Genomic DNA, 114,426 nt, shown 5'->3' with positions numbered 1-114,426 from the left:
CGGCGATGCGCTGACCGCGCGCATCCATCCGATCGTGGCCAAGGCCACCGACAGCGTCGGCGTCACCCAGAAGTACAAGGCGTTCACCTCCGGCAGCGGCGGTGGTGCGCTGGGCGGTGCCTTGGGCTCGCTGAGTGCGCTGGGTGGAAAATCCGCCAGCAAGACGGCGGGCAACCCGTTGAACCTGGACGACTACGTGACGGCGAAGACCCTGGACGGCCTGTTCACCACCATCGGCGAGCAGGAACAGTCGATCCGCCACAACCCGGGCGCGCGCACCACCGACCTGCTGAAGAAGGTGTTCGGCAGCCGCTGAGCGGGCGGCCGGCGTTCACGCAGGAGCGGGCACCATCGCAGGCCGTGACCTTCCCGACGACGAGGCAGCGCATGATCCGTGAAATCCTCAAGATGGGCGATCCGCGCCTGCTGCGCATCGCGCCGCTGGTGCCCAACGCGATGCTGGGCAGCGCCGAACTCGACGCGCTGATCGCCGACATGTTCGAGACCATGCAGGCCGCCGGCGGCGTCGGCCTGGCCGCGCCGCAGATCGGCGTCGACCTGCAGCTGGTGATCTTCGGCTTCGAGCATTCCGAACGCTACCCCGACGCCCCCGAAGTGCCGCGCACGATCCTGCTCAACCCGGTGATTACGCCGCTGTCGCAGGACATGGAGGAGGGCTGGGAAGGCTGCCTGTCCGTGCCCGGCCTGCGCGGCGCGGTGAACCGCTACACGCTGATCCGCTACGAAGGCGTTGACCCGAAGGGAGCGCGCATCGAACGCACCGCCGAAGGCTTCCACGCCCGCGTGGTGCAGCACGAATGCGACCACCTGATCGGCCGGCTGTACCCGTCGCGCATCACCGACTTCAGCAAGTTCGGCTATACCGAGGTGCTGTTTCCGGGCCAGAACATGGAGACGGCTGATGCGCGCAACGTGGAATGACACCGTGCTCGCAGAGAGCAACGATACGGTGGTGGTCGAGGGCAATCACTATTTTCCCGCCGACTCGCTCCGACGCGAGTATTTCCGCGACAGCGATCATCACAGTGTCTGTCCATGGAAGGGCACGGCGAGTTACTACGACCTGGTTGTCGGTGATGCGGTCAATCCGCAAGCGGCCTGGTACTACCCGCAACCGAAGGATGCCGCCGCGCAGATCAAGGGTCGCGTGGCCTTCTGGCATGGTGTTGAGGTGGTGGGCTGACCGCCCCGGTTGCCGCGGACGCAGCGCTCGCCGATGATGCGGCACGCCCGAGAGAACATCCCCCGACATGCCGCCAGCGGAATCGACCCGGACCGTGATTCATCCCGATGCCAGCGCCCGCAACCCCGGCATCGACCTGTTGCGCGGGCTGGCGATCGTGCTGGTGGTGTTCAATCACCTCGGTTTGCGAATACCGTTGAAAACCACCGCGCTGGCCGATGTGCTGCCAGCCTGGTTGCTGAGCCGGCTGAACTACAACGGTTACGAGGCAGTCTTCGTATTCTTCGTGATCTCGGGATTCCTGATCGCGGGCAATGCGCTGCGCCGCTGGGGCAGTCTCGACCGCATCGACGTGCGCGCGTTCTATGCGCGGCGCTTCGCCCGCATCGTGCCGTGCCTGCTGGTGCTGGTGGCCGTGCTGAGCGTGCTACACATGGCGGGCGTGCACGATTACACGATCATCCACGCGAACCAGTCGCTGCCGCGAGCGATCTTCGCCGCGCTCGGCCTGCACCTGAACTGGTACGAGGGGCAGACCGGCTACCTGCCGGGCAACTGGGACGTGCTGTGGTCGCTGTCGATCGAGGAGGTGTTCTATCTCGGCTTTCCGCTGGTGTGCCTGCTCACGCAGCGACGCTGGGTCCTGCTGCCGCTGCTGATGATTCTCGCGTTGTCGATGCCATGGACGCACGCCGCCTTGCGCGGCAACGAGATCTGGCAGGAGAAGGCGTACCTGCCCGGCATGTCGGCGATCGCCATCGGTGTGCTCGGTGCGGTGCTGGCATCGCACTGGCCGGCACCGCCACGGCGCACCGGCATCCTGCTGGGATGGCTCGGTGCGATCGGGCTCGCAGCGGTCATGCTGGACGGTTCGGCGTTGTGGCACCTGCTGCATGACGGTTATCTGCTGGTACTGGCGCTGTCGACGCTGTGCCTGCTGCTGGCCAGCCAGCAACGGCAGTTGCGGGGCAACTGGCGGCCGGTGCGCGGGTGGGGCTGGCTGCGCTCGTGGGGGCGCCTGAGCTACGAGATCTACCTCAGCCACATGTTCGTGGTGTTCGCGGTGGTGCGCTTGTACCGGTGGACCGGGAGCGAGCCGCGCTGGGGTTTCCTGTGGTACCTGATGGCGCTGCCGCTGTGCTGGCTGCTTGGCATGGCAGTGGAGCGCTGGCTGTCGCTGCCGTGCGAGCGTTGGTTGCGCGCCAGGCTGTTGCGTGCACCGGCTGTCGTCGGGCCACGCTTGCCGGTGCGCATCGCGGCCGACTGATGCCCTTGTGCAGCCGCTGGCTGTGCAAGGGCATTGTTGCCGTCAGTGCTTTTGATCCTGCGCGGCCTTGGCTGCCGATTCCGCGTCGTCGAACCGCCACGCCGGCTTGTTCGTCCCGTCGAGGTCCAGCTGCGCGCGCGGGAGGCCGTCCTTGCCGTTGAGCTTGATGTGGGCGCTGTTGGTATCGGTGCCCAATTCGATGCCGGTGTCCTTCGCCTTGGGATCGCCGTAGTTGATGATCATCCCGGCAAAGCCTTCCTTGTCGTCGACCATCATGCCGATCGCATCGTAGGGTGGAGTGGCCCGGTCCAGTCCGAACACGGCACGGCCCATGCCCATGTAGCCCATGCCGCCGCGCTCATTGCCCTTCGTGTCGTACAGCGTCAAGCCGTAGTTGTCGCCATCACCGATGCGCTTGTAGCTCTTGCCACCAATGAAGGGTGCGGGCATTTGCCCGAGGGCGAAGCGGTCCGCACCGGTCGCGCCGAGGAAGATGATGCCGTCGGAGGCATCGTCCTTGCGCAGGCGATCCTTGCTGGCCGGTACCGGTGCGCCGATCAGGATGCGGTCGTGCCCCTGCGCATCGGTGATCACCAGGCCCTGTGCCCGGAGAATCGGGTCCGGTCTGGTCGGTGTGTCTGGTTTGCGCAGCCATGACACGGCAGCCAGTGCGATCACCGCCAGCAGGGCGATGATCACCAGGATGCGCAAACGCGCTACTTCCCGTTGCAAGCGGTTCCAGTCTTCCACGCGGACGTCGGTCTGTTCGGACATGCGTTGTCTTCCTTTTCCGGGTTGGGGAGGCTGCGCCGGGCAGTCGCGACGCGACCTGCCGTGGATACGCGCAGCTCGCACAGCTTACCGCGGCTGTGCGGGCTGCTGATGCACGCGGAAACACCGCCTGAACTTGCGGTGGCGTAAGCTGCTTGAGGGCGGATGTCTGCCCGGGAGAAATTCGGTGAAGAAAGAAGATGAAACGCACATGCAGATCGTCTCGGCGGACATCAGCTCGGAAGCGCTGACCGGCATGGTGATCTTCCGGCCGCATTGCGTGTCCCGTGCGGGGCGCAAACTGGACGAGGCCGGCAAGAGCGGCAATTGGTATGCCTTGCGTCCCGCCGAGGTGCGCAGCTTCGCGCGGGCGCTGCTGGATGCGGCCGACACGCTGGATCTGAAAACGAAGACGCTGCAGGCGGCGAAGACGGCGGCGGGCTGACCGCGGTGCCGGTGCGCGACTCGAAGGGAGCGCGCATCGAACGCACCGCCGAAGGCTTCCACGCCAGCGTGGTGCAGCACGAGTGTGACCACCTGATCGGTTGGCTGTACCCCTCTCGCATCACCGACTTCGGCAAGTTCGGCTATACCGAGGTGCCGTTTCCGGGCCAGAACATGGGAGACGGCTGATGCGCGCAACGTGGAATGGCACTGTACTCGCAGAAAGTAACGATACGGTGGGGGTCGAAGGCAATCACTATTTCCCTGCCAACTCGCTCCGACGCGAGTATTTCCGCGACAGCGATCATCACAGTGTCTATCCATGGAAGGGCACGGCGAGTTACTACGACCTTGTTGTCGGCGATGCGGTCAATCCGCAAGCGGCCTGGTACTGCCCGCAACCGAAGGATGCTGCCGTGCAGATCAAGGATCGTGTGGCGTTCTGGCGTGGTGTTGAGGTGGCGGGCTGACCACCCCGGTTGCCGCGGGCGCAGTGCTCGCAGATGATGCGGCACGCCCGAGAGAACACCCCCGACATGCCGCCAGCGGAATCGACCCGAACCACGATCGCGCACCTGCACCCTGCCGGGATGACTCAGTGTGACCGGGCTGGTGGCGGCCCTGCTGGACAGCGTGTTGCTATGGCACCTGCTGCATGACGGTTATGTGCTGGCGCTGCCCTTGTGCTGGCTGTGCGGTCGGCTGTTGCCTGGCGCGCTGGCGGCTGAATACCCATCAGTCGCTTGTGCAGCAGGAAGGAATCAGCGAAGCCAGTTGAGTGTCTCGGACAACGTGGCATCGGCGGTATGCGCCGCAGCCGCAAAATCATCTTTGTTGCCGGCTTGGCTAGCACGGTACTCATCCACTACGAAGCGAAGTAGTGCAGGACTCCGGGGTGTTGAGTGCGGCCGTCGTGGAGTGAAAAGTTGACAACCGCAAAACCATTTTATAAATTGGTTTTGCGGCGTTATGCCGTACACCGGAGAAAGTCATGCCAACCATCACACTCTCAAAGGCCCTTCACGAGGAGCTGCAGGCACTCGCGGGTGGAGCATTCGTAACAACAGTGCCCGAGGTAATTGAGCAGCTTTTGGAAGCATGGAAGAAAAAGGACGATCACAGCGCCGCAGAAAAGGGCAGAGGGGGCGAAGACCCATCGGAGTCTCACAGGCTCAGGAGCCCTCGTGAACGCGGCATCGAAGTCGTGTTTGACGGCAACAGAATTTCTGCTGTTTCGGTACCCGATTTGTACAGACAAGTCGGCAATGCCTTGCTTGCCGGTGGGTACGCGAAAAAAATGAATGAGCTTGATCCGTTCAGTACGAGCAGTAGACGATACTTGTACTCGTCGAAGGGTTTGCATCCGACTGGGGCACACTTCGTTCAACCTGTGAAGGTCGGCCCGTTTGTGATGGAAGCGCATAAAGATTACAAGAATGCGCTGGCCCATCTTGCCAAGCTATGCGGAAAACTTGGCGGCAGTCTCGACTACTGACGTTTGACTCAAGATTAACGATGGGCGTTGATCTGAGCGCGCAGCTTCAGCGTGGCGGTGCGCGCAGTTTCGGCGAAATCCTCGTCGTGGCCGGCGTAGAGGATCGCGCGCGAAGAGCTGATCATCAGGCCGGTACCGTCTGCGTTGGCGCCGTGTTCCAGCACGGCCGCCACGTCGCCACCTTGGGCGCCGATGCCGGGTACCAACAGCGGCATGTCGCCGACCAGCGCGCGCACCTTGCCCAGTTCCTCCGGCCAGGTGGCGCCGGTGACCAGCGCGCAGTTGCCATGGCCGTTCCACTCGCGTGCAACCGTCTCGGCCACACGCAGATAGAGCGGCATGCCACCGCAATCCAGCGCCTGGAAATCCGCGCCGCCAGGGTTGGAGGTACGGCAGAGCAGGATCACGCCCTTGTCGGCGCGGTCGAGAAAGGGCTGGATCGAGTCGCGGCCGAGGTAGGGGTTCAGCGTCACCGCATCGGCGCGGTAGCGCTCGAATGCCTCGCTGGCGTAGTGCTGCGCGGTGGAGCCGATGTCGCCGCGCTTGGCGTCGAGGATCACCGGCACGCCGGGATGCTTCGCGTGGATGTGCGCGATCAGCCGCTCCAGCGCGTTCTCGGCACGCAGCGCGGCAAAGTGCGCGATCTGCGGCTTGAACGCGCAGACCAGATCGGCGGTGGCGTCGACAATGGCAGCGCAGAACGCGAACACCGCGTCGGGTGTGTCGCGCAGGTGCGCGGGGAATTTCGCCGGTTCCGGATCGAGGCCGACGCAGACCAGTGAGTCGTTGCGGGCCCAGGCCTGCTGGAGTGATTGCATGAAGTGCATCGCGAGGTCTCCGTGATCTTCTCCTCCCCCTGCATCGCAGGGGGATGTCGGGAGGGGGTGAGGCTCTTGATCTTGCGTGACGGAGAGCGACCCCACCCTCCACAAGGGATTCCCTTCGGTCACAACCCTCCCCTGCGAGCAGGGGAGGGAGCAGGGGCGTCAGGCCAGCTTCTTGTACTTCACGCGGTGCGGCCGCGCACCTTCATCGCCCAGACGTCGCTTCTTGTCGGCCTCGTATTCGTTGTAGTTGCCGGGGAAGAACTCCACGTGCGAGTCGCCTTCGAAGGCGATGATGTGGGTGGCGATGCGGTCGAGGAACCAGCGGTCATGCGAGATCACGATCGCCGCGCCGGGGAATTCCAGCAGCGCGTCTTCCAGTGCACGCAGGGTTTCCACGTCGAGGTCGTTGGACGGTTCGTCGAGCAGCAGCACGTTGCCGCCCTGCAGCAGGGTCTTGGCCATGTGCAGGCGGCCGCGCTCGCCGCCGGACAGGCTGCCGACGATCTTCTGCTGGTCGGTGCCCTTGAAGTTGAAGCGGCCGATGTAGGCGCGCGACTGGATCTCGAAGTTGCCGATGGTGAGGATGTCCGAACCGCCGGACACTTCCTGCCACACGTTGTTCTTCGGGTCGAGCGCATCGCGCGACTGGTCGACGTAGGCCAACTTGGTGGTGTGGCCCAGCTTCACCTCGCCCGAGTCCGGCGTTTCCTTGCCCATGATCATCTTCATCAGGGTGGATTTGCCGGCGCCGTTCGGGCCGATCACGCCGATGATGGCGCCCGGCGGCACCTTGAACGACAGATCTTCGATCAGCACGCGGTCGCCGAACGACTTGGTCACGTTCTTGAATTCGATCACCTCCTGGCCCAGGCGCTCGCCCGGCGGGATGAAGATTTCATTCGTCTCGTTGCGGCGCTGGTAGTCGACCGAGTTCAGTTCCTCGAAGCGGGCCAGGCGGGCCTTGCCCTTGGACTGGCGGCCCTTGGCGGCCGAGCGCACCCACTCCAGCTCCTTCGCGATCGCCTTCTGGCGCGACTTTTCCTGATTCGCTTCCTGCTTCAGGCGGGCATCCTTCTGCTCCAGCCATTCGGTGTAGTTGCCCTTCCACGGAATGCCGCGGCCGCGGTCGAGTTCGAGGATCCACTCGGCGGCGTTGTCGAGGAAGTAGCGGTCATGGGTAACTGCCACCACGGTGCCGGGGTAGTCGTGCAGGAACTGCTCCAGCCAGTCCACCGACTCGGCGTCCAGATGGTTGGTCGGTTCGTCCAGCAGCAGCATGTCCGGCTTGGACAGCAGCAGGCGGCACAGCGCCACGCGGCGCTTCTCGCCGCCGGACAGCGGGCCGATGACCGCGTCCCACGCCGGCAGGCGCAGCGCGTCGGCGGCCACTTCCAACTGGCGCTCCAGCGCGTGCGCGTCGTTCGCAGCCAGCAGGTTTTCCAGCTGTTCCTGTTCCTTGGCCAGCTTGTCGAAATCCGCGCCGTCCTCGGCGTAGGCGGCGTAGACCTCTTCCAGCCGCTTCTGCGCGTCGAGGATTTCGGAGACGCCTTCCTCGACCACTTCGCGCACGGTCTTCGCCGGGTTCAGGTCCGGCTCCTGTGCCAGGTAGCCGATCTTGGTACCCGGCTGCGCGCGTGCCTCGCCCTGGAAATCCGTATCCACGCCGGCCATGATCTTCAGCACGGTGGACTTGCCCGCGCCGTTGACGCCGAGCAGGCCGATCTTCGCGCCGGGGAAGAAGCTGAGCGAGATGTCCTTGATGATCTGCCGCTTCGGCGGGACGATCTTGCTGACCCCGTTCATGGTGTAGATGTACTGCGAGCTCATGCAACCTCCGAAGGCGTGCGCCGCACCGCCTGCTTGGGTCGGCACGGAAAGGGAATTCGTCAAACCGCACATTATAGCGGCTTGCGGCCCTGCGCCGATGCCGCCGCCCGGGTCCGCCCGGCGGTGGCCGCAAACGCCCGGCAGCGCTACACTTTCCGGCTAATCCCCCACCACCTGCCGAGGCCAGAATGTTCCCCAAGGACTGCACGATTGCCGGTTACGACGACGAACTGGCCCAGGCCATCGCCGACGAGGGCCAGCGCCAGGAAGATCACGTCGAGCTGATCGCCTCGGAGAACTACGCCAGCCCGCGGGTGATGGAAGCACAGGGCTCCAAGCTCACCAACAAGTACGCCGAGGGTTACCCGGGCAAGCGCTACTACGGCGGCTGCGAGTATGTGGACGTCGCCGAGAAGCTGGCGATCGAGCGGCTGAAGCAGCTGTTCGACTGCGACTACGCCAACGTGCAGCCGCACTCCGGCTCGCAGGCGAACCAGGCGGTGTACTTCGCGCTGCTGCAGCCGGGCGACAAGATCCTCGGCATGAGCCTGGCCCACGGCGGCCATCTCACTCACGGCGCCAAGGTGAACCTCTCTGGCAAGATCCTCGACGCGGTGCAGTACGGCGTCGACGAGAACGGCCTGGTCGACTACGACGAGGTCGAGCGCCTCGCCGTGGAGCACCAGCCGAAGATGATCGTGGCCGGGTTCTCCGCCTATTCGCAGGTGATGGACTGGGCGCGTTTCCGCGCCATCGCCGACAAGGTCGGCGCGTATCTGTTCGTGGACATGGCGCACGTCGCCGGCCTGGTCGCCGCGGGTGTTTACCCCAGCCCGCTGCCGCATGCGCACGTGGTCACCTCGACCACCCACAAGACCCTGCGCGGCCCGCGCGGCGGCATCATCGTGGCCAAGGGTGCCGGCGAGGAGATCGAGAAGAAGCTGCAGTCGATCGTGTTCCCCGGCATCCAGGGCGGCCCGCTGATGCACGTGATCGCGGCCAAGGCGGTGGCGTTCAAGGAGGCGCTGGAGCCTGCGTTCAAGACCTATCAGGCCCAGGTGGTGAAGAACGCCAAGGTGATGGCGAAGACCTTCATCGCACGCGGCTACAAGATCGTCTCCGGCGGCACCGAGAACCACCTGATGCTGGTCGACCTGATCGGTCGCGAGGTCACCGGCAAGGCCGCTGAGGAAGCGCTGGGCAAGGCGCACATCACGGTCAACAAGAATGCGGTGCCGAACGACCCGCGCAAGCCCTTCGTCACTTCCGGCCTGCGCGTCGGCACCCCGGCCGTCACCACCCGCGGCTACATGGAAGCGGACGTGACCGAACTGGCGAACTGGATCTGCGATGTGCTGGACGCGCCGAACGACGAGGCGGTGATCGCCCGCGTGCGCGAGGCGGTGACGGCGCAGTGCCGGAAGTTTCCGGTGTATGGCTGAGGTGCAGGGATTGGGGAGTCGGGATTCGGAAGAGTCCCGGGTTCCGTGAGCTTGTGCTTTTTCCGAAACCCCAAATTCCCATCCCGAATTCCGTAAAAAATGCATTGCCCCTTCTGCCAGCATGAAGACACCCGCGTCATCGACTCCCGGCTGACCGAGGACGGCAGCAGTGTGCGTCGTCGTCGTGAGTGCGAGCAATGTGGTGAACGCTTCAACACGTTCGAGACGGCCGAGCTGAAGCTGCCGACGGTCGTGAAGAGCGGCGAGCGGCGCGAGACGTTCGACGAGCGCAAGCTGCGGGTGAGTTTCGAGCGCGCGCTGCAGAAGCGGCCGGTGACCAGCGACGCGGTGGACGCGGCGGTACGCGCCATCGTCAACGACCTGCGCCGCAGCGGCGAGCGCGAGGTGCCGTCGCGCCAAGTGGGCGAACTGGTGATGCGCGAGCTGAAGAACCTCGACCAGGTCGCCTACGTGCGTTTCGCCTCGGTCTACCGCAAGTTCGAGGACGTGCACGCGTTCCGCGAGGAGATCGAGCGCCTGGAGCGCGACCTTCCCGGGCTGGCCGAACTGCAGTTGCCGTTGCTGGGCGGCGGCAAACGCGAAGGCAAGTGACAGCCAGGGGCGCGGCATCGTGACCGACTCTTTTTCGGCGGTAGACCACGCCCACATGGCGCACGCCTTGCGCCTGGCCAGACGCGGCCTGTTCACCACCCAGCCCAACCCGCGCGTGGGCTGCGTGATCGCACGCGGCGACGAGGTGGTCGGCACCGGCTTTCACCAGCGCGCCGGCGAGCCGCATGCCGAGGTATACGCGCTGCGCGAAGCGGGCGGGCGCGCGCGCGGCGCTACTGCCTACGTGACGCTGGAGCCATGTGCGCACCATGGACGCACGCCGCCGTGCGCCGATGCTCTGGTGGCCGCCGGCGTGTCACGGGTAGTGATCGCGGCGGAGGATCCGTTCCCGCAGGTCGACGGCCGCGGCATCGGCAAGCTGCGCGCCGCCGGCATCGCCGTCGAATCCGGCCTGATGCGCGAAGCGGCGCGCGAGCTGAACTGCGGCTTCTTCAGCCGGATCGAGCGCGGACGTCCGTTCGTGCGGGTGAAGCTGGCGATGAGCCTGGACGGGCGCACTGCGCTGGCCAGCGGCGAATCGAAATGGATCACCGGTGCGGCTGCGCGCGCCGACGTGCAGCGCTGGCGCGCGCGCAGCTCGGCGATCCTCACCGGCAGCGGCACCGTGCTGGCTGACGATCCGCGGCTCACCGTGCGCTGGCCCGACGCCGCGCCGTTCGTGCCGCCGCTGCGCGTCGTGCTGGACCGCCAGCTGCGCACGCCGGCCGGCAGCCACGTGCTGGACGGTTCGGCGCCAACCCTGCTGCTGCACGGGGCGGCGGCCTCCTGCAACGATGGGCGCTTCACGCAGGTCGAGCGGATGGTGCTAGCCACGCAGCACGATGTGCTCGACCTGCGCGCGGTGTTGGCCCTGCTGGCCGGGCGCGGCTGCAACGAGGTCCACGTGGAGGCCGGGCCGATCCTGTGCGGCGCGCTGTTCGCCGCCGGCCTGGTCGACGAGCTGCTGCTCTACATCGCCCCGCTGCTGCTGGGTGACAGCGCCCGCCCGCTACTGCAGCTGCCCACGCTCGACGAGATGGCGCGGCGCTGGCAGTTGCAGGTGGTCGACCAGCGGATGCTCGGCGCCGACTGGCGGCTGCAGCTGCGCCCGGCGTGAGCCATTCGGGCGTGCGCCCCGGCGAACGCTGCATCCGCCACGGTGGCACGCGAGCCGGCGTGACGGCGGTGCTAGACTGCGCCAGCCGGCCTTGCCGGCAAACACTACATAGCGTCTTCAGGGCGGGGTGAAATTCCCCACCGGCGGTAGGCCCCGGTTTTTACGGTTTGGGGCGAGCCCGCGAGCGCTTCCGGTCATGCCGGAAGGTCAGCAGATCCGGTCGGATTCCGGAGCCGACGGTTGGAAGCGGACGACCGCTTCCTCACAGTCCGGATAAAGAGAAGACGGCACGGCGGGCGCTTAACGGCGCTTGCCAGGCCTCATGCCTTGAGGCGTACTCGCTCACAACATGCGGGATACGTTTCATGAAAGCCATCGCCATCATGCAGTCCATCACCCTCCGGTCGGAGGTGCGCTGATGTTCACCGGCATCATCCAGTCCGTGGGCCGCGTGGTGTGGCTCGAACCGCGCGGCGGCGACGTGCGGCTGGCCGTCGATACCGCCGACCTCGATCTTGCCGACGTGCAGCTGGGCGATTCGATCGCCGTGTCCGGCGTGTGCCTCACCGCGATCACGCTGGAGCCGCGCGGTTTCAGCGCGGATGTCTCCAACGAGACCTTGTCGCTGACCTCGCTGGGCCAGCTGAAGGCCGGTGACCCGGTGAACCTGGAGAAGGCGCTGCGCCTGGCCGACCGGCTGGGCGGGCACCTGGTCTCCGGTCACGTCGACGGCCTTGGCAAGGTGGTTTCGATCACGCCCGATGGCCGCTCGCAGCGCTGGACCTTCGAAGTGCCGGCGGCGCTGTCGCGCTACATCGCGGCGAAAGGCTCGGTCTGCATCGACGGCACCAGCCTCACCGTCAACGAGGTCGCCGGGTCGCGCTTCGGCGTCAACCTGATCCCGCACACGGTCGAGCACACCGCATTCCATGCGCGCCGCGTGGGCGATGCGGTGAACATCGAAGTCGACGTGGTGGCGCGTTACATCGAGCGGCTGCTGTCCAGCGGCGAGACGCCGAGGCTGGACGAGGCGTTCCTCAAGCAGCACGGCTTTGCCTGACCTTTTGCCCCTCCCCCTGCAAGGCAGGGGGGAGGTTGGGAGGGGGTAAGGCTCTTGATTTTGACGGACCCGATCAAGAGCGAACCCTTCCCCAACCCTCCCCTGCAAGCAGGGGAGGGGGAACATCTTCCTCAAAGGAATACCCATGGCTTTCAACTCCATCCCCGACATCCTCGACGACCTCCGCGCCGGCCGCATGGTCGTCATCCTCGACGACGAGGACCGCGAGAACGAGGGCGACCTGATCATGGCCGCGCAGATGGTGCGGCCGGAGGACGTCAACTTCATGGTGCGCGAGGCGCGCGGCCTGCTCTGCCTCACCCTCACCGAGCAGCGCACGCGCCAGCTCGGCCTGCGCCCGATGGTCAGCGACAACACCTCGGCCTACCACACCAACTTCACCGTTTCGATCGAGGCGGCCGAGGGCGTCACCACCGGCATCTCGGCGCACGACCGCGCACGCACGATCCAGGTAGCGGTGAAGTCGGACGCGAAGCCGCAGGATCTGTCGCAGCCGGGCCACATCTTCCCGCTCACCGCGCAACCCGGTGGCGTGCTGACCCGCGCCGGACACACCGAGGCCGGCTGCGACCTGGCCGCGCTGGCCGGACTGGAGCCTTCGGCGGTGCTGATCGAGATCCTGCACGAGGACGGCTCGATGGCGCGCCGGCCGGAGCTGGAGATCTTCGCGCAGAAGCACGGCCTGAAGATCGGCACCATCGCCGACCTGATCCGCTACCGCCTGGAGACCGAGAAAACCGTGCAGCGCGTGCACGAGGAAGACGTGGACACCGAGTTCGGCCCGTTCCGCCTGGTCGCCTACCGCGACGCGATCCGCCGTGGCCTGCACTACGCGCTGGTACGCGGCAAGGTCAACGACGGTGCGCCGGTGCTGACCCGCGTGCACGTGCGCAATACGCTGTCCGACGTGCTGCACCTGAAGCGCGACGACCTCGGCCTCACCGTCACCGCGGCCTTGCGCCGCATCGCCGACGAGGATCGCGGCGTGCTGCTGGTGCTGTCCGGCGAGGACACCCCCGAGGCGCTGCTGGCCCGGCTCAACCGCCAGCCCGGCACGCAGGCGCCGGAAGAAGCGCAGCAGCAGGAATGGCGCCAGCTCGGTCTCGGCGCGCAGATTTTGGTCGACCTCGGCGTGCGCCGCCTGCGCGTGCTGGGCACGCCGCGCAAGATGGTCGGGCTGGGCGGTTTCGGGCTGGAAGTGGTGGAGTACGTGTGAAACCACTCCCGCTGCGCAGGGCGGGCACTGCCCGCCGGCCTTTGCATTTGTCTTGTGCTTGATGCAGGGCGGGGGCGGTGACTGCCCTGTGAAGCGGCTCCGATTCGCCATGACGCCGCCCTGCAACCATTGCTTCGGCACCGTATGATCGACTCATGCCTGAAACCCGCATCCGCCTGATCGCTCCCTCCGGTTACCCGCACGATCGCGCCGCGATGACGCGCGGCGTGACGCGTTTGCGCGAGGCCGGTTGCGTATTGAGCAGCCTGGAGGTGCTCGATCGCAGCGAGCAGCGCTACGCCGGCAGCGACGCGCAGCGGGCCGGCGACCTCAATGCGCTGGCCACGCTGGACGAACTGCCGGATATCGCGCTGGCGATCCGCGGCGGCTACGGCGCCACCCGCCTGCTGGCGCAGCTGCATTACGACGCCTTGCGCGAACGGCTCGGCGGCGGCAACACCTTGCTGGTCGGCCACAGCGATTTCACCGCCCTGCAGCTGGCACTGCATGCAAAGAGCGGCCTGTGCACCTTCAGCGGCCCGATGCTCGGCGCCGATTTCGGCGCCGAGACGCTCAGCGAATTCACCTGGCGGCATTTCTGGGACACCGTGCGCGCACCGGCAACGCAGGTCGAGTGGACTACTGCATCCGATGCCGATCTCGACGTGGAAGGCCCGCTGTGGGGCGGCAACCTGGCCGTGCTGTGCAGCCTGCTCGGCACGCCGTATTTCCCCGGCATAAATGGCCGCGGGATCGACGGCGGCATCCTGTTCGTCGAAGACGTCGGCGAGCCGCCGTTCCGAATCGAGCGGATGCTGTACCAGTTGCATCTGTCCGGCGTGCTGGGACGCCAGCGTGCGCTGCTGCTGGGCGATTTCAGCCAGTGCCGGCCCAGCGGCTACGACAACGGCTACGACCTGGCCGACAGCTTCGCGCAGATCCGCCGCGCCAGCGCGATGCCGGTGATCGGCGGCCTGCCGATCGGCCACGAGCCGGACAAGTTCACCCTGCCGTTCGGCGCGCCGGCGCGGCTGCAGGTCGCTGGCGGCAAGGCGCAGTTGTCTTTCAGCGGTTATCCGCACTTGCCACCTCAGTCCTGATGCTTTGGCTCCTCCCCTCTGCAAGGCAGGGGGAGGTTGGGAGGGGGTAAGGCTCTTGCTTGAAGATCAAGAGCGAACCCCACCCCAACCCTCCCCTGCGAGCTGGCGAGGCAGCCTGCGCGAGCAGGCGGGCGGACAAACCCGTAAAATGGCCGATCTGCATGGGCCGCGCGCCCCATCAAGGAAATCCGCAATGAAGACCATCGAAGGCGATTTCGCCACCCCGAAAGGCCGTTTTGCCATCGTCGCCGGCCGTTTCAACGGCTTCGTCGTGGAACCGCTGGTGGCTGGCGCACGCGACGCGCTGGTGCGCCACGGCGTGAAGGACGACGCGATCGAGCTGGTCCGCGTGCCGGGTGCGTGGGAGATCGCGCTGGTCGCGCACAAACTGGCGAACTCCGGCAAGTACGCCGCGGTGATCGCGCTGGGCGCGGTGATCCGCGGTTCCACGCCGCATTTCGACTACGTCGCCGGCGAATGCGCCAAAGGCCTGGCCCAGGCCGCCTACAGCTCCGGCGTGCCGGTGGCGTTCGGCGTGCTGACCACCGACAGCATCGAGCAGGCGATCGAGCGTGCGGGCACCAAGGCCGGCAACAAGGGTGCCGACGCCGCAGTCGCCGCGCTCGAGATGGTCAACCTGTACGGCAAGCTGTGATGCACACGCGTCCCGAAGGCATCGACCTGGCCGCGCGCTCGCGCGCCCGCCGCCGTGCACTGCAGGCGCTGTATGCGTGGCAGTTGAGCGGCAGCCACATGAATGCGGTGATCGACCAGTTCCGCCATGAGCAGGACATGGAAGTGGCCGACCTCGAGTACTTCGAGGACCTGCTGCACGGCGTGGAGAAGAACGTCGACGCACTGGACGCCAGCCTGCGCCCACACCTCGATCGCGAGGTGGCGCAGGTCGATCCGATCGAGCGCGCCGCGCTGCGGCTGGCCGCTTACGAGCTGAAGTTCCGCCCGGACGTGCCGTACCGGGTGATCATCAACGAGGCGATCGAGGTCACCAAGCGCTTCGGCGCCGACCACGGCCACAGCTACGTCAACGGCGTGCTGGACAAGCTGGCCGGCGAGTTGCGCGCGGTCGAGAAGCGCGGCTGATGAGCGGCGCGGAGCCGCTGTTCCTTGTTCCCGTTCTCGACACCGAGCGCCTGCGGTTGCGAGCGCATCGTGTCGATGATCACGCCGAACGCGTCGCGATCTGGTCCGATCCAGAGGTGACCCGCTTCATCGGTGGCCGGCCGTTGACCGCGGAAGAAGTCTGGCGTCGATTCCTGCAGTTCATGGGTCTGTGGAGCGTGCTGGGCTACGGCTACTGGGCCGTGGAAGAGAAGTCCACCGGACGCTATATCGGCGACATCGGGTTCGCCGACTTCAGGCGCGACCTGCAACCGTCGCTGGACGGCATGCTGGAGTTCGGCTGGGTCTTGGCGTCGCACGCGCACGGCAAGGGCTATGCGAGCGAAGCCGTGGCCGCCGCGATCGGCTGGGCGGAGCAGCACCGGCCGACCTTGCGCGCGGTCTGCATCATCGCGCCGGACAACCGCGCCTCGATCCGCGTGGCGGAGAAGGCCGGCTTCCGGCTGTGGCAGTCGTCGAGCTATCACGACAGCCCCACCCTGGTATTTACCCGCTAGCCGCGCCGCCATGGAATTCCGCCTGATCGAGCGCCTCCGCGAACTTACCGCGCAGCCCCGTGACGACGTGCGCATCGGCATCGGCGACGACGCTGCGGTGCTGGCGCCACCATCGGGGAAGGAGCTCGCGGTGGCGATCGACACCCTGGTCGAGGGCGTGCATTTCCCTCGCGGCACGGCGCCGGCCGACATCGGCTGGAAGGCGTTGGCAGTAAATTTGTCCGACCTGGCCGCGATGGGGGCGAGCCCGGCCTGGGCGCTGCTGGCGCTGACCTTGCCCAGCGCGGACGCGGCCTTCGTCGAGGGTTTCGCCGAAGGCTTCGCGCAGCTGGCGCAGCCGCACCGCCTGGCCCTGGTCGGTGGCGACACCACTCGCGGGCCGTTGACGATCAGTGTGGCCGTGCACGGCTTCGTGCCGCCGGGCCAGGCGCTCACCCGCGCCGGCGCACGGGTGGGCGATACCGTGCTGGTGACCGGCACGCTGGGCGACGCGGCCGCCGGCCTGCATGCCCTGCAGTACCCGCCGCGCGACGACGACGGTCGTGCCGGGCTGCGCGGCTTCCTGATCGAGCGGCTGAACCGGCCGACGCCGCGATTGGCGGTCGGCACGGCGTTGCGTGGGCAGGCTACGGCTTGCGTCGACGTCTCCGACGGCCTGCTCGCCGACCTGGGCCACATCTGCACTGCCAGCGGCGTCGCGGCGGAGATCGAGGCCGCCTTGCTGCCGCGTTCGTCGGCGCTGCTGGAGTTGTACGACGACGCCACCGCGCTGCACTTCGCGCTGAGTGGCGGCGACGACTACGAATTGTGCTTCACCGTGCCGGCCGCCCGCGTGGCCGAGCTGCAGGCCGGCCTGGCCCGGCTCGGCTGCGGCGCCACGAAGATCGGCCGCATCGTGGAAGGCGAAGGTGTGCGTGTGCGTGCCACCGATGGCTCGTGGCTGGCGATGGACCGAGCGGGCTGGGAGCATTTCGCGTGAGCGCAAAGAAGCACCTCAGCGCGGACCAGCGGCGCGCCCTGCTGGCCACGCCGGCGGGCTGGCTGGCCTGCGGCTTTGGTTCGGGCCTGGCGCCGGTAGCGCAGGGTACGTTCGGTTCGCTGGTCGCGCTGCTGCCGTGGCTGCTGCTGCGTGAACTGCCGTTGCCGATCTACCTGGTTGTGCTGCTGGCCGGTTTTGCCGTTGGCGTGTGGGCCTGCAACGTGGCCGGCCGTGCGCTCGGCGTCGATGACCACCGCAGCTTGGTATGGGACGAATTCATCGGCCAGTGGATCGCGCTGTTGCCGCTGCTGGTGCTGCCCGCACCGTGGTGGGCGATCGCATGCGGCTTCGTGCTGTTCCGCCTGTTCGACGTGTGGAAACCGTGGCCGATTCGCTGGCTGGACCGGCGCGTGAAGGGCGGCATGGGCGTGATGGCGGATGACGTCGTGGCCGGGGTTTTTGCTGCGGCGGTACTGTACCTGTCGTTCAAACTCGAATACGGCGCATGAAGCTGCAAGCCGGAAACGTCGAGTAGCGAATCGATTTTCAACGCGGCGTCGCAAATAAATACGAAACATCGATCGGATTTTCAGTCGATCGTAGCTTTCGGTATGCGATTTATTTGCAATGATCTTGCACGGTTCGCAGAGCGTCGTGCATGATGATCGGACCGGTTTTTGTGTCCCATTCCGGTGCAAGGGGAGTGGAGGTCCGCAACCAGGCCTCTGCAGCTGGCTTCGTTCCGGATGGCCAGGAATGCAAGTTGAAAATCAGGGGAAAAGGATGGATTTCGTCGCAAGGAATATTTTTACGGCTTTGGTCGTGGTACTGCCCATGTCGACGGCTTTTGCGCAAGGCATGGGAGTTCCTGCTCAAGACCCGACCAACTCGGTCGCCGTTGCACTGCATGACAAGGATGCTTACCTCCATCATCAGTATTCGCCCGATACGCTGCCGAAGAACGTTTTCGACGCCATAACGCAGCACGGCGCGAAGTCGGTCGGCTTCAAGCGCATGAGCATCGAATCCAAGGTCGTGGTCGACAAGATGGGTGTGGCAGTGCCGGTTTCATCCGAGTCGGAGAGCATTTACGAGAATGCCGGCAATGGTTTTGTCAGGCAGGTGGGCGTGACGAAATTGAATGGTTTTGAGCAGAGTTATTTCTTCGCGCTGAACTATAGAGGTGTCATGGCGCTGCGCGCCCAAGGCATTTCGGTGAATGCCACGACCATGCCGCCCATTGCTGACATGATCAGCGTCAGCCACATTGATGGCTCGGTCGAGGGTTCGCATTTTTCCTATGCGGCGACCGAGACCACCAACATGCCTGGTTCGGCAACGATCGAGGTCCGCTACGACTGTTCGGCTGGCAAATCCTATCCGGCCTCGCAGATAAATCCGATGATTCAAGGCTCGGCGCACGACGTGGAATGTCATTCATTGAACGTCAATGGCGTCGTGATAGGCATCGCGCGCTATGGCTATCTTGAGAAGTATGGCGTTGCCATCCTCATTCATTCCAAAAACCCCAGCCTCGAAACAAGCAAGACGGTAACCAGTTTCAAGGAAGAGTAAGCCCGGGCCCGGAATGCCGGCATCAGCGCGCCGGTTTTGTGTCGTGTCCTGATTCGACACGAAGCCCGTCGCGCTGCGTCGGGTGCCCGCATCCGGAGCGCCCCCAGGGTAAGAAGCGGCGCTACGCGTTGGATTGCGATACTCGGGCGGTAATGCATGGGAAGCGCCGGAAGGGGCCGCGCCAGCGCCTGCGGTACGAACACCCGGCGCAGGCATCGAGCGCCTGCGCCGGGTGGTGCAGCAGGCGCTCAACTGGCCGCTTCCAGCACGATGCGGTAACGAGCCTTGCCTGCTTCCAGATGGGCAAGGGCGTCATTGACCTTCGCCATCGGGAACATTTCCACCTGTGGGCGGATGTCGTGGCGGGCGGCGAAGTCCAGCATGCGGGCGATGTCGACCGGCGAGCCGGTGGGCGAGCCGGACACCTCGCGCTGCTTGCCGATCAGGCTGAACGCCGGCACCGGAATCGGCTCCAGCACCGCGCCGACCACGTGCATGCGGCCCTTCGGGGCGAGTGTGCCGAGCAGCGCGTTCCAGTCCATCGCCACGTTGACAGTGATCAGCAGCAGGTCGAGCGAGCCGGCGATCGCTTTGATCGCGGCGCTGTCGCGGCTGGCGACCACGTGGTGCGCGCCGAAGCCGCGCGCCTCGTCGGCCTTGGCCAGGGTGGAGGTGAACGCGGTGACCTCACAGCCCCACGCTGCGGCGAACTTCACCGCCATGTGGCCCAGCCCGCCGATGCCGACCACGCCGACCCGCGCGGTAGGCTTGATGTCGTAGGCGAGGAACGGCTTCAGCACCGTGATGCCGCCACACAGCAGCGGGCCGGCGCTGGCCAGGTCGAGGCCTTCGGGCAGCGGGATCGTCCACGCCCAGTGCGCGCGCAGCTTGTCGGCGAAGCCGCCGTGGTGGCCGCCGATGGTCGCCACCGATTGCGCGCACAGGTTCTGGTCGCCGGACAGGCACTGGCGGCAATGCATGCAGCTCTCGGCGGTCCAGCCGATGCCGACGCGCTGGCCGATCGACAAACCCTTCGCCTGCGCGCCCAGCGCGACGACCCGGCCGACCACTTCATGCCCCGGAATGAATGGATAGCGCGAACCACCCCATTCGTTGTGGATCATCGACAGGTCGGAATGGCAGATGCCGCAGTAGTCGACGGCAACCTCCACTTCCTCGGCGCCCAGTTCGCCCACGTCGAACGTGGCCAGTTTCAGCGCTTGGCCAGCCGCGCTGGCGGCCCAGCCGGTGATCGAGGACATGGCGAACTCCTGTAGCGGGGGAAACACAAGATTACGCCGTTGTGTCGCGCCCGTGGATTGGACATGCTGTCGGTCTTTCCCGTCACAGGAACATCCCCATGCTTTACCGCCGCCTCGGTACCTCCGGCCTGCAACTTTCCGCGCTGTCGTTCGGCGCCTGGGTCACCTTCGGCAAGCAGGTGGGGCGCGCGCAGGCACGCGAGCTGCTGGCGCTGGCGCACGAGCGCGGAGTGAACTACTTTGACAACGCCGAGACCTACAACAACGGCGTGGCCGAGCAGGTGATGGGCGACGTGCTGGCCGACCTGCGCTTCCCGCGCGACAGCTGGTGCATCTCCAGCAAGGTTTTCTTCGGCACGGTCGACAAGCCGCTGCCGACCCAGCGCGGGCTGTCGCGCAAGCACGTGATGGAAGCCTGCCACCAGGCATTGCAGCGCCTGCGCGTGGACTACCTCGACCTCTACTTCTGCCATCGCCCCGATCCGGACGCGCCAATCGCCGAGACCGTGGCAGCGATGGACACACTGATCCGCCAGGGCAAGGTGCTGTACTGGGGCACCAGCGAATGGCCGGCCGAGGCGATCCACGCGGCGCACCGGGTCGCCCGCGAAAACCATCTCTACGCGCCGGTGATGGAGCAGCCGCAGTACAACCTGCTGCACCGCGAGCGGGTCGAAGTGGAATACGCGCCGCTGTACGAGGCCTACGGCATGGGCACCACGATCTGGTCGCCGCTGGCGTCCGGCCTGTTGAGCGGCAAGTACAACGACGGCGTGCCGGCCGACTCGCGGCTGGCCCAGCCCGGCTACGAGTGGCTGCGCGAGAGCGTGCTGGGCCACGGCGACGAGCGCCTGGGCAAGGTGCGTGCCTTGCAGCCGATCGCCGCCGAACTGGGCACCAGCCTGGCGCAGCTGGCGATCGCCTGGTGCCTGCTCAACCCGCACGTCTCCACGGTGATGCTGGGCGCCAGCAAGCGCGAGCAGCTGGAGCAGAACCTGGACGCGCTGGAACTGCTGCCGCGGCTGGATGCGACGGTGGCGCAGCGGATCCGGCGGATCGTCGAAGTGGGCTGAACAGGGCGGCCTATGGGCGGGGCATGCGAAACCGGCTCCCGCCGGGGATCCCGATGCCCGTCCCGGTGCTCATCGTCGGCGTTGCGATCGACGCCGGGGCTGTGCCGCGGCCGTCCGGCGGCGGATCGCCGGGCGTCCGGGCAGTGTCCGCGGACACCGCGCGGATGGCGTGGTCACCATCCAAGCGCATGAGAAACAAGTAATTATCTAGTCATTTCCGAATGGCACACGGATTGCAGAAGACCGTATGCAACCGCGCTGCACGCGGTCAGGAACGGCATAGATGATCCGCGACACTTCCGCACAAGACCGACTGGTCGAGGTCAAACCCAACCGCAAGCGCCGGCTGATCCTGCTGGGTGCCGGCGTACTCGTGCTGGCGCTGCTGGCCTGGCTGGCGCCGGGCATCGGCCGGCTGTTCTCGGCGTCCGCCTCGGTCAGCAGTTCGCGGCTTGCCTTCGCCACCGTCGAGCGCGGCCCGTTCGTGCGCGACATCGCCGCCGAGGGCAAGGTGGTGGCGGCGGTCAGCCCGACCCTGTACGCCAACTCCGGCGGCGCGGTGACGCTGCAGGTGCATGCCGGCGACACGGTGAAGATCGGTCAGGTGCTGGCCACCATCGTCAGCCCGGAACTGACCAACAAGCTGGCGCAGGAACAGAGCAACGCCGACGCGATGGAAGTGGAGTACCGGCGCGCGCAGATCGACGCGCGCAAGCAGCGTTCCTCGCTGCAGGAAACCTACGACAACGCGGTCATCGACCAGACCACCGCCGAGCGCAACCTCGATCGCTACCAGAAGGCGTATGCCAAGGGCGCGGTGTCCAACATGGACGTGGACAAGGCCAAGGACGCGGTGGACAAGGCGAAGATCGCCACCGCGCATGCCAAGGCCAACCTCGGCCTCGACAACGACAGCCTCAACTTCGACATCCAGTCCAAGAAGCTCGCGCACGAGCGCCAGCTGCTGCTGGTGAAGGACCTGCAGCGCCAGGTCGACGACCTCAACGTGAAGTCGCCGGTGGACGGCCAGGTCGGCCAGCTGTTCATCGCCGAGCGCGCCACCGTGGCCAAGGACGCGCAGCTGCTCAGCGTGATCGACCTGTCCGCGCTGCAGGTGGAAATGCAGGTGCCGGAAAGCTTCGCACGTGACCTGGGCATCGGCATGGCCGGCGAGATCAGCGGCAACGGCCACACCTGGAAGGGCCTGGTCAGCGCGATCTCGCCGGAAGTGGTCAACGGCCAGGTTGCCGCGCGGCTGCGCTTCGAGGGCGAGACGCCGAAGCAACTGCGGCAGAACCAACGCCTGTCGGTGCGCGTGCTGCTGGACAAGCGCGACAACGTGCTGACCGTGCAGCGCGGCTCGTTTGTCGACGAATCCGGCGGCAGCTATGCCTACCTGGTGCGCGACGGCATCGCCAAGAAAACCCCGATCCGTGTCGGCGCCTCCAGCATCGACAAGGTGGAGATCCTCGACGGCCTGAAGGAAGGCGACCGCATCGTGATCTCCGGCACCGACAGCTTCAAGGGCGCGGCCACGGTCGCGATCAGCAACTGACGCAGATTCACTCCCTCCCCTACATGCAGGGGAGGGCTGGGGTGGGGTAGCCATTCGTCACACAAGATCAAAAGCGTCACCCCCTCCCGACCTCCCCCTGCGCAGCAGGGGGAGGGGCAGAACACCATCACCACCACCAAAGGACACAACCATGCTGAAGATGACCCACCTGTCCAAGGTCTACCGCACCGAAGTGGTGGAGACCTATGCGCTGCGCGATTTCAACATCGACGTGAAGGAGGGCGAGTTCGTCGCCGTCACCGGCCCGTCCGGCTCCGGCAAGACCACCTTCCTGACCATCGCCGGACTGCTGGAAACCTTCTCGGGCGGCGAGTACCACCTGGACGGCATCGAGGTGAGCAACCTCAACGACAACGCACGCTCTAAGATCCGCAACGAGAAGATCGGCTTCATCTTCCAGGCGTTCAACCTGATCCCCGACCTCAACGTGTTCGACAACATCGAGGTGCCGCTGCGCTACCGCGGTATGAAGGCGGCGGAACGCAAGCAGCGCATCATGGATTCGCTCGAACGCGTCGGCCTGGCCTCGCGTGCCAAGCACTACCCGGCCGAACTCTCCGGCGGCCAGCAGCAGCGCGTGGCGATCGCCCGCGCGCTGGCCGGCTCGCCGCGCCTGCTGCTGGCGGACGAACCGACCGGCAACCTGGACACCCAGATGGCGCGCGGCGTGCTGGAGCTGCTGGAGGACATCCATCGCGAAGGCGCCACCATCGTGATGGTCACGCACGACCCGGAACTGGCCGCGCGCGCGCAGCGCAACGTGCACATCATCGACGGCCAGGTGGTCGACCTGTCGGAAGACCCGCGCTTCCACAGCGTGCACGCGGTCGAAGCCGACGAGGCGCATGGCTGAGTAGCAGGGATGCGGGATTCCGGATGGGGGATTCGTTGAGAGCACAAGCTCGCGAGACCGCCGCTTTTCCGAATCCCGAATCCCCCATACCGAATCCCGGAACTCGAGCATGTTCGCTTATTACCTCCAACTCGGCCTGCGCAGCCTGCGCCGCAACCCCGCCCTCACCGCGCTGATGGTGATGGCGATCGGCTTCGGCGTGGCCGCGTCGATGATCACGTACTCCGTGTTCCGGGCGGTGTCGGGCAACCCGATTCCCGGCAAGTCGGCACAGCTGTTCATTCCGCAGATCGATACCTGGGGGCCGCAGCAAAACATCAACGGTGAGCCGGCGGAGGCGCTGGGCTACAGCGACGCGATGGCGTTGCTGCGGGCGCATGGGGCAAAGCGCCAGACGATGCTGTATCAGGTCCAGATGTCGGTGATGCCCGGCGGTGATCGCGAGCTGCCCCTGAATGCGAGCGGTTATGCCGTGGGCAGCGACTTCTTCGCCATGTTCGAAGTGCCGTTCCGCTACGGCGGCGGCTGGAGCGAACAGGAAGATGATGCGCGTGCCGCCGACGTGGTCATCAGCGCCGAACTGAACCAGAAGGTGTTCGGCGGTGCGAACAGCGTGGGGCACACGATCAATCTTGCTGGTCACGACTACCGTGTAGCAGGCGTCGTCAACCACTGGAATCCACGTCCGCGCTTCTATGACCTGTTCGATGGCGACTATTTCGCCGATGAACCGGATATCTACATTCCGTTCACTCGTGCGATGGACCTGAAGATGTATCCCGGTGGCCGCAACAGTTGCCGAGGCCAGCTTGGCTTCACCAACTGGACGGATTACACGCAGAGCAACTGCGTGTGGATCACGCCCTGGGTGGAGCTGGACAGCCCGGCCGAAGTCGCGCGCTACCAGCACTTCCTCACCAACTATGCCGCCGAACAGCAACGTGCCGGCCGTTTCAGCTGGGCGCCCAACGTGCGCCTGCGCGACGTGGCCCAGTGGCTGGATCATCAGCATGTGGTGCCGCCGGAAAGCCGCATCGCGCTGGTGGTGGCACTGGGCTTCTTCCTGATCTGCCTGGTCAACACCATCGGCCTGCTGCTGGCCAAGTTCATGCGCCGCGCCGGCGACATCGGCGTGCGCCGCGCGCTGGGCGCAACGCGCGGCGAGATCTACACGCAATACCTGGTCGAGGCCGGCACGGTGGGCCTCGCCGGCGGCGTGCTCGGCCTGCTGTTCACCGCGGTGGGCGTGTCCGGCGTGGGCATCCTGTTCCAGCCGGAGATCGCCAAGCTGGCGCGGCTCGACCTCTCGTTGGTGGGCCTGACCTTCGTGGTGGCGATCCTCGCCACCGTGGCGGCGGCGTTCTACCCGGCGTGGCGCGCAGCACACGTGCAGCCCGCCTGGCAACTGAAGTCGAGCTGAGGAGAGCGCCATGCATATCCAGATCAGGCCCATCCTCACCGCGCTGCGCCGGCACAAGGCGGGCACCTTGCTGATCGCGCTGCAGATCGCGCTGACGCTGGCCATCGTGTGCAACGCGCTGTTCATCATCCACCAGCGGCTGGCCAACCTTTCCACCAGCAGCGGCGTGGACGAAGCCAACGTGTTCGTCATCGCCAACATGTGGGCCGACCTCGACCGCTCGACGGAGCAGGTCGATGCGCAGGTGCGCGCCGACCTGCTCGCGCTGCGGCAGCTGCCGGCCGTGCGCAACGCCACGCCTGCCAGCGGCTATCCGCTCAGGGGCGGTGGCTGGGACAACTTCGTCACCATGACGCCCGAGCAGGTCAAGCCGACCACGGATGCGGCGGTGTATACCGGCGACGAGCATTTCATCGACACGCTGGGCTTGAAGCTCGTCGCTGGGCGCAATTTCCGCCCTGATGAGGTGATGGTGATGGGCACCCAGCAGGCCATCACTCCTCCGACCGCGATCGTGAGCAAGGCGCTGGCCGACCGTTTGTTCCCCGACGGCAAGGCGCTGGGCAAAAGCTTCTACGCGATGGGCACCGAGCCGAGCACCATCGTCGGCATCGTCGACCCGCTGCACCGGCAGGGCGTGGACCAGTGGAGCAACGGCTATGCCGGGCAGGCGCTGATCTGGCCGATGCGGGCGGATGACGCGCGCGGCATCTACTACATCGTGCGCGCCAAACCCGGCCAGCTCGCCGACGCCATGCGCGAGGCGCCCAAGGCGTTGTACGCGCAAAGCCGCCTGCGCATCATCGAGCCGAAGGACGGCATCCAGGACTACGCCACCATCCGTCACAAGGTCTACGATCGCGACCGCGGCATGGCGATCCTGATGGGCATCATCAGCGTGGTGCTGCTGGCGATCACCGCCGCGGGCATCGTCGGCCTCACCAGCTTCTGGGTCGGCCAGCGCCGCAAGCAGATCGGCGTGCGCCGCGCGCTGGGCGCCAGGCAGCGCGACATCCTCGCCTACTTCCTCACCGAGAACTTCCTGATCAGCGCGACGGGCGTGGTGCTGGGCGCCGTGCTGGCGGTCGCCTTCAACCTATGGACGGTGACCCGTTTCGAGATGAGCCACATGTCGATGGCCTACGTGGGCATCGGCATGGTGGCACTGCTCCTGCTCGGCCAGGGCGCGGTGCTCGCGCCGGCGCTGCGCGCCTCGCGCGTATCGCCGGTGGAGGCAACGCGCTCGGTGTGATTTCTCCCTCCCCTGTGACCGAAGGGAATCCCTCTTCGGGACAAACAGGGGAGGGCTGGGGTGGGGCGCTCTTGCTCTTTGCCTCAAAAGCTTCACCCCCTCCCGACCTCCCCCTGCCAAGGCAGGGGGAGGAGACCAACAACGGAGTGACAGCAATGTTTTCCTACTACCTCGAACTGGCGTTGCGCAGCCTGAAACGCAGCCCCGGCCTCACCGCGCTGATGGTGCTGGCGATCGGCTTCGGCGTGGCCGCGTCGATGACCACCTGGTCGGTGTTCCGTGCCGTGTCGGGCGATCCGATCCCGTGGAAGTCCGCGCAGTTGTTCGTGCCGCAGATCGACAACTGGGGGCCGAACGGACGCGGCAGCGACGGCGAGCCGCCGGACGCGATGTCCTACAACGAGGCGATCACCTTGATGCGCGATCACCGCGCCAAGCTGCAGTCGGCGATGTATCAGATATCCCCGTCGATCGTGCCGGCGGATGCCAGCAAGCATCCGATCAACGTCAGCGGCCATGCGGTCTACAGCGAATTTTTCCCGATGCTGGACGTGCCGTTCCTGTTCGGCAGCGGCTGGAGCGCCACCGACGACGCGCAACGCGCCGCCGTGGTGGTGATCAGCAGCAAGCTCAACCAGAAGCTGTTCGGTGGCAGCAACAGCGTGGGCAGGACGGTCAACGTCGAGGGCAAGGACTATCGCGTGGTTGGCGTGCTGAACGACTGGAATCCGCAGCCGCGTTTCTTCGACGTGGTCAACAGCGGCGGCTTCTCCACCGGTGTCGAGGATGTGTTTGTGCCGTTCCAGCGCGCCATCGCGGTTGGCATGCCGAACGACGGCAATACCAATTGCAACGCGGTGCCGGCCGAATCGGGATTCGTCGGCCTGCAGCACTCCGCTTGCGTGTGGATTGCCTACATGGCCGAACTGGACGACGCGGCTGCGGTGACGGCTTACAAGCAGTATCTCGACGGTTATGCGCGCGACATGCAGCAGTCCGGCCGCTTTGGCTGGGCGCCGAACAACCGCCTGCGCGACCTGCCGTCATGGCTGGACAACCAGCACGTCGTGCCCAGCGATACCAAGGTATCGCTGCTGGTGGCGCTGGGCCTGCTGCTGGCATGCCTGGTCAACACGACCGGCCTGCTGCTGGCGAAGTTCCTGCGTCGCAGCGGCGAAATCGGCGTACGCCGCGCACTGGGTGCGCCGCGTCTGGCGATCTATGCGCAGTTCCTGGTCGAGGCCGGCATCGTCGGGTTGAGCGGGGGCTTGCTTGGCCTGCTGCTGACCGGTGTCGGGGTGGCCAGCGTGGGCTGGGTGTTGCCGAAGGACATCGCCGCACTGGCGCGGGTCGACTTCTCGCTGCTCGTGCTCACCCTGCTGGTGGCCGTCATCGCGACCATGCTGGCCGGGCTCTATCCCACTTTCCGCGCCTCGCGCGTGCAGCCGGCGTGGCAGCTCAAGTCCAATTAGCGTGCTGTCCCCATGCACGAAAGCAGCCATCCATGGCCGCACTCCTCAATAAAGCCGGCTTCATAGGGTAGTAAAAGGAAAATCATCATGACCCTGCATCCCATTCTTGCGGCATTGCGCAAACACAAGGCCGGCGTCGTGCTCATTTCGCTGCAGATCGCGCTGACTCTGGCGATCGTCTGCAATGCGGTGTTTATCATCGGCCAGCGTGTCGAACGGGTGAACCGGCCCACCGGCCTCGACGAGAACGATCTGTTCCTGGTCTCCCAGCAATGGGTGGGTGCGCCGAGCGGGGATGATCCGGCCGGCGTGGAAAAACTCGACGTGATGCAGCGGGAGGACCTGGCGGCGCTGCGCAACCTGCCCGACGTGGCCTCGGTGGCGCCGAGCAATTCGATACCGCTGCTCAATTCCTCGTGGACGGGTGCGTTGTCGCTCAAGCCCGATCAGAAATTTGAAAAAGGCATTACGCGTACGGCGTACTACTTCACCGACGAGCATGCCCTGGCCACGCTGGGGCTGCGCCTGGTTTCCGGCCGCGCCTTCACTGCCGCTGACGTGCAGCATCAGGGTGCCCGCGACCAGCGCAATCGTCCGATCGTGATCGTGACCCAGGCGCTGGCCGACAAGCTGTTCCCGCAAGGCGGTGCGGTAGGCAAGGTGGTCTATACCGACGGCAGCAGTGCACCGAGCACCGTCATCGGTGTGGTTGCGCGCCTGCAGACACCCAGCACCGGCAGCTTCGGCAACGATTTCGCCTGGAACTCGACACTGGTGCCGGCCCGGCTGGATGCGAACTTTGCGCGCTATGTGGTGCGAGCCAAACCGGGCCGGCGCGATGCGGCGATGCACGCCGTGCCCGCGACGCTGTATGCGGTGAACCCGATGCGCGTGCTCGACGACGACAGCGTCAAGTCATTCGCCGATATCCGTGCCAGTGCCTACCGTGCCGACGTCGGTATGGCGATCCTGATGGGCGTGGTCTGCCTGATCCTGCTCTGCGTCACCGCCGCCGGCATCGTCGGCCTCACCAGTTTCTGGGTCGGCCAGCGGCATCGGCAGATCGGCGTGCGCCGCGCGCTGGGCGCGCGCAAGGTCGACATCCTGCGCTACTTCCAGATCGAGAACCTGCTGATCGCCGGCACCGGCGTGGTGATCGGCGTGCTGCTGGCGGTGGGTCTGAACATGTGGCTGATGAGCCATTACGAGATGACCCGCATCCCGCTGTCGTACGTGCTGGCCGGCGTGCTGGCGATGCTGGCGATCGGCCAGGCCGCGGTGTTCGTGCCGGCCAGGCGTGCGTCCAACGTGCCGCCGGTGGAGGCGACGCGGGCGGCGTGATGACTTTCGCTCCCTCCCCTGCGCTCGCAGGGGAGGGCTGGGGAGGGGTAAGGCTTTTGACCTTGAAGCCAAAAGCACCCCCTCCCGACCTCCCCCTGCGACCGAAGGAAGTCCCTTGGGGCTTGCAGGGGGAGGGGTCAAGAACAATGGAGCACATGGAATGTTCGGCTACTACTTCGACCTCGCCCTGCGCAGCCTCAGGCGCAACAAGGCGCTCACCGCGCTGATGATGCTGGCGATCGCGCTGGGCATCGGCGCCAGCATGACCACGCTCACCGTGCTGCACGTGCTGTCGGGTGATCCGCTGCCGGGGCGCAGCGGCACGCTGTACTACCCGCAGGTCGATCCGCGCGACAACAGCGGCATCATGCCGGGCCAGGAGCCGCCGCAGCAGCTCACGGAGATCGACGGCTTCAACCTGCTGCATGCGGGGCGGGCGGATCGGCAGGCGCTGATGACAGGCGGCGCGGTGCCGATCCAGCCGGACTCCGCCGCGATCGATCCGTTCTACGTGGAGGCGCGCTACACCACAGCGGATTTTTTCGCGATGTTCGGGGCGCCGTTCCGCTACGGCCGCGGCTGGAGCGCGGCCGACGACGAGGCCAAGGCGCGCGACGTGGTGATCAGCAGCGAGTTGAACGAGCGCCTGTTCGGCGGCAGCAACAGCGTGGGCCGCACCTTGCTCGTGGCTGGCAGCCTGTTGCGCATCGTGGGCGTGCTCGACGACTGGACGCCCAGCCCGCACTTCTACGACCTCAATACCGGCTCCTACGGTTATGCCGAGCAGGTGTTCATGCCGCTGCAGACCGCGCTGGACCTGCACGTGGACCACAACGGTTCCACCGACTGCTGGGGCAACGGCACCGGCGGCGTGGGAACCATCTATCCCGCGTCGAGCTGCGTCTGGATGCAGTTCTGGGTGCAGCTGGACACGCCGGCCAAGGCCGCCGACTACAAGGAGTTCCTGGTCCATTACTCCGATCAGCAGAAGGCACTCGGGCGTTTCGTGAAGGCGCCGAACGTGCGCCTGCGCAACCTGATGCAGTGGCTGGCATATCAACAAGTGGTACCCGACGACGTGCGCCTGCAGGCCGGGCTGGCCTTCGGCTTCCTGCTGGTCTGCCTGGTGAACACGGTGGGCCTGATGCTGGCGAAGTTCCTGCGTCGCACCGGCGAGTTGAGCGTGCGGCGCGCGCTGGGCGCCTCGCGGCGTGCGCTGTTCGCGCAGCTGTTGATCGAGTCGGGCGTGGTGGGGCTGGTGGGCGGCGTGGGCGGCCTGCTGCTGGCGCTGCTCGGCCTGTGGGTGGTGCGGCACCGGCCTTCCGACTATGCCGCGCTGGCGCACCTCGATCCCGCCATGCTGCTGACCACCTTCCTGCTGGCGCTGGGCGCAAGCCTGCTGGCCGGCCTGCTGCCGGCCTGGCGCGCCTGCCAGGTGGCACCCGCGCTCCAGCTGAAAAGTAATTAGTGCGCTTTCCCTGCGCGTGGAAGCGGCCATCCATGGCCGCACTACTCAAGAAAAGCCGCTCCGATCAGGGGCATGGGACAAGACTCATGGAACTGCGACCGATACTTTCCACGCTGCGGCGACACAAGATCACCGCGTGGCTGCTGATCCTGGAGATTGCGCTGACCTGCGCGATCGTGTGCAACGCGGTGTTCATGATCGGCCACCGGCTGCAGCACATGCACATGTCCAGCGGCATCGACGAGCATGCGCTGGTGCAGATCCAGCTGGCCCAGATCGCACCCACGCCCGACATCTTCGCCCGGGCGAGGGAAGATCTTGCCGTGTTGCGACAGGTACCGGGCGTGCAGGCGGCGGCGCTGACCAACCAGTTGCCGATGGAGGGCTCCTCGTCGAACGCCAGTCTCAAGCTGGATCCGGCGCAGCGCGAGCCCACGCTCAGCGCCGGCACCTACTTCGGCGAGGACATTCCGCAGACCATGGGCGCGCGGCTGGTGGCCGGGCGCAACCTGCAGCCGGACGAGATCGTCAATGCGGATGTGGTGGTCAAGGCACTGGCCAGCGGCAACACCAAGGCCCTGCCTGCTGCGGTCACGGTGATCACCCAGGCGCTGGCCGACCGCCTTTGGCCGGGGCAGAACCCGCTGGGCAAGACGATCTACCTCACCGACCAGGTGAGCGTGCGGGTGGTCGGCGTGCTGGCTGACCTGGCGCGTGCCAACGCCTACAACGACGCCACCGCGCATTACTCGGTCGTCCTGCCGCTGTTCATGGGCGCGGGCAAGAACCAGAGCTATGTCATCCGCACCCGGCCGCAGGATCGCGAGACGGTGCTCAAGGCCGCCGTGGCCGCGCTGAAGAAAGCCGACCCGCAACGGGTGGTGACCCAGCAGCGCACCTACGACGAACTGCGCGGGAAGTTCTTCGCCAACGACCGCGCGATGGCCGGCATCCTGGTGGGCGTGATCGTGGCGCTGCTGGTGGTCACCGCGCTGGGCATCGTGGGTCTGGCCAGCTTCTGGGTGGCACAGCGGCGCCGCACCATCGGTGTGCGCCGCGCGCTGGGCGCCACCCGCGGCGACATCCTGCGCTACTTCCTGACCGAGAACTTCCTGCTCGCCGGCTTCGGCATCGTGTTGGGCATGCTGCTGGCCTACGGCATCAACCTGTTCCTGATGCTGCATTACGAATTGCCCAGGCTCCCGGCCATCTATTTCCCGGTGGGCGCCATCGTGTTGTGGCTGATCGGGCAATTGGCGGTGCTGGGGCCGGCGCTGCGCGCCGCGGCGGTGCCACCGGTGGTGGCGACGCGGTCGGTGTGACGCTTTTTATTCCCTCCACTGTGACTGAAGGGAATCCCTCTTCGGGGCAAACAGGGGAGGGGACGTGACCAGAGATGGAGTGATGCAATGTTCGGCTACTACCTCGACCTCGCGCTGCGCAGCCTGAAGCGCAACAAGGTACTGACCGCGCTGATGGTGATCGCGATTGCCGTCGGCATCGGCGCCAGCATGACCACGCTGACGGTGATGCACCTGCTGTCCGGCGACCCGGTACCGACCCGCAGCGGCACGCTGTTCTATCCGCAGGTCGACCCGGATCCAAGTCCGGCCGCCAACCATCAGCCCTACGACATGATGGATTACCGCTCCGCGCTGGATCTGTGGAGCGCGCACCGTGCAGACCGCCAGGCAATGGTGACCAGCAGCCAGCTGCGGCTGACGGCGCCGCAGGTGAACCTGCCGCCGCTGATGGCGCAGATGCTGTCGACCACCAGCGATTTCTTCCCGATGTTCGATGTGCCGTTCCGCTATGGCGGCGGGTGGACGGCGCAAGACGACCAGAGCCGGGCTCGGGTTGCGGTGATCTCGTCGGATCTCAACGACAAGCTGTTCAACGGTGCCGACAGTGTGGGCCGTACGCTGCGGCTGAAGGATTCGGATGTGCGCATCATCGGTGTGTTGGCACCGTGGCGGCCATCGCCGCAGTTCTACGACGTGGCAGGCGGACGCTTCTCCAACGGCAATACGGCGGTTTTCTACAGTCGGCCTGAAGATGTCTTTATGCCGTTCCAGAGTTCGCTGGAAATCAATGCCGGCGGCTTCCAGCCGTTCACCTGCTGGAGCATGCCGGGCGATCCGGCGCACCTGCAGAACTCGCCCTGCGTGTGGGTGGCGTTGTGGATGCAGCTGGACAGCGCGGCCAAGGTCGCCGACTACCGCCGGTTCGTGGCCGACTACGCGACCCAGCAAAAGGCGTTGGGGCGCTTCGTGCATGCGGACAACACGCAGTTGCGCAGCCTGATGGAGTGGCTCGACTTCAACCAGGTGGTGCCCAGCGATGTACGCCTGCAGACGTGGCTGGCATTTGCCTTCCTGCTGATCTGCCTGTTCAACACGGTGGGTCTGTTGCTGGCGAAGTTCCTGCGCCGCGCGGGCGAGATCGGCGTGCGCCGCGCACTGGGAGCGAGCCGCGCGGCGGTGTTTGCGCAGTGCCTGGTCGAAGCCGGCCTGATCGGTCTGCTCGGCGGGGCGGGTGGCCTGCTGCTGACCTTGTTCGGCCTGTGGCTGGTCCGCAGCCAGCCGGTCGAGTATGCCGATCTTGTGCATCTGGATACGGCGATGTTCCTGGCCACGTTCGCTCTCGCCCTCGCCGCCAGCCTGCTGGCCGGCGTGTTGCCGGCGCTACGTGCCAGCCGCATGGCGCCCAGCCTGCAACTGAAGACGCTTTAGTGCGCTATCTCTGCGCGTGAAAGCGGCCACCCATGGCCGCACTCCTCAAGAAGAGCCAAGAGCCATGCAGATCCAGCCCATCCTCACCGCACTACGCAAGCATCGCCTCGCCACCATCCTGATCGCACTGGAGATCGCGCTGGCCTGCGCGGTGCTGTGCAATGCCTGCTTCCTGATCGTCAAGCGCGTGCAGCAGACCCGGGTGATCAGCGGCGTCGACGAGAGCTCCCTGGCTGCCATCAAGCTGACCGGCTATGACCCGGCGAGGGGTGTCGACCTCAACGCACGCGTGCTCAGCGGCCTTGCCAAGCTTCCCGGCGTGCAGTCGGTCAGCGCGATCAACCAGGTGCCGTTCGGCGAGCACGCCGGTACCGCGGGCATCACCACCGATCCGGAGGGCAAACGCTTCGGTGGCGTGGTGGATTTCTATGTCGGTGGCCCGGGCAGCTTCAAGGCGCTCGGCGTGCAGCTGGTCGCTGGTCGCGTGCCGCAGCCCGGCGATTACCAGCCGGTCGATTTCTTCGTGCCGGATGACTCCGCCGTGTGGGTGACCCGCGCGCTGGCCGAGCACCTGTGGCCGGGCGTCGACCCGCTGGGCAAGGAATTCTGGACCGGGAAATTCCACTTCCGGGTGGCCGGCGTGCTGGCACACCTGGCGCGTCCCTACGGTGGCGAGGGCGGCCCGAACACAATCGAATGGTCGGTATACGTGCCGGCGCAGCCGGGTATACAGCTTGCAGCCGTCTACCTGCTGCGCGCCGATCCCGTCCAATTGCCGCGGGTGCTGCGCGACGCGCGGGCCGCGATGGCCACCATCGCCCCCGACGCGGTGCTCGACAGCAAGGCAAGCCAGACCATCGGCAGCCTGCGCGAGAACTATTTCCGGCAGGACCGCGTCATGGCCGGCATCCTTGTCGGCGTGATCGCCGCCCTGCTGCTGGTCACCGCGCTCGGCATCGTCGGCCTGGCCAGCTTCTGGGTGCAGCAGCGCCGCCGCCAGATCGGCGTGCGCCGCGCGCTGGGCGCCACCCGCGGCGACATCCTGCGCTACTTCCAGGCCGAGAATTTCCTGATCGTCACGGGCGGCATCGCGCTGGGCATGCTGCTCGCGTTCGGCCTGAACCTGATGCTGATGCAGCACTACGAGTTGCCGCGGTTGCCGCTGTATTACCTGCCGATCGGTGCGCTGGCGCTGTGGGGGCTGGGGCAACTGGCGGTGCTCGGCCCGGCGTTGCGCGCGGCGGCGGTGCCGCCGGTGGTGGCGACGCGGTCGGTGTGACGCTTTTTACTCCCTATCCTGCTTTGCAGGGGAGGGTTGGGGAGGGGTGCTTTTGCCTGTGGGAAAGAGCACCCCTCCCTCCCCTTGTGAGCAGGGGGAGGAGATGGTCCATGGAGTGATGACATGTTTGCCTACTACCTCGACCTGGCGCTGCGCAGCCTGAAGCGCAACAAGGTGCTCACCGCGCTGATGGTGCTGGCGATCGGGCTGGGCATCGGCGCCAGCATGACCACGCTGACCGTGATGCACCTGCTGTCGGGCGACCCGTTGCCGGAGCGCAGCGGCAGGCTGTTCCATCCTCAGGTGGACCCGAAGCCTGCGGAGCCGCACGAGCTGCCCGGGCAGATGACGTACATCGACGCGATGAACCTGTGGCAGTCCGGTCGTGCCGATCGCCAGGCCATCCTGGTGGGCTCGAACGTGAAGGTGAAAGCGGCGCAGGCCGGCGCGAAGCCGATGGGGCTGCATACTCTGGCGACGACGGCGGATTTCTTCCTGATGTTTGGCGTGTCGTTCATCCACGGCGGATCGTGGACGGCGGCCGATGACACCGGCAAGGCCCGGGTCGCCGTGCTTTCGCGCAGTGCCTACGAGCGGCTTTTCCACGGCCGCGACGGCATCGGCCAGCCGATCCGCATAGGGCAGTGGGATTTCCGCGTCGTCGGGGTGATCGAGGACTGGCGGCCCGCGCCGCATTTCTACGACCTGGATCGCGAGGCCTATGGCCAGGGCGACGACGTGTTCATCCCGTTCCTGACCTCGCGCGATCTGGCCGAGCTCGGCATCACCGGCTACAGCCTGGATTGCTATGGCACGACCACCGACGACCTCCATCTAGAAAACCAGCCCTGCCTGTGGCTGAAGTTCTGGGTCGAGCTGGACAGCCCGGCCAGGGTCCATGCGTATCGCCGGTTCCTGGACAACTATTCGCGCGAGCAGCAGGCGCAGGGTCGCTTCACTTATGCCGGGGCGCCACGCACGGCCTTGCCCGACGTGATGCAGTGGCTGGACCAGAACGGGGTGGTGCCGGCGGACGTCCGCCTCAAGGCGTGGATCGCGTTCGGCTTCCTGCTGGTTTGCCTGATGAACACGACGGGATTGCTGCTGGCCAAGTTCCTGCAGCGCGGCGCCGAGATCAGCGTGCGCCGCGCACTCGGCGCGTCGCGCCGGCAGGTGTTTTTCCAGTGCCTGGTGGAGGCGGCCATCGTAGGCGCTGCCGGCGGCGTGCTCGGCCTGCTGCTGGCCTGGGCGGGCCTGTGGGGCATTCGCCAGACGCCGGCGGACTACGCCGACCTGGCGCGTCTCGACGTGTCGATGTTCGCGATGACCTTCGCGCTGTCGATCGCGGCCAGCCTGCTCGCCGGTTTGTTGCCGGCCTGGCGTGCCTGCCATATCGCTCCCGCCCTCCAGCTCAAGACCCTCTGAGGCATACACATGCAGCTACGCCATGTCCTTGCCGCATTGCCCCGACACAAGCTGGTCTGCCTGCTGGTGGCGGTCGAGATCGCGGTGGCCTTCGCGATCCTGTGCAACGCGATCTTCATCATCCGCGGACGCGTGCAGCAGATGCAGATCACCACCGGCATTGCCGAGGACGGCTTGATCTACATCCACAACGACGGCGTCGGCGATGACGCCAATGCGCCGCTGGTCGCCCGCAACCTGGCGGCGCTGCGCGGCCTGGGCGGCGTGCAGTCCGCCGTGGCGATGTTCCCGTTGCCGCTGGAGAACATGTCGATCAATTTCCGGCCGTGGCTGACCCCGGACATGAAGCTGCGCGGCCCGGCCGTCGGCATGTTCGTCGGCACACCGGGTTACCTGGACACGCTGGGGCTGAAGATCGTGCAGGGCCGCGATTTCAACGATGCGGAATACGACGGCATGGATCAGACCATGAAGACGCTGTCGCCGGCGGCGATCGTCACCCGCGACCTTGCCGACAAGCTGTGGCCCGGACAGAATCCGATCGGCAAGACATTCTGGCGCAGCCCGAGCCGCGGCTACACCGTGGTCGGCGTGGTCGAGCGGCTGGTGCGCGGCTACCTGCGCAAGGACTTCGTGCCGGAATACTCGGCGATGTTCCCGGTCAGGCCGGTGTCTTTCGTGTCGTCGCTCTACGTGATGCGGGTGGCGCCGTCCGATCGCGACCGGCTGCTGCGCGAGTCCTCGGACCTGCTGCTGAAACTCAACCCGGACATGCTGATCGACGCCAGCGGCAGCTATGCCGACATGCGTGCGGATTATTTCCGCCAGGACGCGTCGCTGGTGTGGCTGCTGGCCCTGGTCTGCGTGGCCATGCTGCTGGTGACCGCACTGGGCATCGCCGGGCTGGCCAATTTCTGGGTGCAGCAGCGTGGCCGCAGCATCGGCATACGGCGGGCCATCGGTGCCACCCGTGGCGACATCCTGCGCTACTTCCAGGCCGAGAATTTCCTGATCGTCGGTTTCGGCATCGCGCTGGGCGTGCTGCTGGCCTTCGTGCTCAACCTGCTGCTGATGACGCACTACGAACTGCCGCGCCTGCCGCTGTCCTACTTGCCGGTCGGCGCGCTGGTGCTGTGGGGGCTGGGGCAACTGGCGGTGCTCGGCCCGGCGTTGCGCGCGGCGGCGGTGCCGCCGCTGGTGGCGACGCGGTCGACATGAGCAGCAAGCCGGGTATACGCGTGACCATAGTCATGGCAACCTTTCGGACCGGAGCGGCATCCATAGCCGCATGTGCAGAAAAAAGATGCGAACCGTACTGATCATCGACGACAACCCGGCCGTGGGCGAGGCGCTTTCGCTGGCCTTGTCGCTGCACGAGATCCGCCCGCTCGCCGCGCTGACGCCCGATGAAGGCCTGCTCGCGCTGGAGCGCGAGGCGGTCGACGTGGTGATCCAGGACATGAACTTCACCGCCGACACCACCTCGGGCGAGGAGGGCGTGGCGCTGTTCCGCGCGATCCGCGAGCGCCATCCGGACCTGCCGGTGATCCTGCTCACCGCGTGGACGCACCTGGAGACCGCGGTGGAGCTGGTCAAGGCCGGCGCCGCCGATTACCTGGCCAAGCCGTGGGACGACAACAAGCTGCTGGCCACGGTGGAGAACCTGCTGGAGCTGTCCGAGTCGACTCGCGAGGTGGCGCGCAGCCGGCTTGAGCGCCGCCAGCGGCGTGAGCTCCTGCGCAGCAAGTTCGACCTCGATGGCCTGGTGTTCGCCTCCGAGGCGATGGGGCGCACGCTCAACTTGGCCTGCCAGGTGGCCCGTTCCGACGTGCCGGTGCTGATCACCGGTCCCAACGGCACCGGCAAGGAGCGCATCGCGGCGATCGTGCATGCGAACTCGGCGGTGAGGCGCGGCCCGTTCGTGGCGGTGAACTGCGGCGCGCTGCCAGGCGAGCTGATCGAGGCGGAACTGTTCGGCGCCGAGGCCGGCGCGTACACCGGCGCCAACAAGGCGCGCGAAGGGCGTTTTGAGCTGGCCGACGGCGGCACGCTGTTCCTGGACGAGATCGGCAACCTGCCGCTGCCCGGCCAGATGAAGCTGCTGCGCGTGCTGGAAACCGGCCAGTTCGAGCGGCTCGGTTCCGGCAAGACGCGGCAGGCCAAGGTGCGCGTGTTGAGCGCGACCAATGCCGACCTCAAGGCGATGATCCAGGCCGGCACGTTCCGCGAGGACCTGTACTACCGGCTCAACGTGATCGAGGTGAACCTGCCGCCGCTGAGCGAGCGCAACGACGACATCCTGCCGCTGGCCGAATTTTTCCTGGACGGTCGCGCCGAGCTTGGCGACGCCGCGCGCGAGGCCATGCTGGCCTACCCGTGGCCGGGCAATGTGCGCGAGCTGAAGAACGCGATCGAGCGCGCATCGCTGCTGGCCGGGGGCCAGCCGATCACCCCCGAGCTGCTGAACCTGCCGCAGTACGTGGCGATGGCCCCGGCGGCACGCAACCTGGACGAGCCCAGCCGCGAGGCGGTGGAAAGCGCACTGCACAAGGCCGATGGCGTGGTCAGCCGCGCGGCACAGAGCCTGGGCCTGTCGCGCCAGGCGCTGTATCGGCGGATGGAGCGCTACGGCCTGGCAACCACGGCTTGAGCGATCTGTGACGACGATGCTTGCCCCGACCCCGAAGGCGTAGAAAGATGAGTGCATGCATCCAGCAGGGGAGGCGTCATGCGATATCGCCGGATCATGCTTGTTGCCGCTTGGCTGACCGCCGGCGCGGCCATGGCGCAGGTGCCGTCAGTCTCCCGCGAGGCGTGGGCATGGCAGCCGGTCGCCGCCGCTGCGGTCGAGTACCGGCTCGGCTCGCCGATGGTGCTGGCGGACGCCGGGAGCAGCCCGTTCCGCTTCAGCGATGGCCGCGAGCGCGACCTGGTGAACAAGCCGCCGCCACGTCCGATGGACCGGGCTGCCGTGCTCGGCACCGAGCGTGGCTGGGTGGGCGGGCGACCACCGCTCGATTGCGCGATGACCCCGATCGACGCCAGGTGCCACTGAGCCGGCTTTTTCCCGCCGGGGAGAACAGCCAATGTGGCGTCGCCTGAATTCGCTGCAGGGGCGCCTGACCTTTTTGCTGGCGGTGGCCGGCCTGGCCGGCGCGCTGGTCTATGCCGGCGTCACCCAGTGGCCGCTGCCGCAGTTGCTGCTGTGGCTGCACAAGGACCTGTCGCTGTCGATCCGCGCGCCGATGCAGCTGGGCATCTACGGCGGCCTGCTGGCCAGCGTGGTGGTGCTGCTGCCACTGTCGTTCTGGCTGGCCGGTCGGGTGATGGCGCCGGTGAGCCGGCTGCTGCGCGCGCTGGAAGGCGCGGTGGCCAGCTACCGCGACGGTGATTTCAGCTTCTCGATCGCGGTGAATCGGCGCGACGAGCTGGGCGAGCTGATCCGCATGCACAACGCGCTGGGCCAGACCCTGCGCGAGCAGCGCCAGCACCTGGTGCAGCGTGAGCTGCTGCTCGACACGGTGGTGCAGAACACCCCGGTGGCGCTGGTGCTGACCGATGCGATCGGCAAGGTGGCCTACGCCAACATCGCCTCGCGGCACCTGTTCAACGAAGGCCGCAGCCTGGTCGGGCTGGACTTCGCCGAACTGTTGGCCGAGGCGCCCGAGGCGCTGCGCAAGGCGGTGGAGAGCGGCGAGGATGCCCTGCTCAGCGTGGAGATGGACGGCAGCGAGGAAACCTTCCATCTGTCGCAGCGCGCGTTCCGGTTGCAGGGCCGGCCGCACCGGCTGCACCTGTTCCGGCGCATGACGCGCGAGCTGTCGCGGCAGGAAGTGGCGACCTGGAAGCGGGTGATCCGGGTGATCAGCCACGAGCTCAACAACTCGCTGGCGCCGATCACCTCGCTGGCGCACTCCGGCGCGGAGCTGGCCCGCCGCGGCCAGCTCGAACGGCTGCCCGGCGTGTTCGCCACCATCGGCGAGCGCGCGCTGCACCTGCACCGCTTCATCGCCGGCTACGCCAGCTTCGCCAAGCTGCCCACGCCACAGCCGGTGGACATCGCGTGGAAGCCGTTCCTGGACGGACTGGCGTTGCATTGCCAGTACCGCCTGGCAACACCGGCGCCGCAACGACCGGGGCATTTCGATGCAGTGCAGGTCGAGCAGGTGCTGATCAACCTGATCAAGAACGCGCACGAGTCGGGTGGGCCGGCGGACGAGGTCACGCTGTCGATCCAGGATGTCGGCAACGAGTTGCGCATCGAGGTGGCCGACCGCGGCCCCGGCATGAGCGAGACGGTGCTGGCGCAGGCATTGCTGCCGTTCTATTCGACCAAGCGTTCCGGCACCGGCCTGGGCCTGGCGCTGGCACGCGAGATCACCGAGGCGCACGGCGGCCGCGTGCTGCTGGCCAACCGCGAGGGCGGCGGCCTGCGGGTGAGCCTGCGCCTGCCGCAGCCGCGCTAGCCGTCGGCTCGCCTATACTCAAGCCTTCTTCAAGGAATGGGGGTAGGCAATGGGACAGCTTCTCGCGTTGGTCATCGTGGCCGTCGTCGTCATCGGCGTGGCCAAGCTGGTGCGCATCGTGCCGCAGGGTTTCGAGTGGACGGTGGAGACATTCGGCAAGTACACCCGCACGCTCAGCCCCGGGCTGCATTTCCTGATCCCGATCTACCAGGCGGTCGGGCGCAAGATCAACATGATGGAACAGGTGCTGGATGTGCCCAGCCAGGACGTCATCACCAAGGACAACGCGGTGGTGCGCGTCGACGGCGTGGTGTTCTACCAGGTGCTCGACGCCTCCAAGGCCGCCTATGAGGTGTCCAACCTGGAGCAGGCGTCGCTGGCGCTGATCATGACCAATATCCGCACCGTGCTCGGCTCGATGGACCTGGACGAGTCGCTGAGCCAGCGTGATGCAATCAACGCGAAGCTGCTCAAGGTGGTGGACGAGGCGACCCACCCGTGGGGCGTCAAGGTCAACCGCATCGAGATCAAGGACATCGCGCCGCCGCGCGACCTGGTCGATGCGATGGCACGGCAGATGAAGGCCGAGCGCGAGAAGCGCGCGAACATCCTCGATGCCGAGGGCTTCCGCCAGGCGGCGATCCTCAAGGCGGAGGGCGAGAAGCAGTCGGTGATTCTGGCCGCCGAGGGCGAGAAGGAAGCCGCGTTCCGTGCCGCCGAGGCGCGCGAGCGTTCGGCCGAGGCCGAGGCGAAGGCGACCACGATGGTGTCCGACGCGATTGCCAACGGCAACGTCAATGCATTGAACTACTTCGTCGCCAACAACTACGTCGAGGCGCTGAAGGCGATGGCCGCCTCGCCGAACCAGAAGATGCTGCTGCTGCCGATCGAGGCCACCGGCGTGATCGGCGCACTGGCCGGCATCGGCGAGCTGGCGAAGGAATCGCTCGGCCAGCAGCAGAAGACCGCGGCGATCCAGCCGCCGCTGCGCTGAGGGCGCGCCGATGTGGGAGCTATCGACGCATTACCTGTGGTGGATCCTGGCGCTGCTGCTGATCGCCGGCGAGTTGCTGCTGCCTGGTTACTTCCTGCTGTGGATCGGACTGGCCGCCGCCGCGATGGGCGTGGTGCTGTGGATCGATCCGACGCTGGGCCTGCTGGTGCAGGCGGTGCTGTTCGGCCTGCTCGCGTTTGCCGCGTACGTGGGTTATGCCCGCTGGCTGCGGCCGCGGCTTGAACGCCGCGCGCCCGGCGGCGAGCGCCTGAACCGCCGCGCCGAGCAGTTGATCGGTCAGCGCTACCAGCTGATCGAGCCGATCGTCAACGGCCGTGGCAAGGCCCGCGTGGGCGACGGCCAGTGGCTGGTCAGCGGGCCGGACCTGCCGCTGGGCGCCACGGTGGAGGTGGTTGCGGTGGAAGGCACCACGCTGCAGGTGCGCGCTGCGGCATGAGCGCGGGCGACGCCATCAGTCCACAGCAGTTCGCCACCACCGCGCCGGCCACGCGCATTGCATTCGTGCTGGAACTGGCGCGGCGGCTGCACCAGTACGGCACCTCGGCGCCGCGGCTGGAAATGGCGATCGCCGGCGCGGCGCAGCGGCTGGGACTGTCCGCCGACGTCTGGTCCAGCCCCACCGCGATCATCATCTCGTTCGCCGACCTGGCCCAGGGTGAGGAAGGCGTGGCGCAGACCACTCAGGTGATGCGGCTGGCACCCGGCGAGGTGAACCTGGAGCGGCTGTGCCAGGCCGACGACATCGCCGACCGCGCGATCGCCGGCGAGCTGGGCTTGCGCGAGGGCTTCCGCCTGCTGCGCGAGCTGGGCCGGCCCGACACGCGGCGCGAGAAGATCGGCTCGATCGCCAGCTACGGGCTGTCCGCGGCCAGCATCGCGGCACTGTTCCTGCACAGTTCGTGGGTGGACCTGGTGGTCGCCGGCGTGATCGGTGCGGGCATCGGCGGGATCACCCTGCTGGCCGGTAGCCGGCCGCGGCTGGCGGTGGCCAGTGATGCGATCTGCGCGCTGGTGGCGACCACGGTGGCGATCGTGGTGAGTGCGCTGGTGGTACCGCTGGCGATCAGGTCGGTGGTGCTGGCCAGCCTGATCATCCTGGTGCCGGGCATGTCGCTGACCAACGCGGTGCGCGAGATCTCCAGCGGGCACCTGGTTTCCGGCATGGCGCGCATGGGCGGCGCCATGTCGACCCTGCTCAAGCTCACCTTCGGCACCATCGCGGCGACCCAGCTGTGCGCCGCGGTGGGCATCACGGCACGTGACTTCGCGCTGCCGGCACTGCCGGCCTGGACTGATTACCCGGCGCTGCTGGTCGCGGCGATCGCGTTCGCCATCCTGTTCCGCGCCGCCCGGCGCGACTGGCCGGTGGTGATCGTGGCGGTGGTAGTGGGCTATCTGGCCACGCGCTGGGGCGGAGCGATCTCCGGCTCGCTGCCGGGCGCACCGGTGGGGGTGTTCCTGGGTGGCCTGTTGCTGGGCGCGCTGGCGAACGTCTACGCGCGCTTCGCGCACCGCCCGGGTGCGGTCATCCGCGAGCCGGGCATCCTGTTGCTGGTGCCGGGCAGCGTGGGTTTTCGTAGCGTGTCGTTCCTGCTCGAACGCGATACCACGCTGAGCGTGGATACCGGCCTGCTGCTGGTGACCCTGCTGGTGTCGCTGGTGGCGGGGCTGATGTTCGGCGACCTGCTGGTTTCGCCCCGGAGATCTCTTTAAATCAAAAGTGGCCGAAGACGCGGGCGATGTCGTTTGCCCTGCACGTCAAGACAACGAGACTGCACGGCACGCTGGCCTCCTCCCCTGCAACGCAGGGGAGGATTGAGGAGGGGTTGCTCTTGGTTTAGGCAAGATCAAAAGCTACCTACCCCTGCCTTGCAGGAGGAGGAGCCGGTATGTGCCGGCATCGCACCAAACGGATGCGGCATTGCCTCAAACCAACAAAAAACGCCGGCATAAAGCCGGCGTTTTCATTGCAGCAGTGGAGCGGCAATCAGATCGCCAGATCCTTTTCCTTCTTGCCGGCCTTCAATGCGTCGTTGAACCAGTGCGGACGCTTGCCGCGGCCTGACCAGGTCTGCGCGGGATTGGCCGGGTTGCGGTATTTCGGCGCCACCGTGCCGGTGCTGCGCTTGGCCTTGCCGCGCGCGCTGCCGAAGATGTCTTCGAAGGTATAACCCTCGGCCTTGATCAGCGCATGCACTTTCTCTCGCAGCTTGACGACTTTTTCCTTGCGCAGTTCATTCTGGCGAACCTGCGCCTTGCTGATCAGGTCGTTGAGCTGGTTGTGATTGAGGTTCTTGATGTCGACGGCCATGATGGACTCCTGGGTAAGTATCGGCAATTAAATGGTCTGGCCATTATGAGGAACGAAGCCTGACGCATTGGAAGCTGGTGCAGTCGGGATTCTCGCTGATCTGCGGAATCCTTGTAAAGCGCGATGCAATGCGTGAAGGGGATTTCACATTAAGAATGATTAATAGTGTGACCGGTTTTGAATTAGTCGCGTCCGCTGATTTCCTCACGGCAAATGCAGAAATGGCCGCACTGGGCGGCCATTTCGGTTAATGCTGATATGGCGGGCTCAGCCGAGCAAGGCAATCAATTCATCCTCGTTCAAAGAGCGGCTTTCGCTGTCCCCGCGGCCGCGATATTCCAGGGTGCCCGCGGCCAGCCCGCGCTCGCTGACCACCACGCGGTGCGGGATGCCGATCAGCTCCATGTCGGCGAACATGCTGCCGGCGCGCACGCCGCGATCGTCCAGCACCGCCTCGATGCCGCGTTGGCCCAGGGCCTGGTACAGCGCCTCGGCCGCCGCGCTGACGGCGGCTGAGCTCTTTGGGTTGATCACGCACACCGCTACCCGCCACGGCGCCATCGCCTCCGGCCAGAGGATGCCGGCTTCGTCGTGGCGCTGCTCGATCGCGGCGGCGACGATGCGGCTGACGCCGATGCCGTAGCAGCCCATGGTCATCACCTGCGGCTTGCCGGTTTCGTCCACCACGGTGGCGCCAAGCGCCTCGGCGTACTTCGTGCCCAGCTGGAACACGTGGCCGACCTCGATGCCACGGGCGATATGCAGCACGCCCTTGCCATCGGGCGACAGGTCGCCCTCGATCACGTTGCGCAGGTCGGCGATGCGGGTCACGCGCGCGTCGCGCTCCCAGTTCGCCCCGGTGCAGTGCGTGCGGTCGGCATTGCCGCCGCAGACGAAGTCGGCAAGTACCGCGGCATCACGGTCGACGATCACCGGGATCGACGCCGGCAGCCCGACCGGACCGATGAAGCCGGGGCGGGTGCCGGTGGCGGCGAGGATTTCCTCCTCGCTGGCAAGCACCGACTCGTCCGGCAGTTCGGCGAGCTTGCCGGCCTTCACTTCATTGATCTGATGGTCGCCGCGCAGGCACAGCGCCACCAGGCCGTCGCGGCCGCGCACCAGCAGCGTCTTCACGCATTGCTGCGGGCTGACCTTGAGGAAGGCGGCAACGTCCTCGATGGTCTTCTGGGTGGGCGTATCGACCCGCGCCAACGCGGCCGCGGGAGCAGGGCGCGCCGCACTCGGCGCCAGCGCCTCGGCCTTTTCGAGGTTCGCGGCGTAATCGGAGCCATCGGAAAACGCGATGGCATCCTCGCCGGAATCGGCCAGTACCTGGAATTCGTGGCTGGCATTGCCGCCGATGGCGCCGGTATCAGCCTGCACCGCGCGGAAGGTCAACCCCAGGCGGGTGAAAATGCGCACATAAGCCTGGTACATCGCGGCGTAGGTCTCGGCCAGCGATTCCTGGGTCAGGTGAAACGAATAGGCATCCTTCATCAGGAATTCGCGTGCACGCATCACGCCGAAACGCGGGCGGATCTCGTCGCGGAACTTGGTCTGGATCTGGTAGAAGTTGACCGGCAGCTGCTTGTAGCTTTTCAGCTCGTTGCGGGCAAAGTCGGTAACTACTTCCTCGTGGGTCGGGCCGTAGCAGAATTCCTGGCCCTTGCGATCCTTGATTTTCAGCAACTGGCCGCCGAATTTCTCCCAGCGGCCGGTTTCTTCCCACAGTTCCCGCGGCTGCACCGACGGCATCAGCATTTCGATCGCGCCGGCGCGGTCCATTTCCTCGCGCACGATGTTTTCCACCTTGCGCAGCACGCGCAGGCCCAGCGGGCTCCAGGTGTACAGGCCGGAGGCGAGCTTGCGGATCATGCCGGCGCGCAGCATCAGCCGGTGGCTGGCGATTTCGGCGTCGGCGGGGACTTCCTTGACGGTGGCCAGGTGGAATTGGCTGAGGCGCATGCGGGTGGTTCCGGCGGATTGAAGACGCCTATTGTAGCGGCCTGCCGTCGCCGGCACCGGCCCGACCGCCGCCGGGCCATGGCGTGAGGGCGATCAGTTCCTGCAGTACTGGTCGTATTGCGCCTGGGTCGAAACGGTCTTCTGCTTGCGCTCGTCGCCGCCCAGGGCCACGGATTTGCCATCCTGCTGCATCACCACCGGGCCGCCGCCCTGCAGCGCGGCGAGGTTGGCTTTCAGCGAGGCGCACAGCTTGCTGCGGTTTTCCGGCGTGTCGGCCGCTGGCTTGGCGGGTTCGGCCGCGGATTCACTGCGGCTGGCCGTGGTGCTGGGGGCCGGGGCAGCCAGCGGCTCGGCCGTGCCGGTGGTGGTCACCTTCACGAACTTGGTGCCCTGTGCCGGTGGCGCTTCCGAGTAGTGCACGGTGCCGCTGGCATCCGTCCACTTGTAGACCTGGGCGGCGGCCAGTGGGGCCAGCAACAGCAGCGCCACGGCAATCAGCGAACGATGCATGGTGTTCTCCATTTCGCAGGGGAATGACGGTTCACCTTGTTATCACTCCGGCGGGCCGGACTCAAGCAGTCGATGGTTTACACTGCGCGCATCCTGTCACGGTCTTGATTCATGAGTGAGCCATTGCCCGCCCGCCCACCCCGTCACCGGGGTATTTACCTGCTGCCGAACCTGTTCACCACGGGGGCGATGTTCGCGGGTTTCTACGCGATCATCGCCAGCATCGGCGGCCGTTACACCGAGGCGGCGGTGGCGGTGTTCATTGCTGCGCTGTTGGACGGCATGGACGGGCGCGTGGCGCGGATGACCGGCACCCAGACCGAGTTCGGCGTGCAATACGACTCGTTGTCCGATCTGGTCAGCTTCGGCCTGGCGCCGGCGCTGGTGATGTATACGTGGTCGCTGTCGGCACTGCGCGATTTCGGCCCGCTGTGGGGCAAGCTGGGCTGGGCCGCCGCGTTCATCTACGCCGCCTGCGCCGCGTTGCGGCTGGCACGCTTCAATACCCAGGTCGGCGTGGCCGACAAGCGCTATTTCCAGGGGCTGGCCAGCCCGGCGGCGGCGGCGGTGTGCATGTCGTTCGTGTGGAGCGTGGACAAGTTCGGCCTGGCCGGCAGCGATTTCTGTTTCGTCACGCCGGTGGTCGCGATCGTGGTCGGCCTGCTGATGGTCAGCCGTTTCCGCTATTTCAGTTTCAAATCGTTGCCGACGGGTGATCGCCAGCGCGTGCCGTTCGTGTGGATGGTGGTTGCGGTGCTGCTGCTGGCCTTGCTGATCCTGGATACGCCGCGCGTGCTGTTCGTCGGCTTCACGCTCTATCTGTTGTCCGGCCCGGTGTGGACGATCTGGAGCCTGGCCACGCACCGGCGCCGGTCGCGGCGCAGCGCGGCATGAGCACCCCGGCACGCCAGCATGCCGACGCCGGTCATCGCGCCCGCGTGTTGCGCGCGCTGGGCGTGACGCCGTGGCAACTACGGGTGGCGCCGACGGTGGCGGCGCCGGAATACGCGGCTTCCGCCGCCCCTGACATGGCGGCGGGCGTGGCCTGCGTGGTGGTGTTGCCGCCGGGCTGCAGCGCGCGCGAGCTTGACCTGATCGGACGCGCCCTGAATGCGTGCGGCGCTGCACTGGCGCGTGCCGCGCGGGTCACGGCGAGCGACGGCCAGCTGGCCGCGGGCGTGCCCGAGGCGCAGGCCTACCTGGTGTTCGGCGAAGCGCAGGCGCATGCGCTGGGTCGCGCGCTGCCGGCGGCAGTGATGCACCAGGCGCAGATCGTGCTGGCCGACGAACCGGCGCTGGTGCTGGGTAGTGCCGGCGCCAAGCGTCGGCTGTGGAACGCGCTGCGCAGCGTGCGTCGCGCACTGGCCGCTGCGGCCGGCTGAGCGCCATGGTCGCGGTGATCAAGCCGGTGATCCAGGTGCGCGGCATGCGGGCCGAAGACCTGGATGCGGTCAGCGCGCTGGAAAATGCCTCCTACGAATTCCCGTGGTCGGCGGGCATCTTCAGCGATTGCGTGAAGGCCGGGCACCCGTGCTGGGTGCTGTGCGTGGACGCGGTGGTCGCCGGTTACGGCATCCTGTCGACGGGGGCCGGCGAGGCGCACGTGCTGAATCTGTGCATCGGGCCGGACTGGCGCGGCCGCGGCCTGGGCCGCCACCTGCTGGGTCGCCTGCTGGATATCGCACGCTGGAACGGCGCCGAGCGGGTATTCCTCGAAGTGCGGCCGTCGAATCCGCTGGCGAAGGCGTTGTACGAGTCGGTGGGCTTTCGCGAGATCGGCCGCCGGCCGCGCTATTACCCGGCGCGCCATGGTCGCGAGGACGCGATCGTCATGGTGCTGGAGCCGCCAACTGCCTGACGCGTGCGCGGGGCCGGAACGCCGTCACGCAATTCAAGCGGGCGGGATTCTCGGCGGGTGTTAGCATGCCGCCCTCGTTCAAGCGAAGGGTTCCGGCTGGTGCAAGGGCAGTTTTCGACTGATTGGTTTCACCACAACATTCCCTATTGGGAACAGTGGCTCGCTTCGCTGCGCGGCAAATCCGGCCTGCGCGCCCTGGAGGTCGGCAGCTTCGAGGGGCGTTCGACCCTCTGGCTGTGCGAGAACATCCTGGCCGCCGCGGACAGCTCGATCGACTGCCTGGACTTCTTCCAGGTCGATCCGGTCTATGGCGACTACCACGCCCGCTTCCGCGCCAACACGGCGGCCTGGCGCGAGCGGATCCGGGAGTTCCCGGGACCAAGCTTCGACTCATTGCGGCGCGTCGAAGGCCCCTACGACATCGTCTACATCGACGGCTGGCATTCCGCCTTCGGCGCACTGGCTGACGGCGTCATGGCGTGGCCGCTGCTGAAGGTCGGTGGCGTGATGATCTTCGATGACTACCTGTGGGTGCCGCCGAAGCTGGGGCCGCCGCCACGTCCAGGCTGGTTGGCGCGCAAGTGGCTGCGCGGGTCGGGCCGCCAGTGGCGGATCGAGGGGCTGAAGAAGCAGATCGAAAGCGTGAAAACCGAAACACCCAAGCTCGGCGTGGACGGGCTGCTGGCCACGCTCGACGGCTATTACGAATTGCTGGGCATCAGCAACCAGCTGGCCGTGCGCAAGACGCGCGACTTCTCCCCGGGACAGGTCGGCCACGACACCTGAGCTTCGGGCCATGGCTGGAAACAATTCGTTGCAGCCGCCTGCGCGTCACAAGCGGCAGCAACCCGGCCGCTGCCTGCTCAACCCAGCTTCTGCGCCTGCTCGCGCAGCGCGCCCAGCGTGCTGTTCCAGTCGGCGATGCGCTGACGTTCCTGCGCCACCACCTCGGCCGGCGCGTTGGCAACGAAACTGGCGTTGCCGAGCTTGCCTTCGCACTTTTTGATCTCGACTTCGATGCGGCCGATCTCCTTGGCCAGGCGCGCCTTCTCGGCGCCGAGGTCGATCAACCCGGCCAGCGGGATCAGCACGCGCAGCGTGCCGATCACGGCGGCTGCGGCGGCTGGTTCGTCGGCACCGGCTTCGATCCACTGCGGCGCTTCCGTGCGGGCGAGGAAGGCGATCTGCGTGGCGAACTTCGCCACGCGGACACGGTCACCGGCATCGCCGTCGGCAAGCAGCAACGGGATCGCCTTGGCGGGCGAGATGTTCATCTCCGAGCGGATCTTGCGGATGCCGGAGAGAACATTCTTGAACCACTCGATCTCGGCCGTGGCCGCGTCGTCGGCCACGATGTCGTCGGCACGCGGCCAGGGCCGCTGCATCAGGCTGTCTTCGCCGAGATCGAGCATCGGCGCCACCGATGCCCACACTTCCTCGGTGATGAACGGGATCAGCGGATGCAGTGCACGCAGCACGCTTTCCAGCACCACCAGCAAGGTGTGCCGGGTCGAGGCGGCCGCCGCGGCGGCGTCGCCGTTCAAAGCCGGCTTCGACAGCTCCAGGAACCAGTCGCAATACTCGTTCCAGACGAATTCGTACAGCGCCTGCGCCAGCAGGTCGAAGCGGTAGCTGACGAAGTGCTGTTCGACTTCGCCCAGCGTCTGCTTGAGGCGGGTGAGGATCCACCGCTCGGCTTCGGTCACTGGCGCACCGGTCGGCGCAGCAATCTCGCCTTCCGGCAGGTTCATCAGCACGAACCGCGCCGCGTTCCACAGCTTGTTGCAGAACGCCTTGTAGCCCTCGGCGCGCTTGATGTCGAAGTTGATGGTGCGGCTGTAGCTGGCCAGCGCGGCGAAGGTGAAGCGCAGCGCGTCGGTGCCGATCGCCGGAATGCCGTCGGGGTAGTCCTTGCGGATGCGCTTCTCGACCTTGGCGCGTACCTGCGGGATCAGCAGCGACCTGGTGGACTTTTCCACCAGCGGTTCCAGCGCGATGCCGTCGATCAGGTCCAGCGGGTCCAGCGTGTTGCCCTTGGACTTGGACATCTTCTGGCCTTCCGCATCGCGCACGATGGCGTTGATGTAGACCTCGCGGAACGGGATCCGGCCGGTGAAGTATTTGGTCGCCATCACCATGCGGGCGACCCAGAAAAAGATGATGTCGAAGCCGGTGACCAGCACGGCGCTGGGCAGGAAGATCTTGTCCTGCTCCCAGTTGGCGACCACGTCGCCGCGCTCGTTCTTCACCGGGCCATCGGCCGGCCAGCCCAGCGTGGAGAACGGCCACAGCGCCGAGGAGAACCAGGTGTCTAGCACGTCTTGGTCTTGTTGCAAGATGAACTTGGCCCACCCATTGACGCGCAGGTTCTCCTTAAAATTGTCTTCGTTTGGGTTAGTGATTACTAACGTGAGCAGCCCGTAGGCAGCTTCTGCATCGCTGTCTGTGGCGAACTTATCCCTCAGGTGCTCGCTGTAAGCTTCCTGCCAAGTGTCAGCCACGAAATATTTGCCGGCCTTGTCATACCAGGCCGGGATGCGGTGGCCCCACCACAGCTGGCGGCTGATGCACCAGTCCTGGATGTTGTCCAGCCACTGCGTGTAGGTGGTGTTCCAGTTTTCCGGCACGAACTTGATGTCGCCGCTGCGCACCGCGTCCAGCGCCGGCTCAGTGATCGCCTTGCGGCCGCCTGGACGTCCATCCGTCTGGACATCCGAAGTGAGGTCGACGAACCACTGGTCGGTCAGCATCGGCTCGATCACCGCGTCCGAGCGCTGGCTCACCGGCACCTGCAACTTGTGCGGCTTCGTCTCGACCAGCAGGCCGGAAGCCTCGAGGTCAGCAATGATCAGTTTGCGCGCTTCATAGCGATCAAGGCCGCGATACCGTGCCGGAATCTTATTCAACGAATTGGCGGCTTCGATACCTTTATCCAAGGCCTCCATTGGAGAAGCTGTGACGGCACCATCCTTGGCGTCATCTGCGCCGCCAAGAACTCTGGCGTGAAGATTGAAAATGTTGATTGGCTTTAAGCCATGCCGCTGGCCGATCGCGTAGTCGTTGAAGTCGTGCGCGGGGGTGATCTTCACGCAGCCGGTGCCGAAATCCTTGTCCACATAGTCGTCGGCGATCACCGGAATCTCGCGATCGGTCAGCGGCAGCTTCAGCGTCTTGCCGACCAGGTGCGCGTAGCGCTCGTCTTCCGGATGCACGGCCACGGCTACGTCGCCGAGCATGGTTTCCGGTCGCGTGGTCGCAACGACCAGCGAAGCGGCGCCGTCGGTCGTCATGTAACGGATCGACCACATGTGGCCGTCGCGCTCGACATTGTTCACCTCCAGGTCGGACACCGCGGTGCCAAGCACCGGGTCCCAGTTCACCAGCCGGTTGCCGCGATAGATCAGGCCGGCGCGATACCAGTCGATGAACACCTTGCGCACCGCGGCAGACAAGCCTTCATCCATTGTGAAGCGCTCGCGCGACCAGTCCGCGGCGGCGCCGATGCGGCGCATCTGGTTGGTGATGGTGGAGCCGGATTCCTCCTTCCACTGCCACACCCGCTCGACGAAGGCATCGCGACCCAGGTCGTGCCGGGTCTTTTCCTCGACCGCCAGCTGGTTCTCGACGATCTTCTGGGTGGCGATGCCGGCATGGTCGGTGCCGACCTGCCACAGCGTGTTGAAACCGCGCATGCGGTGGTAGCGCACCAGCATGTCCATCACCGTCTGCTGGAACGCATGGCCCATGTGCAGCGTGCCGGTGACGTTCGGCGGCGGCAGCAGGATGCAATACGGCTCGCCCTGGCCCGACGGCCTGAACGCACCGCTGGCTTCCCAGCGCGCGTACCACGTCGACTCGATCTGGGCGGGTTCGAAACTCTTGTCCATCAGGGGACTCGCAATGGCGCGCCGTGGCCGGCGCGTGGGGGTAGAAGCAAAGAAAGCAATTGTACGGGGCGGGCGGCTGGCTGCCAAAAGCCCAGTTCGCTCAGGGCAGTAACTCGATGCCGAAGCGGCGCACCAGCAGGGCGAAGAGGCCGAAGCAGATCACGGTGATCAGCACGCAGGCGAGCAGGGTGGGCCAGAAGCCGAGACGCGGCAGCAGTGCCGGGAAGGCCAGGAACATCGGCAGGGTAGGCACCACGTACCAGAACGTGTACCAGGCGTGGTTGGCGATCTTCGCCGGCGACTGGTGCTCGAGCTGCAGCCAGATCAGGGCCAGCACGGTGACCAGCGGCAACGCGGCGATCAGGCCGCCGAGGCGATCGCTGCGCTTGGCCACCTCCGAGACGATCACCACCACGGCGGCGGTGATCAGGTACTTGCTGACGAGCCAGGCCATGCCGCCGCTCCTCCGCTCAGCCGCCGCGCAACGCGCGACCGTAAGCGTGCACCTCGTCGACCAGCACCTTCACATGTTCCGGATCGACTTCCGGCGTGATGCCGTGGCCGAGGTTGAACACGTGGCCGGGGTGGTTGCCGTAGCTGTCCAGCACGGCGCGAGCCTCGCGGCGGATCACTTCCGGGCTGGCGCGCATCACGGCGGGGTCGAGGTTGCCCTGCAGGGCAACCTTGCCGGCCACGGCGTGGCGGGCGTCGGCGAGGTCGATGGTCCAGTCGACGCCGAGCGCGGCGCAGCCCGAGTTGGCCATCTCGGCGAGGTGCGCGCCGGCGCCTTTGGAAAACAGGATCACCGGCAATTCGCGCGCATGGGCATCGGCCTTCAGCGCGGCCACGATTTGCGTCATGTAGCGCAGCGAGAACTCGCGGAACGGCGCCGGGCCGAGCAGGCCGCCCCAAGTGTCGAAGATCATCAGTACCTGCGCGCCGGCGGCAGCCTGGGCGATCAGGTAGGCGGCGACGGCGCGGGCCAGCGTGTCGAGCAGCTGGTGGGCGAGTTTCGGCTCGTTCCAGCACATCGCCTTCAGCGTGGCGAAGTCCTTCGAGCCGTGGCCCTCAACCATGTAGCAGGCCAGCGTCCACGGGCTGCCGGAGAAGCCGATCAGCGGCACGCGGCCATGCAGTTCCTGGCGGATCAGGCGCACCGCGTCCATCACGTAGCGGAGCTCGCCGTCCATGTCGGGCACGGCGAGCTTCGCGATGTCGGCCGCCGTACGCAGTGGGCGCGCGAACTGCGGGCCCTCGCCGTGGGCAAACGACAGGCCCAGGCCCATCGCGTCGGGGATGGTGAGGATGTCGGAGAACAGGATCGCGGCATCCAGCTCGAAGCGTTCCAGCGGCTGCAGGGTCACTTCGCAGGCGTATTCGGGATGCTGCGCCAGGCCCATGAAGCTGCCGGCACGCTCGCGGGTGGCGCGGTATTCGGGCAGGTAGCGGCCGGCCTGGCGCATCACCCAGATCGGCGTGGTGTCGGTGGGTTCGCGGCGCAGTGCGCGCAGGAAGCGGTCGTTCTTCAGCACGTCAGTCATTTCAATCAGCGTCCGTACGGGCCTTCCAGCCCCTGGGCAAACATCAGGCGAAAGCCGCGCTTGAGTTGGGCGTCGCGGGCTTTCTCGAAGGCGGTGACTGCCTCGTCGCGCTCCAGGAACTGTTCGCGCTTCATGGTGGCGCGGCCGCCCTGGATGCCGGATTCGCGGTACAGCGTCCAGCCGCCGAGCAGGTCCTGCTCCAGCGTGATCTGGACGTAGCGGGGTGCGTCGGTACTGCCGGGCACGGTTTGCAGATAGAGGCGCATGGGTTCCAGGGATGCCGCACGAACAGGCGCGTAGCCAGACGGCACAGTTTATAGGATTTGCGCGGGCAGGCTCGTGGCCGGGTCGGGCCATGTCGTCACACCCGACGGTTCATCCCGCGGCTTGCAGCACGGCCAGCACGTCGGCCTCGTTCACGCCGCCGACGATCTCGGCCCGGCCGATGCCGCGCCACAGGATCAGCCGCAGCGTGCCGGCGGTGTTCTTCTTGTCCAGCCGCATCAGCGCCAGCAGTTGCTGTGCGTCCATCCCGGGAGGGATCGCCACCGGCAGGCCAAGGGTTTCCAGCAGGCGCTGCAGGCGTCCGGTGGCGGCCGCATCGCTCATGCCCAGCCGCTCGGACAGCCGGGCGGCCAGCAGCATGCCCACCGCCACGCCCTCACCGTGCAGCAGGGTGGTGTAGCGGCCGGCAGTTTCCAGCGCATGGCCGAAAGTGTGGCCGAAGTTGAGCAGGGCGCGTTCGCCCTGCTCGGTCTCGTCGCGGGCGACCACGCCGGCCTTGTACCGAACCTTCCGCGCGATCGCTTCCATCACGATGGCGGGATCGCGCGCGGCGAGCGCGGCGGCATGCTGTTCCAGCCAGGCGAAGAACGGCTCGTCGCCGATCGCCGCACCCTTGATCACCTCGGCCAGGCCGGCGCGGTATTCGCGATCGGGCAGCGTCGCCAGGGTGTCGATGTCGGCGATCACGGCGCGCGGCTGGTGGAACGCGCCGGCGAGGTTTTTGCCGACCGGCAGGTTGACGCCGGTCTTGCCGCCGACCGAGGAATCGACCATCGCCAGCAGGGTGGTCGGCATCTGGATGAAGTCGATGCCGCGCATCCAGCACGCCGCGCTGAAGCCGGCCAGGTCGCCGACCACGCCGCCGCCCAGCGCGATCACACAGGCGTCGCGGGTGGCGCCGAGTTCGCCCAGCGCCTCCAGCGCGCGGCCGACGTTGGCGAAGCTCTTGTGCATCTCGCCGTCGTCGAGCAGGAACGTCGACCGGTGCAACCCGTCCAGTCCCGCTTCGATGCGCGGCAGGTACAGCGGCGCCACCGTGGTGTTGCTGACCACCAGCGCATGCCGGCCGCGCAGCACGGCGCGCCAGCGCGCGTGATTGGCGAGCAGGCCGGCGCCGATCCACACCGGATAGCTGCGCTGGCCGAGGGCGACGGTGATGGTATGGAATGCGTGGTCGTTCATGCCGTCTGCCTGGGTGCTGCGCCAGGGCGCTGCCAATGGTGGTCAATCAGCGCGATGCAGCGCTCGCTGGCGGCGGCGACGCTGCCGTGTTCGCCGGGCACCGCGAGGTCGGCCAGTTCGCGGTAGAGCGGCTCGCGCTCCTGCGCCATCGCCTGCAGCCGTGCGTGGCGGTCGGGCACCGCCAGCAGCGGGCGGCGGTGGTCGCGCTCCAGCCGTTCCAGTTGCTGTTCGATCGTGGTCTGCAGCCACACCACGTAGCCGCGCTCGCGCAGATGTCGGCGGTTGTGTGGCGCGAGCACCACGCCGGCACCGGTGGCCAGCAGCACGCCGGGACGGCGGCTGCACTCGTCCAGCAGCGTGCTTTCGCGCTGGCGGAAACCAGCCTCGCCCTCGATCGCGAACACCGTGTTCACGTCCACCCCGCAATGATGTTCGATCTCCTGGTCGAGATCGACGAAGCTCAGGCCATAATGCGCGGCAAGTCGTCGCCCGATCGAGGTCTTGCCGGCGCCGGTCGGGCCGATGATGAAAAGGTTGGGCGACGGATTCATGGGCAAATGCTAACAGGGCGGATCGGCCCGGATGGCGTGACGGGAGGGTGATGGTGAGTGAACGTATCCTGCTGGCCGGATGCGGCGACCTGGGCGAACGCGTGGCGCAGCGTCTGCGCGCGCACGGCGACGAGGTCTGGGCGCTGCGGCGCCAGCCTCCCGCGCGCGGCGGGCACGGCATCCATTGGCTGCGCGGCGACCTGACCGATCCGGCCAGCCTGCGCGAACTGCCGGCCGGGATCACCCGGCTGGTCTACCTGCCGGCGCCGGCGACGCGCGACAAGGCGGCATACCGCGCAATCTTCGTGGACGGCCTGCGTCACCTGCTGGACGCACTCGATCGCCGCAAGCTGGCACGCGTGCTGTTCGTCTCGTCCAGCGCCGTCTACGGCGAACACGACGGCGACTGGGTCGACGAGGCCACCCCGACTGACCCACCCGGGTTCAACGGTGCGGTGCTGCTGGAGGCCGAGCAATGGCTGGCGGAGCAATCGCTGCCGTCGACCGTGCTGCGGCTGGCCGGGCTGTACGGGCCGGGACGGCTGCAGCTGATCGAGCGCCTGCGCGCGGGGCAGCTGCGGGTGCCGCGTGAGGCGCCGCACTGGGCCAACCGGATCCATGTCGACGATGCCGCTGCCGCGATCGTGCACCTGCTGGATTTGAAGTCGCCGCAGCCGCTGTATCTCGGCGTGGACGACACGCCGATGCCGCTCGACGAGCTGTACGACTTCCTCGCGGCCCTGATCGATGCGCCGTTGCCCGCCGAGGGCGCGGCGCCGGCCGGCGTGGGCAGCAAGCGGCTGCGCAATGCGCGGCTGCGCGCCAGCGGCTGGGCGCCGCAATGGCCGGACGCGCGCGAAGGCTATGCCGCGCTGCTCGACGGCTGAACCATCCACCACAGGAGAACTGCCATGGCCAACGCGGTACCGCATCACCAGGTCAGCACCGCCAACGACATTCCCGGCTGCCGCATCGTGCGTTCGCTGGGCATCGTGCGCGGCATCACCGTGCGTTCGCGCAGCGTGGTCGGCAATCTCGGCGCGGCGCTGCAGACCATCGTCGGCGGCAACATCTCGATCTACACCGAACTGTGCGAGAAGGCGCGCGAGGAAGCGTACGAGCTGATGCTGCAGCACGCCGCCGCGATGGGTGCGAATGGCGTGGTGGCAATGCGCTACGACGCGAACGAGGTGGCGCAGGGCGTCACCGAGGCGCTGGCCTACGGCACCGCGGTGCAGGTCGAGGCGTCAACGTGAGGTGATTTTGCAGTGCGGCTTGCCCCCGCCGATGGCGGCGGCACAGACTCGGGCTTCAGAGCGGGGGAGCGCTGCGTGCCGCTTGCACGATTCCACGGGAGATTGACGCCATGTCGGTAGCCAAGGTCATCGAAATCAACGCTTCGTCCAGCAAGGACTTCGAGCACGCCGTGCAGCATGGCCTGAGCAAGGCCGCCGAGTCGGTGAAGAACATCAAGGGCGCCTGGGTCAACGAGATCAAGGTGGTGACCAAGGACGACGGCACGGTGACCGAGTGGCGCGTCAACATGAAGGTGAACTTCGTGGTCGATTGATCGCCGCGGGAATCGGGATTGGCGCCGTGCGATGCTTTCCCGATTCCCGGCTTCAGCCGTGGCTGAGCCCGGTCACGTGGCGGTCGTCGTCGTACTCCACGCAGGTGTCCGCCAGTGCCGGCAGGGTGGCCAGCGCGTGCCGGCTGAGCCGCTCGAAGTGCGCCAGGAACCGTTCCATCGCGGCGGCGTCCATCGCCAGCGGCGCGTGCCGGGCCAGCAGCTCCTGTTCCTGCTCGCCGCGCCAGCGGCGCACGATCTCCCAGCTTGGCGCCTGCAGCACGATCAGCGCGTCGAACTTGCGCCACAGCGGCTGGTAGCCGCGCAGCTGCTTGTTGACCCAGTGCCGCCAGCTGCCGTCGGGGTCCTCGGTACGCTCCAGTTCGTTGACCGGCCTGGCCAGCGCGGCTTGCAGCTGCGGGCGGATGCCCAGCGCCCAGCCTTCCACGATCACCAGCCGCGGCGGCCGCGTGGTGCGCGGCCAGCGCGACGGCGGGAAGCGGGTGTCGCGGCCCTTGTCGAAGCGCGGGTGCGACACCGGCAGCTTGTCCGAGGCATGCGGCAGGGCAGCCAGCACCGACATCAGCAGCTCGATCTCGTGCGTGCCCGGCACGCCGCGGCTGCGCAGCAGCGGGTGCACGTCGCGCGCCAGCCCCTCGCGGTCACTGCGGGCGTAATAGAAGTCATCCAGCGCGAGCACCTCGGTGGCCCAGCCGCGGGCTTCGGCCTGGGCCTTCATCACCCGCGCCAGGGTGCTCTTGCCGCTGCCCTGCAGGCCGGACAGGCCGAGGATGTACGGGCGGCGCGAACGGGCGATGCGCCCGGCGTACTGGTCGAGCAGGTGGCCGGCGAGGGCCTCGTTCTGCATGTCGGCGTGGGACGTCATCCGCGGGGTACCGTGGTTCCGGGGGGAATTTCCGCCACCGGCAGGCCGCGGCGGCGAAGCATCGTGCCAGCGGGCATATCGCTGCCGCCTTCACATGTCGTGGCGGAAGATGGCGCTGTCATCCGGGCCAGGCTGGTACGGGATGGATGGGGCATTGCACTATTATCAGTCAGATTCATCCGCACCATGATGGCGCGTGTTGGCCACGATGCAAAAGGAAAGTTTCAGACACCATGCTCAAATCCGAGATTCTAGACACCTTCCAGCACCTGCTGGACGAAGCCAAGGCCAGTGGCGACCGCGAGCCGACGGCGATGAACCTGGCCACCGTGGACGGTTCCGGCCGGGTCGCCTCGCGCATCGTGCTGCTCAAGGGAGTCGACGAGCGCGGCTTCCGCTTCTACACCAACTACGACAGCGACAAGGGCAGCCAGCTCGAGGCGCATCCGCAGGTGGCGCTGTGCTTCCACTGGAAGCAGCTGCGCGAAGGCGTGCAGGTGCGTGTGGAAGGCGTGGTACGCAAGCTGCAGGCGGAAGAGTCGGATGCCTACTTCGCCAGCCGGCCGCGCGGCAGCCAGATCGGCGCATGGGCCTCGCTGCAATCGCAGACGCTGCCTGATCGCGACAGTTTCGAGCAGCGGGTGGCGCGCTACGAACAGCAGTTCGAGGGCCATGAGGTGACCCGCCCGCCGCACTGGGGCGGCTTCGTGGTGGAGCCGGACATGCTGGAGTTCTGGTACGGCGCCGAGTTCCGCCTGCACGAGCGGGTGCGCTGGGATCGCCACGGCCGGACCTGGACCAGCCGGATGCTGTACCCGTGACCCGCGCGCTGCCCGCGGAGCATGTGGCGCAGGGCAGCTTCACCGTGCACACGCGCGGGCGCGGTTTCAGCGAAATCACCACGCAGGTCGGCGACGCGGTGGCGGCCAGCCACGTACAGACCGGCATCGCGCAGGTGTTCACCGCGCATACCAGTTGTTCGCTTTTGATCAGCGAGAATGCGGACCCCGCCGTGTGCAACGACCTGGAGCGCTGGTTCACCCGCGCCGTGCCGGACGGTGATGCGCTCTTCCAGCATGATGCGGAGGGCCCGGACGACATGCCGGCGCACGTCCGCTCGACCCTCACCGGGGTCAGCCTCAGCGTGCCGGTGCACGGCGGCAAGCTGATGCTGGGTACCTGGCAGGGCATCTACCTGTGGGAACACCGCCTCGACCCGCACCAGCGCAAGGTCGTGGTGACCGTGTTGGGGAATTGAACGCATGCATCACGCCGCACCGGATGCCGGCCTGCCGGACCACTACCCGCAGCGCATCGTCTGCCTCACCGAGGAGCCCACCGAGGTGCTGTACGCGCTCGGCGAGGAGCGCCGCATCGTCGGCATCTCCGGCTTCACCGTGCGGCCGCCGCGCGCGCGCAGGGAGAAGCCGAAGGTCTCCGCCTTCACCAGCGCGAAGATCGGCGAGATCCTGAAACTGGAACCGGACCTGGCGATCGGTTTCTCCGACATCCAGGCCGACATCGCGCGCGAGCTGGTCAAGGCCGGCGTCGAGGTGTGGATCAGCAACCACCGCAGCGTCGACGGCATCCTGGCCTATATCCGCCGGCTCGGCGCGATGGTCGGCTCACACGAGAAAGCCGAGGCCTACGCGCAGCGCGCCGAGCGGCACATCGCCGAGATCCGCGCTGCTGTCGCAAAGCTGCCGCGGCGGCCCAGGGTGTACTTCGAGGAATGGGACGAACCGATCATCACCGGCATCCGCTGGGTTGCCGAGATCATCGGCATCGCCGGCGGCGACGACTGCTTTCCCGAACTCGCGCGCGAACCGCTGGCGAAGCAGCGCATCCTGCCAAACGGCGACGAGGTGGTACGGCGCGCGCCGGACATCATCCTGGGCTCCTGGTGCGGCAAGCGCTTCCGCCCCGAAAAGGTTGCGGCGCGGCCGGGCTGGGATACGATTCCCGCAGTGCGCCACGGCGAGCTGCACGAGATCAAGTCACCGATCATCCTGCAGCCGGGCCCGGCGGCGCTGTTCGACGGGCTGGACGAGATCCATCGGATCATCGCCGCATGGGCGCTGCGCTGAGAGCTTGATTCCCTGGCTGTCGCGCAAGCGGTTTCGGCCGCGGCTTCAAGATCGTGTCCAGCATCGAATCAGCCATGTCGGCCGCAAGGTCCTGGCTGAAAGCAGACATGAAAAAAGCACCGGTCGATTACGCCAGTGGGGTTACCCGCAACACCAGCTTTCCCCGATGGCTCCCATCAAACAGCCGGTTCAATACCTCCGGTGCGTTCTCCAGGCCATCGGCAATCGTCTCCTCCGCTTTCAACCGCCCGTCGCGAATCCACCCGGCAAGCGCCTGCACCGCCTCGCGCGTCCTGGTGTAGTCGAGCACCAGAAACCCGCGCATGCTCAGCCGCTTCATCACGAACACACCGTAATCGTCGTGCGGCCGCTCGTCGCTGTTGTAGCCGGAGATCAGGCCGCACAACGCCACGCGTCCGCCGATCACCATGCGTGAGAGCACCGCCCGCATCACCTCGCCGCCGACGTTCTCGAAGTTGACGTGCACGCCGTCGGGAGTGGCGGCCTTGAGTTGCTGCTTGAAGTCGGCGGCCTTGTAGTCGACGGCGGCATCGAAGCCGAGCTCGTCGGTGAGGTAGCGGCACTTGTCGCTGCCGCCGGCGATGCCGACCACGCGGGCGCCCATGATCTTGCCGATCTGGCCGGCGACCGAGCCGACCGAGCCGGCGGCGGCGGAGACCACCAGGGTTTCGCCGGCTTGCACGGGAGCGATATCGGTGAGGCCGTAGTAGGCGGTGACGCCGCTCATGCCGGCTGCGCCAAGCAGGGTGGGCAGCGGGATGCCGGGGTCGGCGGGCAGGACCACGTAGCCCCTGGCGCTTTCGTGCAGCACCAGGTAGTCCTGCCAGCCGGTGACGCCCTGCACCAGGTCGCCTTCGCGGTACTGCACCGAACGCGACTGCACCACGCGGCCCAGGCCGAGCGCACGCATCACCTCACCGATCGCCACCGGCGGCAGGTACTGCGGGATGTCGCGCATCCACACGCGGTTGGTCGGGTCCATCGAGATATACAGCACGCGCACGAGTACCTCGCCGTCTTTCAGCGCGGGCACGGGCTGTTCGACCAGGTCGAAATCCTCGCGCCGGACCAGGCCTTCGGGGCGGGTCCGGAGGCGCAGCTGGCGATTGAGTCGGGTCATGCGGTTTACCGTGACGGGAAAGCCCGTTCCACTATACGGCGGCGGCGTTGCCGGCACGTAACCCCGTTGCGTCGCCGGCAGCGTTGAATCAGTGGCGAGGTCGTTTCGTGCCGGAACGGCAACCGGGGCGACATCGCTTGTGCCTGTCGTGTTCCACTTACACTGTGCCGGCCGCGCGGCACACAGGGAGAAACGCATGCTTGCTCGAACGCTCGGACTGCTGGGCCTGTGGCTGTTGCTGGCGGCGCCATTGCCGGCGCAGGACGTACCGCCACCGCTGCGCGACTGGCAGGGCTGGGTGCTGCATGACGTGCCGCAGCACGACTGTCCATTCCTCGCCACCCAGACGCCGAATGCCGGCAGTCATGAGTGCGCCTGGCCCGGTCGACTGGTGCTTGCGGCGGACAAGGACGGTGGCCGCTTCAGCCTGGATGTGCACGTGGATGCGTCGAGCTGGGTGGTGCTGCCCGGCGACGCGCGGAGCTGGCCGCAGCAGGTCAGCGCGAACAACCAGCCGGCCACCGTGCTGCAGCGGGGCGACCAGCCGATGTTGTGGCTGGTGCCCGGTGACTATCAGCTGCGTGGCGTACTGCCGTGGATGGCGCGCCCGGCGCGCCTGCGCGTGCCTTCGACGATCGGGCTGGTGGTGCTGAGCGTCGACGGCGCGGCGGTTACGCGCATCGAACGCAACGGCGAACAGCTCACCCTGGGCGAGGCCGCCGCCGCACAGCGCGCCGCCGACGCGCTGGCGCTGCGCGTGTATCGGCGCCTGGTCGACGGCCTGCCGGCCACGCTGGAGACGCAGCTGCAGTTCAACGTCGCCGGCAGCGCGCGCGAGCAGTCGCTCGGCCCGGTGCTGCCGGAGGGTTTCGTGGCCACCGCCTTGTCTGGCGACCTGCCCGCACGGCTGGACAACGACGGCCAGCTGCGCGTGCAACTGCGCCCGGGCCAGTGGGCGGTCACGCTTGCCGCACGCAGCGTCGCCCCGCTGGGCAAGGTGGCGCTGAAGCTGCCGGCGGCACCGTGGCCGCGGCAGGAGATCTGGAGTTACGACGATGCGCCCGCCCTGCGCAACACCCGGGTGGACGGCAACGCCACCGATGCCGCGCAAGCCGGGGTGCCGGGCGAGTGGCGCGAGCTGCCGGCCTTCGTGCTGAACGACGGCGCGGGCCTGGCGATCGAGCAGGGCACGCGCGGCGACGAGGGCGGCAAGGGCGACCAACTGCACCTGCAGCGCCAGCTGTGGCTGGACTTCGACGGCGGCGGCCTCAGCGTGGCCGACCGGCTCAGCGGCGAGCTGCGTCATCGCCAGCGTCTCGACGTGGCGGCGCCGTGGCAGTTGCAGCGGGCCAGCCAGGACGGTGAGCCGCTGCTGGTCAGCAAGGGTGGGGACGGCCGCAGTGGCGTCGAACTGCGCGAGCAGCAGCTCGATCTGGATGCCGGCCTGCGCCTGCCGACACATCACGGCGCGATTCCCAGCGCCGGCTGGCAGCTGCCGCTGGAAAGCATCGACGCCACCTTGCACCTGCCGCACGGCTACCGCCTGCTCGGCGCGACCGGCGTGGACCGCTCGCCCGATTCGTGGGTTGCCCAGTGGAGCCTGCTCGACCTGTTCGTGGTGGCCTTGATCGCACTGCTGGCCGGCCGCCTGCTCGGCTGGCCGTGGGCGCTGCTGGCCGCGGGCTACCTGACGCTGGCGCAGCACGAGAGCGCCGCGCCGCTGTGGACGCTGGCGGCGACGCTAGCGCTGGCGCTGCTGCTGCGTGCGCTGCCGGAAGGAAGGCTGCGTTCGGTGGCTCGCATCGGTGCCGTCGCCGTGTTCGCGCTGGCGGTGCTGTGGACGCTGCCGTTCGCTGCGGCGCAATTGCAGTACGCGCTGCATCCGCAACTGGAAGGTGGAAGCCAGAGCCGGATCGTTTCGGCGGGCTACGCCGAGCAGGCAGCACAGGAAGAGGTCTATGCGAAGGCGCGGATGAAGCAGTCGGCACCGGCGCCTGCACCCATGGCGCCGCCATCGGTCGCCGAAGTTTACGCCGACGCGACGATGCCGCCGCCACCGCCGCTGCCACCACCGGCACCTGCGATGGCGATGCAAAACGGTTCGAACTTGTCGCTGCAAGCCGTCTCCGTCACCGGGTCAGCCGTGCGGAACCTGAGCGGCGTACCGACCCTTGCCGGCAACGCCGTCGACAGCCGCAGCGTGACCCAGGCCGGCGCCGGCACTCCGCACTGGGACCAGGGCAACGACTACCGGCTCGGCTGGTCCGGCCCGGTGACCGTGGAGCAGAGTACGCAGCTGGTGATCGCGCCGGCCTGGCTGGTGCGGTTGCTGCGGGTGCTCATGGTGGGCTTGCTGGCGCTGTTGCTGGCGAAGCTGGTGCCGCTGCTGCTGACGCCGCTGCGCGGCCGCTGGCGTGATTGGCGCGGCGGTGGCGTGGCGAGCGCGGCCTTGCTGGCCATCGCCTTGTTGCCGGCCGGCGTGCATGCGCAAAGTCTTCCCGACCAGCAGTTGCTGAACCAGTTGCGCAGCCGGCTGACCGAAGCGCCGAAGTGTGCGCCGGCCTGCGCCGTCGTGGCGCAGGTGCAAGTGCAGGCGAGCGGCGATACGCTGGGCGTGGAACTGGAAGCGCACATCGGCGCGGTCGTCGCACTGCCGCTACCGCAGGCCGATGACGCGCTGCAGTTGCTCGATGTCGGTGTGGACGGCCATGCGAATGCACCGCTGAGCCGCCGCGGCGACCAGCTGCTGCTGCGGCTGGAGCGTGGCGTACACCGGGTCAGCCTGCGCTACCGCATCGGCGTGACGGACAACGCCAGCCTGCGTTTTGTGCTGCGCCCGCAGCGCATGGCGTTCAACGGCCAGGGCTGGTCGCTGGCTGGCGTCGACGACGGTCGCCTGCTGGGCGACAGCATTGCCTTGCAGCGCGTGCACACGGCCACCGATGGCAAGGATCTGCCGCCCGCACAGAGTTTTCCGCCGTACGTGCGGCTTACCCGCCGCCTGCAGCTGGGCGTGGACTGGACGGTCGAGAACACGGTCGAGCGGATCGCCCCGCAGAACGGCGGCTTCAGCGTCACGCTGCCGCTGCTGCCTGGCGAGCATCCGCTGGGCGACGGTGTGCTGGTGAAGGATGGCCGCATCGGCATCACCTTCAACGCGAACAGCGGCGAGGTGAGCTGGACCAGCCGGCTCGATCACGCGGCGACGCTGGCGCTCGAGGCGCCGGCGCTGGGCGAGCGCGCCGAGGTGTGGCAAGTCCACGCCACGCCGATGTGGCATGTGGACGCGAAGGGCGTGCCAACCAGCGCCAGCGACGACGGGCTGCTGTACCAGCCGCTGCCCGGCGAGAGCCTGCAGCTGGCCTTCAGCAAGCCGGTGGCGATTGCCGGCGACAGCCTAGCGTTCGATGGCATGCAGGTGACCAGCCGCGCCGGCGAGCGTGCCACCGAAACCACGTTGAGCCTGCGCGCGCGCAGTACGCGCGGCGGCGAGCACGCGATCGGCCTGCCTGCCGGCGCCGAATTGCTGGATGCAAATCGCGACGGCGAACCGATCAACCTGGCCGTGCGCGACGGCAAGCTGAGCCTGCCGCTGCTGCCGGGCGAACACGACTACACGCTGCGCCTGCGCGAGCCGCACGGTGTCGCCGCGCGCACGCGCACGCCGGTACTCGCGCTGCACGCGCCGGTGGCGAACGTCGACCTGGCGCTGCAGCTGCCGCAGGATCGCTGGGTACTGTGGACGTGGGGGCCGACTACCGGCCCGGCGGTGCTGTACTGGTCGCAGCTGGTTGTGCTGTTGTTCGCCGCCTGGCTGCTCGCGCGTTACGCGCCAACGCCGCTGCGCTTCCGGCACTGGTTGCTGCTCGGGCTGGGCTTCTCCGCGTTTGCCTGGAGTGCCTACGCGCTGGTGGTGGTCTGGCTGATCCTGTTGGGTTTGCGTGCGCGCAGCACGCCGTCGGAACGGCTGGACAGCACGACGTTCAACCTGATGCAGCTGGGCCTCGCGCTGCTCACCGTGCTGGCGCTGGTGGTGCTGATCAGCGCGGTGCCCAAGGGCCTGCTCGGCCTGCCGGACATGCACGTGGCCGGCAACGCCTCCAATGCGTGGAACCTGCGCTGGTTCGCCGACCAGAGCGCCAATGCGCTGCCCGGTGCCGGTGTGTTCAGCGTCCCGCTGTGGGTGTACAAGCTGGCCATGCTGGCGTGGGCGCTGTGGCTGGCGTGGTCGCTGATCGACTGGCTACGCTGGGCGTTCGGCGCGTGGACGCGCGGCGGCTACTGGCGCAAGCGCGCGCCGAAGCCGGGCGTGACGCCGCCGCAGTTGCCGCCCTCGGCGACGGAGCCGCCGCATGCCTGATGTCCGCAACATGCTGGCTGCCGCGACCGTTCGGCTCGGCGAGCGCGTCGACGCCGAGCTGCTGTTGCTGCATGTACTGCAGCAACCGCGCAGCTGGCTGTTCACCCACGCCGACGACGTGCCGGATATGGACGTCCAGACGGCTTATGCCGCCCTGGTCGAGCGCCGCGCCGCGGGCGAACCGGTGGCCTATCTCACCGGCCGGCGCGGCTTCTGGTCGCTGGATCTGGAAGTGACCCCGGCCACGCTGATCCCGCGCCCGGAAACTGAACTGCTGGTGGAGCTGGCGCTGCAGCGCCTGCCGTCAATCGCTGCCTGCAGCGTGGCCGATCTCGGCACCGGCAGCGGTGCGATCGCGCTGGCCATTGCGCGCGAGCGGCCACGCGCCCGGGTGGTCGCCACCGACGCCAGCGCCGCCGCACTCGCCGTGGCCCAGCGCAATGCGCAACGTCATGCCCTCGGCAACGTCGCCTTCGTGCATGGCGACTGGCTGGCGCCGCTGGCTGGCCAGCACTTCGACCTGATCGTCTCCAACCCCCCGTACATCGAAGCGGCTGACCCGCACCTGGCGCGGGGCGACTTGCGCCATGAACCCGCCAGCGCACTGGCCTCCGGCGCCGACGGCCTCGACGACATCCGCCGCATCGTGCGCGACGCCCGTGCCCACCTGCATGCCGATGCCTGGCTGCTGTTCGAACACGGCTGGAACCAGGGCACCGCCGCCCGCGCCCTGCTCATCGAGGCCGGCTATGCCGAGGTATTCACGGCGCAGGATCTGGAGTTGCGCGATCGGGTCAGCGGCGGGCGTCTCGGGTAGGTCGTCGCGCACCGACCCGCCTGCCGGTGGGATGGCGGATCTCAGCCCGCGCTGGCGATGCTGGCGGCGGCAAGCTGCGGGAAGCGCGCGCGGATCGCGTGGCGGATGCCGGGCAGGTCGAGGCCGGCCATGCTCAGCACTTCCTCGCGGCTGCCATGCTCCAGATAGACGTCTGGAAGGCCGAGATGCAGGATCGGCAGGGTGATGCCGTGTGCGGCCAGGCATTCGGCCACGGCGGAGCCGGCACCGCCGGCGACCGCGTTGTCTTCCAGGGTGACGAAGGCGTCGTGGGTCTGCGCCAGTTCCACGAGCAGCGCCTCGTCCAGCGGTTTCACGAAGCGCATGTTGACCAGGGTGGCATCGAGTTCGGCGGCGATCGTGGCGGCCGGTGCCAGCATCGTGCCGAAGCTGAGCAGGGCCAGGCGGTGGCCGCGCCGGCGCAGCTCGGCCTTGCCGAGCGGCAGCGTGTCGAGTTGCTGGTGGATCGCGGCGCCGGGGCCGGTGCCGCGCGGGTAGCGGATGGCGGCGGGGCCGTGGTGGTGGAAGCCGGTGCTCAGCATCATGCGGCACTCGTTCTCGTCGGCCGGCGCCATGATGACCATGTTCGGCAGGCAGCGCAGGTAGGTCAGGTCGAAGCTGCCCGAATGGGTGGCGCCGTCCGGCCCGACCACGCCGGCGCGGTCGATGGCGAAGGTGACGTCGAGGTTCTGCAGCGCCACGTCATGGATCGCCTGGTCATAGGCGCGCTGCAGGAAGGTGGAGTAGATCGCCACCACCGGTTTGGCGCCTTCGCAGGCCATGCCGGCGGCCAGTGTCACCGCGTGCTGTTCGGCGATCGCCACGTCGAAGTAGCGCTCGGGGTATTCCTTCGAGAAACGCACCAGGCCGGAACCCTCGCGCATTGCCGGGGTAATGCCGAGCAGTCGCTCGTCGGCGGCGGCCTGGTCGCACAGCCAGTCGCCGAAGACGTCGGTGTAGGCAGGCCGGGCCGGCGCCGCCTTCTTCACCAGGCCCGCCTGCGGATCGAACGGACCCACCGCGTGGTACTTGATCTGTTCCTGCTCGGCCGGGGCGTAGCCCTTGCCCTTGGTGGTGATCACGTGCAGCAGCTGCGGGCCGGGCAGGTTCTTCACCGTGCGCAGCGCCTGCAGCAGCTTCGGGATGTTGTGACCGTCGATCGGGCCGGTGTAGTGGAAGCCCAGCTCCTCGAACAGCGTCGAGGGCACGAACATGCCCTTGGCGTGCTCTTCCCAGCGCTTGAAGAAGCGGCCCATGAAGGACTGCTTCGGGATTGCTCGCTTGGCCCGTTCGCGCAGCTGGTTGAGGCGGCGGCTGGCCATGGCGCGGGCCATCATCTTGGTCATCGCGCCCACGTTCTCGCTGATCGACATGCCGTTGTCGTTGAACACCACCAGCAGGTTCGGCTCGACGTCGCCGCCGTGGTTGAGCGCCTCGAACGCCATGCCGGCGGTCATCGCGCCGTCGCCGATCACCGCGACGACCTTGCGCTGGTCGCCCTTGTGCTGCGCGGCGATCGCCATGCCCAGCGCGGCCGAGATCGAGGTGGACGAATGGCCGACGCCGAAGGTGTCGTATTCGCTTTCCTCGCGGCGCGGGAATGGCGCCAGGCCGTCCTTCTTCTTGATCGTGGTGATGCGGTCGCGGCGGCCGGTGAGGATCTTGTGCGGGTAGCACTGGTGGCCGACGTCCCACACCAGGCGGTCGTGCGGCGTGTCGAATTCGTGGTGCAACGCCACGGTCAGTTCCACCACGCCCAGGCCCGCGCCGAAATGGCCGCCGGAGCTGGCCACCGCCTCGATCAGGTACTGGCGCAGCTCGTCGGCGACGGCGGGAAGCTCGTCGTCGGGCACGCGGCGCAGATCGGCCGGCGTCTCGATCGGCGCCAGGTGGGGGTAGTGGGAAAGGTCGTTCATCCGCGTATTGTTGGTCCAGCGGCGGGGCGGGGCAAGGGCAGACATGTGAACAGGCGCTGGCGGGGCGCCGCAGGAGGTGCCCGCGTGGCGCGCGGGTTCACGTGGCGCCGTCGTCGGGACCGTGGCGCGCACAACGACAAGTCGGGACGACCCGATCGATCGGGCTCAGGCGGCCGCGGGCGCGGGCATGGACATCGAGCGCCGGTCGCGCGGCAGCCGGCTGACCAGGAATTCCATCTGGTCGGCCAGGATGTTGCGGTTGGACAGGATCAGGTGCTCCACCCAGCTCGGCCGGTACGGCACCGCCAGCAGCGGCATGTTGGCTTCCTGCGGGGTGCGGTTGCTCTTCTTCAGGTTGCACGCGAGGCAGGCGCTGACCACGTTCTCCCACTCGTCCTTGCCGCGCTTGGAGATCGGCAACACGTGGTCGCGGGTGAGTTCGGCGCGGACGAAATGCTCGCCGCAATACAGGCAGATGTGGCGGTCGCGGGCGAACAGGGCGGTGTTGGTCAATGCCGGCGCCGGGTCGATCGCATGCTCGCGGCAGTGGCCGGTGCTGGCGATGATCGGGTGCAGCTGCAGCAGGCTCTGCGCGCCGAGCAGGCGGTTGTGGCCGCCGTGCACGGTGAGGCAGGGGTCGCCCAGGGTCCAGGCGACCGCGTCACGGACGTACAGGCAAACCGCCTCCTGCCAGCTGATCCAGTCGAGGATGCGGCCGGCGGCGTCCAGTGACAACACGCGGGTCGCGTTGAAGTCGGCCCGACTTGGCACTTCCATCAGCATGTAAATCGTCCTTCAGCCAGGGGCGTCGAAAGAGCGTTCGGGCAATGCGGGGTGCTTGTCTGCGGCCAGCATAGAACAATTTCGTTGCAATCCGCATGCAAATGAGGCAGCGCCACCCCTGGCGGGCAGTCGCCGTTGCGGATAAGCACTGATATGATTGCCAGTCAACACAGACCCGACGCCGGGTTTGGTAGGGGCGCTTGGTGGTGACCCGGCACGGCGGTGGGCAGAGGTGGACAACGTGGCTGAAGTTCTTTTCTACGAGCATCCGGTACCGCTCAACCGTGTCGAGCACAAAGACCTGCGCATGAAGGCCGTGCCGAACGTGAAGTTCGCCATGAACGCGCATTCCGTGCCGCTGACCGGCGTCGAATTCGGCGTCGCCGCGCGCGACCTGCTGATCGTGTTCGCCGGCACCAGCACCGCCGATGCCGGCCCGATGGCCCTGCTGGGCCTGCGCCAGAACGAAAACCTGTACGTCGACGCCAACGGCCAGTGGGCGCCGGATACGTACGTTCCCGCCTTCGTGCGCCGCTACCCGTTCGTGCTGGCCGAGAAGCCGGTCGGGCAGGAGGGCGACGACTTCACCGTGTTCCTCGACGAGCGTTACGAGGGCTTCAACGCGGACGAAGGCCAGCGCCTGTTCCAGGAAGACGGTACCGACAGCGAGCTGCTGGCCAATGCCGTGGGCTTCCTCGGCGATTTCCAGCAGAACGTGGCGCGCACCAAGTGGTTCGTGGAGCAGCTGAACAAGCACGACCTGCTGGAGCCGCGCAGCGTGCAGCTGCAGAAGGAAGGCAAGGACGGCCAGCAGGGCAAATCGATCAACCTCAATGGCCTGTTCGTGGTCAACGAGGCCAAGCTACGCGAGCTGGACGAGAAGACCGCCCAGGAATTCCTGCGCGAGGGCATCTTCGGCTGGATCTATGCGCACCTGCTGTCGCTGACCAACATCGACCGCCTGGCCCGTCGGCTGGACGTGCGTGAGCAGGCCGAGGCGGCTGCCGGCACGGTCGCGAACTGAGCGTTCCATTCCGCTGGTCGCAACAAGGAAGCCGCCCTCGGGCGGCTTCTTTCGTTGGCGCATTCAGCGGACCGGCTTGGCCAGCCGCAGCAGGTCGGGCGAATAGCCCGAAGTTTCGTACAGCGCCCGGGCGCGCTCGTTGCCGGGGAACACCGCCAGCGTAACCAGTTGGCACTGATGGTCGCGTGCCCAGGCCTCGGCGTGCGCCAGCAGCGCCTTGCCGACGCCGCGGTTCTCGTATTGTGGCGCCACCGCGATGTCGGAGATGTGGCAGTTGCTGCGCCCGGTGAAGAAATCCGCGGTGCGCTGCAGGTGGATGAAGCCGGCCCGTTCGCCGTCCGCATCCTCGGCCACGAACAGGTAGCTGTTCGCCGGCTGGTCTTCCAGGTGGCGCAACAGATCGCTGCGGATGCCCTCGATGCATTCGTGGCGCCGTCGCCACGGCGGCAGCGTGAAATCCACGAAACGCGGCACCTGCGCCAGGATGAATTCGTCGTCTTCTTCTTCGGCCAGGCGGATCAGCAGGGACATGTCGGTCATGAGGAGCGATCGGTGGCGGGGTGACGGTGCCGTTTCTACACCTTGCCTCGTGGCTGCGGTAGTCCCTGCCGGCACGTGTATATTCCACGAAGTGCGGCAAACGCGAGAGCGCTGCATCGACCCCGCGGCGCCGAACGGCATCCACGCAAGGAGATCGCCCATGTCGACCACCCGCCGCCTCCACATCCAGCCTGCCGGGGATCCGGTGCTCGCGCAGGGCATGCGCGACATCCACGCCGAGCTGAAGCTGCCGTTGGCGTTCCCGCCCGAGGTCGAGGCCGCCGCGGCGCAGGCGGCGGCGAACCCGCGGCTGCCGGAACTGGATCGCAGCGACATCGCCCTGGTGACCATCGACCCGCCCGGCTCGATGGACCTGGACCAGGCGATGTACGTCGAGCACACCGCTGGTGGCTACCGGGTGTATTACGCGATCGCCGACGTCGCCGCCTTCGTCAGCGCCGGCGACCCGGTCGACCTGGAAGCGAACCGGCGCGGCGAGACGCTGTATGGCGCGGACGCGAAAATCCCGCTGCACCCGACGGTGTTGTCCGAAGGTGCCACCTCGCTGCTGCCCGATCAATTGCGTCCGGCGCTGCTGTGGACGATCGAGCTGGACGGGGCCGGCGAAAGCATCGCCGTCGACGTGCGGCGGGCGAAGGTGCGGAGTCGCGCCCGGCTCGACTACGCCGGCGTGCAGCAACGCATCGACGCGGGGACGGCCGAGCCGATGTGGGCGGTGCTGCGCGAGGTCGGCGAGTTGCGCCGGCAGCGCGAGTTCGCCCGTGGCGGCATCAGCCTGCCGCTGCCGGAGCAGGAGATCAGCGTGGTCGATGGCCGCTGGAAGCTGGCATTTCGCGCGCGCCTGCCGATCGAGGACTGGAACGAGCAGATCTCGCTGCTGATCGGGATGGCCGCGGCGGACCTGATGGTGCAGGCGAAGGTGGGCGTGCTGCGCACCTTGCCGCCGCCCGATCCGCGCGCGATCGAGCGCCTGCACGTCACCGCGCGGGTGCTCGGCATCAGCTGGCCGCCCGCGCTGGACTACCCCGGCTTCATCCGTTCGCTGGACCCGTCGAACGACATCCACGTGGCGATGCTGACCGCCTGCACCACGGTGCTGCGCGGAGCCGGCTACGCGGCGTTCGACGGCACCCTGCCGGCGCAGCCGATGCACTCGGCGCTGGCCGCGCAGTACACCCATGCCACCGCGCCGCTGCGCCGGCTGGTCGATCGTTATACCGGCGAGGTCTGCGTGGCGCTGTGCGCGAAGCAGCCGGTGCCGGGGTGGGCGCTGGCCGCGTTGCCGGGCCTGCCGGCCACGATGCAGGCCTCCGGCCATCGTGCGGGCCAGTACGAAAGTGCCGTGCTGAGCCTGGCCGAAGCCGCCGTGCTGGCGCCGCGGCTGGGCGAGGTCTTCAACGGCGCGATCGTCGAGGTTGCGCATGACGATCCGGCCAGGGGCATGGTGATCGTCCGCGATCCGGCGGTCGAGGCGAGCGTGTCGGGCAGCACGAACCTTCCGCTCGGCGCCGACGTCAGGGTAAGCCTGGTCGAAGCCGATCCGGTGCGGCGGGTGACCCGGTTCGAGCTGGCAGGGTGACACTGCGGTGGCGTCGACGTGGCGGCTGCCATCGCCGTGCCGCCTGGGCGGATCAGCCGCGGCGTGCGCGAGAACCTGCAGAAGCAGGGCATCACCGTGCGGACCGCCACGGCAGTCAAGCGCGCCGACGCCAGCGGCCTGTACGACGCCGAAGGCAAGCTGCTGCCGGCCGACGTGATGGTTGTGGGCCGCCGGCGTGCGCGCGCCCGTGTTCCTGCGCGAGATCGACGGGCTGGAAACCAGCCGCAACGATCACTGGCCGTGCTGCCCACGCTGCAGGCCACGCGCAACCCGGCCATCTTCGCGTTCGGCGATTGCGCGGCATGCCCGCGTGGCGGTGGTGCCAGCGGCAACGTGCCCGCGCTGGCCCAGGTCGCGCATCAGCAGGCGGCCCTGCTGGTCGGCAACCTGCGCCGCCGGCTCGGCGGCAAACCGCTGCAGGATTACCGCTACCGGGACCGCGGCACGCTGATTTCGCTGGCCTCGTACAACGCCTTCGGCAAACTGTTCGGCAACCGCATCATCGAGGGGCGCCTCGCGCACTTCTTCTACGCTTCGCTCTACCGCATGCACCAGTCCGCCCTGTACGGCCCCTGGCGCACTTCGCGCAGGCTGCTGGGCGACGCGATCGCCCGCAATACCCGGCCATTGCTGAAGTTGCATTGAGGCATCGGCGCGCCGGTGGTTGCGGCGCCCGCAGCGGGCATGCCAGATTCGCGCTTCATCAGGACGCCTGGGGAATCCACAATCATGCGCAAATCTTTCGCCGTGGCGGCGAGCCTCGCCACGGGCATCGTGTTGTCGGCCTCGTGCCTGGGCCAGGACAGCAAACCCAGACCGCCCATCGTCACCGATCCGGTCTACACGAAGCCGCAACAACTGGTGGACATGGACCACGGACGCCGCATGAACCTGTACTGCCGCGGCTCGGGTTCGCCCACGGTGATCCTCGACGCCGGCATGGGTGATTCCTCGATTTCATGGGCGCTGGTGCAACCGGCGCTGGCGAAACGTACCCGGACCTGCGCGTACGATCGCGCCGGCATGGGCTTCAGCGATGCGGCGACGCGCCCCAGCACGGCGGGCAACATCGCCGAAGACCTGCATGCCCTGTTGCGTGCGGCGCAGATCAGTCCCCCGTACGTACTGGTCGGGCATTCGATGTCCGGCCTGACGGTGCGCGTGTTCGCCGACCGCTATCCGGACGATGTGGTGGGCATGGTGCTGGTCGAAGGCTCGCATGAGGACCAGTCCGTGCGCGGCTGGGCGATCGGCGAGCCCGGCCAGCAGGCGAAATGGGATGCCTATCTCAAGGACGCGCGTTCCTGCGTGGACGAAGCCCGCAAGGGCATGGCCAAGGGCACGCCGGCGTTTGCGAAATGCGTCGGCGACGACGACCCCAGGTTCAGCCAGGCCATCAACGAGGCGCAGCAGAAGTACGCGGTCACGCCGAAATGGCAGGCGGCCGCGGCCTCGGAACGCGAAAGCGTGTTCTACGCGAGCGCGCAGCAGGCCCGCGCCACCCGCAAGGACTTCGGCGCAATGCCGATCATCGTGCTCACCCATGCGCCGTATCCGAAAGGCAAGGACGAGACGCAGGAGCAGCGCAACCAGCGCACCCTGCTATGGGAGGACCTGCACACCCAGGTGGCCGCCATGTCCACCCACGGCATCAACATCATCGTGCCGCGCAGCGGCCACTTCGTGCAGTACGACCGCCCGGAGATCGTGATCGACGCAGTGGACCAGGCGGTGGCGATCGCGAAGGAGCAACACCTGAACTGATTTTGGTCGTGCTCCCTCCTTGCCTGCAGGGAGGGAGCACGGCAGTCGCCTCAGCTGCCCACCACCGGCAATGCGATGAAACTTGCCTGATCCGCCGCGTGGTACACGCGCTGGGTGGCCTTCCGGTAGTCCGCCGGTTTCGCCATGAGGATGTTCGGCACGAAGGTCTGCGGGTTGCGGTCGTACAGCGGGAACCAGCTCGACTGCACCTGCACCATGATGCGGTGGCCGGGCAGGAAGACGTGGTTCGCCGGGGGCAGCGCGAAGCGGTAGGACAGTGGCTGGTTGGCGGCGACCGGTTTCGCCTCGGTAAAGCCTTCGCGGTAGCGGCCGCGGAAGATATCCATCGCCACGGCGAGCTGGTAGCCGCCCATCTCGGGCTCGTAGGCGACCTGGTCGGGGTAGACGTCGATCAGCTTGACCACCCAGTCGCTGTCGGTGCCGCTGGTGGAGGCGACCAGGTGCACCTCCGGCACGCCGCTGATGGTCAGCGGCGCAGTGAGCACGTCGCTGACGTAGCTGAGCACGTCGGTGCGGCCTGACGCCTCGCGCTGGTCGTCGACCAGCCACTGCGGCCAGGTGAAGGTGTCGTAGCCGATCGGCTGGATCGGGCGCGCGCGGAACGGCACCGGGTGCGCGGGATCGGACACGTATTCGTCGTAGGCGTCGCCGGCGGCGGGCGCGCTGAAGCCGAGCTTGCTGCCGGGCTCCAGGTACAGCGGGCGGCTTTTCGTGCGGCAGCCGTCGGTGCAGGCCAGTGGCCAGCGATCCAGCCGCTGCCACTGGTTGCTGCCGGTCTGGTACGCGGTGACGGCGGCGGTATCGGCTCTGGGCGCGCCGTCCTTGAGGTATTGCGCCAGGTACGGGCGCAGGATCTTCTCGCGGAAATACTTCGCGGTGTCGCTGCCGAAGCGGATCGCGCCCAGCGAACTGCCTTCCTTGATTTCCTGGCCGTGGTTCCACGGCCCCATCACCAGCTTGACCATGGTGCCGCTGGTGTCCTTCGGCTTGATCGCGCGGTACACGGCCAGTGCGCCGTAAATGTCTTCCTGGTCCCACAGGCTGTGCACCAGCATCACCGGCACTTTCAGCGGCTGCGCGGCGAGCAGTTTGTCGACCGCCTGGTCGCTCCAGAAACTGTCGTAGGCCGGGTGCGCCAGCAGCTTGTTCCAGAAACCGAGCTGGCGCATGCCGTAGGCATCGGCCAGCGCGCCGGCGGAGCCGTAGTGCATGAACAGGTCGTAGTCGTCGTGGTAGTTCGTCCACCACTTGATCGAGTTGTCGCGGCTGGCGACCTGCTCATAGATGTAGGCCAGGTTCTGCTGGCGGAACGCGCCATTGTGGAACCAGTCGTCGCCCATCCAGCCGTCGACCATCGGGTTCATCGGCACCGACACCTTCAGCGCCGGGTGTGGGTTGAACAACGCCATCAACGGCTCGAAGCCGTCATAGGAAATGCCCAGCGTGCCGACCTTGCCGTTCGACTCGGGGATGTTCTTCACCAGCCAGTCGATGCTGTCGTAGGTGTCGGTGGCGTCGTCCACCGGGGTGGGATTCTGCGGGCCGTGCAGCGGCCGGTTCATCACGTAGTCGCCTTCGGAACCGTACTTGCCGCGCACGTCCTGCACCACGCGGATGTAGCCGTCCTCGACGATGATGTCGGCGACGTTGTCGTAGCCCTGCAGGGTTGGGCCGAGGTGGCCGCTCATGCTGAGCCGGGTCAGCGCGTTCGCGTCGTACGGCGTGCGGGTGAACAGGATGCCGGCGTGGTGGGCGCCCTTGGGGACCAGGATCACGGTGTGCAGCTTGACCCCGTCGCGCATCGGCACCATCACGTCGCGCCGCTCGTAGTCGAAGCTGGCGGTGGCCGGCACGAACTTCGCCGGCGTTTCGCTGGGGTAGTCCGGGTATTTCGCCGGCGTCGTCGCGGCGGCTTGCAACAGGCTGCTCATCGTCAGCAGCAAGGCAAACAAGGCAGGCTTCACGCCTGCAGCGAACCGACTCGACGTCATGGTGGCTCCCCCGGTTGGACAACGCCGTACAGGGTAACCGCAACCGCGGCCCGGCGAATGTGGCGTGTTGGCAAGCCTGTTGCTTGAGTGAGGGCATGAACGACATTGCCTACGACATCAGCTATCTGCTCGACAGTGAACCGGCCAGGGTGGAAGCGCCGGCGTTGCGCGTGGCCAGGACCCCGCCGCCCGCGGCGCCACCCGGCATGGTCGAGGTGCAGGCTGTCCTGGCGCAGGAGCTGCTGCAAGCTGCCGAAGTCCATGAGGAATGGATCAGGCAGTACCTGCGCATGCAGGGCAGCACCCAGATCAGTCGATGAGACGACTGTCGCGGCAGAGCAGAACCTGACCCGGTTGGACACATCCGGGCAGCCGTCGATCGGCATGGCAGCCCGGACGCCTGGGGCCGCCGGTTCCTGACGGCCGCGAAGCGGCCGGCCAGGCGCGCACCCCACGGCGTCACGTACCCGGGCTGGCAGGTTGGGCAGGCGCAGCGAGCCCGACAGGTTGGTAATGCCGCTCCGTCGGGGCCAGGGCGTTCATTCCATGTCCGGTGCCGCGCTCGATATACGTGGCGGCAGGGTTTCCGACGATGCCGACAAAAAAGCCCGGGGCCAGCCCGGGCTTTTTTTGCTTGCGGTGGGGCGGGCGCGTCAGGCGATCGCGGGCAGCGTGTCCACGCCGGCTTCGATCGCCGCCTTGTGCATCCGCGTGCGCGGCAGGATGCGGGCGAAGTAGAACGCGGCGGTGTCGCGCTTGGCCTGCTTGAACGCGGTGGACTGGTTGCCGGCTTCGGCGGCCGCCACGCTGCGCGCCCACAGGTAGGCGAGGGTGACGTAGCCGGAGTAGTACAGGTAGTCGGTCGCCGCGGCGCCGAGTTCCTCCGGGTTGGCCGCCACGCGCTGGGCCAGGCTCACGGTGAGGTCGCTCCACTCCTTGGTGGCGACGGCCAGCGGGCCGATCAGGTGGCGCAGCGCGGCATCGGCGCTGTGCTGCTGGCAGAACGCGCTGATCTCCTGCAGGAAGTGCTTCGCGCCCACCCCTTGCAGCTGGAGGATCTTGCGGCCCAGCAGGTCGGCGGCTTGGATGCCGGTGGTGCCTTCGTACAGGGTGATGATGCGGGCGTCGCGGACGAACTGCTCCATGCCGTTCTCGGCGATGTAGCCGTGGCCGCCGTAGATCTGCAGCGCTTCCTTGGTGCACTCCTGCGCCAGCTCGGTGGTCATGCCCTTGGCGATCGGGATCAGGAAGGCGACCAGTTCGCCGGCCTTCTGCCGTGCCGCTTCGTCGGTGGCGCGATGCTCGATGTCGGTTTGCAGCGCGGTGTACAGCACCAGCGCGCGCGAGCCTTCGACGAAGGCGCGCTGGGTCAGCAGCATGCGCCGCACGTCCGGCTGCACCAGCAGATTGTCGGCCGGCTTGTCGGGGAACTTCGCACCGGACAGCGAGCGCGACTGCAGCCGCTCGCGGGCGTAGTTGAGGCTGTTCTGCAGCGCGCGCTCGGCCAGCGCCAGGCCCTGCACGCCGACGGAAAGGCGCGCGGCATTCATCATGGTGAACATCGCGGCCAGGCCCTTGTGCGGCTTGCCGATCAGGTAGCCCTCGGCGCCGTCGAAGTTCATCACGCAGGTGGAGCAGGCGTGGATGCCCATCTTGTGCTCGATCGCGCCGGCGGCCACGGTGTTGCGCTGGCCCGGCGTGCCGTCGGCGTTGAGCTTGAACTTGGGCACGATGAACATCGAGATGCCGCGGCTGCCTTCCGGTGCGTCGGGCAGGCGCGCCAGCACCAGGTGCACGATGTTCTCGGTGAGGTCGTGCTCGCCGGCGCTGATGAAGATCTTGGTGCCGCTGATCTTGTAGACGGCGTGGCCGTCCGCGTCCGCCGCGGCCGGTTCGGCGCGGGTCTTCAGCAGGCCCAGGTCGGAGCCGGCCTGCGGCTCGGTCAGGCACATGGTGCCGGTCCAGCGGCCGGCCACGATCGGCTTCATGAAGCGCTCGCGCTGCCATTCCTCGCCGTGCATTTCCATCGCGTGGGTGGCGCCCTCGGACAGCAGCGGGTACAGGCTCCAGGCCAGGTTGCCGGACTGGAAGATCTCGGTGGTGGCGGTGCCGAGCACGCCGGGCAGGGCCTGGCCGCCGTAGGTTTCCGGATTGGTCAGGCCGGTCCAGCCACCTTCGGCGAACGCCTTGAACGCTTCCTTGAACGACTTCGGCGTGGTCACCGTCTGGGTGGCCTTGTCGAAATGGCAGCCTTCGGCGTCGGCAGGACCATTCGTCGGCGCCAGCAGCTGTTCGCTGAGGCGGCCGGCTTCCTCCAGCACTGCGTCGAGCAGGTCGCGGCTGTGCGCCTCGCCGCCTTGCAGCGAGGTCAGGGTCGACTCGGCGCCCAGTACATCGAACAGGGCGAAACGCAGGTCGTCGAGGGGAGCCTTGTAAGCGGTCATGGTGATTCCTTCGTTGAATGGGTGATCAGCGATACGTGTTGGCGATGCCCGGCACCGCCGAGATCCAGTCGCTGCCGTTGAAGTCGAACGAGCGCGGCTTGTCTTCCTGCTCGGGTTTGGCGCTGATGCTGCCGCTGACGCGGTAGGCCAGCGCGCCGGCGCTGCCCTTGGCGGCGATCGCCTGCAGTGCCTGGGTCATCGCCGCGGTGGGCAGCACGTTGAGCTGGATCACGTCGCCGGCAAGCTCGGGAATGTCGCGGTCGAAGGTGGCGTGCAGTCGCACCGGCACCAGCTCGGCCACCTGCAGCTGGCCGTCCAGCGACTTGAAGTCCATGCCGCCGTAGCTGTTGTTCTGGATGCGCACGGTCAGCTGCCACTGCCCGTCCGGCAGCACCACCAGTTGCTGGATGCTCAGGGTCGGCGGGAACACGCTCTTCTTCGCCGGGCCGCAGGCGGCCAGGCCCAGCAGCAGGGCGGGGATGATCCAGCGCAGCAGACGCATCGCGGTTTCTCCAAACGATCGTTTGAATACCGATTCTAACCGCGATCGAGGGGGTTGGCGCCAGTGGCTGCGAATGGTCGCCGGCGGGCGGTGGCGCGGGGCCGCCATGAAGCTCTCGACCGGTGCCCGCGGGTCGCGGCAGGTGCACGCCGGATTTTCGCGCGGCGCGTCTGGCGAAGGTTTCGCGGTCATGCGCAAACAGGCATCATCGGCGTTCATCTTTCATTTGCAGGGTTCCACCGCATGTCACGACGCTTTGTTGCACGCCGCTCGCCGATCCACGGCAACGGTGTGTTCGCCACCGCCCCGATCGCCAGGGGCGAGGAGATCATCGAGTACAAGGGCAAGTTGATGAGTCACGCGCAGGCGGACGATCTGTACGGCGACGGCGGCGAGACCGGCCACACGTTTTTGTTCACACTCAACGACGACTACATCATCGACGCCAACCAGGGCGGCAACAGCGCGCGCTGGATCAACCACAGCTGCGCGCCGAACTGCCGCGCGCTGGTCGAGGAAAGCGCCAGCGGCGACCCGCGCCGGGACCGCGTGGTGATCGAGGCGATCCGCAACATCAAGCCAGGCGAGGAGCTCACCTACGACTACGGCATCGTGCTCGACGTGCCGCACACCGCGCGCCTGAAGAAGCTGTGGGTATGCCTGTGCGGCTCGCCGAAGTGCAGCGGCACGCTGCTCAAGCCCAAGCGTTGAAGCCTGCCGCCGAAGGGCTCAGTCCTCTTCCACGTGCGGCTTCCACGCCTCGCTGAGCTGCTTCTGCACGGCCGGCGGCACCGCCTCGTAGTGGCTGAGATCGAGGCTGTAGCGGCCGCGGCCGCCAGTCATCGACTTCAGTTCGGTGGGGTAGTCGGTCAGCTCGGCCAGCGGCGCCTGCGCCTTGATCACCAGCTCGCCGCCGCGCTGGGCGTCGGTGCCCATGATGCGCGCGCGCTTGCCGGCCAGGCCGCCGGTGACATCGCCCACGCTGTGCTCGGGGATCGCCACTTCGACGTTGACGATCGGTTCCAGCACGATCGGCTGCGCCTTGCCGATGGCGTCGAGGAACGCCTTCTTGCCGGCGCTGACGAAGGCGACCTCCTTCGAGTCGACCGGGTGGTACTTGCCGTCGTACACGGTCACGCGCAGGTCCTGCAGCGGATAGCCGGCCACCGCGCCGTGCTCCATCGCCTGGCGCACGCCCTTCTCGATCGCCGGCAGGAACTGGCCGGGGATCACGCCGCCCTTGACCGCGTCGACGAACTCGAAGCCGGCACCGCGTTCCAGCGGTTCCACACGCAGGAACACCTCGCCGAACTGGCCGGCGCCGCCGGTCTGCTTCTTGTGCCGGTGGTGGCCCTCGGCGTGGGCGGCAATGGTTTCGCGATAGGCGATCCGCGGCGGCTGCGCCTCCACCTCGACGCCGTAACGCTCGCGCATGCGCTCCAGCATCACCTTCAGGTGCAGCTCGGACAGCCCGCGCACCACCGTCTCGTTGAGTTCCTTGTGGTGCTCGACGCGGAAGCACGGATCTTCCTCGGCCAGCCGCGCCAGCGCGTTGGAGAGCTTCTGCTCCTGGCCCTTGTGCCGCGGCACCAGCGCCAGGCCGAACATCGGCGCGGGGAAGCTCGGCGGCGCCAGCGCGATGCGGTCCTCGTCGTGCGAGTCGTGCAGCACCGCGTCGAAGTGGATCTCCTCGACCTTCGCCACCGCGGCGATGTCGCCGGGGATCGCCGCCTCGATCTCCACGTGGCCCTTGCCCTGCGGGCGCAGCAGGTGGCCGACCTTGAACGGCTTGCGGCCGTCGTCGACCAGCAGCTGGCTGTCGCGGCGCACCGTGCCCTGCCACACGCGGAACACACCCAGCTTGCCCACGAATGGATCGTTGACGATCTTGAACACGTCGGCGATCACGTGGGCCGCGGGATCACCGCTGACTTTCAGCGGCGTGCCATCGCCGCGCGTGAACGGTGGCGGGTTGCCCTCGGCCGGGTTCGGTAGCAGCCGCGCCGCCACGTCCAGCAGCTCGGGCACGCCCACGCCGGTGCGCGCGCTGACGAAGCAGATCGGCACCAGGTGGCCCTCGCGCAGGCATTGCTCGAAGGCGTCGTGCAGCTGCTGCGGCGTCAGCGCGCCTTCGCCGGCGTCCAGGTAACGATCCATCACGGTTTCGTCGACTTCGACCACCTGGTCCAGGATGCGCTGGTGTGCCTCGGTCAGCGAGGAAAAATCGGTGACGCCGTCGGCGTGGAAGAAGCAGTCCAGCACCCGGCTGCCGCGGTTGGCGGGCAGGTTCACCGGCAGGCACTCGTTGCCGAATTCCTCGCGCAGCGCGTCGACCAGTGCGGGCAGTTTGGCACCGTCGTAGTCGATCTTGTTGATCACCAGCATGCGGGCCAGGCCGCGCTGCTTCGCGTGCATCATCATGCGACGGGTGCCGTGCTCGATGCCGTTGATGGCATTCACCACGATCGCCACGGTTTCCACCGCCGACAACGCGGCCAGCGTGGCGCCGCGGAAATCGGCGTAGCCGGCGGTGTCGATCAGGTTGAGGTGGCAGTTGCCGCGGTCGAGTTGCGCGATGCAGCTGTCGATGGAGTGCACGCGCGCCTTTTCCTGGCTGTCGCTGTCCGACACCGTGTTGCCGCGCTCGACCGTGCCTGCCGCCTGGATCGCGCCACCGGCCAGCAGCAGCGCTTCGAACAGCGTGGTCTTGCCCACGCCGGCATGCCCGGCGAGCGCGATGTTGCGGATGCTTTCCGTGGAATACGTCACGATGCGACCCTCCCATGCAGGGCGTGGCCTCGTGGCATGAACGGCGCCGCACGAGGCCGCGCGTTGGCGGCTGACGATGGCGGGCCGTCATGGTCGTCTCGCACGGGTGCAGGGCGTGACGTGCACCGGGCAAGCGCGGTCATGGCGGAGAGACGGCGCGTGGCGCCGTCCGGCTAGCCTTGAGCGAACCGGCGGTGCGGTCAAGCTGCAGTGCGGGGAACTGGCGCCGCGTTGCGGCGGTCTGAATCGAACGTCGTGGCCGCGCCCGCCATCGCCGGCTCCCGGTGGCCCGGTGCTTGGCGGAGGTTCAAGCGCCATCGGCCATCCTGTCTGCCGCCATCTCCCGCGAGGCACCGTCATCGTCCGTCCGCAGCAGCTTGCCCGGCACCCGCCACCGGACCCGGAACCTGGCCGGCCACCGGGTCGCGGCCTGAGTCCGCTGGATGGCGTGGCGCGGGCATGGCTGCGGCAACGGCGCTGGCGCGAGCCGCGGCACGAGCGCCGTCAGCACTGGCTGGCGCTGGTGGTGGCTGGCCTGCTGCATGCACTGTTCGTGCTGGTGATCTGGCAGCAGATGCGGCCGCCGATGATCCAGGCCACACACATGCAACCGGACGAGGTGCTGCAGGTGCGCTTCATCACGCGCGCGCCGGCCACCGCGGCTGCACCGCCGCCGCCGGCCACGCCAGCGCCGCCGCGACCCCGCGTGCCGCTCCGTTCGCACGAGCCGCCGGCGAAGCACGCGATGACCCTACAACTGCCCACGCCGGCGCCGGTCACGCCGCGCCTGTATGACGAAAACGGCCAGCCGTTGCTGCCCGCGGCTGCCGCCAGCGCGCCCACGCCCGACTATGTGCAGCAGCTGCCGCAGGGCGACGCGCGGATCATGCAGCACCGCAGCCCGGTCACTTATCAGGCCACGCGCTTCGAGAAGGACTGGAACAGCAACAGCAATGCGATCGACAGCGCGCTGCAGAAGCTGGTGGACAAGACCACGGTGAAGAAGACCGTCCACTTGCCCGGCGGCGTGCGCATCCACTGCGGCGTTTCCCTCGCCATGCTGGCCGGCGGCTGCGGCGGCGACCCGCCGCCACCGCCTTCGGCCAAGGACGGCGACGAGCGCCTCAGCATGGCGCCGGCGAAATCGCTGGCCGGCGACGCGCATGCGCCGCCGAAGCCCAGCGAGGAGGCGTGCATCGCGATGTATCGCGCCGGCAAACCGCTGGCATGGGGTTGCCCGGTCGACACGCCGAATCGCGCGGTCGACGCCGAACTGCGCGAACGCGCCGCGGGAGCCGCCAGGCAACACTAAGAGCAGGTGCGCCCATTACACTGGCCGCATGCCCTTGCCACCCCCGGACCAACCTGCCGGCCGCCCCGTCAATCCTGCGCGGGCGATGCTGAATTCGCCGCTGGCGGCAGCCACGCGGGCCCGGGTCTATCACCAGCGTACCCGTCCGCGCCCGCGCGAACGCGGCCTGCGCATCCTCGCCATGGCGGGCGCGCTGCTGGTGCATCTGATCTTCCTGTTCGGCTTCGTGCTCGGCCCGGCGTACGAGGTGATGCCGCCGCCGGAATCGCGGCAGCAGTTGCTGCAGGTACGTCTGATCGAACCACCCGAACCGCCGCCACCGCCACCGGTGCGCGGCACGCCGCCCAAAGAGCGTGGCCCGCGCCACCAAGGCCGCAGCAGCCGACCCGCACCGAGCAGCGAGCGCAGCGCGAACATCGAGGCCGTGAGCGCACCGAAGCCGGCCGCAGCGGCGGCGCCGCCGACGATCGCGAAAGCCGTGAAACCGCACGCGCCGCAGCCAAAGCCGGCCGCCGCGCCGCCGGCGCCGGTGAGCCTGCCGCAACCGGCGCCGACGCCGGTACTGCAACCGATCCCGCTGGCCGGCGAGCCGCCGGTGGTGACCTTGCCGACGCCTGTCGTGCAAGCGCCGGTGCCGCCGAAGTTCCAGCCCGAGTCGGTGCGCAAGCCACAACTGGAAGGCAACCGCCCGATGCCGCCACCGCCGTCGCTGGCATTGCCCGAACTGCCGCCGCAGGCCGCGCCGCCGATCACCGTGTCGAGCATCGCGCTGAATACCGAAGTGCCCAGGTCCAGCGCGCCGGCCAGCGTGACACCGGTCCGCGCCGAGCTTCCTGCCGCGCCGCCGGTGCCCGAGTTGCAGCCCATCCCGCTGCCCGCACAGCCCGCGCCGAACGTCAACGTGCAGGCGCCATTGAGCGTACCGACGCCGAGCGTACCGATCGAAAAACCGCAGGTGCAGGCACCGGCGGTCGAGGTGGCCGAGGCGGAACTCGAAGCGGTGCCGCTGGCGCCGACGGCACCTGCGCAGGTCGAGCCGCAGGCGCCGAGCACGAAGATCGAAGTTGCCGCCGCGGCGCAGAAAACAGCCGTCCAGCCGTCCATCGAGCGGCCGCAGTTGAGCGCGCCGCCGGCCATCGCTGCGGCCGCCACTGCCACACCCGCTCAGCCCGCAACAAGCCCGCCGACGGAGTCGTCGTCGCCTGCGGCCACCGAGCCGGCCCCGCCCCGCCCGGCAGACGCCAGCGGCGGGCGCGATGTCAGCCGCGCCCCCGATGCCACGCCGCAAGGCAGCGATTTCGCCACGCCCGGCGAGCCCAACGCCACCACCGCTGCCGCAGCGCCGGTCAACGGCCGTACGGGTGTCGCTGCCGCGTCGTCGGTGACGAAACCGGGCAGCGGCAAACAGCAAGGCGTGGGTCAGCCCGGCGGCAACCAGCCTGGCGCGGAACAGGGCGAACGGCAGGGTGAACCGGGCAGCTACGTGCAGCTGAAGCCGCGAGGCGACACCGAGATCATGCGCCACGGCGCGCCGAGCATCGGCTACAAGCCCACCCGTTTCGAACAGGATTGGGCCCCCGAAGGCGAAAGCTCGATCGACACCGCACTGCGTCGAGCGGTGGAGAAGACCAAGGTCAGCCACACCTTCCACCTGCCGCGCGGCATTCGCGTGGAATGCACGGTGATGCCGCTGCTGCCGGTGGCCCTGTTCGGTTGCAACAATCCCGATCCCCCCGCGAAGCCGGTCGACGACAAAGTCTACGAGCGCCTGCACCTGGCGCCGGCCAATCCCGTGGCGAAACCTGCGCCGGCGGCCGGCAGCGCCACCCCGGCGCCGATGGTCAGGTTCGACAACAGCGCCGAATGCGCCGCCGCCCGCGTCGCCGGCAGCCCACCACCACCCGGCTGCGCAGGCATCGTGCTGCCGGTCAAGCCGGCCGCTCCCGCGCCGTCATCCAGTTCGTGGGTACCAGCGAGCGACCAGTTCCACTGATTACTCGTTCAAGGCGGACGGCTACGCCGCCGCTTAACTCCAGCGTTAGGCCAATAGATGATGGGCACTCATAGTTCTGCTTTGATCCTCGCAGGGGCGGCTACCGCGGCGGCCGCCCTGGCGCACCTAGGCTGCATCGTCGGTGGTCCCGCCTGGTATCGCGTCATGGGCGCCGGACCGCGCATGATCCGGGCTGCCGAGCGGAGTCGATGGCAGGCCACTGCGATTACTCTCGGCATCACACTCGTACTCGCTCTTTGGGCAGCCTGCGCCTGGTCAGTCGCAGGGCTTCTGCCTCGGCTTCCTTTTGCGCAGTTCGTGTTGCCGCTCGTCGCGGTCGTCTTCTTGGCGCGGGGTTTACTATTTCCTCTGCTAAAGCCCTATTTTCCGGGCAACAGTGCAGCGTTTTGGTATTGGAGTTCGGGCCTGTGTCTGGCTCTTGGGCTGCTTTACCTTGTAGGGACATGGCAGGCGTGGTCACGCATCGGCGCGGCCTAACAAATTATTCAAGCCAGATCATCTTGTTGAGTAGATGTCGCCAGCCATGACGGACGAACCACGTTTGGACGTCCGAATGATTTGTCGGGTTATCGCTCCAGGGACTCGACGCCCCCATCATTTCACTTCGCCACCGGCCATGACGCAGGCGCCTCGTTGTTCTGTGACTGTCATCATCTTGCGCGGTGCGTTCTGTCTGTTCGCAAGTAATTACGGTCGATTGAAAGGTTGCTGCAAGTTACACGGCGCCATATGCCGGGACTTCTTCGCGGGGGCGCGGCATCACATGCTGCGATGCGGAGAGGCGTCACCGGTATGGGCTTGCGGCCAAGCTGCGACAGGATTCGGCCCGCCGTCTGCGCATCCGGTTCAGAGAAAACCAACGCTGTTTTCTGGAGGGAGAAGCCTATGTCATTGTCCAAGCCCGGCAGCCTCAGCCTCGTGCTGTGTGCTGCCGTCAGTCTTGCCATCACCGGAAGTGCCCACGCCGCCACCACCACGGGGCCCGAGGTCACGCCGGCGGTGCAGCACGACACCTTGCATTCGCTGCGCGGCGTGATGCCGCGTCCGGATGATTTCACCAAGAACTCGCACGCACATCCGGCCCACCGGCTGCCGTTCATCGACGGCCCGGGCACCCAGACCGACGGCGCCGTGCAGAGCAGCCCCACCGGCAGCTTCGCGCCCGCGCTCGGCGCCGGTTTCGACGGCGTGGGCCAGGGTTTCAGCGGCCCGCAAGGTACGTTCACCGTCAACAGCGCGCCGCCGGATACCAACGGTGCGGTCGGTGCCACCCAGTACGTGCAGATCGTCAACAGCGCGTTCGCGGTGTTCGACAAGTCGACCAAGGCGGTGACCTACGGCCCGGTGACGACCAATACGTTGTGGGCCGGTTTCGGTGGTCCGTGCGAAACCGACAACGATGGCGATGCCACCGTGGTTTACGACAAGGCGGCCGGCCGTTGGGTGATCTCGCAGTTCGCGGTGACTGCTGCGCCGTACTACCAGTGCGTGGCGGTATCGGCGACCAGCGATGCCACCGGTGCCTACTATCGCTACGCGTTCCCTTACGGCAGCACATTCCCCGACTATCCGAAGATGGGTGTGTGGCCGGATGCCTATTACGAAACGTTCAACATGTTCAACGGCAACACGTTCGCCGGTGCGAAGCTCTGCGCCTACAACCGCAACGCGATGCTGAGCGGCGCCGCGGCCACGCAGCAGTGCTTCCAGTTGTCCACCAGCTACGGCGGCGTGCTGCCGGCCGACCTCGACGGTGCTACCGCGCCGCCGGCCGGTTCGCCGAACTACCTGATGAACTTCGGCTCCAGCAAGCTGAACCTGTGGAAGTTCCACGTGGACTGGGCAAATACGGCCAACACCACGTTGACCGGACCGGTCAGCATTCCGGTGGCCTCGTTCGCCGCGGCCTGCGGTGGCGGTACCTGCATCCCGCAGGCCAGCACCTCCCAGAAGCTCGACTCGCTGGCCGACCGGCTGATGTTCCGCCTGGCCTACCGCAACTTCGGCGACCACGAGTCGCTGGTGGTGAGCCATTCGGTGCAGGTCGGCACCACGCACAAGAACCCCTACACCGGCGTGCGCTGGTATGAGGTCCGCAACCCGGGCACTACGCCGGTGGTCTACCAGCAGTCCACCTTCTCGCCGGACACCAGCTATCGCTGGATGGGTTCGGTGGCGATGGACAAGATGGGCGACATGGCGCTGGGCTACAGCGTGTCGAGCAGCGCACTGCACCCGGCGGTCCGCTACACCGGTCGCCTGGGCACCGATGCGCTGAGCACCATGCAGGCCGAGAACAGCATCATCGAGGGCCTGGGTTCGCAGAGCGGCAACAACCTGGCGCGCTGGGGCGACTACAGCGCGATGACGGTCGACCCGGTCGACGATTGCACCTTCTGGTACACCACCGAGTACCTGAAGAGCACCGGCTCGTTCAACTGGAACACGCGCATCGCGTCGTTCAAGTTCCCGGGCTGCCTGTAACCGATGCACCGTCCGGCCGTGTCGGCCGGACGGTCTCGGCGAGGCTTTTGAAACGGGGCCGCCATGGGGCGGTCCCGCTTTTTTTTATGGAACCTTCCGATCGCTGATGCCGGATTTCCCGGATCCCGCCGCGCCTACAGCAGCCGCAGCAGTTCCTTCATCAGCGGCAGGCGGCGCACGCGTACGGCGCTGGCGCGGAATACCGCGTTGGCCAGCGCAGGGGCGGCGGTGGGCATGGCGAGGAAGCTGGCGCCGGCCGGCGCGCGTTCGTCGGCGACGGTGATCACTTCGACGTCGTTTGGCAGCTGCGCCATGCTGGCCAGTGGGTAATCCTTGTAGCTGTGCTGCTGCACCTGGCCGCCCTTGACGGTGATGGCCGCGTTCAGCGCGATGGACAGCGCGTCCAGCGTGGCGCCGGCGACCTGGCCCTGCAGGCCCAGCGGGTTGATCACGCGGCCGACGTCGACGGCACAGACGACGCGCTCGATGACCAGTCTCTCGCCCTGCATCGATGCCTCGATCGCATGCGCGACGTAGGCGCCGTCGACGTGCCAGCAGGCGATGCCGAGGCCGTTGACGGTGCGCAGCCAGTTCTTCCACTCGATGCGGTCGGCGACCAGCTTGAGCACATTGGCTAGGCGGCCGGTGTCCAGCGTGCCGCCGCTGCTCAACGGCAACGCGCGCGGTTCGCCGAGGATGCGCAGGCGCGTCTTCAGCGGGTCCTCGCGCAACTGGTGCGCGATCTCGTCGATGAAGCTTTCCACCGCGAATGCGTTGCTGAGGTGCGGCATGCCGCGCATCGGGCCGCGCGGCATCGCCGACTCCTGCGCGTACCAGTCGCTGCGGTAGTTCGGCACCAGCGCGGCGGGCAGCTGGTCGGCCTGCAGTTCGGAGGTCCACAGGCGGTCGGCCGACACGCCGCGACGGACCAGCGCGGAGGCGCTGGCCATGCGCTGGTGCCAGGTCAGCAGCTGGCGCTTGCGGTCGATGGTCGCGCTGATCCGGTGCACGCTGCCGGCGCGGTAGTAGTCGTGGCTGAAGTCCTGGCCGCGCGTCCACAGCAGGCGCACCGGCTTGTTGACGACCTTGGCCAGCATCACCGCCTCGGCGACGTAGTCGTGGTCGAGCCGGCGGCCGTAGCCGCCGCCGACGCGCGGCACGCGGATGTCGATGCGGTCGGGGGCCAGGCCGGTCAGGCGCTGCACCACGGCCCAGGCTTGCTGCGGCGCCTGGGTCGGCACGACCAGGCTGGCGCGGTCCTTGTCCAGCCGCACCAGGCAGTTCATCGGTTCGGCGGTAGCGTGTGCCAGCCACGGTTGCACGTAGGTGGCGTCGAGGCGACGCGCAGCTTTTCTGGCGGCGGTATCGACATCGCCGTCGTTGCGCACGCGGCTGGTGGGAACGCTGTCATCGGCGAGCAGGGCGGTGGCCTGCTGCTCCAGCGCGGCGCTGTTCTCGCCGCCGCTGACGCCGGGCTTCCATTCGAGCTTGAGTTTGTCGCGGCCTTGCAGCGCGGCCCAGGTGTCCTCGGCCAGCACCGCCACGGCCGGGGCGATCACCGTGCTGCCCGGCGGCTGGCCGGGCTCGGGCTTCAGCTGCACCACTTTCAGTACACCCGGCACGGCGAGCGTGTCAGTGGTGTCGATGTGGGCCAGGGTGCCGTCCGGCCACGGGCAGTGCACCAGCACGGCGAGCAGCGCGTCACCGTAGTGGTGGTCGATCGCATAGCGGGCCTGGCCGGTGACGATCGCGCGCGCGTCGACGTCGCCGGCGCTCTGGCCGATCAGCTTGTAGTCCGCCGCGTTCTTCAGTGGCGGCACGCTGGGCGGCAGCGCGATCTTGCTGGCGTCCGCGGCCAGGGTGCCGTAGCCGAAGCGTCGGCCGTCCGGGGCGATCACCGTGCCGGCGTCACAACGCAGGCGGCTGGCCGGCACGCCGAGCCGGCGCGCCGCTGCCTGCAGCAGCAGCCAGCGCGCTACCGCGCCGACCTGGCGCAGCTCGTTCCACGCGGCGGGGATCGAACCGCCGGTGCCGCCGACCTGGCGCCCGTAGGTCCAGCGCGGCTTGCCGTTGTCGCTGCCCACGCCGAGGCCGAGCGCCACCACGCCGACGCGGTTCCAGTCGGCGTCGAGTTCCTCGGCGATGATCCGCGGCAGCGCGGTGGCCACGCCGGTGCCGGTGTCCGGATCGCGCGCGCCGATCAGCACGCTGCCGTCGGCGTCGATGCGCACGTAGGCGCCGAGGTCGTAGAGGTCGTCGCCGAGCATGGCCGGCGGCAGCGGCGCGTCGGCGGCCTCGGCGAGACGGATGCCGACCACCAGCGCGCCGGCGCCGCCGGCCAGTACCTGCAGGAAGCGGCGGCGCGAGAGACGGATGCCGTGGCCGCTCATGGCCGGCCCGCCTTGCCGGCGGCGCGCTTGATCGCGCGGCGCACGCGCGTCTGGCAGCCGCAGCGGCACAGGTTCGGCAACTGGTCGATGTCGCCGTCGTTCGGATGGGGCTTGCGCCGCAGCAGGTCGACCCCGGCGATCAGCCAGCCCGGCGTGCAGTAGCCGCAGCCGATCGCGTCCTCGTCGATGAAGGCCTGTTGCAGCGGATGCAGGCTGCCGTCGTTCGCGGCCAGGCCTTCCACCGTGGTCACCGCCTTGCCGGCCAGTCTGGCGAGCGACACGGTGATCGCGGAGACCGCCTTGCCGTCGAGCAGCACCAGGTCGGCGCCGTTCTCGCCATGCTCGCCGCCGTACTTGGTGCCGGTCAGCTGCAGCACGTCGCGCAGGTACCACAGCAGCGGCATCTGCGGATCGCCGGTGTGGCGGAAGTGCTCGCCGTTGACCTGGAGGTCGATGCCGTCACGTACCTTCTCGGCCACGATGCCGCTTTCCTGGCCGATCGGCAGAACCTGGGCTTGCACGGGCACCATCCACCATCTCCCTGAAGTCGATCCGCGCATTGTGGCATTGCTGCCGCCCGCTTAGGGCAGCGTGCGGCTGAACAGGCGGCGCCAGACAGCGTAGACGGGTACGCCGGCGGCCATGATCAGCAGGCCGATCCCGGTGTTGCGCGGGTTGTCGCGCAGCGACAGCACCACCACCACTGTCACCGCGGCGATGAACAGCAGCGGCAGCCATGGGTAGCCGGGCACGCGGAAGCCTCCGGATGCGCGGTCGTGGCGGCGATACCAGAACAGCGTGCCGACGCCGATCGCGCAGGCCAGCCAGTCGCCGAAGGTGGCGTAGTCCAGCAACTGGCCGTAGCTGCCCGACAGCGCCAGCACGATCGCCCAGCCGGAGAGCAGCAGCAAGGCGGTGTTCGGCGTGCGCCAGCGCGGATGCAGCCGCGCCACCGCGCGGAAGAACAGCCCGTCCTCGCCCATCACCTGCAGCACCCGCGCGCCGGCGACCAGGGTGATGTTGCAGAAGCCGAGGGTGGAGATCGCCACGCCCAGCGCGATCACCTTCGCACCGACCGGGCCGGCGACCTGCTGCATCACGTCCGCCGCCGGCGCGGTGCTGGCGGCGAGTCCGGCGTGGCCGAGCACGGCGAGATAGGCCACGTTGACCAGAGCGTAGGCGCCGATCACCAGCAGCATGCCCAGGGTCAGCGCGCGCGGCAGCGTGCGTTGCGGGTCGCGCACTTCGCCGGCGAGGTTGTTGAGGTAAGTGAAGCCGGAATACGCGAACAGCACCGGCAGCGCCGCGCCCATGAAGCCGACGCCGCTGCGCGCCGGATCGGCGGCCAGCACCTGGCCGTGCCCGGCACCGGCAAGGAACAGGCCGCACACCACCAGCACCGCCACCGCCAGCAGCTTGAGCAGGGCGAACAGGTTCTGGATCTGCGCGCCGAGGCGGATGCCGAAAAGATTGATGCCGCTGACGAAGACCAGCGCACCGACCGTCAGCGGCAGCGCCCACGCCGGCGGCAGCCCGAACAACGCCGCGGCATAGCTGGCGAAGATCGTCGCCACCGCCGCGGTGGAGCCGGAGTAGATCACCAGCAGCATGGTCCAGCCGAACAGGAAGCCGGCCAGCGGCCCGAACGCCTCGCGCAGGTAGACGTAGGTGCCGCCCGCGTGCGGCCGGCGCGCGCCGAGCTCGGCGTAGCACAGTGCGCCGACCAGGGTGAGCAGGCCCGCGGCCACCCACATCAGCAGCAGCGCCAGCCCCGACTCGGTGCGCTGCGCCACGATGCCGGGGTTGAGGAAGATGCCGCCGCCGATGATGCCGCCGACCACGATCAGGGCGGCGTCCCACGGGCGCAGGCTGCGCACGTAGCCAGGAGAGGTGTCGTTCATGCGGGGGAGGTCGCTGACGGAGGGAGCCGCAGCATGGCGGCCGTCGCGCGGGCGGGCAAGTATTCAGTCCAGCTGAAGCTCGCCACGGATGCTCACGGCGCAGGCACCGCCGACGCTGATGCTGCCGTCCGTCGCGTCGCGTACCACCTCGACGCAGCCGTCGCGGCCCACTTCGCGCCCCTGGCTGGCGCGGTAGTGCAGGCCATAACCCGCCGGGTCGCCGATCTCGGCGAGGAAGGCCATGATCGCGGCGTTGGCGCTGCCGGTGACCGGGTCCTCGGGAATGCCGTCGGCCGGGCAGAACGCGCGCACCGCCATGCTCGCCTCGCCCGTCCGCTGCCGGCCGAACACGCTGACACCGACGGCGCCGGCGGCTTGGCAGAGCGCGCCGATCGCGGCCAGGTCGGGCTGCAGCTGCCGCACCGCGGCCTCCTCGTGCAGGTCGCAGACGAACCACCGCGGCCCGTTGTCGATCAGGCGCAGCTGGCTTTCCGCCAGTTCGGCATGCACGGCCCAGCCGAGCCGGGCACGCTGCTGTGCTGCCACGGTCCGCAACTCGGCCGGCGGCGCCTGCACGTGGATGATCCGCTCGCTGCCGCTGCCCTCGACGCGCACCGGCAGCAGCCCGGCCGCGCATTCCTGCAGCAACTGCCGCTTGTCCGGCGGCACCAGCCCGGACTCGATCGCGGCATACGCGCTGCCCACGCTGGGATGGCCGGCGAACGGCAGTTCCTGGCGTGGGGTGAAGATGCGCACGCGGTAGTCTGCCGCGGCGCTGGTCGGCGGCAGCAGGAAGGTGGTTTCGGAAAGGTTGGTCCAGCGCGCGAACGCCTGCATCGTGGCGTCGTCCAGGCCGTCGCCGTCGACCACCACGGCCAGCGGGTTGCCCAGCAGCGGCCTGGCGGAGAACACGTCGAGCTGGATGAATCTGCGGTTGCGGGGCATGGTGGTTTCCGGTCTGGCAACCGCCCGAGATGGTACCGGCGGGCGCTGCCGGCAAGTGACAGACAGCAATGCCGGCGCGCGGCGCATCGCCGTTCTTGCCGGCATGGAACTCGTAGTCGAAACGTCGGGCCCGTTGTGGCTGCGGCAGTTCGCCGGCAGCTTGCAATCGAGTCCACCCCACACCCCGTCGCGGCCCCTGAAGACCATCCGCGCTGGCCGCGCGAGTGTGGACCCGCGTGTCTGATCATGGAAGTGCTCGATCGCCCGGAATTTCTTGCGGCATGTACCCGCGCGTCGGATGTGCGGAAGCATGATGCCGGGGCATGCGGCGGTGGGCCGCTTACGGGCGGCGGGCCGATTTGCGGCACAATAAGAGGGTTGTGCGCCGGGAACAGCCGTTCACCGGTGCCTTGATCCCCGAATCGAAGCCGCCTGTCCAAACCATGACCACCATCAAGCAAGCAGACCTGATCCAGTCCGTCGCCGACGCGCTGCAGTACATCAGCTACTACCACCCGGTCGACTACATCAAGAGCCTCGCCGCGGCGTACGAGCGCGAGGAATCGCCCGCCGCGAAGGACGCGATGGCGCAGATCCTGATCAACTCGCGCATGGCCGCCGAAGGCCATCGGCCGCTGTGCCAGGACACCGGCATCGTCACCGTGTTCCTCAAGGTGGGCATGAACGTGCGCTGGGACGACGCCACCATGTCGCTGGAGGACATGGCCAACGAAGGCGTGCGCCGCGCATACATGGACCCGGACAACAAGCTGCGCGCCAGCGTGCTGGCCGACCCGGCCGGCAAGCGCATCAACACGAAGGACAACACGCCGTCGGTGGTGAACATGTCGATCGTGCCGGGCGACACCGTCGAGGTGATCGTGGCGGCCAAGGGTGGCGGCTCCGAGGCGAAGAGCAAGTTCGTCATGCTCAATCCGTCCGACTCCATCGTCGACTGGGTGCTGAAGACCGTGCCCACCATGGGCGCCGGCTGGTGCCCGCCGGGGATGCTGGGCATCGGCATCGGCGGCACCGCCGAGAAGGCGATGCTGATGGCGAAGGAGGCGCTGATGGAGGAGATCGACATCCAGGAGCTGATCGCGCGCGGCCCGGCCAACCGCGCCGAGGAGCTGCGCATCGAGCTGTTCGACAAGGTCAATGCGCTCGGCATCGGCGCGCAGGGCCTGGGCGGCCTCACCACCGTGCTCGACGTGAAGGTGAAGGATTTCCCGACCCACGCGGCGAACCTGCCGGTGGCGATGATCCCGAACTGCGCCGCCACCCGCCACGCGCACTTCGTGCTGGACGGTTCCGGCCCGGTGATGCTTGATCCGCCGTCGCTGGAAGACTGGCCGAAGCTCACCTACGACGCGTCCAAGGGCCGCCGGGTGAACCTCGACACGGTGACCCGGGACGACGTCGCCAGCTGGAAGCCGGGCGAGACCCTGCTGCTCAACGGCAAGCTGCTCACCGGCCGCGACGCCGCACACAAGCGCATGGTCGAGATGCTCAACCGGGGCGAGCCGCTGCCGGTGGATTTCAAGAACCGCTTCATCTACTACGTGGGCCCGGTCGATCCGGTGCGCGAGGAAGTGGTCGGCCCGGCCGGCCCCACCACAGCGACGCGCATGGACAAGTTCACCGAACAGGTGCTGGCGCAGACCGGCCTGCTCGGCATGGTCGGCAAGGCCGAGCGCGGCCCCGCTGCGATCGAGGCGATCAGGAAGCACCGCTCGGTGTACCTGATGGCCGTGGGCGGTGCGGCGTACCTCGTCTCCAAGGCGATCAAGGCCTCGCGCGTGGTCGGCTTCGCCGATCTCGGCATGGAGGCGATCTACGAGTTCACCGTCGAGGACATGCCGGTGACCGTGGCGGTCGATTCGGGTGGCAGCTCGGTGCACCAGACTGGCCCGCGCGAATGGCAGTCCCGCATCGGCAAGATCCCCGTCTTTGTTCAATAAAGAAGTGCGCGCAGCGCACGCGTTCGCCTCCTCCCCTTCCAGGGGAGGATTGAGGAGGGGTAGCCCAGGGTCGCCGCAAAGCCCAAAAGCACCACGCAAACGCCCGACAAACAAGGCAATCTCGTCCGTCACGATCAAAAGCCAAGAGCACCCCACCCCAGCCCTCCCCTGCAAGCAGGGGAGGGAGCAGGGCGCGAGGCCCGGGTGGCGTTCGCCTCCTCTCCTTCAGCGACCGAAGGAAGTCCCCTTGCGGGAGGGAGGATTGAGGAGGGGTAGCACACGGTCACCCAAAAGCCCCAAAGTGCCACTCGAAAGCCTTCCGGTCGATGCAGCCTTTGGCGTCGTCACCGAAAGCCCGGAGAACCCCACTTCGACCCTCACCTGCGATCGAAGAAATCCCTTGGAGCAGGCAGGGGAGGGATCAGAAAACCATTCAGACGTCCATACGTCCAAACGCTCCATCAGCCGCTACCCATTGCATTTGCGATGACGCAGCGCAACACTGACCCGATTCCAAATCCCAACCACCGAAAGCGAACCCTCGTGACCCCGCCCAACCCCGCGCCGCTCTCCGCCGACGCCCCCTGGATCGTGATGAAGTTCGGCGGCACCAGTGTCGCCACGCTTCCCCGCTGGCAGAACATCCGCGAACTGGTCGCTAGCCGCCGTGCCGAAGGCGCGCGCGTGCTGGTCGTCGTTTCCGCGCTGACCGGTATCACCGACGCGCTGAAACAGCTGTGCGGCGAGGGCGGGCAGGACAAACGCAAGGCGGCGGCCGGCGCGATTGCGCAACGTCACTACGACCTGCTGGAGCACATGCAACTGGCGTTGCCGGACACGCTCGGCGAGCGGCTGAGCGAGCTGGCGCGGCTGGCCGAAGACGGTCCCGCGGCGCGCGGCGAGCTGGCCTGGCAGGCGCAGGTGCAGGCGCACGGCGAACTGATGTCCAGCGCACTCGGCGCGGCGTTCCTCAGCCACAGCGGCCTGTCCACGCAGTGGCTGGACGCGCGCGAGTGCCTGGCGGCGGTTGCGTTGCCGAACCAGAACGAGCGCACCCGGCTGCTGTCGGCGATGGTCGAGGCGAAGCCGGACCCGGCTTTGAATGCGCGACTCGCCGCGCTGGGCGAGGTGTTCATCACCCAGGGCTTCATTGCGCGCGAACAGCATGGCCGCACCGTGCTGCTCGGCCGCGGCGGCTCGGATACCTCGGCCGCGTATTTCGGTGCGCTGCTGAAGGCGCAGCGGGTGGAGATCTGGACCGACGTGGCTGGCATGTTCACCGCCAACCCGCGCCAGGTGCCGGGCGCGCGCCTGCTGCAGCGGCTGGATTACGAGGAGGCGCAGGAAATCGCCTCCACCGGTGCCAAGGTGCTGCACCCGCGCTGCCTGTCGCCGCTGCGCGAACCGCGCGTGCCGCTGCTGATCAAGGACACCAACCGCCCCGAGCTCGAGGGCACGGTGATCGGTCCCGAGGTGCGCGCGCACGCGCCCAGCGTCAAGGCGGTCAGCGCGCGCAAGGGCATCACCCTGGTCTCGATGGAGTCGGTGGGGATGTGGCAGCAGGTCGGCTTCCTCGCCGACGTGTTCGCGCAGTTCAAGAAGCATGGCCTGTCGGTGGACCTGATCGGTTCGGCCGAGACCAACGTCACCGTGTCGCTCGACCCCACCGAGAACCTGCTCGATTCCGACGCGATCGCGGCGCTGGCGTCGGATCTGGCCAAGGTGTGCCGGGTCAAGGTGATCGCTCCGTGCGCCGCGATCACCCTGGTCGGCCGCGGCATGCGCTCGCTGTTGCACACCTTGTCCGGCGTGCTGGCCGAGTTCGGCCAGTTGCGCGTACACATGATTTCGCAGTCGTCGAACAACCTGAACCTCACTTTCGTGGTGGACGAGGAAGTGGTCGATGCGCTGCTGCCGCACCTGCACGACCTGCTGATCGGCGCCGGCGCGCTGCGTACCGACGACAGTGCGTTGTTCGGCCCCAGCTGGCAGATGTTGTATGGCGGCGGCGAAGTCGTTCCAGTGGTGCCGGCGTGGTGGCGCGAGGCGCAGCGGTCGCGCCTGCTGCAGCTGGCCGCCGAAGCCACGCCGCGTTACGTCTACCACCTGCCCACGGTGCGCCAGCAGGCGCGCGAGCTGAAGTCGCTGGCGGCGGTGGACCGTTTCCACTACGCGGTAAAGGCGAACACCCATCCGGCGATCCTGCGCGCGCTGGCCGAGGAGGGCTTCGCGTTCGAATGCGTCTCGCCCGGCGAGCTGGTTGCGGTGGGCGCGATCGTGCCGGAAGTGGCGCCGCCGCTGTTCACGCCGAACTTCGCCCCGCGCGAGGACTACGTGCTGGCCTTGGGCATCGGCGCCACCGTCACGCTCGATGCGCTGCACCCGTTGCAGCACTGGGGTGAATTGTTCCGTGGCCGCGAGATCGTGCTGCGGATCGACCTGGGCCGCGGCCTGGGCCATCACGAGAAGGTGCGTACCGGCGGCAGTGGCAGCAAGTTCGGCCTGCCGCTGGATCAGCTCCCGCTGTTCCTGCAGCTGGCCGAGACGCATGGCGTCAGCGTGCGCGGCCTGCATGCACACCTGGGTTCGGGCGTGCTCGATGCCGCGCATTGGGGCGAGGTGTACGCGCAGCTGGCCAGCCTGGCCGAGCGCATTGGCAGCGTGGTGTTCCTCAATATCGGCGGCGGGCTCGGCGTGCCGGCGCATCCGGGTGAGGCGCCGCTGGACATCGCCGCGCTCGACCGTGCGCTGCGCGAGGTCAAGGCGGTCTATCCGCAGTACCAGTTGTGGATCGAGCCGGGCCGTTACCTGGTGGCCGACGCCGGCGTGCTGCTGACGCGGGTGACCCAGCAGAAGGATAAGGGCGGCTTCCGCTACCTCGGCGTCGACACCGGCATGAACAGCCTGATCCGCCCCGCGCTGTACGACGCCTGGCACAAGATCGTCAACCTGAGCCGGCTCGGCGAACCGGCCACCGCGCTGTACCAGGTGGTCGGCCCGATCTGCGAGAGCGGTGACGTGCTGGGTACCGACCGCCGCCTGCAGGAAGCGCAGGAGGGCGACGTGATCCTGATCGCGCAGGCCGGCGCCTATGGCAAGGTGATGTCCTCGCACTACAACCTGCGCGACGAGGCCGACGAAGTGGTGATCGAAGCCTGATCCGGAGTTCGCCTGGTTCGCCTGTCCATGGGGGCGGGCGAAAGTCGCAGGATCGTCGTTTGTCCCGCCCTTTGCCCGCCGAAAGCCATCGGACCGGTACCACTCGAAGCTAGAATCAGCCTGTTCGCTCCGGTGATGCGGGCGATGGAGAAAGATGTGAGCCACACGATCCAGCCGCGCCTGACCCAGGTATTCCGCTTCGTGCGCTGCAGCTACGCCGATGGCGTGGCCGAGTTGGCGTATGCGTTCGACGATGGCGAGGAACTGGTCGAGCGCATCCGTTTCCCGCAGGCGCCGGCGCTGCCGGCCGCGCGTGCGGCGGCGTTCGACGCCGCCTTGAAGCTGCTGCACCTGATCGCCGGCGTCAGCTACTACAAGGCCGGCGTGCCGCCGCAGATCGAGCTGGCCGATGGCCCGCTCGACGATGCCACCGCCGAGCTGCTGGACCAGCTGTACCTGCATGGCCTGGCCGAGTTTGCCTACCGCAACGGGTTGGATCTGCGTGGTCGGATCGCGTTCCCTCGCGGTGGCAGTGCGCCCTCGGTCGGCGCGCTCGATCTGCCTAGGCGCACCCTGGTGCCGATCGGCGGCGGCAAGGATTCGCTGGTGGCGGTGGAGGCGATCAAGGCCATCGGCCGCGAGGCGACCGCGGTGTGGGTCGGCAATTCCGCGCTGATCGCGGCCTGCGCCGAACGCACCGGGCTGCCCACGCTGAACATCCAGCGCGAGCTGGCGCCGGGCCTGTTCGAGCTGAACCGGCTGGGCGCGTGGAACGGGCATATCCCGGTGACCGCGGTGAACTCGGCGATCCTCGCCGTGGCGGCGATCCTGTACGGCTACGATTCGATCGCCTTTGCCAACGAACGCTCCGCCTCGGCCGCCACGCTGGAATACGACGGCCAGCAGGTGAATCACCAGTGGAGCAAGAGCCTCGCGTTCGAGCGCCTTCTGGGTGACTGGCTGCACAGCCACGTCGCCGCCGACCTCGACTACTGCTCGCTGCTGCGACCGTATTCGGAGCTGGCGATCACCCGCGCGTTCGCGAAGCTGACGCCGTACTTCGACGTGTTCTCCAGCTGCAACCGCAACTTCAAGCTGCTCGGCCCGAAGCCGGTCGACCGCTGGTGCGGGCAGTGCCCGAAATGCCACTTCGTGTTCCTGGCGCTGGCACCGTTCCTGCCCAAGCCGCGGCTGCTGGCGATCTTCGGTCGCAACCTGCTCGACGATGAAACGCAGGCCGCCGGTTTCGACGCGCTGCTGGAATACCAGGACCACAAGCCGTTCGAATGCGTGGGCGAGGGCGCCGAGGCGCGCGCCGCGATGTACGCACTGAGCCAGCGGCCGGAATGGCAGGAAGACGCACTGGTCGAACGCTTCCGCAGCGAGATCCTGCCGCAGCTCGATATCGCACAGTTGGCGCTGGAGCCGTGGCTTGAGCCGTCTGCCGAGCATCGCGTGCCGGCACGGCTGCAGGCCGCGCTGGCGGCGATCGGTTGATGCGCTTTACCGACCTGGCCGGTCGCCGCGTGGCGATCTGGGGTTTCGGGCGCGAAGGTCACGCGGTCATCAAGGCCCTGCGCGTGCGGTTGCCAGGTCAGCCGTTGACCTTGTTCTGCAGCGCCGCCGAAGTCGACGCCGCGCGCGCGTTCGATGCCGCGCTCGAGGTTGTCGCCGGCGAACCGGATGCAGCGACGCTGGGCCAGTTCGACGTGGTGGTGAAATCGCCTGGGATCTCAGCCTACAAGCAGGCACTGCTGGCCGCACAGGCGCAAGGCACACAGTTCACCTCAGGCACCGCGCTTTGGTTCGGCGAGAACCCCCATGCCCGCGTGATCGCGGTCACGGGCACCAAGGGCAAGAGCACCACCAGCGCATTGATCGCACACCTGGCGCGCGCACTCGGCGTACGCACTGCATTGGCCGGCAATATCGGCCTGCCGTTGCTGGAGCTGCTCGACCAGCGCGCCGACCTGTGGGTGATTGAGCTGTCCAGCTTCCAGACCGGCGAAGCCGGCCCGCTGGAACTGGGCGTGATTACCAGCCTGTACGAGGAACACCTGGACTGGCACGGCTCGCGCGAGCGCTACGTGGCGGACAAGTTGAAGCTGGCTGACGTGTCGCGCCATCTGCTGGTGAACGCCTTGCAGCCGAATCTGCTGGCCCTCACCGGCTCACATCCGCAGCGCCTGCTGTTCGGCCAGGCCGAAGGCTGGCACGTTGCAGGCGAGGTCATCTGCCGCGGCACGCAACAGGTATTCCCCGTGGCGCAACTGGCCGCGCCCGGCCTGCACAACGCCTTGAACGCCTGCGCCGCGCTGGCTGCGCTGGAGGTGATCGGCATGGATGCGCTGGCCGCCGCGCCTTCACTGGCAAGCTTCCGCCCGCTGCCGCACCGCCTGCAACCGCTGGGCGAGCACGACGGCTGGCACTGGGTCAACGACTCGATCAGCACCACGCCACTGGCCACGCTGGCCGCACTGGAAAGCCTGTACGGTCGCGCGGTAACCGTGCTGGTCGGCGGCCACGACCGCGGGCTGGACTGGACGCCGTTCGTCGAGGTGATGCGCAACACCCCGGCGCACGCGATCGTCTGCATGGGCAGCAACGGCGCACGCATCGCCGAAGCCTTGCGCGCAGCAGGCATCGCCTGTCCGTTGACGCTGGTCGACAACCTGGCAGCGGCGGTCGCCGAGGCCAGGGCCTGCACTCCCGCCGCGGGCGTGATCCTGCTTTCGCCAGGAGCGCCCAGCTTCGATCAGTTCAAGGACTATGCGGAGCGGGGGCGGCGGTTCAGCGCGTTGGCAGGGTTTGATTCGGCCGGGATCGCCAGCATCGACGGGCTGGGTATCGAGGGAGCGCAGGGCGGCTGAATCCCTGCACAGGCTGCTGTCGGCGACTCATCCCGGGAAAGCCACAAAACCTGCCGCTGCCGGGCCGATACCTCACGCAGGGTAGGCACGCTGTGCTCCCGCTGATTTCCCGTCCCATACATGCCGCCTGGCCACGCGCCAGCAAGGATGAGTCGCCATGAAATTTTGCATCGCTGCGCTTGGACTGCTGGCGCTGTGCACCAGCGTGCAGGCGAAGACACCGGTCTGGCAGCCTGCTGCCGGGCACACGCAGGTATCGATATGGCCGGGTGCGGCGCCGGATCTGCAGCCGGTGCCCGGGCCGGAAACGGCGACGGTGAGCGAGAAGCTGCTGGCGGGCAAACCGGTGACGGCGGTGACCAATGTCACGCGGCCCACCATGACGGTGTATGCGCCCACAGGGAAGAATACGGGCGCGGCGGTTGTCGTGATTCCCGGCGGCGGTTTCCAGATCCTTGCCATCGACCTGGAAGGCACCGAGACCTGCGACTGGCTGACCTCGCGTGGCATCACCTGCGTGCTGCTGAAGTATCGCGTGCCGAGCCTGCCTTACGACTGGAAGTGCGATTGCCGTCCGCACAACTTCGCCTTGTCGGTGTCCTCGTTGCAGGATGTGCAGCGGACGATGCGGCTGGTGCGTTCGCAAGCCGCCGCGCTGCACGTCGACCCGCACAGGATCGGCGTGCTGGGCTACTCGGCCGGCGGTTTCCTGGTGGCGGAAATCAGCACGAACTTCGATCGTCACCTGTATGCGCCGGTGGATGCAGCCGACCGGGAAAGCGCGCGACCGGATTTCGCCATGCCGATCTATCCGGGACATCTCGCCACGGATGATGACAAGTTGAATCCCAACGTGCCGGTCTCCAGCAAAATGCCACCGACGTTTCTGGTTCAGGCGGAAGACGATTACGTGGATGGCGTGAATCAGTCGCTGGTCTACTACACCGCACTGGCGAAGGCGAAGGTGCCGGCGGAAATGCACCTGTATGCGCATGGTGGCCATGCCTTCGGTTTGCGTCCCACCGCGAACCCGATCACCGGCTGGTCGAAGCTGGCCGAAGCGTGGCTGCACACGATCGGCATGGTGCAGGACTGAGCATGGTCGGGCGCGCATGTCCGTCCCGGGTGTGTAGCAGGCGGATTCAGCGCGCGTAGCGTGCGGGTGGCTCGTTGACGCTTGAACCGGTGTCGAGCCTGATGTGCTGGCGCAGCCATGCGGCGAATTCGGCTTCAGCCAGGCTGCCTTCGGCGAGGGCGAGATACTGCGGATACAGCTCAAGGTCATCGGCAGCCAGGACACCCCCATTGAGCATGATGAAGGTTTCGCAAGCCACGGCCGCCGTGCGCTTGTTGCCGTCGACAAAGGGGTGATTGCGGGCCAGGCCGAAGGCGAGACTGGCGGCCAGGTCGGCAAGATCAGGCGGCGGATCGCCATAGGCATGCGCTTGCTGGGGGCGGGCTAGCGCCGAGTCCAGCAGGTGTTCATCGCGCACGCCGATGCCGCCGCCATGTTCGGCCAACTGGCGTTCGTGGATCGCGATGGCGAGTGGTCGTTCGATCCAGATGATCATGTTCATCTGCCTATTGCGCCAGCTTGTGCAACAAGGTGCGCCGCTTGCGCATCACTTCCTCGGCCACTTCCATCTGCCTGGCCAGGGTGGGGTCGTAGGTGGTGAGGCGGATGCCGTCGGGGGTTTCCAGGGCGAACAGTTCGTCGCCTTTTTCCAGGCGCAGGCGGGCCAGCAGTTCGCGCGGCAGGATGACGCCGGCGGAGTTGCCGATGGTGGTGATCTTCAGCTTCATGGCAGTCTCCGAGGTTTGTTATAACGTATGTTATACATTGGGAGATGGCTTGGGCGCAACGCCCGTGACGTTGCGGGTTATGCTCCTTCCCCTGCCTGCGCAGACCCGGCCAGCGAAACGGGAAGGGAGAAAACATGAAGCCGACAGATCATCCGGATGGCGAGACCGCGTCAGCGAAGATCACCCGGCGGATTCAGGAGCTGGGGGATTGGCGGGGCGAGATGCTCGCACGTGTCCGCCAGCTTATCCACGAAGCCGACCCCGGGATCCAGGAGGAGTGGAAATGGGCCAAGCCGACGTCAGGGGGAACGCCCGTGTGGTCGCATGACGGCATTGTCTGCACCGGGGAGTCGTACAAGCAGTATGTGAAGCTGACCTTCGCCCGCGGTGCCGCCATCAGCGATCCGAAGAAGCTTTTCAACGCCAGTCTGGAAGGGAACGCGCGGCGTGCGATCGACTTGCGCGAAGGCGAGCAGGTCAACGCCACTGCCTTCAGGCAACTCATCCGCGCCGCGGTGGCGGCCAATGGCGCAGCGCTTGCCCAGCGGGCAGCCAGGAAGAAGTAGGTCCTGGTTGCCGGCCGGTTTTCTGGCGGAGTCGCCTGTGGCCACAACCGCTCGAGCACCACGCAAAAGGGCCGCACTTGCATGCGGCCCTTCGTTTTCAGCGGTGGCAAACGTCTACCAGATCTTTACCCGGTCCTTCGGCGCCAGGTACAGCTTCTCGCCCGGCTTCACGTCGAAGGCGGGATACCACTGGTCAAGGTTGCGCACGGTTTCGGCGCGGAAGTCGCCGGGCGCGTGCACGTCGGTGGCCAGGCGCTGGCGCAGGGCGGCGTCGCGGATCTTGCCGCGCCAGGTCTGGCCGAAGGCGAGGAAGAAGCGCTGGTCGCCGGTCAGGCCGTCGATCACCGGGGCGGGCTTGCCGCCGAGCGACTTGTGGTACGCGAGGTAGGCGATGGTGAGGCCGGAGACGTCGGCGATGTTCTCGCCCAGGGTCTGCTCGCCGTTGACGTGCAGGCCGGGCAGCGCCTCGTACTGGTCGAACTGTTTCGCCAGTTGCTGGCCGGCGGCCTTGAAGTGGGCCAGGTCTTCCGGCGTCCACCAGTTCGCCAGGCGGCCTTCGGCGTCGAACTCCGCGCCCATGTTGTCGAAGCTGTGGCTGATCTCGTGGCCGATCACCGAACCGATCGCGCCGTAGTTGGCGGCGGCATCGGCATGCGGGTCGAAGAACGGCGGCTGCAGGATCGCGGCGGGGAAGTTCAGCGCGTTCTGCAGCGGCAGGTTCAGCGCGTTGACGGTTTGCGGGGTCATCCACCATTCGCCCTTGTCGACACGCTGGCCGAGCTTGGCGCGCTGGTGTTCGTACTCGAACTTGTCGGCGCGCAGGTGGTTGCCGAGTGCGTCGTCGGCACGGATCTGCAATGAGCTGTAGTCGCGCCAGCTGTCGGGGTAGCCCACGCCGACGCGCAGGGTGGCGAGCTTGGCCTTGGCCTTTTCGCGCGTGGCCGGGGTCATCCAGCTCAGCGTGTCGATGCGGTCGTTGAAGGCAGCGATCAGGTTCTTCACCAGCTGCTCGATTTCCGCCTTCGACGACGCCGGGAAGTAGTGCTTGACGTAGAGCTGGCCCACCGCGTCGCCGAGGTCGCCGCTGGTGGCGCCGACCGCACGCTTCCAGCGCGGCTGCTGCTGCGGCGTGCCCTGCAGGGTGCGACCGTAGAAGTCGAAGCTGAGGTCGGCATAGGCCTTCGGCAGCAGGCCGGCGCTCTGGTTGATGGTGTGGAACAGCAGCAGGTCCTTCCACGCCTGCAGCGGCTCACTGGCGGTCAGCGCCGACAGGCCGGTCACCGCATTCGGCTGCCAGGTGTCGATCTGCTGCTGGCCGTCCAGGCCGGCGGCCTTGAAGTAGCCGGCCCAGTCGAGGCCCGGCGCCTTCCGCGCGAAGTCGGCCATGCGCCAGAGGTTGTTGGCCTTGTGGATGTCCTGGCTGTCGAGCAGGTCCGTCTGCGCCTTCGCGATCTTCGTCTCCAGATCGAGGACGGTTCTTGCCTTGGCCGCTGCGTCGGCGATGCCGGCCTGCTTCAGCAGGACGCCGATGTAGGTCAGGTACTTGCCGCGCGTTGCCAGCATGTGCGGGTCGCTGGACAGGTAGTAGTCGCGGCTGGGCATGCCCAGGCCGCCCTGCAGCAGATAAGCGATGTTGTGCGAGGGATCTTCCAGCCCCTGCGTCACGAACAGGCCGAACAGGTTCTGGGTGTGAAAGTGGGTGGCGTTGATCGGGTCGACGTCGGCGCGCAGGCGGCTGCCCAGCACGCGGGCGAGGTCCTCGCGCGAGCTGATCGCGTCGATCTGCGCCAGCTCCGGCTTGAGCGGGGCCAGGCCATGCTGCTCGATGGTGGCGGTATCCATCCACGCTGCGTAATAGTCGGCGATCCTGCGCGCGTTGCTGCCGGTGGGCGGGTGGCCGGCACTGGCGTTGCGGATCAGCTCGGCGGTGTCCTTCTCGGCCCGTTCGAACACCTTGAGGAAGGTGCCGGTGCTGGAGCGATCGGCGGGAATCTGCGCGGTCTTCAGCCACTGGCCGTTGGCGTAGCGGAAGAAATCGTCGCCCGGCTTCACGCCATGGTCGATGCCGGCCAGGTCGATGCCGGAAGGCGGGCTGGCCGGTGTCGCCGCCCATGCCGCAGGGCTGCACAGGATCGCCGTCGCCAGTACCCATCGGATGCGTTGCATGGTGGTTCCTCGGTCTTTGGAAACGTCCACGATAGTCCGCTGCGGCGGCCTTGTGGGCATGACCTATGGACTACGCCGGCAGGTCAGCATTGCCCGCGGCAGCTATTTCTCTATGCGGTAGTTGAGGCTGGCACGGCTGAATTCGGTGGCCTGCTGCGCCTCGAAGTTCCAGCGCTTGCTGAGGCGGTAGCGCAGGGTGATCACCTCGCCCGGCTCGAACAGGCCCACGCCGTAGCTGAGGTACAGCCGCGGCGACAGGTACTTGCCCACGGTGAACGCCGAGCTGCCGCCGAGCGCCGCGTTGCTGGACACGCCGACATCGTCCACGCCCAGCTTCGCACCGATGCTTTTGGCCAGCAGGTTACCGGCGGCCGAGCCGAGCGCCTGCGCGGCCGCGCCCACCATGTCGCCTTCGCCGCCCTTCACCTGCGACAACGGCTTGCCGGTGACCAGGTAGGACAGCGCGTCGGACTGCTCCATCACCGGATTGGAGAACACGGTGAGGATCGGTCGCTGCGCGGTGCCGGAAACCAGCAGGCCGACTTCCTGGCCTTCGTCGATGGTGGCGTTCGGGTTGAGCTTGCGCACCGCGCGGATGTTCAGGCCCGGGTTGTCGATCGGCGTGCTGGCGAACAGCAGCTGGCCGCGCTGGATCTCCAGGTTCTGGCCGTAGGCCTTGTAGGTACCGTTGACGGTGAGCTGGCCTTGCCCGATGGTGGCGCGGCCCGGGCGTTCGATCACGGTCAGCGTGCCGCCGACGCGGCCATCCAGGCCCATGCCAACGACATGTGTCTTGCGGCCGAGATCGACCTTGACCACGGCGCTCAGTGGCAGCTTGCTGGCGGCTTCCTGCTGCTGTTTCGCATCGACCACCACCACGTCGGGCGAAGGCCGGGTGGCGCCGGTGCCGGACAGTTTATCCGCGTTGATGTCGGCGCTGTCGATGCCGAGCGCGCCGCCGATGTCGATGCCGTTGGCGTCCTGCTTCACGGTGAGGTCGGGCGAGATCACCACCTTGGCGGTGGGGATGTCGGCGGCGGTGAACTGGCTGCCCTTGAGTGTCAGATGCGTTTGCGCACCGGTGCCGAGGCCGGCGCTACCGTCGATGGCCAGCGCGCCGGCCCCCGACGTCAGCTGGCCGTGGATCAGGAACTGCCGCGCATCGGCGGTGCTGATCGTGAGCTGGCCTTTGCTCAGCTTGAGTCCGGCTGAAGGCAGCTCGGCGGCAAGACCGCGTACGTCAGCCTGGCCGCTGATCGCCGGTTGCTTGAGCGTGCCGGTGAAACGGAAGTTGCCGTCGATGCCGCCCTTGACGTTGGCTACCTCGCTGCTGAACAGCTCGATGAAGGCGAGCCTGTTCAGGCGCAGGTTGAGCTGGCCGCCCAATGCCTGCCGCGCGCCGGTGAGCGTGACCTGACCGTCGATGCGACCGCCGTCGTCGAGACCGCCATGCACCTCGATGCGCTGGCTGGCGGGTGCGAGGTCGGCGGTCAGACGCAGCTGGTCGTAGCGCAGCAGGGGCTCGTCGGCATGGTCGATGTAGCTGATGCTGCCTTGTGTCGAGCTGATCGACGCGTTGCCGCTGAGCGCACCGGCGGCGCTGCGATGGATCCTGCCGCTGCCTTCGATGCTGCCGTCGGCCTGTATCGGCAGGTCGGCGTTGCCGCTGGCGTTCAGCAGCAGCGCCAGCGGCAGCGCCTGCAGCCGGTAGCTGGCGTCGAGGTTACCGCGTTTGTCCCGTTGTGCAGTCACGCACAGCTGCGGGTCGCCGGCGCTCAGGCACAGTTCGGACAGGCCCATCGCCCCGGCGTTGTAACTGAGCCGGGCGGGTTGCCGCAGGTGCCAGCCGGGCATGCCCTGTGGTTCCAGGTCGAGCGTGGAGAGCGTGCCGTTCCACGCCGCTCCCTTCAGTGCACCGTGCAGGGCGAGCGAGCCGGAGATCTGGCTGCCACGGGCCTCGACATCAAGCCGATGGTCGCCCTGGCTGCCTTCGGCGAGCAGGTGGAGCTGCTGGAACTGCAGGCCCTGCAGGTACGCGCCGCGGGTTTGCAGATCCAGCTTGCCGGCCGGACGGCTGATGTCGGGGATGCCGACGATCAACTGCAGCGCGTCCACTTTCTGTTGCTGCCAGGCCAGCGACTGGCCGTGCAGCTGGCCGTTGAGGCTGAGCCCGGGCTGCCTGCCACGGATGTTGAAATGGCCGTCCAGACGTCCGCCGGCATCCGGCAGCCAGTCGCCCAGCGAGGCGATCGCCAGCTGCAGGTCGGCGTCGTTGCTGGCGCCGGGGCGGGCTGCCAGTTTCACCGTGCTGCCGCCGGAGGCGAGCTCGAGCTGGCCGTCGATCACCTCGCCGGGCGACAGGTGCAGTTTGCCGTGGCCGCCGATCGCGCGCTCGCGCAGCTTGCCCGTCAGCTGGCGGATCTCCAGCGTGACATCGGCGCCATTCTTCGGCAGGCTGCCGCTGCTGGCGATGTCGAAATCCAGCGCGCCGTTCCAGCCGGCGAACAGCTGGCCAGGGTCGAACTGGTCGGCGGTGGCCGCGGCCCGCCATGCCAACACTGGCTGCAGGGTCAGCGTGCCGTGCGCCTGCAGGCCGCCTTGTGCCTGTTTCAGTTGCAGCGTGTGCAGGATGACCTGTTGCAACGTGCCGTCGAGGTTCAACGCCAGCTTCGCAGGTTTGCCCGGAGGACCGATGTCGACGTCGCCTTCGGCGTGGTATTTGTCGGCGCTACCGCTGGCCTTGAGCGCGCCGCGGCTGGCCATCGCCTGTCCGGCCAGGTCCGCCGGCAACAGCAGGTCGTTCCAGCGGATGTCCAGCGTCGCGCTGAGCGGTGTGGCGGCGAGCTGCACGGTGCCGCTGGCTTCCATGCTGCCCTTGACCTGCGGCGAGCCCAGCCTGAGCTGCTGCAGGTCGAGCGTGGCGTAGTCGTGGCTGAATTGCGCGCGCAGCGGCTGCAGCAGCAACTGGTAGCCGTTGAGACCGAGCCGGCCGTCGAGCGTGCCGCCGTAGCGGTCGCCGTGCCCCTGCACGGCGATCGCCAATGCCTTCAGCGAGCTGTCGCCAAGCAGCGGTTTCGGGTCGAAGCGCGGCGCGTCGAGCTGGCCGGTCCAGGCGTAGTCGCCGGATTGGGTCAGGTCCACCTGCAGTCGGGCCACGGCCGGCGCAGTGAGCCGGAGGTCGAGGCGCGCCCGCGTGCCATCGCTGTGCGCGTCGAGGCTGCCGGCATAGTCGGTGTCGCCGATCTTCCAGGCGAAGGCGGCCTTGCCGTTGCCCTGGTATGGCGTGCCGATCGCCAGCTTGCCGTCGAGGCTGGCGTGGCCGTCGGGTGCCTGCAGCACAAGCTGGCGCAGTTCGATGCCGCGGTCGGTCCAGCTGCCGGCCAGGTCGAGCCGGCTGGAGGCGAACAGCGGCTGGCCGTCCCGCGTCAGCTTCACCGTGCCCACGTGCACGCGATCGAGGATCAGCTCGATCGGTGGCTGCAGCGAGAAGTTGCCGGAGCTGGAGCTGTCGTGCGGCGCAGGCTTGGGCAGTGCGATCTCGACGCCGTCGACATCCAGCGCGAGTACATGCAGACGCATGGCCAGCAAGGGCCAGAAGCGCAGATCCAGATGCGCCTTGGCCACGGTCGCCACGGTGCCCTTGCCGTTGTCGTAGCGCACGCCAGCCAGGTCCAGCGGACCAAGCAGGCGGCCTTGCGCCTGTTGTACCTGCAGCGCGCCGTTGGCGGCGGCCTGGGCCCGCGCCAGCGCGAAGCGCAGGCCGGAACCGGTGCCGAGCAGCCACCACAGTGCCGCTGCCAGCACCAGCAACAAGATGGCGAACGCGATCGCGATGCGCTTGAGCCACTGCATGCCGTCAGCCTGCTCCATCGTTGGTTTCTGCCAGGGAGAAGCCGGGAAGAGGGGATGCAGTATTGACGAAGAGCGACCCCTCCCCGACCCTCCCCTGCGTTGCAGGGGAGGGAGGAGGACGGGAGCTGGCCGATGCCGTCTTCATCACAGATCCGGTCCGATCACCAGGTGCAACTGGATGCCGTGTGCGCGATCGTCATGGATCGGCGTGCCAAGGTCGAGGCGGATCATGCCTACCGGCGAGCGCCAGCGCAGGCCCAGGCCGGCGCCGATCTTCGGCCGGTAGTCGGTGCCGCTGAACGCGTTGCCGGCGTCGACGAAGGCGGCCATGCCCCAGTTGCGCGTGAAGTAGTGCTCGACCTCGGTGCTGGCGACCAGCAGGTGGTGGCCGCCGATCACCCGATCGGCGCTGTTGCGCGGGCCGATAGACTGGTAGCCGTAGCCGCGCACCGAGCGGTCGCCGCCGGCGAAGAAGCGCAGCTGCGGTGGCAGTGCGGCGAAGTCGTCGGTCCAGGTGATGCCGGCGCTGCCGCGCAGGATCAGCCGGTTGCGCTGGCGCGCGCCGAATGCGCGGATCCATTTCGCGTCGGCGGTCAGTTCGCTGAAGCTGGCGTCGGACAGCAGGCTGCCGGCGGTACTGCGCGCGGCCACGCTGAGCAGCCAGCCGCGGCGCGTGAAGTCGGGGTTGTCGGTCTGCTTGCGGGTCAGGGCGGCCTCGCCGAACACCAGCGTGCTGTGGCCGTGCTCGATGCCGGGCGCGTTGTCCGGTTCGTTGCCGCGCTTGCCCACGGTGAAGGTGCCGGACAGCACATGCACGCCCAGGGTGCGGGTCCAGCCGTGCCACTGGCGGGTCTCGTTGCCGACCAGTTCCAGCGTGCGCGATTGCGAGGTGGCAGTGTTGGCGTCGCGGAAGTTAGCGCCGACGTTGTAGCTGCGCTGGTTGTCGCCGGGCAGCGGGATCGAGTACAGCGTGGACAGCGTTTTCAGTTTCTGCGCCACCACCAGTTCGTTCTTCCACTTGTGCCCGCGCCGGTTGACCCAGCGCCGCTCCATCCCGCCGCGCACGCCGAAGCCGGTGTCGGTGCCGATGAACGGGCCGCCGGTATAGACCGTGCGCTTGGCCGGCGCCAGCTGCACGGTGACGTCGACCACGCCGTTCTGCGCCTGGTCCACGTTCGGCTGCACGTTGACCACCGCGAAGTAGTCGGCGCCGTTCAGCGCTTGCTGCAGTTCGAGCAACTGGGCCTGCGAGAAGTAGTCGCCGGACTTGAACGGCACGTAGCGGTCGAGGAAACCCTCGTCGAACTGCCCGCCGTCGAAGTGCACCCGGCCGTAGCGATAGCGCGGCCCCGCCTGCCAGGCCAGCTTGATCGCCGCGCTGTGGTTGGCGCGGCTGACTTCGACCCGATGGGTGAGCAGGCGGGCGTCGAGGAAGCCGTTGGCGGTGAGCTGCGCGCTGAGTGCGTCGCGTGCTGCGTCGTAGGCGCCGTGGTCCAGCGGCTTGTCCCTGAGCCGTTCGATCGCGCGTTTCGCGCGGCGCAGCGGGGCGAGCTGCGCCGCCTCCTTGTCCAGTTGCACGTCGACCGAGGTGACCTTGACCGGCTCGCCCGGCTGCACGTGCAGGGTCACCCGCCAGTCCTTGCCGACCTGCTGCAGCTCGCCGGTGACGCTGACGTCGTAGTAGCCGTACGGCTGCAGCGCGGACTGCAGCTGGCCGGGAGCGCGTTCGTACAGGCGCCGCAGCTGGGCCGCGCTGACGTCGCGGGTGGCGTATTGCGACAGCTCCACGCCGGCGATCGCCGCCGACTTCAGTGGCTCGGCAATGCCATCCACCAGCAGCTGCACGCCGGCATGCGCTTGCGCTGCGGACAGCAGCAGAAGCAGCAGGCTCAGGCGTCGGGGAAGGCGGCGCATGCGTGGGGTTCCGTCCTCGGATCGTTTTCTGGTTCGAGGCAGAGCTTAACCAACCCGGTGTTGGCTCCGTATGAAGCCTGCTGGATCGGCAGGCAGCGGGACCAGCATCACGTGCGCGCCTCGCTGATGCGGCCGTGCCGCATCAGCCGGTCTTGTCGCCGGACTTGTGCGCGATCCACGCGCCGATCACCGCCGAGACGTACGGGATCGACTGCGCGGCGAGGATGAACATCCACAAGGTGCCTTCGATGTAGCGCGTGCCGTAGCCCAGCGCCATGCCGACGATGCACAGCATCAGCGCCACCGCCATCAGTCCTTCCTCGCGCACCGGGGCGAACGCGGCGAAACTGCTGCCGCCCATGCGCCGGCTCTTGGCGGTGACCACGAACGAGGTCTTCTGGCGGGTCAGCCCGTGCAGGATGCCGCGGGCGATCGCGTGCGACAGGCCCATGCTGGCCAGCGAGGCCATCAACGTGTCGTACCAGCTGCACGGCACGCGGGCGCGGTACAGCACGATGCCGAAGATCGCCTTGGCGAAGAAGAAGCCAATCACCGGGATCAGGAACAGCTGCATCGGCAGGCTGAAGTACTGCGGGAAGGCGATCATGCCCGCGGTCCAGAACAGCGCCATCAGGGTGAAGACCAGGTGCAGCGCGTCGGCGAACCAGCTGAACCAGCCGGTGAGGAAGTGGAAGCGCTGACCGGCGGAAAGCGGCCCTCGCTGCGTCATCCAGTTCCAGCGGCCCTTGAGGATCTGCATCGCGCCGAACGCCCAGCGGTAGCGCTGGCTCTTGTACGCCTTGAAGTCGGCCGGGGTCAGCCCCTTGCCCATCAGCTCGTCGACGTAGACCAGCTCGTAGCCGGCATGCATCAGGCGCAGGCCGAGCTCGGCGTCCTCGCAGATGGTCCACTCGGACCAGCCGCCGGTACCTTCCAGCGCGCTGCGCCGGACCATGGTCATGGTGCCGTGCTGGATGATCGCGTTGCGCTCGTTGCGGTGGTGCATGCCGATGCGGAAGAAACCGTCGAACTCCCACGCGGTCATGCGGCGGAAGCGGTTGTGCTCGAAGTCGCGGTGCGCCTGCGGGCACTGCACCACGGCCACCTTCGGGTCGTGGAAATGGCCGGTGAGGGTGGCCAGCCAGTCCGGCCGCACCACGTAGTCGGCGTCGATCACCGCCACCACGTCGGCCTCGGGCGCGGTTTCCTTCAGGCCGAAGTTCAGCGCGCCGGCCTTGAAGCCGGGCCACGGTTCCAGGTGGAAGAAGCGGAAGCGCTTGCCCAGCTTCTCGCAGTACTCCTTCACCGGGCCCCACACCGCCGGGTCCTTGGTGTTGTTGTCGATCACCAGCACTTCGTAATTGGCGTAGTCGAGCTCCGCCAGCGAGTCCAGCGTGACCTGCACCATCTCCGGCGGCTCGTTGTAGCAGGCCAGGTGGATCGACACGAACGGCTGCTTTTCTGGCGGGTCGGGCCGCAGCATGCCGGCCTCGCGGATCCACTCGCGCCGCCACAGCACCTCGGTGAACTCGAAGCCGTTGATCAGCAGGATGGCGAGGATGGCGATCTGCGCCGGGAACAGCAGCACCAGCATCGTCCAGTCCACCCAGCTCAGGTAGAAGTTGAACGGCAGCGTGGCCGACCACACGATCAGGCCGCAGGCCAGCTGGATCAGCGCGGCGAAGAAGAACCGCCCCATCAGCTTGAAGCGGCTGAAGCGGCGCGCGAAGAAGATCATCGGCAGCAGCGCCAGCAGGCTCGCCGCCAGCGCCTTCCATGGCCAGCCGGTGTCCTCGGTGACCGGGCCGGTCAGCGGAAATTTCAGCTGGCGGTCGGCATTGAACATGCCCCAGTACGCGCCGGTGCGGCCTTCGCCCAGCGCTTCCTTCCATGGCTGGTCGAAGGCTTCGAGCAGGAAGTAGTCGATGTGTTCGAGCTTGGCCGCGTTCATCCAGTCGCGGATGAAGATCGCCTCATTGGACACCGACGGGTCGGCGTATTCGTGACGGTCGCCGTTCGACGGCCAGCCGATCTCGCCGACCACCACCGGCTTGTCCGGGTAGCGCTGGCGGATCTGGTCGTAGGCACCCAGCGCGGCGGGCACGGCGTCCTTGCGCGCGATGCCGTTCCAGAACGGGAACAGGTGGATGGTGATGAAGTCCACGTGCTGCGCCAGTTCGGGGTACTTCAGCCAGATATAGTCCGGCTCGGCGATCGACACTGGCTGGTGCACGGCGGCGCGCACGCGATCCAGGTAGGCCATCATCTGCTCGGGCGGCAGGTCGTTGCGGAACAGCACCTCGTTGCCCACGATGACGCGGGTGATCGTGTCCGGATAGGCGCGCGCCTTGGCGATCAGCAAATCGATCTCGCGCTCGTTGTTGTCCAGCCGCTTGTCGATCTCGGCGCCGGCCAGCACCGTCAGGCCTTCCTTCTGCGCCAGCCGGTATAGCTGCGGATTCTGCTGCATCGTGTAGGTACGGACATGGTCCGTGTAGCGGTGCAGCAACTTGAGGTCGCCGGCGATCTCGTCGTCGCTGGGATAGTCCTGCTTGAACGGACTCTGGTAGCGCTGGAACACCGACAGCGCGTAGCCGCCGACCTTGCCGTGCCAGTCCTCCGGGCCGCGCGGCAGGTTGCCGTACCACCACAGCCCGATGTTCATCGCGGCCACGATCAGGGCGAGCACGATCGCCGTGAGCAGCGGATACCGGGTGTTGTGGTTTGCTGCGGTGGCGCTCAAAAAAATCCCCGGAGGAAGCCTGCGCAACAGGCGGTACAGCTCGAGGAGCTTAACCAATCCATGGCACCGGGCTCAATAAAGATCGCTGGCCGCGGTCAGCGCAAGGTCAGGCGCGGTGCGGGCCGGACGGCAGCTGGTGCAAAAACGGCAGCTTCCAGGGGGAAGCTGCTGCCGGTTTCCACGCATGCGGACGAGGCGCCGGCCGGCCTACTTCAGCAGCGAGCGCAGCATCCACGCCGTCTTCTCGTGCTCCTTCAGGCGCCCGGTGGCCATGTCGGCGGTGCCGTCGTCGCCGGCGGCATTGGCGGCCTTGAGTGTGTCGCGGGCGGTGGCGGCGGCGACTTCGTGGCCTTCGACCAGCTGGCCCACCATCTCCTTCCACGCCGGCACGCCGGATTCCTCCTTGATCGAGCTGAGCTTGGCGAACTGGCTGTAGGAGCCGGGGGCGAACACGTCCAGCGTGCGGATGCGTTCGGCGACCTCGTCGGCGGCCAGCCACAGTGCGTTGTACTGGGCCTCGAACATGGTGTGCAGGCTGTTGAACTGCGGGCCGGTGACGTTCCAGTGGAAGCTGTGGGTCTTCAGGTACAGGGAATAGGTGTCGGCCAGCAGCCTGGACAGGTGCCTGGCGACCTGTTCGCGATCTTTCCGGGCGATACCGATGGAAATGGCCATGTGCTGCTCCTTCCGGTGAGTTGATGGAGCAACGATAGAGTGTCGGCGGTGACGGGTGAAATGAATCCTTCGAATGTAGTCGATAGCCAGCAACTATCGGGC

At 67.5% G+C, this 114,426-nt stretch carries 98 protein-coding genes, 1 pseudogene and 1 riboswitch (1 of these 100 only partly in view); of the genes and pseudogenes, 66 read left to right on the top strand and 33 right to left on the bottom strand.

The features are described 5' to 3' along the window. The 4 genes from IMW82_RS11430 to IMW82_RS11415 form a co-directional block, all read left to right on the top strand. Positions 1-316: the end of a DUF4197 domain-containing protein gene (locus IMW82_RS11430; RefSeq protein WP_211004527.1), read on the top strand. Its footprint begins 494 nt before the window's first position; the window shows 316 of its 810 coding nt (coding positions 495-810); its start codon lies off the left edge, out of view; the stop codon is at positions 314-316. 71 nt (positions 317-387) lie between these two features. Continuing rightward, positions 388-942, top strand: coding sequence for a peptide deformylase (def, locus tag IMW82_RS11425; RefSeq protein ID WP_211004526.1), 555 nt, complete (start codon positions 388-390; stop codon positions 940-942). Next, the gene (locus tag IMW82_RS11420) at positions 923-1,204 is read left to right on the top strand and encodes a DUF427 domain-containing protein (protein ID WP_211004525.1); all 282 of its coding nucleotides are present in this window, start codon (positions 923-925) and stop codon (positions 1,202-1,204) included. The genes def and IMW82_RS11420 overlap by 20 nt, the downstream gene beginning before the upstream one ends. 94 nt (positions 1,205-1,298) lie before the next feature. Beyond that, positions 1,299-2,471, top strand: coding sequence for an acyltransferase (locus IMW82_RS11415; RefSeq protein WP_345777130.1), 1,173 nt, complete (start codon positions 1,299-1,301; stop codon positions 2,469-2,471). A 42-nt stretch (positions 2,472-2,513) separates the two neighbouring features. On the opposite strand, the gene IMW82_RS11410 is transcribed toward IMW82_RS11415, so the two are convergent. Further along, positions 2,514-3,245 carry a hypothetical protein gene (locus IMW82_RS11410; protein ID WP_211004523.1) on the bottom strand — a complete coding sequence of 244 codons (732 nt, stop codon included), beginning with the start codon at positions 3,243-3,245 and terminating at the stop codon, positions 2,514-2,516. Positions 3,246-3,453: 208 nt separating this feature from the next. Here IMW82_RS11410 and IMW82_RS11405 point away from each other — a divergent pair, with 208 nt between their 5' ends. The 4 genes and pseudogenes from IMW82_RS11405 (at position 3,454) to IMW82_RS11390 (ending at position 5,181) form a co-directional block, all read left to right on the top strand. After that, positions 3,454-3,687, top strand: a complete 234-nt coding sequence (locus IMW82_RS11405; RefSeq protein WP_108472693.1) for a hypothetical protein — start codon at positions 3,454-3,456, stop codon at positions 3,685-3,687. Between the two features lie 17 nt (positions 3,688-3,704). Further along, positions 3,705-3,875 (top strand): annotated as a pseudogene (locus tag IMW82_RS11400) (peptide deformylase); the annotation flags it as partial. After that, positions 3,875-4,156 (top strand): DUF427 domain-containing protein, encoded by a 282-nt coding sequence (locus tag IMW82_RS11395; protein WP_211004522.1) that lies wholly within the window; start codon positions 3,875-3,877, stop codon positions 4,154-4,156. The pseudogene IMW82_RS11400 and the gene IMW82_RS11395, both read left to right, overlap by 1 nt. Before the next feature lie 521 nt (positions 4,157-4,677). Continuing rightward, on the top strand, positions 4,678-5,181 hold the full coding sequence (locus tag IMW82_RS11390; RefSeq protein WP_211004521.1) for a hypothetical protein: 504 nt from the start codon (positions 4,678-4,680) through the stop codon (positions 5,179-5,181). A 14-nt stretch (positions 5,182-5,195) separates the two neighbouring features. Here IMW82_RS11390 and pyrF read toward each other — a convergent pair whose 3' ends face one another. Both pyrF and ettA read right to left on the bottom strand, forming a co-directional pair. Next, entirely contained in the window at positions 5,196-6,008 is an 813-nt protein-coding gene (pyrF, locus tag IMW82_RS11385) for an orotidine-5'-phosphate decarboxylase (protein WP_211004520.1), read from the bottom strand. A gap of 159 nt (positions 6,009-6,167) precedes the next feature. Beyond that, entirely contained in the window at positions 6,168-7,835 is a 1,668-nt protein-coding gene (gene ettA / locus IMW82_RS11380; protein WP_211004519.1) for an energy-dependent translational throttle protein EttA, read from the bottom strand. Positions 7,836-8,023: 188 nt separating this feature from the next. Here ettA and glyA point away from each other — a divergent pair, with 188 nt between their 5' ends. The 12 genes from glyA to IMW82_RS11320 all read left to right on the top strand — a co-directional run bounded on the left by glyA (position 8,024) and on the right by IMW82_RS11320 (position 18,594). After that, entirely contained in the window at positions 8,024-9,277 is a 1,254-nt protein-coding gene (glyA, locus tag IMW82_RS11375) for a serine hydroxymethyltransferase (RefSeq protein ID WP_211004518.1), read from the top strand. A 99-nt stretch (positions 9,278-9,376) separates the two neighbouring features. After that, on the top strand, positions 9,377-9,889 hold the full coding sequence (nrdR, locus tag IMW82_RS11370; protein ID WP_108472696.1) for a transcriptional regulator NrdR: 513 nt from the start codon (positions 9,377-9,379) through the stop codon (positions 9,887-9,889). 55 nt (positions 9,890-9,944) lie between these two features. Next, positions 9,945-11,006, top strand: a complete 1,062-nt coding sequence (gene ribD / locus IMW82_RS11365; RefSeq protein WP_211004753.1) for a bifunctional diaminohydroxyphosphoribosylaminopyrimidine deaminase/5-amino-6-(5-phosphoribosylamino)uracil reductase RibD — start codon at positions 9,945-9,947, stop codon at positions 11,004-11,006. 109 nt (positions 11,007-11,115) lie between these two features. Continuing rightward, positions 11,116-11,296: riboswitch (FMN riboswitch) on the top strand. A 128-nt stretch (positions 11,297-11,424) separates the two neighbouring features. Further along, positions 11,425-12,066: a riboflavin synthase gene (locus IMW82_RS11360; RefSeq protein ID WP_211004517.1), complete on the top strand. Its 642-nt coding sequence runs from the start codon at positions 11,425-11,427 to the stop codon at positions 12,064-12,066. 145 nt (positions 12,067-12,211) lie between these two features. Further along, entirely contained in the window at positions 12,212-13,303 is a 1,092-nt protein-coding gene (gene ribBA / locus IMW82_RS11355) for a bifunctional 3,4-dihydroxy-2-butanone-4-phosphate synthase/GTP cyclohydrolase II (protein WP_211004516.1), read from the top strand. A gap of 155 nt (positions 13,304-13,458) precedes the next feature. Beyond that, positions 13,459-14,403 carry a muramoyltetrapeptide carboxypeptidase gene (ldcA, locus tag IMW82_RS11350; RefSeq protein ID WP_211004515.1) on the top strand — a complete coding sequence of 315 codons (945 nt, stop codon included), beginning with the start codon at positions 13,459-13,461 and terminating at the stop codon, positions 14,401-14,403. A 193-nt stretch (positions 14,404-14,596) separates the two neighbouring features. Further along, positions 14,597-15,058, top strand: coding sequence for a 6,7-dimethyl-8-ribityllumazine synthase (gene ribE / locus IMW82_RS11345; RefSeq protein ID WP_211004514.1), 462 nt, complete (start codon positions 14,597-14,599; stop codon positions 15,056-15,058). Next, a complete protein-coding gene (nusB, locus tag IMW82_RS11340; RefSeq protein WP_211004513.1) occupies positions 15,058-15,504 on the top strand; it encodes a transcription antitermination factor NusB in 447 nt (148 codons plus the stop codon). The genes ribE and nusB overlap by 1 nt, the downstream gene beginning before the upstream one ends. Further along, entirely contained in the window at positions 15,504-16,040 is a 537-nt protein-coding gene (locus tag IMW82_RS11335; RefSeq protein WP_211004512.1) for a GNAT family N-acetyltransferase, read from the top strand. The genes nusB and IMW82_RS11335 overlap by 1 nt, the downstream gene beginning before the upstream one ends. Before the next feature lie 10 nt (positions 16,041-16,050). Beyond that, positions 16,051-17,019: a thiamine-phosphate kinase gene (thiL, locus tag IMW82_RS11330; protein ID WP_211004511.1), complete on the top strand. Its 969-nt coding sequence runs from the start codon at positions 16,051-16,053 to the stop codon at positions 17,017-17,019. Then, the gene (locus tag IMW82_RS11325; protein WP_108472705.1) at positions 17,016-17,528 is read left to right on the top strand and encodes a phosphatidylglycerophosphatase A; all 513 of its coding nucleotides are present in this window, start codon (positions 17,016-17,018) and stop codon (positions 17,526-17,528) included. The genes thiL and IMW82_RS11325 overlap by 4 nt, the downstream gene beginning before the upstream one ends. 274 nt (positions 17,529-17,802) lie before the next feature. Then, positions 17,803-18,594, top strand: coding sequence for a hypothetical protein (locus IMW82_RS11320; RefSeq protein ID WP_211004510.1), 792 nt, complete (start codon positions 17,803-17,805; stop codon positions 18,592-18,594). A 248-nt stretch (positions 18,595-18,842) separates the two neighbouring features. Here the strand turns inward: IMW82_RS11320 and IMW82_RS11315 are convergent, their stop codons facing one another. After that, positions 18,843-19,856: an NAD(P)-dependent alcohol dehydrogenase gene (locus IMW82_RS11315; protein ID WP_211004509.1), complete on the bottom strand. Its 1,014-nt coding sequence runs from the start codon at positions 19,854-19,856 to the stop codon at positions 18,843-18,845. Positions 19,857-19,954: 98 nt separating this feature from the next. On the opposite strand from IMW82_RS11315, the gene IMW82_RS11310 reads away from it, so the two are divergent. From IMW82_RS11310 to IMW82_RS11220, 19 genes are all read left to right on the top strand, one after another. After that, positions 19,955-20,929, top strand: a complete 975-nt coding sequence (locus IMW82_RS11310) for an aldo/keto reductase (protein ID WP_211004508.1) — start codon at positions 19,955-19,957, stop codon at positions 20,927-20,929. A 283-nt stretch (positions 20,930-21,212) separates the two neighbouring features. Continuing rightward, the gene (locus IMW82_RS11305; protein WP_211004507.1) at positions 21,213-22,484 is read left to right on the top strand and encodes an efflux RND transporter periplasmic adaptor subunit; all 1,272 of its coding nucleotides are present in this window, start codon (positions 21,213-21,215) and stop codon (positions 22,482-22,484) included. A gap of 151 nt (positions 22,485-22,635) precedes the next feature. Beyond that, positions 22,636-23,358: an ABC transporter ATP-binding protein gene (locus IMW82_RS11300; protein WP_211004506.1), complete on the top strand. Its 723-nt coding sequence runs from the start codon at positions 22,636-22,638 to the stop codon at positions 23,356-23,358. A gap of 109 nt (positions 23,359-23,467) precedes the next feature. Then, positions 23,468-24,778: an ABC transporter permease gene (locus IMW82_RS11295; RefSeq protein WP_211004505.1), complete on the top strand. Its 1,311-nt coding sequence runs from the start codon at positions 23,468-23,470 to the stop codon at positions 24,776-24,778. A 10-nt stretch (positions 24,779-24,788) separates the two neighbouring features. Beyond that, the gene (locus tag IMW82_RS11290) at positions 24,789-26,030 is read left to right on the top strand and encodes an FtsX-like permease family protein (RefSeq protein WP_211004504.1); all 1,242 of its coding nucleotides are present in this window, start codon (positions 24,789-24,791) and stop codon (positions 26,028-26,030) included. A 155-nt stretch (positions 26,031-26,185) separates the two neighbouring features. Next, complete coding sequence (locus IMW82_RS11285) at positions 26,186-27,502, top strand: ABC transporter permease (RefSeq protein ID WP_108472713.1); 1,317 nt, start codon at positions 26,186-26,188, stop codon at positions 27,500-27,502. An 87-nt stretch (positions 27,503-27,589) separates the two neighbouring features. Then, complete coding sequence (locus IMW82_RS11280; RefSeq protein ID WP_211004503.1) at positions 27,590-28,843, top strand: ABC transporter permease; 1,254 nt, start codon at positions 27,590-27,592, stop codon at positions 28,841-28,843. Positions 28,844-29,003: 160 nt separating this feature from the next. Further along, on the top strand, positions 29,004-30,311 hold the full coding sequence (locus tag IMW82_RS11275; protein WP_211004502.1) for an ABC transporter permease: 1,308 nt from the start codon (positions 29,004-29,006) through the stop codon (positions 30,309-30,311). An 86-nt stretch (positions 30,312-30,397) separates the two neighbouring features. After that, positions 30,398-31,633 carry an FtsX-like permease family protein gene (locus IMW82_RS11270; protein ID WP_211004501.1) on the top strand — a complete coding sequence of 412 codons (1,236 nt, stop codon included), beginning with the start codon at positions 30,398-30,400 and terminating at the stop codon, positions 31,631-31,633. A gap of 87 nt (positions 31,634-31,720) precedes the next feature. Beyond that, a complete protein-coding gene (locus IMW82_RS11265; RefSeq protein ID WP_211004500.1) occupies positions 31,721-33,043 on the top strand; it encodes an ABC transporter permease in 1,323 nt (440 codons plus the stop codon). Between the two features lie 64 nt (positions 33,044-33,107). Continuing rightward, positions 33,108-34,322, top strand: a complete 1,215-nt coding sequence (locus IMW82_RS11260; protein ID WP_211004499.1) for an FtsX-like permease family protein — start codon at positions 33,108-33,110, stop codon at positions 34,320-34,322. A gap of 123 nt (positions 34,323-34,445) precedes the next feature. Beyond that, a complete protein-coding gene (locus tag IMW82_RS11255; protein WP_211004498.1) occupies positions 34,446-35,747 on the top strand; it encodes an ABC transporter permease in 1,302 nt (433 codons plus the stop codon). Between the two features lie 9 nt (positions 35,748-35,756). Further along, complete coding sequence (locus IMW82_RS11250) at positions 35,757-36,965, top strand: FtsX-like permease family protein (RefSeq protein ID WP_211004497.1); 1,209 nt, start codon at positions 35,757-35,759, stop codon at positions 36,963-36,965. 85 nt (positions 36,966-37,050) lie between these two features. Beyond that, positions 37,051-38,397, top strand: a complete 1,347-nt coding sequence (locus tag IMW82_RS11245) for a sigma-54 dependent transcriptional regulator (RefSeq protein WP_211004496.1) — start codon at positions 37,051-37,053, stop codon at positions 38,395-38,397. Between the two features lie 96 nt (positions 38,398-38,493). Then, entirely contained in the window at positions 38,494-38,802 is a 309-nt protein-coding gene (locus IMW82_RS11240) for a hypothetical protein (protein WP_244754294.1), read from the top strand. 31 nt (positions 38,803-38,833) lie between these two features. Next, positions 38,834-40,213 (top strand): ATP-binding protein, encoded by a 1,380-nt coding sequence (locus tag IMW82_RS11235; protein ID WP_211004494.1) that lies wholly within the window; start codon positions 38,834-38,836, stop codon positions 40,211-40,213. Positions 40,214-40,262: 49 nt separating this feature from the next. Continuing rightward, positions 40,263-41,207: an SPFH domain-containing protein gene (locus IMW82_RS11230; protein ID WP_108472722.1), complete on the top strand. Its 945-nt coding sequence runs from the start codon at positions 40,263-40,265 to the stop codon at positions 41,205-41,207. Between the two features lie 10 nt (positions 41,208-41,217). Continuing rightward, positions 41,218-41,664, top strand: coding sequence for an NfeD family protein (locus tag IMW82_RS11225; RefSeq protein ID WP_211004493.1), 447 nt, complete (start codon positions 41,218-41,220; stop codon positions 41,662-41,664). Beyond that, positions 41,661-42,941: a threonine/serine exporter family protein gene (locus tag IMW82_RS11220; protein WP_108472724.1), complete on the top strand. Its 1,281-nt coding sequence runs from the start codon at positions 41,661-41,663 to the stop codon at positions 42,939-42,941. The genes IMW82_RS11225 and IMW82_RS11220 overlap by 4 nt, the downstream gene beginning before the upstream one ends. Before the next feature lie 274 nt (positions 42,942-43,215). Here the strand turns inward: IMW82_RS11220 and IMW82_RS11215 are convergent, their stop codons facing one another. The 3 genes from IMW82_RS11215 to IMW82_RS11205 all read right to left on the bottom strand — a co-directional run bounded on the left by IMW82_RS11215 (position 43,216) and on the right by IMW82_RS11205 (position 46,014). Continuing rightward, positions 43,216-43,539: an H-NS histone family protein gene (locus IMW82_RS11215; RefSeq protein WP_108472725.1), complete on the bottom strand. Its 324-nt coding sequence runs from the start codon at positions 43,537-43,539 to the stop codon at positions 43,216-43,218. 267 nt (positions 43,540-43,806) lie between these two features. Next, positions 43,807-45,504: a proline--tRNA ligase gene (locus IMW82_RS11210; protein WP_211004492.1), complete on the bottom strand. Its 1,698-nt coding sequence runs from the start codon at positions 45,502-45,504 to the stop codon at positions 43,807-43,809. Between the two features lie 93 nt (positions 45,505-45,597). After that, entirely contained in the window at positions 45,598-46,014 is a 417-nt protein-coding gene (locus tag IMW82_RS11205; protein WP_234411381.1) for a DUF4124 domain-containing protein, read from the bottom strand. A 111-nt stretch (positions 46,015-46,125) separates the two neighbouring features. On the opposite strand from IMW82_RS11205, the gene IMW82_RS11200 reads away from it, so the two are divergent. The 4 genes from IMW82_RS11200 to IMW82_RS11185 all read left to right on the top strand — a co-directional run bounded on the left by IMW82_RS11200 (position 46,126) and on the right by IMW82_RS11185 (position 48,658). Continuing rightward, positions 46,126-46,908 carry a phosphatidylcholine/phosphatidylserine synthase gene (locus IMW82_RS11200; RefSeq protein WP_211004491.1) on the top strand — a complete coding sequence of 261 codons (783 nt, stop codon included), beginning with the start codon at positions 46,126-46,128 and terminating at the stop codon, positions 46,906-46,908. Next, positions 46,905-47,396: a hypothetical protein gene (locus IMW82_RS11195; RefSeq protein ID WP_211004490.1), complete on the top strand. Its 492-nt coding sequence runs from the start codon at positions 46,905-46,907 to the stop codon at positions 47,394-47,396. Before IMW82_RS11200 ends, IMW82_RS11195 begins: the two co-directional genes overlap by 4 nt. A 5-nt stretch (positions 47,397-47,401) precedes the next feature. After that, a complete protein-coding gene (rimI, locus tag IMW82_RS11190) occupies positions 47,402-47,872 on the top strand; it encodes a ribosomal protein S18-alanine N-acetyltransferase (protein ID WP_211004489.1) in 471 nt (156 codons plus the stop codon). A gap of 99 nt (positions 47,873-47,971) precedes the next feature. Then, on the top strand, positions 47,972-48,658 hold the full coding sequence (locus IMW82_RS11185) for a class I SAM-dependent methyltransferase (protein ID WP_211004488.1): 687 nt from the start codon (positions 47,972-47,974) through the stop codon (positions 48,656-48,658). A gap of 77 nt (positions 48,659-48,735) precedes the next feature. Here IMW82_RS11185 and IMW82_RS11180 read toward each other — a convergent pair whose 3' ends face one another. From IMW82_RS11180 to IMW82_RS11155, 6 genes are all read right to left on the bottom strand, one after another. Next, positions 48,736-51,759 (bottom strand): valine--tRNA ligase, encoded by a 3,024-nt coding sequence (locus IMW82_RS11180; RefSeq protein WP_211004487.1) that lies wholly within the window; start codon positions 51,757-51,759, stop codon positions 48,736-48,738. A 100-nt stretch (positions 51,760-51,859) separates the two neighbouring features. Next, positions 51,860-52,213 (bottom strand): DUF3147 family protein, encoded by a 354-nt coding sequence (locus IMW82_RS11175; protein ID WP_211004486.1) that lies wholly within the window; start codon positions 52,211-52,213, stop codon positions 51,860-51,862. Positions 52,214-52,229: 16 nt separating this feature from the next. Further along, a complete protein-coding gene (hemE, locus tag IMW82_RS11170; RefSeq protein WP_211004485.1) occupies positions 52,230-53,300 on the bottom strand; it encodes a uroporphyrinogen decarboxylase in 1,071 nt (356 codons plus the stop codon). Between the two features lie 5 nt (positions 53,301-53,305). Then, positions 53,306-53,566, bottom strand: coding sequence for a WGR domain-containing protein (locus IMW82_RS11165; RefSeq protein WP_108472732.1), 261 nt, complete (start codon positions 53,564-53,566; stop codon positions 53,306-53,308). A 109-nt stretch (positions 53,567-53,675) separates the two neighbouring features. Then, complete coding sequence (gene aroB, locus IMW82_RS11160) at positions 53,676-54,767, bottom strand: 3-dehydroquinate synthase (RefSeq protein ID WP_211004484.1); 1,092 nt, start codon at positions 54,765-54,767, stop codon at positions 53,676-53,678. Beyond that, positions 54,764-55,318: a shikimate kinase gene (locus IMW82_RS11155; protein WP_108472734.1), complete on the bottom strand. Its 555-nt coding sequence runs from the start codon at positions 55,316-55,318 to the stop codon at positions 54,764-54,766. Before IMW82_RS11155 ends, aroB begins: the two co-directional genes overlap by 4 nt. 53 nt (positions 55,319-55,371) lie before the next feature. Here IMW82_RS11155 and IMW82_RS11150 point away from each other — a divergent pair, with 53 nt between their 5' ends. The 3 genes from IMW82_RS11150 (at position 55,372) to IMW82_RS11140 (ending at position 56,888) form a co-directional block, all read left to right on the top strand. Beyond that, on the top strand, positions 55,372-56,205 hold the full coding sequence (locus IMW82_RS11150) for an SDR family oxidoreductase (protein ID WP_211004483.1): 834 nt from the start codon (positions 55,372-55,374) through the stop codon (positions 56,203-56,205). 24 nt (positions 56,206-56,229) lie between these two features. Continuing rightward, on the top strand, positions 56,230-56,574 hold the full coding sequence (locus tag IMW82_RS11145; protein ID WP_211004482.1) for a YbjQ family protein: 345 nt from the start codon (positions 56,230-56,232) through the stop codon (positions 56,572-56,574). Positions 56,575-56,684: 110 nt separating this feature from the next. After that, entirely contained in the window at positions 56,685-56,888 is a 204-nt protein-coding gene (locus tag IMW82_RS11140) for a dodecin family protein (RefSeq protein WP_211004481.1), read from the top strand. A 52-nt stretch (positions 56,889-56,940) separates the two neighbouring features. Here the strand turns inward: IMW82_RS11140 and IMW82_RS11135 are convergent, their stop codons facing one another. After that, complete coding sequence (locus IMW82_RS11135; protein ID WP_108472737.1) at positions 56,941-57,771, bottom strand: kinase; 831 nt, start codon at positions 57,769-57,771, stop codon at positions 56,941-56,943. Positions 57,772-58,004: 233 nt separating this feature from the next. Here IMW82_RS11135 and pdxH point away from each other — a divergent pair, with 233 nt between their 5' ends. The 3 genes from pdxH to IMW82_RS11120 are packed head-to-tail and all read left to right on the top strand — an operon-like array spanning position 58,005 to position 59,858. Then, positions 58,005-58,592, top strand: coding sequence for a pyridoxamine 5'-phosphate oxidase (gene pdxH, locus IMW82_RS11130; protein ID WP_211004480.1), 588 nt, complete (start codon positions 58,005-58,007; stop codon positions 58,590-58,592). Continuing rightward, entirely contained in the window at positions 58,589-59,029 is a 441-nt protein-coding gene (locus tag IMW82_RS11125; protein ID WP_211004479.1) for a secondary thiamine-phosphate synthase enzyme YjbQ, read from the top strand. Before pdxH ends, IMW82_RS11125 begins: the two co-directional genes overlap by 4 nt. A 4-nt stretch (positions 59,030-59,033) precedes the next feature. Next, a complete protein-coding gene (locus tag IMW82_RS11120; protein ID WP_211004478.1) occupies positions 59,034-59,858 on the top strand; it encodes a cobalamin-binding protein in 825 nt (274 codons plus the stop codon). A gap of 127 nt (positions 59,859-59,985) precedes the next feature. Here the strand turns inward: IMW82_RS11120 and IMW82_RS11115 are convergent, their stop codons facing one another. Next, positions 59,986-60,999, bottom strand: coding sequence for an NADP-dependent oxidoreductase (locus IMW82_RS11115; protein WP_211004477.1), 1,014 nt, complete (start codon positions 60,997-60,999; stop codon positions 59,986-59,988). Positions 61,000-61,195: 196 nt separating this feature from the next. Between IMW82_RS11115 and IMW82_RS11110 the strand changes: the two genes are divergently transcribed. After that, a complete protein-coding gene (locus tag IMW82_RS11110; RefSeq protein ID WP_211004476.1) occupies positions 61,196-65,359 on the top strand; it encodes a hypothetical protein in 4,164 nt (1,387 codons plus the stop codon). Further along, positions 65,352-66,176: a peptide chain release factor N(5)-glutamine methyltransferase gene (prmC, locus tag IMW82_RS11105; RefSeq protein WP_211004475.1), complete on the top strand. Its 825-nt coding sequence runs from the start codon at positions 65,352-65,354 to the stop codon at positions 66,174-66,176. Before IMW82_RS11110 ends, prmC begins: the two co-directional genes overlap by 8 nt. A gap of 41 nt (positions 66,177-66,217) precedes the next feature. Here the strand turns inward: prmC and dxs are convergent, their stop codons facing one another. Together dxs and IMW82_RS11095 are read right to left on the bottom strand one after the other, a co-directional pair. Further along, the gene (dxs, locus tag IMW82_RS11100; RefSeq protein ID WP_211004474.1) at positions 66,218-68,110 is read right to left on the bottom strand and encodes a 1-deoxy-D-xylulose-5-phosphate synthase; all 1,893 of its coding nucleotides are present in this window, start codon (positions 68,108-68,110) and stop codon (positions 66,218-66,220) included. Positions 68,111-68,275: 165 nt separating this feature from the next. Next, positions 68,276-68,893, bottom strand: coding sequence for an HNH endonuclease (locus IMW82_RS11095; RefSeq protein WP_211004473.1), 618 nt, complete (start codon positions 68,891-68,893; stop codon positions 68,276-68,278). 241 nt (positions 68,894-69,134) lie between these two features. Between IMW82_RS11095 and IMW82_RS11090 the strand changes: the two genes are divergently transcribed. Continuing rightward, positions 69,135-69,917, top strand: coding sequence for a SapC family protein (locus tag IMW82_RS11090; RefSeq protein WP_234411382.1), 783 nt, complete (start codon positions 69,135-69,137; stop codon positions 69,915-69,917). A gap of 63 nt (positions 69,918-69,980) precedes the next feature. Here IMW82_RS11090 and IMW82_RS11085 read toward each other — a convergent pair whose 3' ends face one another. Then, positions 69,981-70,457, bottom strand: coding sequence for a GNAT family N-acetyltransferase (locus IMW82_RS11085; RefSeq protein ID WP_108472747.1), 477 nt, complete (start codon positions 70,455-70,457; stop codon positions 69,981-69,983). A 160-nt stretch (positions 70,458-70,617) separates the two neighbouring features. Between IMW82_RS11085 and IMW82_RS11080 the strand changes: the two genes are divergently transcribed. The 3 genes from IMW82_RS11080 to IMW82_RS11070 all read left to right on the top strand — a co-directional run bounded on the left by IMW82_RS11080 (position 70,618) and on the right by IMW82_RS11070 (position 73,842). Further along, the gene (locus IMW82_RS11080) at positions 70,618-72,057 is read left to right on the top strand and encodes an RNB domain-containing ribonuclease (protein ID WP_211004472.1); all 1,440 of its coding nucleotides are present in this window, start codon (positions 70,618-70,620) and stop codon (positions 72,055-72,057) included. Between the two features lie 18 nt (positions 72,058-72,075). Next, positions 72,076-72,723, top strand: coding sequence for an FAD-dependent oxidoreductase (locus IMW82_RS11075; protein WP_211004471.1), 648 nt, complete (start codon positions 72,076-72,078; stop codon positions 72,721-72,723). An 84-nt stretch (positions 72,724-72,807) separates the two neighbouring features. Continuing rightward, positions 72,808-73,842: an alpha/beta hydrolase gene (locus IMW82_RS11070; RefSeq protein ID WP_211004470.1), complete on the top strand. Its 1,035-nt coding sequence runs from the start codon at positions 72,808-72,810 to the stop codon at positions 73,840-73,842. A 50-nt stretch (positions 73,843-73,892) separates the two neighbouring features. On the opposite strand, the gene IMW82_RS11065 is transcribed toward IMW82_RS11070, so the two are convergent. Then, positions 73,893-75,854 (bottom strand): CocE/NonD family hydrolase, encoded by a 1,962-nt coding sequence (locus tag IMW82_RS11065; protein ID WP_211004469.1) that lies wholly within the window; start codon positions 75,852-75,854, stop codon positions 73,893-73,895. A 95-nt stretch (positions 75,855-75,949) separates the two neighbouring features. Here IMW82_RS11065 and IMW82_RS11060 point away from each other — a divergent pair, with 95 nt between their 5' ends. Then, a complete protein-coding gene (locus tag IMW82_RS11060) occupies positions 75,950-76,174 on the top strand; it encodes a hypothetical protein (RefSeq protein WP_108472751.1) in 225 nt (74 codons plus the stop codon). 333 nt (positions 76,175-76,507) lie between these two features. Here the strand turns inward: IMW82_RS11060 and IMW82_RS11055 are convergent, their stop codons facing one another. Both IMW82_RS11055 and IMW82_RS11050 read right to left on the bottom strand, forming a co-directional pair. Continuing rightward, a complete protein-coding gene (locus IMW82_RS11055; RefSeq protein WP_211004468.1) occupies positions 76,508-78,298 on the bottom strand; it encodes an acyl-CoA dehydrogenase C-terminal domain-containing protein in 1,791 nt (596 codons plus the stop codon). Positions 78,299-78,323: 25 nt separating this feature from the next. Further along, the gene (locus tag IMW82_RS11050; RefSeq protein ID WP_211004467.1) at positions 78,324-78,800 is read right to left on the bottom strand and encodes a hypothetical protein; all 477 of its coding nucleotides are present in this window, start codon (positions 78,798-78,800) and stop codon (positions 78,324-78,326) included. Between the two features lie 243 nt (positions 78,801-79,043). Between IMW82_RS11050 and IMW82_RS11045 the strand changes: the two genes are divergently transcribed. Continuing rightward, positions 79,044-79,511 carry an SET domain-containing protein-lysine N-methyltransferase gene (locus IMW82_RS11045; protein ID WP_108472754.1) on the top strand — a complete coding sequence of 156 codons (468 nt, stop codon included), beginning with the start codon at positions 79,044-79,046 and terminating at the stop codon, positions 79,509-79,511. A gap of 18 nt (positions 79,512-79,529) precedes the next feature. On the opposite strand, the gene fusA is transcribed toward IMW82_RS11045, so the two are convergent. After that, on the bottom strand, positions 79,530-81,569 hold the full coding sequence (gene fusA / locus IMW82_RS11040; RefSeq protein WP_211004466.1) for an elongation factor G: 2,040 nt from the start codon (positions 81,567-81,569) through the stop codon (positions 79,530-79,532). 448 nt (positions 81,570-82,017) lie between these two features. Between fusA and IMW82_RS11035 the strand changes: the two genes are divergently transcribed. The 3 genes from IMW82_RS11035 to IMW82_RS11025 all read left to right on the top strand — a co-directional run bounded on the left by IMW82_RS11035 (position 82,018) and on the right by IMW82_RS11025 (position 87,379). Beyond that, positions 82,018-82,881: a hypothetical protein gene (locus IMW82_RS11035; RefSeq protein ID WP_345777129.1), complete on the top strand. Its 864-nt coding sequence runs from the start codon at positions 82,018-82,020 to the stop codon at positions 82,879-82,881. Between the two features lie 85 nt (positions 82,882-82,966). Next, positions 82,967-84,874 carry a hypothetical protein gene (locus IMW82_RS11030; protein WP_211004465.1) on the top strand — a complete coding sequence of 636 codons (1,908 nt, stop codon included), beginning with the start codon at positions 82,967-82,969 and terminating at the stop codon, positions 84,872-84,874. Positions 84,875-85,780: 906 nt separating this feature from the next. Beyond that, the gene (locus IMW82_RS11025; protein WP_211004464.1) at positions 85,781-87,379 is read left to right on the top strand and encodes a hypothetical protein; all 1,599 of its coding nucleotides are present in this window, start codon (positions 85,781-85,783) and stop codon (positions 87,377-87,379) included. Between the two features lie 134 nt (positions 87,380-87,513). Here the strand turns inward: IMW82_RS11025 and IMW82_RS11020 are convergent, their stop codons facing one another. The 4 genes from IMW82_RS11020 to IMW82_RS11005 all read right to left on the bottom strand — a co-directional run bounded on the left by IMW82_RS11020 (position 87,514) and on the right by IMW82_RS11005 (position 92,615). After that, positions 87,514-89,769, bottom strand: a complete 2,256-nt coding sequence (locus IMW82_RS11020; RefSeq protein ID WP_211004463.1) for a molybdopterin cofactor-binding domain-containing protein — start codon at positions 89,767-89,769, stop codon at positions 87,514-87,516. Continuing rightward, the gene (locus IMW82_RS11015) at positions 89,766-90,299 is read right to left on the bottom strand and encodes a (2Fe-2S)-binding protein (RefSeq protein WP_211004462.1); all 534 of its coding nucleotides are present in this window, start codon (positions 90,297-90,299) and stop codon (positions 89,766-89,768) included. The genes IMW82_RS11020 and IMW82_RS11015 overlap by 4 nt, the downstream gene beginning before the upstream one ends. 51 nt (positions 90,300-90,350) lie before the next feature. Then, on the bottom strand, positions 90,351-91,670 hold the full coding sequence (locus IMW82_RS11010; protein ID WP_211004461.1) for an amino acid permease: 1,320 nt from the start codon (positions 91,668-91,670) through the stop codon (positions 90,351-90,353). A gap of 63 nt (positions 91,671-91,733) precedes the next feature. Then, positions 91,734-92,615: a PhzF family phenazine biosynthesis protein gene (locus tag IMW82_RS11005; protein ID WP_211004460.1), complete on the bottom strand. Its 882-nt coding sequence runs from the start codon at positions 92,613-92,615 to the stop codon at positions 91,734-91,736. Between the two features lie 443 nt (positions 92,616-93,058). Between IMW82_RS11005 and IMW82_RS11000 the strand changes: the two genes are divergently transcribed. The 5 genes from IMW82_RS11000 (at position 93,059) to IMW82_RS10980 (ending at position 101,701) form a co-directional block, all read left to right on the top strand. Continuing rightward, positions 93,059-94,576, top strand: coding sequence for a fumarate hydratase (locus tag IMW82_RS11000; RefSeq protein ID WP_211004459.1), 1,518 nt, complete (start codon positions 93,059-93,061; stop codon positions 94,574-94,576). A gap of 543 nt (positions 94,577-95,119) precedes the next feature. Then, a complete protein-coding gene (locus IMW82_RS10995; protein ID WP_345777128.1) occupies positions 95,120-97,735 on the top strand; it encodes a bifunctional aspartate kinase/diaminopimelate decarboxylase in 2,616 nt (871 codons plus the stop codon). A gap of 156 nt (positions 97,736-97,891) precedes the next feature. Beyond that, entirely contained in the window at positions 97,892-99,232 is a 1,341-nt protein-coding gene (gene murL / locus IMW82_RS10990; protein ID WP_211004458.1) for a UDP-N-acetyl-alpha-D-muramoyl-L-alanyl-L-glutamate epimerase, read from the top strand. Beyond that, positions 99,232-100,605: a UDP-N-acetylmuramoyl-L-alanine--D-glutamate ligase gene (gene murD, locus IMW82_RS10985; RefSeq protein ID WP_211004457.1), complete on the top strand. Its 1,374-nt coding sequence runs from the start codon at positions 99,232-99,234 to the stop codon at positions 100,603-100,605. The genes murL and murD overlap by 1 nt, the downstream gene beginning before the upstream one ends. Before the next feature lie 157 nt (positions 100,606-100,762). Continuing rightward, positions 100,763-101,701, top strand: a complete 939-nt coding sequence (locus IMW82_RS10980) for an alpha/beta hydrolase (RefSeq protein ID WP_244754293.1) — start codon at positions 100,763-100,765, stop codon at positions 101,699-101,701. 46 nt (positions 101,702-101,747) lie between these two features. On the opposite strand, the gene IMW82_RS10975 is transcribed toward IMW82_RS10980, so the two are convergent. Together IMW82_RS10975 and IMW82_RS10970 are read right to left on the bottom strand one after the other, a co-directional pair. Further along, the gene (locus IMW82_RS10975) at positions 101,748-102,176 is read right to left on the bottom strand and encodes a type II toxin-antitoxin system death-on-curing family toxin (protein ID WP_211004456.1); all 429 of its coding nucleotides are present in this window, start codon (positions 102,174-102,176) and stop codon (positions 101,748-101,750) included. Positions 102,177-102,186: 10 nt separating this feature from the next. Beyond that, positions 102,187-102,408, bottom strand: a complete 222-nt coding sequence (locus tag IMW82_RS10970) for an AbrB/MazE/SpoVT family DNA-binding domain-containing protein (RefSeq protein ID WP_027493385.1) — start codon at positions 102,406-102,408, stop codon at positions 102,187-102,189. Positions 102,409-102,542: 134 nt separating this feature from the next. Between IMW82_RS10970 and IMW82_RS10965 the strand changes: the two genes are divergently transcribed. Continuing rightward, positions 102,543-102,974, top strand: coding sequence for a DUF1801 domain-containing protein (locus tag IMW82_RS10965; protein ID WP_211004455.1), 432 nt, complete (start codon positions 102,543-102,545; stop codon positions 102,972-102,974). A gap of 114 nt (positions 102,975-103,088) precedes the next feature. Here IMW82_RS10965 and IMW82_RS10960 read toward each other — a convergent pair whose 3' ends face one another. The 5 genes from IMW82_RS10960 to IMW82_RS10940 form a co-directional block, all read right to left on the bottom strand. Beyond that, entirely contained in the window at positions 103,089-105,140 is a 2,052-nt protein-coding gene (locus tag IMW82_RS10960) for a M13 family metallopeptidase (RefSeq protein ID WP_211004454.1), read from the bottom strand. 102 nt (positions 105,141-105,242) lie between these two features. After that, on the bottom strand, positions 105,243-108,992 hold the full coding sequence (locus tag IMW82_RS10955) for a translocation/assembly module TamB domain-containing protein (protein WP_211004749.1): 3,750 nt from the start codon (positions 108,990-108,992) through the stop codon (positions 105,243-105,245). A gap of 144 nt (positions 108,993-109,136) precedes the next feature. Further along, positions 109,137-110,906 (bottom strand): autotransporter assembly complex family protein, encoded by a 1,770-nt coding sequence (locus IMW82_RS10950; protein WP_211004453.1) that lies wholly within the window; start codon positions 110,904-110,906, stop codon positions 109,137-109,139. Between the two features lie 142 nt (positions 110,907-111,048). Beyond that, on the bottom strand, positions 111,049-113,649 hold the full coding sequence (locus IMW82_RS10945) for a glycosyltransferase family 2 protein (RefSeq protein ID WP_211004452.1): 2,601 nt from the start codon (positions 113,647-113,649) through the stop codon (positions 111,049-111,051). A 207-nt stretch (positions 113,650-113,856) separates the two neighbouring features. Then, complete coding sequence (locus tag IMW82_RS10940; RefSeq protein WP_108472767.1) at positions 113,857-114,324, bottom strand: Dps family protein; 468 nt, start codon at positions 114,322-114,324, stop codon at positions 113,857-113,859. Between the last annotated feature and the right edge of the window lie 102 nt (positions 114,325-114,426).

Origin of the sequence: Rhodanobacter sp. B2A1Ga4 (assembly GCF_018101315.1) — a bacterium.
Lineage (GTDB): Bacteria > Pseudomonadota > Gammaproteobacteria > Xanthomonadales > Rhodanobacteraceae > Rhodanobacter > Rhodanobacter thiooxydans_A.
This window is presented reverse-complemented; position numbering and strand designations above follow the sequence as displayed.

Coding starts and splice junctions, on each gene's coding strand:
- dxs (WP_211004474.1), bottom strand. CDS start 68,110: ATGAACGACCTTTCCCACTACCCCCACCTGGCGCCGATCGAGACGCCG.
- IMW82_RS11010 (WP_211004461.1), bottom strand. CDS start 91,670: ATGAACGACACCTCTCCTGGCTACGTGCGCAGCCTGCGCCCGTGGGAC.
- IMW82_RS11175 (WP_211004486.1), bottom strand. CDS start 52,213: ATGGCCTGGCTCGTCAGCAAGTACCTGATCACCGCCGCCGTGGTGGTG.
- IMW82_RS11290 (WP_211004504.1), top strand. CDS start 24,789: ATGCATATCCAGATCAGGCCCATCCTCACCGCGCTGCGCCGGCACAAG.
- IMW82_RS11320 (WP_211004510.1), top strand. CDS start 17,803: ATGGATTTCGTCGCAAGGAATATTTTTACGGCTTTGGTCGTGGTACTG.
- IMW82_RS11080 (WP_211004472.1), top strand. CDS start 70,618: ATGTCGACCACCCGCCGCCTCCACATCCAGCCTGCCGGGGATCCGGTG.
- IMW82_RS11255 (WP_211004498.1), top strand. CDS start 34,446: ATGTTTGCCTACTACCTCGACCTGGCGCTGCGCAGCCTGAAGCGCAAC.
- IMW82_RS11210 (WP_211004492.1), bottom strand. CDS start 45,504: ATGCGCCTCAGCCAATTCCACCTGGCCACCGTCAAGGAAGTCCCCGCC.
- IMW82_RS11410 (WP_211004523.1), bottom strand. CDS start 3,245: ATGTCCGAACAGACCGACGTCCGCGTGGAAGACTGGAACCGCTTGCAA.
- pdxH (WP_211004480.1), top strand. CDS start 58,005: ATGCTCAAATCCGAGATTCTAGACACCTTCCAGCACCTGCTGGACGAA.
- IMW82_RS11230 (WP_108472722.1), top strand. CDS start 40,263: ATGGGACAGCTTCTCGCGTTGGTCATCGTGGCCGTCGTCGTCATCGGC.
- IMW82_RS11030 (WP_211004465.1), top strand. CDS start 82,967: ATGCTGAATTCGCCGCTGGCGGCAGCCACGCGGGCCCGGGTCTATCAC.
- IMW82_RS11155 (WP_108472734.1), bottom strand. CDS start 55,318: ATGAATCCGTCGCCCAACCTTTTCATCATCGGCCCGACCGGCGCCGGC.
- IMW82_RS10955 (WP_211004749.1), bottom strand. CDS start 108,992: ATGCAGTGGCTCAAGCGCATCGCGATCGCGTTCGCCATCTTGTTGCTG.
- rimI (WP_211004489.1), top strand. CDS start 47,402: ATGGTCGCGGTGATCAAGCCGGTGATCCAGGTGCGCGGCATGCGGGCC.
- ettA (WP_211004519.1), bottom strand. CDS start 7,835: ATGAGCTCGCAGTACATCTACACCATGAACGGGGTCAGCAAGATCGTC.
- ribE (WP_211004514.1), top strand. CDS start 14,597: ATGAAGACCATCGAAGGCGATTTCGCCACCCCGAAAGGCCGTTTTGCC.
- IMW82_RS11275 (WP_211004502.1), top strand. CDS start 29,004: ATGTTCGGCTACTACTTCGACCTCGCCCTGCGCAGCCTCAGGCGCAAC.
- IMW82_RS11115 (WP_211004477.1), bottom strand. CDS start 60,999: ATGACCCGACTCAATCGCCAGCTGCGCCTCCGGACCCGCCCCGAAGGC.
- nusB (WP_211004513.1), top strand. CDS start 15,058: ATGCACACGCGTCCCGAAGGCATCGACCTGGCCGCGCGCTCGCGCGCC.
- IMW82_RS11140 (WP_211004481.1), top strand. CDS start 56,685: ATGTCGGTAGCCAAGGTCATCGAAATCAACGCTTCGTCCAGCAAGGAC.
- IMW82_RS11195 (WP_211004490.1), top strand. CDS start 46,905: ATGAGCACCCCGGCACGCCAGCATGCCGACGCCGGTCATCGCGCCCGC.
- IMW82_RS11225 (WP_211004493.1), top strand. CDS start 41,218: ATGTGGGAGCTATCGACGCATTACCTGTGGTGGATCCTGGCGCTGCTG.
- IMW82_RS11050 (WP_211004467.1), bottom strand. CDS start 78,800: ATGCGTCTGCTGCGCTGGATCATCCCCGCCCTGCTGCTGGGCCTGGCC.
- murD (WP_211004457.1), top strand. CDS start 99,232: ATGCGCTTTACCGACCTGGCCGGTCGCCGCGTGGCGATCTGGGGTTTC.
- IMW82_RS11405 (WP_108472693.1), top strand. CDS start 3,454: ATGCAGATCGTCTCGGCGGACATCAGCTCGGAAGCGCTGACCGGCATG.
- IMW82_RS11265 (WP_211004500.1), top strand. CDS start 31,721: ATGTTCGGCTACTACCTCGACCTCGCGCTGCGCAGCCTGAAGCGCAAC.
- aroB (WP_211004484.1), bottom strand. CDS start 54,767: ATGAACGACCACGCATTCCATACCATCACCGTCGCCCTCGGCCAGCGC.
- IMW82_RS11145 (WP_211004482.1), top strand. CDS start 56,230: ATGGCCAACGCGGTACCGCATCACCAGGTCAGCACCGCCAACGACATT.
- IMW82_RS11165 (WP_108472732.1), bottom strand. CDS start 53,566: ATGCGCCTCTATCTGCAAACCGTGCCCGGCAGTACCGACGCACCCCGC.
- IMW82_RS11095 (WP_211004473.1), bottom strand. CDS start 68,893: ATGCTGATGGAAGTGCCAAGTCGGGCCGACTTCAACGCGACCCGCGTG.
- IMW82_RS10965 (WP_211004455.1), top strand. CDS start 102,543: ATGAAGCCGACAGATCATCCGGATGGCGAGACCGCGTCAGCGAAGATC.
- hemE (WP_211004485.1), bottom strand. CDS start 53,300: ATGACTGACGTGCTGAAGAACGACCGCTTCCTGCGCGCACTGCGCCGC.
- IMW82_RS11005 (WP_211004460.1), bottom strand. CDS start 92,615: ATGCCCCGCAACCGCAGATTCATCCAGCTCGACGTGTTCTCCGCCAGG.
- IMW82_RS11260 (WP_211004499.1), top strand. CDS start 33,108: ATGCAGATCCAGCCCATCCTCACCGCACTACGCAAGCATCGCCTCGCC.
- IMW82_RS11395 (WP_211004522.1), top strand. CDS start 3,875: ATGCGCGCAACGTGGAATGGCACTGTACTCGCAGAAAGTAACGATACG.
- IMW82_RS11295 (WP_211004505.1), top strand. CDS start 23,468: ATGTTCGCTTATTACCTCCAACTCGGCCTGCGCAGCCTGCGCCGCAAC.
- IMW82_RS11390 (WP_211004521.1), top strand. CDS start 4,678: ATGCCAACCATCACACTCTCAAAGGCCCTTCACGAGGAGCTGCAGGCA.
- IMW82_RS11240 (WP_244754294.1), top strand. CDS start 38,494: ATGCTTGTTGCCGCTTGGCTGACCGCCGGCGCGGCCATGGCGCAGGTG.
- IMW82_RS11065 (WP_211004469.1), bottom strand. CDS start 75,854: ATGACGTCGAGTCGGTTCGCTGCAGGCGTGAAGCCTGCCTTGTTTGCC.
- IMW82_RS11135 (WP_108472737.1), bottom strand. CDS start 57,771: ATGACGTCCCACGCCGACATGCAGAACGAGGCCCTCGCCGGCCACCTG.
- IMW82_RS10970 (WP_027493385.1), bottom strand. CDS start 102,408: ATGAAGCTGAAGATCACCACCATCGGCAACTCCGCCGGCGTCATCCTG.
- IMW82_RS11110 (WP_211004476.1), top strand. CDS start 61,196: ATGCTTGCTCGAACGCTCGGACTGCTGGGCCTGTGGCTGTTGCTGGCG.
- IMW82_RS11055 (WP_211004468.1), bottom strand. CDS start 78,298: ATGACCGCTTACAAGGCTCCCCTCGACGACCTGCGTTTCGCCCTGTTC.
- IMW82_RS10980 (WP_244754293.1), top strand. CDS start 100,763: ATGAAATTTTGCATCGCTGCGCTTGGACTGCTGGCGCTGTGCACCAGC.
- ribBA (WP_211004516.1), top strand. CDS start 12,212: ATGGCTTTCAACTCCATCCCCGACATCCTCGACGACCTCCGCGCCGGC.
- IMW82_RS11305 (WP_211004507.1), top strand. CDS start 21,213: ATGATCCGCGACACTTCCGCACAAGACCGACTGGTCGAGGTCAAACCC.
- IMW82_RS11180 (WP_211004487.1), bottom strand. CDS start 51,759: ATGGACAAGAGTTTCGAACCCGCCCAGATCGAGTCGACGTGGTACGCG.
- IMW82_RS11070 (WP_211004470.1), top strand. CDS start 72,808: ATGCGCAAATCTTTCGCCGTGGCGGCGAGCCTCGCCACGGGCATCGTG.
- IMW82_RS11085 (WP_108472747.1), bottom strand. CDS start 70,457: ATGACCGACATGTCCCTGCTGATCCGCCTGGCCGAAGAAGAAGACGAC.
- thiL (WP_211004511.1), top strand. CDS start 16,051: ATGGAATTCCGCCTGATCGAGCGCCTCCGCGAACTTACCGCGCAGCCC.
- IMW82_RS11300 (WP_211004506.1), top strand. CDS start 22,636: ATGCTGAAGATGACCCACCTGTCCAAGGTCTACCGCACCGAAGTGGTG.
- IMW82_RS11310 (WP_211004508.1), top strand. CDS start 19,955: ATGCTTTACCGCCGCCTCGGTACCTCCGGCCTGCAACTTTCCGCGCTG.
- ldcA (WP_211004515.1), top strand. CDS start 13,459: ATGCCTGAAACCCGCATCCGCCTGATCGCTCCCTCCGGTTACCCGCAC.
- IMW82_RS10960 (WP_211004454.1), bottom strand. CDS start 105,140: ATGCAACGCATCCGATGGGTACTGGCGACGGCGATCCTGTGCAGCCCT.
- IMW82_RS11015 (WP_211004462.1), bottom strand. CDS start 90,299: ATGGTGCCCGTGCAAGCCCAGGTTCTGCCGATCGGCCAGGAAAGCGGC.
- nrdR (WP_108472696.1), top strand. CDS start 9,377: ATGCATTGCCCCTTCTGCCAGCATGAAGACACCCGCGTCATCGACTCC.
- IMW82_RS11000 (WP_211004459.1), top strand. CDS start 93,059: ATGACCACCATCAAGCAAGCAGACCTGATCCAGTCCGTCGCCGACGCG.
- IMW82_RS11020 (WP_211004463.1), bottom strand. CDS start 89,769: ATGAGCGGCCACGGCATCCGTCTCTCGCGCCGCCGCTTCCTGCAGGTA.
- IMW82_RS11315 (WP_211004509.1), bottom strand. CDS start 19,856: ATGTCCTCGATCACCGGCTGGGCCGCCAGCGCGGCTGGCCAAGCGCTG.
- IMW82_RS11285 (WP_108472713.1), top strand. CDS start 26,186: ATGTTTTCCTACTACCTCGAACTGGCGTTGCGCAGCCTGAAACGCAGC.
- IMW82_RS11270 (WP_211004501.1), top strand. CDS start 30,398: ATGGAACTGCGACCGATACTTTCCACGCTGCGGCGACACAAGATCACC.
- IMW82_RS10975 (WP_211004456.1), bottom strand. CDS start 102,176: ATGATCATCTGGATCGAACGACCACTCGCCATCGCGATCCACGAACGC.
- IMW82_RS11060 (WP_108472751.1), top strand. CDS start 75,950: ATGAACGACATTGCCTACGACATCAGCTATCTGCTCGACAGTGAACCG.
- glyA (WP_211004518.1), top strand. CDS start 8,024: ATGTTCCCCAAGGACTGCACGATTGCCGGTTACGACGACGAACTGGCC.
- IMW82_RS10940 (WP_108472767.1), bottom strand. CDS start 114,324: ATGGCCATTTCCATCGGTATCGCCCGGAAAGATCGCGAACAGGTCGCC.
- IMW82_RS11045 (WP_108472754.1), top strand. CDS start 79,044: ATGTCACGACGCTTTGTTGCACGCCGCTCGCCGATCCACGGCAACGGT.
- IMW82_RS11025 (WP_211004464.1), top strand. CDS start 85,781: ATGTCATTGTCCAAGCCCGGCAGCCTCAGCCTCGTGCTGTGTGCTGCC.
- def (WP_211004526.1), top strand. CDS start 388: ATGATCCGTGAAATCCTCAAGATGGGCGATCCGCGCCTGCTGCGCATC.
- IMW82_RS11335 (WP_211004512.1), top strand. CDS start 15,504: ATGAGCGGCGCGGAGCCGCTGTTCCTTGTTCCCGTTCTCGACACCGAG.
- pyrF (WP_211004520.1), bottom strand. CDS start 6,008: ATGCACTTCATGCAATCACTCCAGCAGGCCTGGGCCCGCAACGACTCA.
- IMW82_RS11420 (WP_211004525.1), top strand. CDS start 923: ATGCGCGCAACGTGGAATGACACCGTGCTCGCAGAGAGCAACGATACG.
- IMW82_RS11120 (WP_211004478.1), top strand. CDS start 59,034: ATGCATCACGCCGCACCGGATGCCGGCCTGCCGGACCACTACCCGCAG.
- IMW82_RS11280 (WP_211004503.1), top strand. CDS start 27,590: ATGACCCTGCATCCCATTCTTGCGGCATTGCGCAAACACAAGGCCGGC.
- IMW82_RS11235 (WP_211004494.1), top strand. CDS start 38,834: ATGTGGCGTCGCCTGAATTCGCTGCAGGGGCGCCTGACCTTTTTGCTG.
- IMW82_RS11245 (WP_211004496.1), top strand. CDS start 37,051: ATGCGAACCGTACTGATCATCGACGACAACCCGGCCGTGGGCGAGGCG.
- IMW82_RS10950 (WP_211004453.1), bottom strand. CDS start 110,906: ATGCGCCGCCTTCCCCGACGCCTGAGCCTGCTGCTTCTGCTGCTGTCC.
- prmC (WP_211004475.1), top strand. CDS start 65,352: ATGCCTGATGTCCGCAACATGCTGGCTGCCGCGACCGTTCGGCTCGGC.
- ribD (WP_211004753.1), top strand. CDS start 9,945: ATGGCGCACGCCTTGCGCCTGGCCAGACGCGGCCTGTTCACCACCCAG.
- IMW82_RS11205 (WP_234411381.1), bottom strand. CDS start 46,014: ATGCATCGTTCGCTGATTGCCGTGGCGCTGCTGTTGCTGGCCCCACTG.
- IMW82_RS11220 (WP_108472724.1), top strand. CDS start 41,661: ATGAGCGCGGGCGACGCCATCAGTCCACAGCAGTTCGCCACCACCGCG.
- IMW82_RS11250 (WP_211004497.1), top strand. CDS start 35,757: ATGCAGCTACGCCATGTCCTTGCCGCATTGCCCCGACACAAGCTGGTC.
- IMW82_RS11215 (WP_108472725.1), bottom strand. CDS start 43,539: ATGGCCGTCGACATCAAGAACCTCAATCACAACCAGCTCAACGACCTG.
- IMW82_RS11360 (WP_211004517.1), top strand. CDS start 11,425: ATGTTCACCGGCATCATCCAGTCCGTGGGCCGCGTGGTGTGGCTCGAA.
- IMW82_RS11200 (WP_211004491.1), top strand. CDS start 46,126: ATGAGTGAGCCATTGCCCGCCCGCCCACCCCGTCACCGGGGTATTTAC.